The sequence below is a fragment of the Cobetia sp. PDI-12MA genome, from assembly GCF_059507695.1.
Genome location: NZ_CM183351.1, coordinates 3,792,770 through 3,908,112 on the forward strand (window position 1 = coordinate 3,792,770; position 115,343 = coordinate 3,908,112).

At 61.5% G+C, this 115,343-nt stretch carries 97 protein-coding genes, 5 tRNA genes and 6 rRNA genes (1 of these 108 cut by a window edge); 25 read left to right on the forward strand and 83 right to left on the reverse strand.

The window, feature by feature from the left end; all coding sequences use genetic code 11:
- Positions 1-50: 50 nt before the first annotated feature.
- From fkpB to rplU, 10 genes are all read right to left on the reverse strand, one after another.
- Positions 51-494: an FKBP-type peptidyl-prolyl cis-trans isomerase gene (fkpB, locus tag AC5WNI_RS16020; protein WP_175090335.1), complete on the reverse strand. Its 444-nt coding sequence runs from the start codon at positions 492-494 to the stop codon at positions 51-53.
- A gap of 20 nt (positions 495-514) precedes the next feature.
- Positions 515-1,042, reverse strand: a complete 528-nt coding sequence (lspA, locus tag AC5WNI_RS16025; protein ID WP_054556926.1) for a signal peptidase II — start codon at positions 1,040-1,042, stop codon at positions 515-517.
- A 118-nt stretch (positions 1,043-1,160) separates the two neighbouring features.
- Entirely contained in the window at positions 1,161-3,992 is a 2,832-nt protein-coding gene (gene ileS / locus AC5WNI_RS16030) for an isoleucine--tRNA ligase (RefSeq protein ID WP_175090334.1), read from the reverse strand.
- Positions 3,993-4,003: 11 nt separating this feature from the next.
- Positions 4,004-5,137 carry a bifunctional riboflavin kinase/FAD synthetase gene (ribF, locus tag AC5WNI_RS16035; protein WP_175090333.1) on the reverse strand — a complete coding sequence of 378 codons (1,134 nt, stop codon included), beginning with the start codon at positions 5,135-5,137 and terminating at the stop codon, positions 4,004-4,006.
- Between the two features lie 134 nt (positions 5,138-5,271).
- Entirely contained in the window at positions 5,272-6,816 is a 1,545-nt protein-coding gene (murJ, locus tag AC5WNI_RS16040) for a murein biosynthesis integral membrane protein MurJ (RefSeq protein ID WP_302682507.1), read from the reverse strand.
- Between the two features lie 231 nt (positions 6,817-7,047).
- Positions 7,048-7,314, reverse strand: coding sequence for a 30S ribosomal protein S20 (gene rpsT, locus AC5WNI_RS16045; protein ID WP_043335965.1), 267 nt, complete (start codon positions 7,312-7,314; stop codon positions 7,048-7,050).
- Positions 7,315-7,615: 301 nt separating this feature from the next.
- Complete coding sequence (gene proB, locus AC5WNI_RS16050) at positions 7,616-8,779, reverse strand: glutamate 5-kinase (protein WP_282627961.1); 1,164 nt, start codon at positions 8,777-8,779, stop codon at positions 7,616-7,618.
- Positions 8,780-8,999: 220 nt separating this feature from the next.
- Complete coding sequence (gene cgtA / locus AC5WNI_RS16055) at positions 9,000-10,196, reverse strand: Obg family GTPase CgtA (protein ID WP_175090330.1); 1,197 nt, start codon at positions 10,194-10,196, stop codon at positions 9,000-9,002.
- Between the two features lie 125 nt (positions 10,197-10,321).
- Complete coding sequence (gene rpmA / locus AC5WNI_RS16060) at positions 10,322-10,579, reverse strand: 50S ribosomal protein L27 (RefSeq protein ID WP_043335969.1); 258 nt, start codon at positions 10,577-10,579, stop codon at positions 10,322-10,324.
- A 33-nt stretch (positions 10,580-10,612) separates the two neighbouring features.
- Entirely contained in the window at positions 10,613-10,924 is a 312-nt protein-coding gene (rplU, locus tag AC5WNI_RS16065; RefSeq protein ID WP_043335971.1) for a 50S ribosomal protein L21, read from the reverse strand.
- A 283-nt stretch (positions 10,925-11,207) separates the two neighbouring features.
- Between rplU and ispB the strand changes: the two genes are divergently transcribed.
- Both ispB and AC5WNI_RS16075 read left to right on the forward strand, forming a co-directional pair.
- The gene (gene ispB / locus AC5WNI_RS16070; RefSeq protein WP_107335841.1) at positions 11,208-12,197 is read left to right on the forward strand and encodes an octaprenyl diphosphate synthase; all 990 of its coding nucleotides are present in this window, start codon (positions 11,208-11,210) and stop codon (positions 12,195-12,197) included.
- A gap of 230 nt (positions 12,198-12,427) precedes the next feature.
- Positions 12,428-12,504: transfer RNA gene (locus AC5WNI_RS16075), tRNA-Pro, on the forward strand.
- Between the two features lie 230 nt (positions 12,505-12,734).
- Here the strand turns inward: AC5WNI_RS16075 and AC5WNI_RS16080 are convergent.
- Positions 12,735-12,995, reverse strand: a complete 261-nt coding sequence (locus AC5WNI_RS16080) for a hypothetical protein (RefSeq protein ID WP_175090329.1) — start codon at positions 12,993-12,995, stop codon at positions 12,735-12,737.
- A gap of 198 nt (positions 12,996-13,193) precedes the next feature.
- Here AC5WNI_RS16080 and AC5WNI_RS16085 point away from each other — a divergent pair, with 198 nt between their 5' ends.
- The 3 genes from AC5WNI_RS16085 (at position 13,194) to AC5WNI_RS16095 (ending at position 18,126) form a co-directional block, all read left to right on the forward strand.
- Positions 13,194-14,051: a TlpA disulfide reductase family protein gene (locus AC5WNI_RS16085; protein WP_175090328.1), complete on the forward strand. Its 858-nt coding sequence runs from the start codon at positions 13,194-13,196 to the stop codon at positions 14,049-14,051.
- Positions 14,052-14,189: 138 nt separating this feature from the next.
- Positions 14,190-17,132: an RNA polymerase-associated protein RapA gene (gene rapA, locus AC5WNI_RS16090; protein WP_175090327.1), complete on the forward strand. Its 2,943-nt coding sequence runs from the start codon at positions 14,190-14,192 to the stop codon at positions 17,130-17,132.
- A 232-nt stretch (positions 17,133-17,364) separates the two neighbouring features.
- Positions 17,365-18,126, forward strand: coding sequence for an RluA family pseudouridine synthase (locus AC5WNI_RS16095; protein WP_175090326.1), 762 nt, complete (start codon positions 17,365-17,367; stop codon positions 18,124-18,126).
- A 20-nt stretch (positions 18,127-18,146) separates the two neighbouring features.
- Here AC5WNI_RS16095 and AC5WNI_RS16100 read toward each other — a convergent pair whose 3' ends face one another.
- On the reverse strand, positions 18,147-19,082 hold the full coding sequence (locus AC5WNI_RS16100) for a TIGR01777 family oxidoreductase (RefSeq protein ID WP_175090325.1): 936 nt from the start codon (positions 19,080-19,082) through the stop codon (positions 18,147-18,149).
- Between the two features lie 163 nt (positions 19,083-19,245).
- Between AC5WNI_RS16100 and AC5WNI_RS16105 the strand changes: the two genes are divergently transcribed.
- The 10 genes from AC5WNI_RS16105 to AC5WNI_RS16150 all read left to right on the forward strand — a co-directional run bounded on the left by AC5WNI_RS16105 (position 19,246) and on the right by AC5WNI_RS16150 (position 29,165).
- A complete protein-coding gene (locus AC5WNI_RS16105; RefSeq protein WP_175090324.1) occupies positions 19,246-20,430 on the forward strand; it encodes an NAD(P)/FAD-dependent oxidoreductase in 1,185 nt (394 codons plus the stop codon).
- A 39-nt stretch (positions 20,431-20,469) separates the two neighbouring features.
- Positions 20,470-20,856 carry a sirohydrochlorin chelatase gene (locus tag AC5WNI_RS16110; RefSeq protein WP_175090323.1) on the forward strand — a complete coding sequence of 129 codons (387 nt, stop codon included), beginning with the start codon at positions 20,470-20,472 and terminating at the stop codon, positions 20,854-20,856.
- A gap of 266 nt (positions 20,857-21,122) precedes the next feature.
- Entirely contained in the window at positions 21,123-22,034 is a 912-nt protein-coding gene (locus AC5WNI_RS16115; protein ID WP_175090322.1) for a MerR family transcriptional regulator, read from the forward strand.
- Between the two features lie 49 nt (positions 22,035-22,083).
- Entirely contained in the window at positions 22,084-23,580 is a 1,497-nt protein-coding gene (phrB, locus tag AC5WNI_RS16120; RefSeq protein WP_175090321.1) for a deoxyribodipyrimidine photo-lyase, read from the forward strand.
- Between the two features lie 66 nt (positions 23,581-23,646).
- Positions 23,647-24,132 (forward strand): nuclear transport factor 2 family protein, encoded by a 486-nt coding sequence (locus AC5WNI_RS16125; RefSeq protein ID WP_254627168.1) that lies wholly within the window; start codon positions 23,647-23,649, stop codon positions 24,130-24,132.
- Between the two features lie 141 nt (positions 24,133-24,273).
- The gene (locus tag AC5WNI_RS16130) at positions 24,274-25,086 is read left to right on the forward strand and encodes an SDR family NAD(P)-dependent oxidoreductase (RefSeq protein ID WP_175090320.1); all 813 of its coding nucleotides are present in this window, start codon (positions 24,274-24,276) and stop codon (positions 25,084-25,086) included.
- A 96-nt stretch (positions 25,087-25,182) separates the two neighbouring features.
- A complete protein-coding gene (locus AC5WNI_RS16135) occupies positions 25,183-26,529 on the forward strand; it encodes an NAD(P)/FAD-dependent oxidoreductase (protein ID WP_175090319.1) in 1,347 nt (448 codons plus the stop codon).
- A complete protein-coding gene (locus AC5WNI_RS16140; RefSeq protein WP_254627167.1) occupies positions 26,526-27,344 on the forward strand; it encodes a DUF1365 domain-containing protein in 819 nt (272 codons plus the stop codon). Before AC5WNI_RS16135 ends, AC5WNI_RS16140 begins: the two co-directional genes overlap by 4 nt.
- 10 nt (positions 27,345-27,354) lie before the next feature.
- The gene (locus tag AC5WNI_RS16145; RefSeq protein ID WP_495928561.1) at positions 27,355-28,638 is read left to right on the forward strand and encodes a class I SAM-dependent methyltransferase; all 1,284 of its coding nucleotides are present in this window, start codon (positions 27,355-27,357) and stop codon (positions 28,636-28,638) included.
- 2 nt (positions 28,639-28,640) lie between these two features.
- Complete coding sequence (locus AC5WNI_RS16150; protein WP_175090316.1) at positions 28,641-29,165, forward strand: DUF2878 domain-containing protein; 525 nt, start codon at positions 28,641-28,643, stop codon at positions 29,163-29,165.
- 5 nt (positions 29,166-29,170) lie between these two features.
- Here the strand turns inward: AC5WNI_RS16150 and AC5WNI_RS16155 are convergent, their stop codons facing one another.
- A complete protein-coding gene (locus tag AC5WNI_RS16155) occupies positions 29,171-31,009 on the reverse strand; it encodes a putative bifunctional diguanylate cyclase/phosphodiesterase (protein ID WP_175090315.1) in 1,839 nt (612 codons plus the stop codon).
- A gap of 297 nt (positions 31,010-31,306) precedes the next feature.
- Here AC5WNI_RS16155 and fabA point away from each other — a divergent pair, with 297 nt between their 5' ends.
- A complete protein-coding gene (gene fabA, locus AC5WNI_RS16160) occupies positions 31,307-31,822 on the forward strand; it encodes a 3-hydroxyacyl-[acyl-carrier-protein] dehydratase FabA (RefSeq protein WP_043334808.1) in 516 nt (171 codons plus the stop codon).
- Between the two features lie 13 nt (positions 31,823-31,835).
- A complete protein-coding gene (fabB, locus tag AC5WNI_RS16165) occupies positions 31,836-33,053 on the forward strand; it encodes a beta-ketoacyl-ACP synthase I (RefSeq protein ID WP_043334810.1) in 1,218 nt (405 codons plus the stop codon).
- Between the two features lie 152 nt (positions 33,054-33,205).
- Here fabB and AC5WNI_RS16170 read toward each other — a convergent pair whose 3' ends face one another.
- The 5 genes from AC5WNI_RS16170 to AC5WNI_RS16190 form a co-directional block, all read right to left on the reverse strand.
- A complete protein-coding gene (locus tag AC5WNI_RS16170; RefSeq protein WP_175090314.1) occupies positions 33,206-33,925 on the reverse strand; it encodes a lysophospholipid acyltransferase family protein in 720 nt (239 codons plus the stop codon).
- Between the two features lie 60 nt (positions 33,926-33,985).
- Positions 33,986-34,870 (reverse strand): sugar nucleotide-binding protein, encoded by an 885-nt coding sequence (locus AC5WNI_RS16175; protein WP_175090313.1) that lies wholly within the window; start codon positions 34,868-34,870, stop codon positions 33,986-33,988.
- A gap of 62 nt (positions 34,871-34,932) precedes the next feature.
- A complete protein-coding gene (locus AC5WNI_RS16180; protein ID WP_175090312.1) occupies positions 34,933-37,440 on the reverse strand; it encodes a bifunctional diguanylate cyclase/phosphodiesterase in 2,508 nt (835 codons plus the stop codon).
- Positions 37,441-37,883: 443 nt separating this feature from the next.
- Positions 37,884-38,540, reverse strand: coding sequence for a single-stranded DNA-binding protein (gene ssb / locus AC5WNI_RS16185; protein WP_131432841.1), 657 nt, complete (start codon positions 38,538-38,540; stop codon positions 37,884-37,886).
- A gap of 87 nt (positions 38,541-38,627) precedes the next feature.
- The gene (locus AC5WNI_RS16190; RefSeq protein WP_175090311.1) at positions 38,628-40,043 is read right to left on the reverse strand and encodes an MFS transporter; all 1,416 of its coding nucleotides are present in this window, start codon (positions 40,041-40,043) and stop codon (positions 38,628-38,630) included.
- 207 nt (positions 40,044-40,250) lie between these two features.
- Between AC5WNI_RS16190 and uvrA the strand changes: the two genes are divergently transcribed.
- Complete coding sequence (gene uvrA, locus AC5WNI_RS16195; RefSeq protein WP_175090310.1) at positions 40,251-43,130, forward strand: excinuclease ABC subunit UvrA; 2,880 nt, start codon at positions 40,251-40,253, stop codon at positions 43,128-43,130.
- A 183-nt stretch (positions 43,131-43,313) separates the two neighbouring features.
- Here the strand turns inward: uvrA and rplQ are convergent, their stop codons facing one another.
- From rplQ to AC5WNI_RS16445, 50 genes are all read right to left on the reverse strand, one after another.
- Complete coding sequence (gene rplQ, locus AC5WNI_RS16200; RefSeq protein ID WP_043334820.1) at positions 43,314-43,700, reverse strand: 50S ribosomal protein L17; 387 nt, start codon at positions 43,698-43,700, stop codon at positions 43,314-43,316.
- Positions 43,701-43,746: 46 nt separating this feature from the next.
- Complete coding sequence (locus AC5WNI_RS16205) at positions 43,747-44,745, reverse strand: DNA-directed RNA polymerase subunit alpha (RefSeq protein WP_043334822.1); 999 nt, start codon at positions 44,743-44,745, stop codon at positions 43,747-43,749.
- 74 nt (positions 44,746-44,819) lie between these two features.
- Complete coding sequence (gene rpsD, locus AC5WNI_RS16210; RefSeq protein WP_043334824.1) at positions 44,820-45,440, reverse strand: 30S ribosomal protein S4; 621 nt, start codon at positions 45,438-45,440, stop codon at positions 44,820-44,822.
- 12 nt (positions 45,441-45,452) lie between these two features.
- Positions 45,453-45,836 (reverse strand): 30S ribosomal protein S11, encoded by a 384-nt coding sequence (gene rpsK / locus AC5WNI_RS16215; protein WP_043334827.1) that lies wholly within the window; start codon positions 45,834-45,836, stop codon positions 45,453-45,455.
- 30 nt (positions 45,837-45,866) lie between these two features.
- Entirely contained in the window at positions 45,867-46,223 is a 357-nt protein-coding gene (gene rpsM / locus AC5WNI_RS16220) for a 30S ribosomal protein S13 (protein ID WP_024950672.1), read from the reverse strand.
- A 131-nt stretch (positions 46,224-46,354) separates the two neighbouring features.
- The gene (gene rpmJ / locus AC5WNI_RS16225) at positions 46,355-46,468 is read right to left on the reverse strand and encodes a 50S ribosomal protein L36 (protein WP_077373351.1); all 114 of its coding nucleotides are present in this window, start codon (positions 46,466-46,468) and stop codon (positions 46,355-46,357) included.
- A 34-nt stretch (positions 46,469-46,502) separates the two neighbouring features.
- Positions 46,503-47,837, reverse strand: a complete 1,335-nt coding sequence (secY, locus tag AC5WNI_RS16230) for a preprotein translocase subunit SecY (RefSeq protein ID WP_043334831.1) — start codon at positions 47,835-47,837, stop codon at positions 46,503-46,505.
- The gene (rplO, locus tag AC5WNI_RS16235; protein ID WP_043334834.1) at positions 47,838-48,272 is read right to left on the reverse strand and encodes a 50S ribosomal protein L15; all 435 of its coding nucleotides are present in this window, start codon (positions 48,270-48,272) and stop codon (positions 47,838-47,840) included.
- 3 nt (positions 48,273-48,275) lie between these two features.
- Complete coding sequence (gene rpmD, locus AC5WNI_RS16240; protein ID WP_024950669.1) at positions 48,276-48,458, reverse strand: 50S ribosomal protein L30; 183 nt, start codon at positions 48,456-48,458, stop codon at positions 48,276-48,278.
- Positions 48,459-48,464: 6 nt separating this feature from the next.
- A complete protein-coding gene (rpsE, locus tag AC5WNI_RS16245; protein ID WP_054556902.1) occupies positions 48,465-48,965 on the reverse strand; it encodes a 30S ribosomal protein S5 in 501 nt (166 codons plus the stop codon).
- A gap of 11 nt (positions 48,966-48,976) precedes the next feature.
- Positions 48,977-49,327: a 50S ribosomal protein L18 gene (gene rplR / locus AC5WNI_RS16250; RefSeq protein ID WP_024950667.1), complete on the reverse strand. Its 351-nt coding sequence runs from the start codon at positions 49,325-49,327 to the stop codon at positions 48,977-48,979.
- 9 nt (positions 49,328-49,336) lie between these two features.
- Entirely contained in the window at positions 49,337-49,867 is a 531-nt protein-coding gene (gene rplF / locus AC5WNI_RS16255; RefSeq protein WP_166020051.1) for a 50S ribosomal protein L6, read from the reverse strand.
- 9 nt (positions 49,868-49,876) lie between these two features.
- Complete coding sequence (gene rpsH / locus AC5WNI_RS16260; protein ID WP_043334840.1) at positions 49,877-50,269, reverse strand: 30S ribosomal protein S8; 393 nt, start codon at positions 50,267-50,269, stop codon at positions 49,877-49,879.
- A 32-nt stretch (positions 50,270-50,301) separates the two neighbouring features.
- Positions 50,302-50,607 carry a 30S ribosomal protein S14 gene (gene rpsN, locus AC5WNI_RS16265; protein WP_043334842.1) on the reverse strand — a complete coding sequence of 102 codons (306 nt, stop codon included), beginning with the start codon at positions 50,605-50,607 and terminating at the stop codon, positions 50,302-50,304.
- 9 nt (positions 50,608-50,616) lie between these two features.
- Positions 50,617-51,156, reverse strand: a complete 540-nt coding sequence (rplE, locus tag AC5WNI_RS16270; RefSeq protein WP_043334844.1) for a 50S ribosomal protein L5 — start codon at positions 51,154-51,156, stop codon at positions 50,617-50,619.
- Positions 51,157-51,173: 17 nt separating this feature from the next.
- Complete coding sequence (gene rplX / locus AC5WNI_RS16275) at positions 51,174-51,491, reverse strand: 50S ribosomal protein L24 (RefSeq protein WP_043334846.1); 318 nt, start codon at positions 51,489-51,491, stop codon at positions 51,174-51,176.
- 15 nt (positions 51,492-51,506) lie between these two features.
- Positions 51,507-51,878, reverse strand: a complete 372-nt coding sequence (rplN, locus tag AC5WNI_RS16280; protein ID WP_043334850.1) for a 50S ribosomal protein L14 — start codon at positions 51,876-51,878, stop codon at positions 51,507-51,509.
- Between the two features lie 50 nt (positions 51,879-51,928).
- Positions 51,929-52,189 carry a 30S ribosomal protein S17 gene (rpsQ, locus tag AC5WNI_RS16285; protein ID WP_043334852.1) on the reverse strand — a complete coding sequence of 87 codons (261 nt, stop codon included), beginning with the start codon at positions 52,187-52,189 and terminating at the stop codon, positions 51,929-51,931.
- Between the two features lies 1 nt (position 52,190).
- Positions 52,191-52,382, reverse strand: a complete 192-nt coding sequence (rpmC, locus tag AC5WNI_RS16290) for a 50S ribosomal protein L29 (protein ID WP_024950659.1) — start codon at positions 52,380-52,382, stop codon at positions 52,191-52,193.
- The gene (gene rplP, locus AC5WNI_RS16295; RefSeq protein WP_043334854.1) at positions 52,382-52,795 is read right to left on the reverse strand and encodes a 50S ribosomal protein L16; all 414 of its coding nucleotides are present in this window, start codon (positions 52,793-52,795) and stop codon (positions 52,382-52,384) included. The genes rpmC and rplP overlap by 1 nt, the downstream gene beginning before the upstream one ends.
- Before the next feature lie 11 nt (positions 52,796-52,806).
- Complete coding sequence (gene rpsC / locus AC5WNI_RS16300) at positions 52,807-53,499, reverse strand: 30S ribosomal protein S3 (RefSeq protein ID WP_043334856.1); 693 nt, start codon at positions 53,497-53,499, stop codon at positions 52,807-52,809.
- Between the two features lie 10 nt (positions 53,500-53,509).
- Entirely contained in the window at positions 53,510-53,842 is a 333-nt protein-coding gene (rplV, locus tag AC5WNI_RS16305; protein WP_043334859.1) for a 50S ribosomal protein L22, read from the reverse strand.
- Positions 53,843-53,861: 19 nt separating this feature from the next.
- On the reverse strand, positions 53,862-54,137 hold the full coding sequence (gene rpsS, locus AC5WNI_RS16310; RefSeq protein WP_024950655.1) for a 30S ribosomal protein S19: 276 nt from the start codon (positions 54,135-54,137) through the stop codon (positions 53,862-53,864).
- A 22-nt stretch (positions 54,138-54,159) separates the two neighbouring features.
- Entirely contained in the window at positions 54,160-54,987 is an 828-nt protein-coding gene (rplB, locus tag AC5WNI_RS16315) for a 50S ribosomal protein L2 (RefSeq protein WP_043334862.1), read from the reverse strand.
- Positions 54,988-55,003: 16 nt separating this feature from the next.
- Positions 55,004-55,300 carry a 50S ribosomal protein L23 gene (gene rplW / locus AC5WNI_RS16320; protein WP_043334865.1) on the reverse strand — a complete coding sequence of 99 codons (297 nt, stop codon included), beginning with the start codon at positions 55,298-55,300 and terminating at the stop codon, positions 55,004-55,006.
- Positions 55,297-55,902, reverse strand: a complete 606-nt coding sequence (gene rplD / locus AC5WNI_RS16325; protein WP_054556901.1) for a 50S ribosomal protein L4 — start codon at positions 55,900-55,902, stop codon at positions 55,297-55,299. The genes rplW and rplD overlap by 4 nt, the downstream gene beginning before the upstream one ends.
- A gap of 13 nt (positions 55,903-55,915) precedes the next feature.
- Positions 55,916-56,554, reverse strand: coding sequence for a 50S ribosomal protein L3 (rplC, locus tag AC5WNI_RS16330; protein WP_024950651.1), 639 nt, complete (start codon positions 56,552-56,554; stop codon positions 55,916-55,918).
- 146 nt (positions 56,555-56,700) lie between these two features.
- Positions 56,701-57,012, reverse strand: a complete 312-nt coding sequence (gene rpsJ, locus AC5WNI_RS16335; protein ID WP_024950650.1) for a 30S ribosomal protein S10 — start codon at positions 57,010-57,012, stop codon at positions 56,701-56,703.
- A gap of 147 nt (positions 57,013-57,159) precedes the next feature.
- Positions 57,160-58,353, reverse strand: a complete 1,194-nt coding sequence (tuf, locus tag AC5WNI_RS16340; RefSeq protein WP_065392570.1) for an elongation factor Tu — start codon at positions 58,351-58,353, stop codon at positions 57,160-57,162.
- Positions 58,354-58,382: 29 nt separating this feature from the next.
- Positions 58,383-60,500 (reverse strand): elongation factor G, encoded by a 2,118-nt coding sequence (gene fusA / locus AC5WNI_RS16345; RefSeq protein WP_175090309.1) that lies wholly within the window; start codon positions 60,498-60,500, stop codon positions 58,383-58,385.
- An 18-nt stretch (positions 60,501-60,518) separates the two neighbouring features.
- Positions 60,519-60,989 (reverse strand): 30S ribosomal protein S7, encoded by a 471-nt coding sequence (gene rpsG, locus AC5WNI_RS16350; RefSeq protein ID WP_043334878.1) that lies wholly within the window; start codon positions 60,987-60,989, stop codon positions 60,519-60,521.
- Between the two features lie 101 nt (positions 60,990-61,090).
- Entirely contained in the window at positions 61,091-61,465 is a 375-nt protein-coding gene (rpsL, locus tag AC5WNI_RS16355; RefSeq protein ID WP_043334880.1) for a 30S ribosomal protein S12, read from the reverse strand.
- 137 nt (positions 61,466-61,602) lie between these two features.
- Positions 61,603-65,844, reverse strand: a complete 4,242-nt coding sequence (gene rpoC, locus AC5WNI_RS16360) for a DNA-directed RNA polymerase subunit beta' (protein WP_175090308.1) — start codon at positions 65,842-65,844, stop codon at positions 61,603-61,605.
- 88 nt (positions 65,845-65,932) lie between these two features.
- On the reverse strand, positions 65,933-70,009 hold the full coding sequence (gene rpoB / locus AC5WNI_RS16365; RefSeq protein ID WP_043334884.1) for a DNA-directed RNA polymerase subunit beta: 4,077 nt from the start codon (positions 70,007-70,009) through the stop codon (positions 65,933-65,935).
- 206 nt (positions 70,010-70,215) lie between these two features.
- On the reverse strand, positions 70,216-70,584 hold the full coding sequence (gene rplL, locus AC5WNI_RS16370) for a 50S ribosomal protein L7/L12 (RefSeq protein ID WP_043334886.1): 369 nt from the start codon (positions 70,582-70,584) through the stop codon (positions 70,216-70,218).
- 92 nt (positions 70,585-70,676) lie between these two features.
- On the reverse strand, positions 70,677-71,183 hold the full coding sequence (gene rplJ / locus AC5WNI_RS16375) for a 50S ribosomal protein L10 (protein WP_043334888.1): 507 nt from the start codon (positions 71,181-71,183) through the stop codon (positions 70,677-70,679).
- 261 nt (positions 71,184-71,444) lie between these two features.
- Positions 71,445-72,137 carry a 50S ribosomal protein L1 gene (gene rplA, locus AC5WNI_RS16380; protein ID WP_175090307.1) on the reverse strand — a complete coding sequence of 231 codons (693 nt, stop codon included), beginning with the start codon at positions 72,135-72,137 and terminating at the stop codon, positions 71,445-71,447.
- A gap of 2 nt (positions 72,138-72,139) precedes the next feature.
- Positions 72,140-72,571, reverse strand: coding sequence for a 50S ribosomal protein L11 (gene rplK / locus AC5WNI_RS16385; RefSeq protein ID WP_043334893.1), 432 nt, complete (start codon positions 72,569-72,571; stop codon positions 72,140-72,142).
- Positions 72,572-72,691: 120 nt separating this feature from the next.
- A complete protein-coding gene (nusG, locus tag AC5WNI_RS16390) occupies positions 72,692-73,225 on the reverse strand; it encodes a transcription termination/antitermination protein NusG (protein WP_175090306.1) in 534 nt (177 codons plus the stop codon).
- A gap of 10 nt (positions 73,226-73,235) precedes the next feature.
- Complete coding sequence (gene secE / locus AC5WNI_RS16395; protein WP_043334897.1) at positions 73,236-73,604, reverse strand: preprotein translocase subunit SecE; 369 nt, start codon at positions 73,602-73,604, stop codon at positions 73,236-73,238.
- Positions 73,605-73,681: 77 nt separating this feature from the next.
- Positions 73,682-73,757: transfer RNA gene (locus tag AC5WNI_RS16400), tRNA-Trp, on the reverse strand.
- Positions 73,758-73,920: 163 nt separating this feature from the next.
- A tRNA-Thr gene (locus AC5WNI_RS16405) sits at positions 73,921-73,995 on the reverse strand.
- 35 nt (positions 73,996-74,030) lie between these two features.
- Positions 74,031-74,104 (reverse strand) — tRNA-Gly (locus tag AC5WNI_RS16410).
- Between the two features lie 47 nt (positions 74,105-74,151).
- Positions 74,152-74,235, reverse strand: a tRNA-Tyr gene (locus AC5WNI_RS16415).
- A gap of 109 nt (positions 74,236-74,344) precedes the next feature.
- Positions 74,345-75,184, reverse strand: a complete 840-nt coding sequence (locus AC5WNI_RS16420; RefSeq protein ID WP_175090305.1) for a type III pantothenate kinase — start codon at positions 75,182-75,184, stop codon at positions 74,345-74,347.
- Positions 75,181-76,161, reverse strand: a complete 981-nt coding sequence (locus AC5WNI_RS16425) for a biotin--[acetyl-CoA-carboxylase] ligase (protein ID WP_043334904.1) — start codon at positions 76,159-76,161, stop codon at positions 75,181-75,183. Before AC5WNI_RS16425 ends, AC5WNI_RS16420 begins: the two co-directional genes overlap by 4 nt.
- A 91-nt stretch (positions 76,162-76,252) precedes the next feature.
- Positions 76,253-79,132 carry a DUF2339 domain-containing protein gene (locus AC5WNI_RS16430; protein WP_348994702.1) on the reverse strand — a complete coding sequence of 960 codons (2,880 nt, stop codon included), beginning with the start codon at positions 79,130-79,132 and terminating at the stop codon, positions 76,253-76,255.
- Positions 79,133-79,439: 307 nt separating this feature from the next.
- Positions 79,440-79,555, reverse strand: a 5S ribosomal RNA gene (rrf, locus tag AC5WNI_RS16435).
- 138 nt (positions 79,556-79,693) lie between these two features.
- Positions 79,694-82,581: ribosomal RNA gene (locus AC5WNI_RS16440) — 23S ribosomal RNA — on the reverse strand.
- A gap of 242 nt (positions 82,582-82,823) precedes the next feature.
- Positions 82,824-84,364: ribosomal RNA gene (locus AC5WNI_RS16445) — 16S ribosomal RNA — on the reverse strand.
- Between the two features lie 304 nt (positions 84,365-84,668).
- On the opposite strand from AC5WNI_RS16445, the gene AC5WNI_RS16450 reads away from it, so the two are divergent.
- On the forward strand, positions 84,669-85,031 hold the full coding sequence (locus tag AC5WNI_RS16450) for a hypothetical protein (RefSeq protein WP_368447830.1): 363 nt from the start codon (positions 84,669-84,671) through the stop codon (positions 85,029-85,031).
- 303 nt (positions 85,032-85,334) lie between these two features.
- Here AC5WNI_RS16450 and rrf (AC5WNI_RS16455) read toward each other — a convergent pair.
- From rrf (AC5WNI_RS16455) to AC5WNI_RS16475, 5 genes are all read right to left on the reverse strand, one after another.
- Positions 85,335-85,450: ribosomal RNA gene (rrf, locus tag AC5WNI_RS16455) — 5S ribosomal RNA — on the reverse strand.
- A gap of 138 nt (positions 85,451-85,588) precedes the next feature.
- Positions 85,589-88,476 (reverse strand): 23S ribosomal RNA (locus AC5WNI_RS16460).
- 242 nt (positions 88,477-88,718) lie between these two features.
- Positions 88,719-90,259: ribosomal RNA gene (locus AC5WNI_RS16465) — 16S ribosomal RNA — on the reverse strand.
- Together the 16S, 23S and 5S rRNA genes form the textbook arrangement of a ribosomal RNA operon.
- Before the next feature lie 494 nt (positions 90,260-90,753).
- Positions 90,754-93,696: an FAD-binding and (Fe-S)-binding domain-containing protein gene (locus AC5WNI_RS16470; RefSeq protein ID WP_254627217.1), complete on the reverse strand. Its 2,943-nt coding sequence runs from the start codon at positions 93,694-93,696 to the stop codon at positions 90,754-90,756.
- A 59-nt stretch (positions 93,697-93,755) separates the two neighbouring features.
- Positions 93,756-95,462: an L-lactate permease gene (locus AC5WNI_RS16475; RefSeq protein WP_175090653.1), complete on the reverse strand. Its 1,707-nt coding sequence runs from the start codon at positions 95,460-95,462 to the stop codon at positions 93,756-93,758.
- 425 nt (positions 95,463-95,887) lie between these two features.
- Between AC5WNI_RS16475 and AC5WNI_RS16480 the strand changes: the two genes are divergently transcribed.
- From AC5WNI_RS16480 to AC5WNI_RS16490, 3 genes are all read left to right on the forward strand, one after another.
- The gene (locus AC5WNI_RS16480; protein ID WP_054556318.1) at positions 95,888-96,658 is read left to right on the forward strand and encodes an FCD domain-containing protein; all 771 of its coding nucleotides are present in this window, start codon (positions 95,888-95,890) and stop codon (positions 96,656-96,658) included.
- An 83-nt stretch (positions 96,659-96,741) separates the two neighbouring features.
- Positions 96,742-99,108: an ATP-binding protein gene (locus AC5WNI_RS16485; protein WP_175090652.1), complete on the forward strand. Its 2,367-nt coding sequence runs from the start codon at positions 96,742-96,744 to the stop codon at positions 99,106-99,108.
- The gene (locus tag AC5WNI_RS16490) at positions 99,105-100,640 is read left to right on the forward strand and encodes a sigma-54-dependent transcriptional regulator (RefSeq protein WP_254627216.1); all 1,536 of its coding nucleotides are present in this window, start codon (positions 99,105-99,107) and stop codon (positions 100,638-100,640) included. Before AC5WNI_RS16485 ends, AC5WNI_RS16490 begins: the two co-directional genes overlap by 4 nt.
- 99 nt (positions 100,641-100,739) lie before the next feature.
- Here AC5WNI_RS16490 and AC5WNI_RS16495 read toward each other — a convergent pair whose 3' ends face one another.
- From AC5WNI_RS16495 to AC5WNI_RS16505, 3 genes are all read right to left on the reverse strand, one after another.
- The gene (locus AC5WNI_RS16495) at positions 100,740-101,447 is read right to left on the reverse strand and encodes a metal-dependent hydrolase (protein ID WP_175090651.1); all 708 of its coding nucleotides are present in this window, start codon (positions 101,445-101,447) and stop codon (positions 100,740-100,742) included.
- A gap of 315 nt (positions 101,448-101,762) precedes the next feature.
- Positions 101,763-102,305 (reverse strand): gamma carbonic anhydrase family protein, encoded by a 543-nt coding sequence (locus AC5WNI_RS16500; protein WP_043335714.1) that lies wholly within the window; start codon positions 102,303-102,305, stop codon positions 101,763-101,765.
- 196 nt (positions 102,306-102,501) lie between these two features.
- Positions 102,502-103,845 carry a sodium-dependent transporter gene (locus tag AC5WNI_RS16505; protein WP_175090650.1) on the reverse strand — a complete coding sequence of 448 codons (1,344 nt, stop codon included), beginning with the start codon at positions 103,843-103,845 and terminating at the stop codon, positions 102,502-102,504.
- 271 nt (positions 103,846-104,116) lie between these two features.
- On the opposite strand from AC5WNI_RS16505, the gene prlC reads away from it, so the two are divergent.
- Positions 104,117-106,165 (forward strand): oligopeptidase A, encoded by a 2,049-nt coding sequence (gene prlC / locus AC5WNI_RS16510; protein WP_175090649.1) that lies wholly within the window; start codon positions 104,117-104,119, stop codon positions 106,163-106,165.
- 147 nt (positions 106,166-106,312) lie between these two features.
- A complete protein-coding gene (locus tag AC5WNI_RS16515) occupies positions 106,313-106,564 on the forward strand; it encodes a YheV family putative zinc ribbon protein (RefSeq protein WP_175090648.1) in 252 nt (83 codons plus the stop codon).
- Between the two features lie 105 nt (positions 106,565-106,669).
- Here AC5WNI_RS16515 and sodC read toward each other — a convergent pair whose 3' ends face one another.
- Both sodC and metF read right to left on the reverse strand, forming a co-directional pair.
- The gene (sodC, locus tag AC5WNI_RS16520; RefSeq protein ID WP_175090647.1) at positions 106,670-107,239 is read right to left on the reverse strand and encodes a superoxide dismutase family protein; all 570 of its coding nucleotides are present in this window, start codon (positions 107,237-107,239) and stop codon (positions 106,670-106,672) included.
- A gap of 159 nt (positions 107,240-107,398) precedes the next feature.
- Positions 107,399-108,250, reverse strand: a complete 852-nt coding sequence (metF, locus tag AC5WNI_RS16525) for a methylenetetrahydrofolate reductase [NAD(P)H] (protein ID WP_175090646.1) — start codon at positions 108,248-108,250, stop codon at positions 107,399-107,401.
- A gap of 403 nt (positions 108,251-108,653) precedes the next feature.
- On the opposite strand from metF, the gene AC5WNI_RS16530 reads away from it, so the two are divergent.
- A complete protein-coding gene (locus tag AC5WNI_RS16530; RefSeq protein ID WP_175090645.1) occupies positions 108,654-109,583 on the forward strand; it encodes an AEC family transporter in 930 nt (309 codons plus the stop codon).
- A 3-nt stretch (positions 109,584-109,586) separates the two neighbouring features.
- Here the strand turns inward: AC5WNI_RS16530 and AC5WNI_RS16535 are convergent, their stop codons facing one another.
- The 5 genes from AC5WNI_RS16535 to metK all read right to left on the reverse strand — a co-directional run.
- Positions 109,587-110,462 carry a UDP-2,3-diacylglucosamine diphosphatase gene (locus tag AC5WNI_RS16535; RefSeq protein WP_254627215.1) on the reverse strand — a complete coding sequence of 292 codons (876 nt, stop codon included), beginning with the start codon at positions 110,460-110,462 and terminating at the stop codon, positions 109,587-109,589.
- 178 nt (positions 110,463-110,640) lie between these two features.
- A complete protein-coding gene (locus AC5WNI_RS16540; protein ID WP_175090644.1) occupies positions 110,641-111,813 on the reverse strand; it encodes a GGDEF domain-containing protein in 1,173 nt (390 codons plus the stop codon).
- A gap of 335 nt (positions 111,814-112,148) precedes the next feature.
- Positions 112,149-113,420, reverse strand: a complete 1,272-nt coding sequence (locus AC5WNI_RS16545) for a cation:proton antiporter (protein WP_175090643.1) — start codon at positions 113,418-113,420, stop codon at positions 112,149-112,151.
- Between the two features lie 131 nt (positions 113,421-113,551).
- A complete protein-coding gene (locus AC5WNI_RS16550; RefSeq protein WP_175090642.1) occupies positions 113,552-114,055 on the reverse strand; it encodes a YgjP-like metallopeptidase domain-containing protein in 504 nt (167 codons plus the stop codon).
- A gap of 133 nt (positions 114,056-114,188) precedes the next feature.
- On the reverse strand, positions 114,189-115,343 hold the 3' portion of the coding sequence (gene metK, locus AC5WNI_RS16555) for a methionine adenosyltransferase (protein ID WP_175090641.1). Its footprint extends 66 nt past the window's final position; 1,155 of the gene's 1,221 nt are visible here — the last part of the coding sequence; its start codon lies off the right edge, out of view; its stop codon occupies positions 114,189-114,191.

The following is a 115,343-nucleotide window of genomic DNA, read 5'->3' on the forward strand; positions in this document are numbered from 1 at the left end:
GCTTGATGGCGAGGTGCACTCACGGGGGAGCACACCTAGGGAAAGAAGACTCAGTGCGTGGTCGCGGGGGCGACTGACAGCACCTCGACCTCGAAGGTCAGGGTACGCCCGGCCAGCGGGTGATTGAAGTCGACCTTGACGTCACGCTCATCGATCTCGCGGATGATGCCCGGCAGCTCCGAGCCCGACGGCTCGGCGAAGGACATCACCATGCCGACCTCGATCTCTTCATCGAAGCTCTTGCGCGCCACGGTCTGGACGTTCTGCGGATTGTGCTGACCGAAGGCATGCTCCGGCGTGATCGTGAAGCTGCCGGTCTCGCCCGCCGCCATGCCCATGATCGAACGCTCGAAGCCCGGGGGCAGATTGCCGTCACCCACCTGGAAGGAGGCCGGTGTCTTGTCGAAAGTGGAGTCCACCTCGGTGCCGTCTTCCAGACGCAGACGGAAATGGAGGCTGACCTCCATGTTATCGGCGATACGATGCTCGCTCATGCTGACCTCGCTTGTGGCGCTCATTCGGAGCGGCCACGGAAAGATTCAAGAATCAGTGCCACGGCTCCCAGGCTGATGGCGACATCCGCCACGTTGAAGGCCGGGAAGAAGGCATTGCCCCAGTGGAAGGACAGGAAGTCCACCACGTAGCCATGCACGACACGATCATAGAGATTGCCAAGCGCGCCCCCCAGCACCAGCGCGATGCCCAGCGCGGTGAAGGTCTCGTGACGCTTGAGGCGCGCAAGCCAGATGCTCAGGCCGATGGCTGCCACCACCGCAATGCCCGCAAACAACCAGCGCTGCCAGCCATCATGGCCGGCCAGAAAACTGAACGCCGCGCCGGTGTTGTGGAGCAGCGTCAGATTGAAGATCGGCAGCACTTCGTTGGCCTGACCATAGACCAGCGAACTGCTGGCCAGCCACTTGGTGGCCAGGTCCAGCACCACGATCACCAGCGACAACCATAACCAGCGCAGCGGCGAGCGCATTGGCTCACTGCCGGCCGAGGGAGTATCCGTCGCGGGGCCTTGTGAAGAAGACGTCATGTTACCTTCCTGTCGTGAAATGAGTCTGCGACCGGCAAGACACGAACGCCGGGCCAGAGCCCGGCGTTCGATATCAGCGCTCAGCGGAGGCTGAACGATGCCTCGGTCGCATCAGCGATCAAGCGAAGTGACGCGTCTCGCCTTCGCCATCCGGCAGGTTGGTCACGCAGCGGCTGCACAGCGTCGGATGTTCCGGCAGGGTGCCGACTTCCGGACGGTGGTGCCAGCAACGCTCGCACTTGGCATTCTCGCTGACCTTGACCGCCACCTTGAGGCCGGACACGTCGGTCTCTTCTGCCTCACCGGCCGCCTCGAGAGGCGCCAGGGTCACGCCGCTGGTCAGCATCACGAAGCGCAGCTCGTCGCCGAGACTTGCCAGCAGCGTATTGAGCTCGTCATTGACGTAGAGAGTGACTTCCGCCGCCAGGCCGTTCTTGACCAGACCGGCGTTACGCGCGCCTTCCAGCGTCTTGTTGACCGCCTGCTTGACGTGCAGCACCTGCTCCCAGAACTCACGCCCCATGGGGGCATCATCCGCCAGGGTGGTCAGGCCGGTGTAGGCCGTCTCGAGGAAGATGGTGTCCTTGCGCGGGCCCGGAATGTTGGCGTAGATCTCTTCACCGGTGAAGGAGAGGATCGGCGCCATCCAGCGTGCCAGTGCCTCGATCACGTGATACAGCGCCGTCTGGCAGCTACGACGCGCACGCGAGTTCGGCTGCGTGGTGTACTGGCGGTCCTTGATGACATCCAGATAGAAGCCGCCCAGCTCACGCGAGCAGAAGGTCAGCACCTGCTGATAGATGTCGAGGAAGCGGTATTCCTCGTAGGCCAGCTCGACACGTGCCTGCAGCTGGGCGGCACGATCGACCACCCACTGGTCCAGCGCCAGCATGTCGTCAAAGGCCAGCGCATCACGCTCGGGCTCGAAGCCGTTCAGATTGGACAGCAGGAAGCGCGAGGTGTTGCGGATACGACGATAGGCATCGGCGGTCCGCTTGAGGATCTCGTCCGAGACGGCCATCTCGCCGGAGTAGTCATTGGAGGACACCCACAGGCGCAGGATGTCGGCGCCCAGCTTGTCCATCACCTGTTGCGGCGCGACCACGTTGCCGACGGACTTGGACATCTTGCGACCCTGCGCATCCACGGTGAAACCGTGAGTCAGCAGCGCCTTGTAGGGCGCATGGCCATCGATGGCACAGCCGGTCAGCAGTGACGAGTGGAACCAGCCACGGTGCTGGTCGGAGCCTTCCAGGTACAGGTCGGCACGCGGGCCTTCCTCATGACCATGCGGGTGCGAGCCACGCAGCACATGCCAGTGTGTCGTCCCGGAGTCGAACCACACGTCCAGCGTGTCGGTGACCTTCTCGTAGTTCTCGGCCTCATCGCCCAGCAGCTCCTGGCTGTCGAGTGACCACCAGGCGTCGATGCCGTGCTCGGCGACGCGATCGGCGACCGCTTCCATCAGCGCCACGCTGTCGGGGTGCAGTTCCCCCGTCGCGCGATGCAGGAACAGCGGAATCGGCACGCCCCAGTTGCGCTGACGCGAAATGCACCAGTCCGGACGGTTGGCGATCATGCTCTTCAGACGCGCCTGGCCCCAGGCCGGGATGAAGGCGGTGTCCTCGATGGCGGACAGCGCCTTGTCACGCAGGGTCACGCCATCGGTGCCGGGGAAGTCCATGCCGACGAACCACTGGGCCGTCGCGCGATAGATGACCGGCGTCTTGTGGCGCCAGCAGTGCATGTAGCTGTGGGTGATCTTCTCGTGCGCCATCAGCGCGCCGAGCTCTTCCAGACGCGCGACGATGTTCGGATTGGCCTTCCAGATGAACTGGCCACCGAATTCCGGCAGGTCCGGCACGTACACGCCATTGCCCTGCACCGGGCTCTCGATCTCGTCGAAGCTCATGCCGTAACGACGGCAGGTATGGAAGTCATCCTCGCCGTAGGCCGGCGCGGAGTGGACGATACCGGTACCGGCACCGGTCTCGACGTAGTCGGCCAGGTAGACCGGCGACAGACGATCGTAGATCGGGTGACGGAAGTTGATCAGCTCCAGCGCCGCGCCGTTGACGGTCGCCAGCGTCTCACCGCTCAGACCGAAGCGCGCCAGACTGTCCTCGACCAGCTCCTCGGCCAGCACCAGCATGCGCTCGCCGGTGTCGACCAGCGAGTAGACGAAGTCCGGGTGAACGTTGAGCGCCTGGTTGGCCGGGATGGTCCACGGAGTGGTGGTCCAGATCACGATCGCCGCCGGCTTGCTCAATGACTCGAGGCCGAAGGCCTTGGCCAGTGCCGCACTGTCGTCTGCCGCGAAGGCGACGTCGATGGCATCAGAGGTCTTGTCGGCGTACTCGACTTCCGCTTCCGCCAGCGCAGAGCCGCAATCGAAGCACCAGTTGACCGGCTTCAGCCCCTTGAAGACATAACCGCCCTTGACCATCTCGGCCAGCGCACGGATCTCACCGGCTTCATTGGCGAAGTCCATGGAGCGATACGGGTTGCCCCAGTCACCGACGATGCCGAGACGGATGAACTCGTGTTTCTGACCTTCCACCTGCACGCCAGCGTATTCACGGCAGAGATGACGCGCCTTCTCGGACTCGAGGTGCTTGCCGTGGGTCGTCTCGACCTTGTGCTCGATGGGCAGACCATGACAGTCCCAACCCGGCACGTAAGGCGCGTCGAAGCCCGCCATCGTCTTGGACTTGACGATGATGTCCTTGAGAATCTTGTTGACGGCATGACCGATGTGAATATTGCCGTTGGCATAGGGAGGGCCGTCGTGGAGCACGAAGCTCGGACGGCCCTTGCCTGCTTCACGCAGACGCGCATAGAGGTCAATCTCGTTCCAGCGCGCCAGTTGCTCCGGCTCACGCTTGGGGAGATTGCCGCGCATCGGGAAGTCGGTATCGGGCAGATTCAAAGTGTGCTTGTAGTCGCTCATAGCCTTTCGGGTCAGCCGTCGTGGGGGCGGGAAGCCTGGGCTTCCCGAGCTGTGGAATCAGACACCTCAGCAGTGCCGTGTAAGGGTGCCGTCGGCGCATCCGTCATCAGTGCGCTCAGCGGACGGCTGGCCAGCGGCAGGTCAGCCATCGAGGTCATGCAATCGAGCAACGCCTGCTCATCACCGGCAGGCATCTCGCCCGCGGCCAGCGCGAAGAAACGCTTCGCGAGGGCGATATCGGCGTAGATGGCGGCCTTGAGGGCCTCCAGCCCATCGAAGCGCTGTTCACCACGCAGGAAGGCGCAGAAGCTGACGCGCATCGGCTGGCCATAGAGGTCTTCTGCGAAGTCCAGCAGATGGACCTCGAGCACCGGCCGCGGCGTACCGACCGTCGGGCGCCAGCCGATGTTGGCCACCGCCGGACAGTCGCGGCCGTCGGCAAGGTGCGCCATCACCGCGTAGACGCCGGAGACCGCCAGCGGCGCATTCGGCAGCGGCAGGTTGGCGGTCGGCACGCCCAGCGTGCGACCCAGCTGGCGGTCTGCGACCACGCGTCCCTGCCAGTGGTAGGCGCGCCCCAGCAACCAGGCGGCCAGCGCCATGTCGCCTGCAGCCAGCACCTCACGCACACGGGTGCTGGAAACACGCTCACCGGCGATCTCGAAGGTGCGGGTATGTTCCACCGCAAAGCCTTCGGCGGCACCGATGCGCTCCAGCAACGCGAAGTCTCCGGCGCGATCGCAGCCGAAGCGGAAGTCGTCACCGACCACCAGATGACGCACGCCGAGCCCATCGATCAGCACCTGCTCGATGAACTCGCGTGCCGACAGCGAGCGCAGCGTCTCATTGAAGGGCAGACACAGTACGCGCTCGGCGCCATGGCTGCCCAGCAGACGCGCCTTGTCCGCCAGACGCGTCAGCCGCGGCGGCGCCTTGTCACCCGCGAAGAACTCACGCGGCTGCGGCTCGAACACCACCACCGTGGCGGGCAGGCCATAGGCCGCCGCGCGCTCGCGAAGTTGCTCCAGAATCGCCTGGTGGCCAAGATGCACGCCATCGAAATTGCCGATGGTGGCCACACAGCCGCGACTGCCATCCTGCTTGCGCAGGCGGGCGAGATTGTGGAGTCCTCTGATCAAGTCCATGCGTGCATCACACAAGCCGCCGAAAGTGGTCGATTATAGCGAAGGGGCACGGCGCTGACAGCCACCGTTGCCCCACCAGGGAGAAAACAGCTGGAACCGGGGACACCAACCTGCGTGGCACCCGGGCAGCAGACTCAGCTCTGCATGCGGAAATGGCGCGGGCGGACACCGCACAGCCCCAACCACACCGCATAGGCCAGCACACCGCCGACGACCAGCGCTCCCATCATCGCACAGCGCTCCCACAGGCCCCAACCAAGCCAGGTGGTCCAGTCCGGCGACAGCCACATCAGGCCGCCGCCCATCAGGGCGCAACCGCCGATCAGCGTCAGCGAATAGCGTCCCCAACCGGACTGGAAGCGCAGCACGCCGTCACGATACAGACCGCGTGCCAGCAGGCCCGCATTGAGGAAGGCCGACAGCGCCGTGGCCAGCGCGAGCCCGGCGTGCGCCAGCGGCACGATCAGCGCCAGGTTGAAGGCCATGTTGGCGACCATCGCGATGATACCGATCTTGACCGGCGTTTTCGTGTCCTGACGCGCATAGAAGCCCGGCGCCAGCACCTTGATCAACATGAAGGCCAGCAGGCCGAAGCTGTAGGCACGCAGGCTCTGGGCCGACATCACCACATCGTTGTCGGTCATCGCGCCGTAGTGGAACAGCGTGATCAGCAGGGGTTCGGCCAGCACGCCGAGCGCCAGCGCCGCCGGCACACCGATCAACAGTACCGAGCGCAGCGCCCAGTCGAGCATCTTCTGGAAGTGCTCCAGTGATTGCTCGGCGTGGCGCTTGGAGAGCGCCGGCAGAATCACCGTCCCGATGGCGATGCCGATGATGCCCAGCGGCAGCTCGACCAGACGGTCGGAGTAATAGAGCCACGACACGCTGCCGGTGACCAGAAACGAGGCCAGCACGGTATCCAGCAGCAGATTGATCTGCGAGACCGAGACACCGAACAGCGCCGGGGTCATCAACTTGAGAATGCGGCGCACGCCCTCATGGGCGAAATTCGGCCATGGCTTGGGCATCAGGCCAAGCCGCAACAGGAACGGCACCTGGAACAGCAGCTGCACGCCACCGGCGATCAACACGCCCCAGGCCAGCGCCATGGCGGGTGTCTCGAAGCGAGGGGCCAACAACAGCGCCGCGCCGATCAGACTCAGGTTGAGCAGCACCGGCGTGATGGCCGGCACCGCAAAGCGATTCCAGGTGTTGAGCACACTGCCCGCAAAGGCGGTCAGCGAAATCAGCAGCAGATACGGGAAGGTCAGGCGCAGCATGTCACCGGTCAGCGCCAGCTTGCCGGCATCGTCACCGAACCCGGGCGCGAAGACCCACACCAGCCAGGGCGCGCACAGCATCGCGAGCGCGGTGATCAACGCAAGTACGACGCCAAGACTGCCGCTGACGGCGTCCAGCAACTCGCGGACCTCCTCCCGCGTCCGGCGAGTCGCATACTCCGACAGCACCGGAATGAAGGCCTGGTTGAAGGCACCCTCGGCAAACAGGCGGCGCATGAAGTTGGGGACCTTGAAGGCAACGAAGAAGGCATCCGCCCCGCTGCCGGCGCCCAGCAGTGATGCGATGGTCACATCGCGCGCCAGCCCAAGCACGCGCGACAGCATCGTCATCACGCTGACGATCAACCCCGAGCGCAACAGACCACCCCGCACCGGCAGGCTGTCGCCCGAACGGGTCTCGCCCTGGGCACTCGCCTGTGAAGCGGACTGCGCGGCAGCTTCGGCCCTGCCATCTTCTTCCCTGACTTCCTTCTCGCCTGCGGGCGACTCATCCTGCGGCTTGCTCACCCTGACACCCCTCTCGCTTCCCTGACCTGACACCGATGCCATCCACTCGACAGACAGACACAAAAAAACCGGCCGAAGCCGGTTTTTTCACACTCACACGTCTTAGACAGCCAGTGCCTTGACGCGAGTGTTCAGACGGCTCTTCAGACGAGCGGCCTTCTTCTTGGACAGAATGTCCTTGTCGGCGTAACGGTCGAGGACCTTCTGCGCGACATTGAAAGCGGCCATGGAAGCAGCGTGATCGCCAGTCTTGACGGTCTTCAGCACGTTCTTGATGCTGGTACGCACGGCGGAACGCTGTGCGGAGTTGTGCTGACGACGAACTTCAGCCTGACGAGCGCGCTTACGTGCTTGCTTGGAATTTGCCACTTTGATGCTCCTTATGAGTCCACCCGTAGGCGCGTACTCATGAACTTGAATTTGGAAGACGTTGTCGCACCGCGACAGCGAGTCCGATCATCTCTCGTCTTTCGACACTGATGTGAAGACTTTCGAGAAATCAGCGACTTGACGTGGAAGCCCCGTCAAACCTTCGCCATCGGGGCGGACCAGCACCCGACAGGACGGCAAAGTCTAGCATGACCCGAGCGTATATCGCCAGTCTGAGCTTGCCTGTACCGGCCCTAGGCACAGACCCAGGCACAGAGCCAGGAAGCAGGCCTCATGGGTGCTACAGCACGATGAGGTTGTCGCGGTGGATCAGTTCCGGCGCCTCGATATAGCCCAGCGTCGCCTCGATCTGATGACTGGGCAGGCCGAGAATCCGTCCGGCATCTTCGGCGCTGTAATTCACCAGGCCCTTGGCGATGCGCTGGCCGGATTCATCGACGCACTGCACCAGGTCACCGCGCTTGAAAGCGCCTTCGATCTTCCTGACGCCCACCGGCAACAGGCTGGAGCCACGCGTGGTCAACACATTGACGGCCCCGGCATCCAGCGTCAGGGTGCCGCGCACCTGCAGCTGTCCCGCGATCCAGCGCTTGCGTGCTGCGATCGGTGCATGCTCCGGCAAGAGGAGCGTGCCGAAGCGCTCACCGGAAGCCAGCCGAGTGATGACCTCGGGCTGACGACCAGAAGCGATCACGGTCAATGCGCCACTGCGCGCCGCCAGACGCGCCGCGCGCACCTTGGTCGCCATGCCGCCACGCCCGAGCAAACCGCCGCCGCCGGCCACCTTGACCAGTATCGGGTCATCGGCCTGGGCTTCCTCGATCAGGCTGGCCGCCGGGTCATGACGCGGATCGGCATCATAAAGGCCTTCCTGATCGGTGAGCAGCAACAGCACATCGGCTTCGAGAAGATTGGCGACCAGCGCGCCGAGGGTGTCATTGTCGCCGAAGCGGATCTCGTCGGTGACCACGGTGTCGTTCTCGTTGATCACCGGCACCACCCGCAGGTCGACCAGGGTGCGCAGCGCCGAGCGTGCATTCAGGTAGCGCTTGCGGTTGGAGAGGTCATCGTGAGTCAGCAGAATCTGCGCCGTGGTCAGGCCATGACGATGGAAATGCTCTTCATAGCACTGGGTCAGGCCGTTCTGACCGACCGCCGCTGCCGCCTGCAGCTCATGCACACCGCTGGGGCGAGCTGACCAGCCCAGCCGCGACATGCCGACCGCGATCGCCCCGGAGGACACCACGATCACCTCGACACCCCGCGCGTGCAGCGCCGCGATCTGATCGACCCAACGCCCGATGCCGGCGTCATCCAGCCCGCGGCCGTCGTCGGTCAGCAGCGCACTGCCGATCTTGACCACCACGCGCCGTGCACTGGCCAAGGCCTCGCGCCCCGTCTGACTGCCCAGCTCCGCCACTTCCGCCACCTTCTGCTCCGACACCGCGCTCTCTCCTGTCATGTAATCCCTCGCCGGCAGGCCCTGCCTCCCTGCTTGCCATTGTCTGCTCCCGCCAGCCCGCTGTCATCACTCCTCGCCGGCCCCGACAACGAAAACGCCCCGCCGCGAGACCATGAGGTTCGGGGCGGGGCGTGAATCGCGCAGCGGGTCGCTCGTCACTCAGTGGCTACCGCGCAGGACAGCCACCGGACAAACTGAGACCTCAGGGCGCGTATTCGACTTCGACGTCGTAATCGTCGTCATTGAAGTCGTCATCGTCCTCTTCTTCGTCATCCTTCTTGCGCTTGCGACGTGTCAGGCGCTCTTCAGCGCGCTCCAGCGACTCGTTCTCCATGCGCGCCAGCAGGGCGGCATGTGCCTCGGCAGCTTCCGGATCTTCCGCCAGCTGCAGGCGTTGCTCGCCCAGCCAGCGGTGTGCGGCCTGCACCAGCTCCTGGGTGCCGATACCGCTGGCCGCGGAGACGACGAACAGCTCGCCTTCCCAGCCCAGACGCTGGACGAGGTCCTTGACCATCGCGTCACGATCCTCTTCCGCCAGCAGATCGACCTTGTTGATCACCAGCCAGCGCGGCAGCTCCGTCAGTGCCGAGGAGAAGTTCTCCAGCTCCTTGAGGATCGCCTCGACCGCATGCACCGGATCGCTCTCGTCGAAGGGGGCGATATCCACCACGTGCAGCAGCAGGCGCGTACGCGTCAGGTGCTTGAGGAAACGCAGTCCCAGGCCGGCACCATCCGCCGCGCCTTCGATCAGACCGGGAATATCGGCCATCACGAAGTGCTGGTGGCTACCGATCTTCACGACACCGAGGTTCGGCACCAGGGTGGTGAACGGGTAGTTGGCGACCTTGGGCTTGGCGGCGGAGACGGCTCGGATCAGCGTCGACTTGCCGGCATTCGGCATGCCGAGCAGACCGACGTCCGCCATCACCTTCATCTCGAGACGCAGGTTGCGGCGCTCGCCCCAGGTCCCCTTGGAAGTCTGACGCGGCGCGCGGTTGGTGGAAGACTTGAAGTGGATGTTGCCCAGCCCACGACGTCCACCCTGCGCAACCAGTACCAGCTGGCCGATTTCCGTCACGTCACCGATGATCTCGAGGGTTTCCTCGTCGATCACGGTGGTGCCGACCGGCACCTTGACGATCAGGTCCTCACCCGCCTTGCCTGCCATCTGGCGGCCTTGACCGGCATCGCCGCTCTCTGCCTGGTAGTAGCGCTGGAACTTGAAGTCGATCAGGGTATTGAGCGAGTCATCCCCGATCAGATACACACTGCCGCCGTGCCCACCGTCGCCCCCATCGGGACCACCGCGCGGCACGTATTTTTCACGGCGAAAACTCAGGCAACCATTGCCGCCACGTCCGGCCTCTACAATGATCGACGCTTCATCAAGGAACTGCATGCTGCTCTCTCCTGACGACGACCCGGGCCGTCATGCGACAAAAAAGCCCCGCCTGAGCGGGGCTTCCTTGCAGACCGTCCCACGATACCGGGGCATCGTCCAGTCTGCGTAAGCTGTCAGACGTTTCAGGCAGAAACGATGCTGACGAACTTGCGGTTCTTCGGACCCTTGGTCTCGAACTTCACGTGGCCGTCGGCCAGAGCGAAGAGAGTGTGGTCCTTGCCGATGCCGACGCCAGTACCAGCGTGGAAACGGGTGCCGCGCTGACGCACGATGATGTTGCCGGCGATAGCCGCTTGGCCACCGAACAGCTTCACACCAAGGCGCTTGGATTCAGAATCGCGACCGTTGCGGGTAGAGCCCGCCGCCTTCTTATGTGCCATTGGATAATTCTCCTATGGTGGGTAGCGCTGCAATTAAGCAGAGATACCAGTGATCTTGACTTCGGTGAACCACTGACGGTGGCCCGCACGACGCATGGAGTGCTTCCGGCGACGGAACTTGATGATGGTGACCTTGTCGCCACGGCCGTGAGACACGACCTCGGCAGAAACCTTGGCACCTTCAACCAGCGGAGCGCCGACCTTGATGTCGTCGCCTTCAGCGACCATCAGGACTTCGTCAAACTGGATAGCTTCGCCAGTCGCGACTTCAAGCTTCTCGAGCTTCAGGGTCTGGCCTTCCTGAACGCGGTACTGCTTGCCACCGCTCTTGATAACTGCGTACATGATTCTCTCCATCGAACTCATCAAGGGTGTGCTCTTGGGTGGCCTGCTGCGAGTGGCGCCCCTTCTGGAGCCATCTGACAGGGAGCGGGATGAGTCACGGCCGCGTATTATAGCGCCACGTGCCGCGACCGACAAGCAATGTCAAGGTTTACGCGACCAATCGGCCGCCAGCCAGCGTCCTTGCGCGGGTGCACGCCTTGACGGCCATAGGGGTGCCCCATAGCATTACCGCCAAACGGCACGCCACGGCGGCCTCACCTCTCGCTACGGGCACGACGATCTCATGCAAGCCGACGCATCGACCCTTCACGCGGCAGTGGCAGATGACTTCGCCGCCGTCGACCGCACCATCCTCGCGCAGCTCGAGTCGCGCGTGCCGCTGGTCCAGACCATCGGTCAGTACATCATCCAGAGTGGTGGCAAACGCCTGCGCCCGGTGCTGGTGCTGCTGGCAGCCCGCGCGCTGGGCTATCAAGGCGAGAAACACGTTCATCTGGCCGCGCTGATCGAGTTCATGCACACCTCGACCCTGCTGCACGATGATGTCGTGGATGAATCCAGCCTGCGGCGCGGCCGTTCCACCGCCAATGACACCTGGGGCAATGCGCCTTCGGTGCTGGTCGGTGACTTCCTCTATTCGCGCTCCTTCCAGATGATGGTCGAAGTCGGCTCGATGGACGTGATGGCGATACTCTCCGCCGCCACCTGCACCATCGCCGAGGGCGAAGTCCTGCAGCTGACCAATATCGGCAACGCCGACATTGATGAAGCCGCCTACTTCGAGACCATCCACGGCAAGACTGCCATGCTGTTCGAGGCGGCCGCCCATGCCGGCGCGATTCTGGCCAGGGAAACCGACGACACTGTCACGCCGGCACAGGTCAGCGCGCTGCAGAACTATGGCCGCTACCTGGGCCTCGCCTTCCAGCTGATCGATGATCTGCTCGACTATCAGGGCGATGCCGAGACCATGGGCAAGAACGTCGGTGATGACCTGGCCGAAGGCAAGCCGACCCTGCCGTTGATTCGCGCCATGCAGGTCGGAAGTCCGGCTCAGGCCAGCCTGGTGCGCGGCGCCATCGAGAAAGGTGGGTTGGAGCAGCTCGACGAGGTACTGGAAGTGGTACGCCTCACGGGCGGTCTCGACTATACCCGCAGCCGTGCCCAGGAGATGGCCGACAACGCCCTGAACGAGCTCAAGGCGCTGCCGGAGAGCGAATTCCGCGACAGCCTCGAGCGCATCGCGCTGTTGAGTGTCGGCCGCCAGGCCTGATATGCGCAAGACGATGGCCTGCCTGGCAGGTCATCGGTCAGTCGATCATGGCAGGAGAAGACCGCCGTCAACGTGGCGAGAAGCGCCAGCAGGATGAGGTGAATGGAAGCGCGCTTCTCGACAGCCGAATTGTCCCTTGAGACTCAGATAAAACTTTTTGGCCTCAAGGGCTTGCAAAGCAAAGCTGCCTGCGTATAATTCACCTCCGTCGAGACAAGCTCACGACGCATCGGAGTATAGCTCAGCTTGGTAGAGCGCTGCCTTCGGGAGGCAGAGGTCGTAGGTTCGAATCCTGCTACTCCGACCAGACATATGAAAAAGCCGCTGATCATTGATCAGCGGCTTTTTTGATGCTGGAAGGTTTTTCCTGCCTCACCAGCCTCCTTCTGCTTGCTCGCGCCTGCGACGCCCCCCCCCGACGCGCTACGCCTCAGGATGCCCCATGCACACACTGTTGAGATACTGCATGGAGCGCGACGGCTACCGCCTGCAGGGTGACTGATTCATAGCGCGCACTGAGCCATATCGAGCGGCGAGTCAGTCGGACATCCAGCTGTCACTCGCCTTGCGGGCCCGCTCGCGACCAGCACGTTCACGGTCGCGGCGGGCCTTTTGCTTGAGGTAGTAACTGCGCAGGGCAAGGCCGAGTCCGAAGGCCAGCATCAGGGCGAATACCAGCCCCTGCCAGAGGCGGGCGGCATCGCCAAGCCAGGTCTCCAGCGCGACGATGGCGATCAGGCCGCTGGCCTGACTGGCAACGGCGATGGCACGGCTACGGTCATAATGATGTGACAGCATGGGGATATCCTTGGAGCGTCCTCGGCGGCGGAGCAATGCTCAGCGCGCGGGGCGTGGATGTCGAAGTCCATCGATTATCGCATACTCGAGCCTCGCGCCTGCAGCGCCTGCCGAGCGTTTTCCAAGCGCTTGCCACATACAGGCCGACAGGTATTGCTGCCCTGAACGCTCTCCCGGACACCGCCAGAGGATAACCGCATGGATGCCATCGCCCTGGGCCCTGCCCTGATTTCCGTCGAACGCCTCTATGCCTTCGTGGCAGCCCTGGTGATGCTGATCGAGTTCTCGCTGCTGATTCGTCTGCTGGCACGCATGCACGCCAGGGGTACGACCGCGCCCGCTCACGATTCACCGCCGCTGAGCCCCTCGCGCTGGTTCAATCGCATGCTGGTCAGCTGGGTGATCGGTGCGCGCCTCACTCATGTCGCGCTGCACTGGGCAAGTTATCAGCAGGCACCGCTGGATATCCTCAAGCTGTGGCAACCGGGCTATCACCTGTTCGGCGGCATGCTGGCCGCGACCCTGGCCAGCCTGTGGCTGCTGCGCCGGCATGGCACGATTCGCCAGGTCATCGCGCTGGGCAGCCTGACCCTCGGCCTGACCGCCTTCCTCGGCCTCAAGCAGCTCGACCCGCTGGGCAACGACTCCGCCCTCGACGCGATGCCTGCCATCACCCTCCATCATCTGGATCGGCGCCCCGTCGCGCTGAATGACATCCAGAACGAGCGAGTGATCGTCAATCTGTGGGCCACCTGGTGCCCGCCCTGCCGCCGCGAGATGCCACTGCTGGCAGAGGCCGATCGGAGACCCGGCGTCACCGTGGTACTGGCCAATCAGGGCGAGCAGGCGCTGGCGGTGACCCGCTTTCTGAAAAGCGAACAGCTGACGCTCGAGTACGCGCTGCTCGACCCCGCCATGCAGCTGATGGCGCTGGCCGAGGCGCAGGGCCTGCCCGCGACACTGGTCTTCGATGGCGACGGACAGCTGATCGAGCGTCATATCGGCGAACTGAGCCGCGCTCAGCTGGACGCCCTGCTACCGGCGTCACAGCCATAGGACGACACGCCGGTGGCCTCGCTTGGTGCGACAAAGACGCTCGCCACAAGAAAAGGCGCTTAAGCCACGGCGTCTGATCCGGTAAGATACCGCGCCCCTGTATTCCCGATTCCCGTCTTTGTCCTACCCCGAGGCTTCATGAGCGACTTCATTCCCGGTCAGCGCTGGATCAGTGACGGCGAGGCTGATCTCGGCCTTGGCACCATCCTCAATGTCGACTTCCGTACCGTCACCGTGCTCTTTGCCGCCAGCGAAGAAACCCGCACCTACAGTCTACGCGAAGCGCCCCTTACCCGGGTGGCCTTCGGCAATGGCGACCGCATCCAGTCCGACGATGGCGAATGGCTGATCGTCGATGACTTCAAGGAAGTGCGCGGCCAGATCGTCTACATCTGTGAGCGCAGCGGCGAGCATGCCGGCGAGCTCATCGAGCTTCCCGAAGCGCGCCTGAACGACAAGATGCAGTTCAATCAGGCGCGTGACCGTCTGCTGACCGGCCAGGTCGACCGCAATGACTGGTTCGACCTGCGCTACCGCACCCTGCGCCACTTCCATCGTGTCGAGCAGAGCCCGGCGCTGGGCCTGTCCGGTCCCAAGGTCGATCTGGTGCCGCACCAGCTCTACATCGCCGATGAAGTCTCGCGCCGTCACGCGCCGCGCGTACTGCTGGCCGATGAAGTCGGCCTCGGCAAGACCATCGAAGCCGGCCTGATCCTGCACCGCCTGCTGCTCAGCGGCCGCGCCAGCCGTGCGCTGATCCTGGTGCCCGCCAGCCTGACCCACCAGTGGCTGGTCGAGATGCTGCGCCGCTTCGCGCTGGATGTCTCGCTGCTCGACGAAGAGCAGTGCAAGGCCTACGGCACGCGCAACCCCTTCGAAGGCAACCAGATCATTCTGGCCAGCCAGGACTGGCTGTTCGCCAACCCGTCGCGTCAGGTCCAGGCTGCCGCCTGCGACTGGGACATGCTGATCGTCGATGAGGCCCACCACCTCGACTGGAGCGAAGACAAGGTGGGCCCGGGTTACGCCTGTGTCGAATCCCTCGCTCGCCAGACCGCCGGGGTGCTGCTGCTGACCGCCACGCCGGAGCAGATGGGGCTAGAGAGCCACTTCGCGCGCCTGCGCCTGCTCGACCCGGAGCGCTATCACGACATCGAGCGCTTCAAGGCCGAGGAACAGGGCTATGTGGCCGTCGCCAGCGCCATCGACGCCCTGGAAGCGCTGCCCGCCGATCAGTCCGGCCTCGACAGCCTCGCCAGCGTGCTGGATGACAGCGACAGCCGCGCCCTGCTCGACACCCTGATGGCCAGTGATGCCGACGATGCCCAGCGCGACAGCGCGCGTCGTCAGCTGCGTGATCAGCTGCTCGATCGCCACGGCACCGGCCGCGTGATGTTCCGCAACTCGCGCACCCATGTCGCCGGCTTCCCCGAGCGTCGCCTGCACGTCCATGAACTGGAACTGCCCTCCTCCTACCGTCGCGTGGTGCGCAAGCTGGAGCGTGACGAGGACTACCTCGATGACCTGCTGATCGAGACCGGCATGAACCACCCCGAGGTGGTGCTGTTCCTCGACGAGATGTATCGCGCCTTGCCCGATGACCGCATGAACGCGGAACCCTGGTGGCAGATCGACCCGCGCGTCATGTGGCTGCTGGAAACCCTGACTGACCTCGGCAACGAGAAGGCGCTGGTGATCTGCCATACCGCCGATACCGCGCGTGAGCTGTCCGAAGGCCTGCGCGTGCTGGGCGGCGTGCATGCGCCGGTCTTCCATGAGGGCATGAGCCTGGTCGAGCGCGACCGTGCCGCCGCGGCCTTCGCCTCCGAAGAGGAAGGCGTGCAGCTGCTGGTGTGCTCGGAAATCGGCTCGGAAGGTCGCAACTTCCAGTTCTGCCACCACCTGGTGATGTTCGACCTGCCGGTGCACCCGGACCAGCTCGAACAGCGCATCGGGCGCCTGGATCGCATCGGCCAGCAGTTCCCGATCGAGATCCACGTGCCGGTCTTCGAAGGCTCACCGGGCGCCCAGCTGCTGCGCTGGTACCGTGACGGCATGGACGCCTTCAGCGCGCCGCACGGCATCGGCAGCGAGCTCTACGCCCAGTTCGGCGACGAGCTGGAAGAAGCCCTGCTCGACAGCGAAGAGATCGACAGCATCATCGAGCAGACCCGCGAGCGCTTCGATACCCTGCAGGAAGAACGTCAGTCCGGCCGCAACCGCCTGCTGGAACTCAATGCCTGCCGTCACGAGCGCGCCGAGGAAGTCATCGCCGCCATCGAGACGCTGGACAATGACAAGGCATTGCCCGGCTATCTGGAGCGCGCCTTCGACATCTTCGGCATCGAGAGCCGGGACCTCGGCGACGGCATCACCTATCTGGCGCCGGGCCCGCACATGCTCGACGGCCTGCCGGGACTGGTGAAGGGCGAGGAAGGCTTCAGCGTCACCAGTGACCGCGCCACCGCGCTGTCACGCGAAGACGTGCAGCACCTGTCGTGGGAGCACCCGCTGGTGCGCGAGATGCTGGTCCGCATCCTGGACGGCTCGATGGGCAACACCGCGCTGGCGCTGCTCAAGCACCCGGCGATTCCCGGTGGCCGCCTGATGACGGAAGTGGTGTTCCGCACCCAGTCCACCGCGCCGCGCGGCCTGCGTCTTGGCCGCTTCCTGCCGCCGACCGCCATCCGCGTGCTGCTGGATGAAACCGGCAGCAACCTGTCCGACAAGGTGTCCTTCGGCGGTCTGGCCAAGAACCTCAAGCCGGTCAAGAAGGCGGTCGCGCGCGACCTGATCAAGCAGAGCCACGCCACGCTGCGCAAGCTGATGAGCGATGCCGAGCAGGAAGCCGAACGCGAACTGCCGACCATCGTCGAGCAGGCCCAGCAGCAGATGCGTGAGCAGCTCAGTGCCGAACTGGCGCGCCTGGAAGCCCTGGCCAGCCACAACCCGGCCGTGCGCGAGGAAGAGCTCGAAGCACTGCGCCAGGAGCGTGCCGCGCTGGACAGTGCCATCGAGACCACCCGTCTGCGTCTGGACAGCGTGCGCGTCATCGTCACCGTGGATGCCCACGAGCGTTGAGCTGACCGCAGTCGTCAGTGATGAACCTGAAACGCCCCACCTGCCATCGGCAGGCGGGGCGTTTTGCCGTATGCGCCAGCGACAATGGCCCGCTGGACTTGCCAGATCGCCCAGCGGCCGCGACGATGCCATCGCTTGCGCGTCACGACTCACGGCTCATCACTTACGCTTCACCACTTGCGTTGCACCCCTTTCGTTTCATCCTTTCGTTTCATTACTACAGAGCACCCCCATGGCGAGATCATATCCAGAGAGCGGCGAGGCAGCGTCAGGGCAAGGTTGGCAAGGAGAGCGCCTGGCCGAGGAAGGCGAGCGTGTCGCAAGGGTGGGGCTGTCGCTGCTGGCGGCAGGCGATGACTGGTGGGCCATCGACAAGCCGGCCGAGCTGCCCTCGGTGCCGGGGCGTGATCCCTCGCGCTTCGACAGTGTCCATTCGCGCCTGTGCCAGCTGAGCGAGGATACGCGCGCCGTGCATCGCCTGGATGTGGCGACGTCCGGTGTGCTGCTGGTGGCGCGCAATGTCGAGGGCCAGCGGCGGCTGTCGCGGCTCTTCCAGTCACGCACCATCGAGAAACGCTATGTGGCCGTGGTGGCAGGTCATCTCACGCCCGCCGAGGGCAGCATCGCCCTGCCGCTGCGCTGTGACTGGCCACGCCGCCCGCGTCAGATCGTTGACTTCACGCATGGCAAGTCGGCACTGACGCATTATCGGGTCGAGCAGCATCTGACGCTCGCGGGCCAGCGCCCGGATGGTACGTCGCAGCCCCTCGCCGCCAGCCGTGTTTCGCTGACGCCACATACCGGCCGTTCACACCAGCTGCGCCTGCACATGCTGGCGCTCGGTCATCCGATCATCGGCGATGGCTTCTATGCGCGCGGAGCGGCACTCAATGCCAGCCCGCGCCTGTTGCTGCATGCGGCACGCCTGGTGATTCCGCCAGCCAGCGACAGCGATGCCCTACCACTGGTGCTGGAAGCGCCACTGCCCTTCTAGCATCGCCTTCCTGCCAAGGCTCACTTGCGTGACAGGATATCGGCGAAGGCCACGTCGAGGGTCGGGTAATCGAAGGTGAAGCCGGCAGCCAGCAGACGCGCCGGCACCATGCGGGCGCCCTCCAGCAACAGGGTGCTCATTTCCCCCAGCCCCAGTTCAAGCGCCTTGGCCGGCAGCGGCAGGATCGCCGGACGCCCCAGACTCCGGGCCAGAGCGTGGGTGAAGCCCATATTGGTGACCGGGTGCGGCGCGCTGGCATTGAAGGCGCCGCTGAGGCTGTCATCCGCCAGCAGGCGCTCGATGATGCGAATCATGTCGTGGCGGTGGATCCACGGCATGTAATGGCGTCCATCGCCCAGCCGCCCCCCGAGCCCGAGCTTGAAGGGCGTCAGCAGCTTGGCCAGTGTGCCACCATCGGCCTCCATCACCAGGCCAGTGCGGATGATGGCCAGTCGCACGCCGTATTCGGTGACGGGCATGGCGGCCGCCTCCCAGTCGCGACACAGGCGGTGATTGAAATCATCGTGGGGCGTCGCCTGTTCATCTATCTCGACATCGCCCGGCTCGCCCGCCTTGGGCTGTGCACCGTAATAGCCCATCGCCGAACCGGACACCATCACCTGCGGCGGATGGCCTTCGGCAGCCAGCTGCTGACACAGCATCACCAGATGCTCGGTGGTCTCCAGCCGCGAACGGCGCAGCTCACGCTTGTGATCCTCGCTCCAGCGCCGCCCGGCTATCGACTCCCCCGCCAGATTGACGATGCCCTCGGGCTGCCAATCCTTGAAGGCCAGTGACGAATCCGCCGCGACCACCGTCAGCCCCAGGTCGGCAAACTGGCGCTCAGCACGCTCCGGGCGGCGCGATACGACCGCCAGCGAGTGGCCCGCAGCGGCCAGTGACTGACACAGCGCCAGGCCGACGAACCCCGTTGCACCTGTTATCAATATTCGCATGTTGCCCTCCTCGGCGATGAAGCATCGAGTGTGCCGACTTTCGCCATGAATCTATACTTATATTGTACAATTATGCGCAAGAAGTTAACTTTAGCGTATCTGCTGTCGGGTCACATGACGACCCGTCCCCCCTGAACACCGCCCGCGCAGGAGTCGCCTCCAGATGCCAGTATCGTCCATCGCCATCATCGGTGCCGGTATCGCCGGATTGTCTGCCGCCACCCGACTGACCGCGCAGGGCCATGCGGTAACGCTATTCGAGAAGGCGCGCGGCCCCGGCGGACGCCTGGCCAGTCGCCGCACTAGCGAAGGCCCCATCGACATCGGCGCGCAATACTTCACGGCGCGTGATCCACGCTTCCAGTCCGCGCTCGAGCAGTGGCGGGCCGCAGGCGTCGTCGCAACTTGGGGTGAGAGACTGTTGAGCCTCGGCAAGCCGGCGTCTGACGAGAGCCAATGGCAGCGGCTGCGCGATGATTCCACCCGCTACGTGGCCAGTCCGCGCATGAGCGCCCTGAGCCGCCACCTCAGCGAACAGCTGCCGGCCCACGCCAGCCTGCACAGCGAGACGCGCATCACGCGCCTGATCGCGGACGATGGCACGGCATCAGACAAGCGCTGGCGGCTCGAGGACAGCGACGGTGATCAGCACGGCCCCTTCGATCACGTGGTGATCAGCGCGCCGGCGCCGCAGGCACGTGCCCTGCTGAGCACGGCCGGCACCGACACCCAGGGGGTGGCGCTCTGCGAGAACTCGCTTGCCCCGGCACTGAGTGAGGCGCTGGCCCGAGTGGAGATGGCACCGACCTGGACACTGATGGCCACTCTGGAGACGCCGCTTCCCGCGCTGGGGGGCGACGATGACTGGCAAGGGTTGCTGGTCAGCCGCGGTGATGATGGCCCCCTGCGCTGCGTGATGCGCCAGCATTCGCGCCCCGGCCGCCAGACACCGTCACATGCCAAGGAGACCCTGAGCCTGCTGGCGACCGCTGGCTGGAGCCGGGCGAACCTGGAGAAGTCGCCACAGGAGGTCGCGACCTTGCTGTGGAAGGCCTTCGAGACACTGCCCGAGATCTGCGAGCTGGCGCCGGGCTGGAGCCGGGGCAAGGTCACCCTCGCGGCGCATCGCTGGCGTTACGCCCATCCGACCCAGACACTGCCGCAGACCTCAGCGGCAGCCGGCCGGAATGGCGATGACCAGAACGCCCAAGCCCACAATGTCTGCGGCCAAGGGGCGTCCGGGCTATGGCTGGCCGGAGACGCCCTGCGTGGCCCGCGAGTCGAGGACGCCTGGCTGTCAGGGCACGAGGTAGCCGAACAGCTGCTCAACACCCTCGCCGACAGCTGATACGCTGCCGCGACCCCTCATCGCCCACAGGATAGCTGCATGACTACGTCCACAGATCACGACAACGCCTTGATTCTATTGGCCCATGGGTCACGTGACCCGCGCTGGCGCGAGCCCTTCGAGGCACTGGAAGCCACACTGGCTTCCCGCCTCAAGCGTCCGACGCGCCTGGCCTATATGGAACTGTGCGACCCGCTGCTGACCGACACCATCGATGCCCTGGCGGCAGACGGTGCCGCGCGTATCGACATCCTGCCGCTGTTCTTCGCGGCCGGCCGTCATCTGCGTGAAGACGTGCCCGCCATGCTGGAAGAATCGCAGCGCCAGCACCCCGACTGCCCCATCAGCCTGCTTGACCCGGTGGGAGCACATCCGGCCTTTGTCGAGGCCTTGATCCAGATTGTGGAGCAACAGGACAACGCCTAGATGGCCAATTTCATGACGGGACCTCCTGCGTCGAAGGCGCTGTGATGCACCTTCAAAACATGCGCACCGAGGATGCGGCGCAGCTTGCCTCTTGTCAGGCTCTGGCGGCTGCGCCATCCTGATGCCCACATGTACAGCTAGTGCACAAGATGCATTGCCGGTATCCCACAGCGCCCCATGTGACGACACTTCAACTTTACCCTGTGTGTCGTCCTCACCTGTGCTTCACCCGGGATGCCTCGTCACCGCCAGAGGTAACACCATTCATGACTGACAAGGCCACGGAAACTGCCAGTTCGCCGCTGTTTCCGATCCGCGAAGTCTCTCGCCTGACCGGCGTCAATTCGGTCACGTTGAGAGCCTGGGAACGCCGCTACGGACTGATCGAGCCCCGCCGTACGCCCAAGGGGCATCGCCTGTATGCCCGCGAGGACATCGAGCGGATCGAACACATCCTGCAATGGCTCAACCGCGGAGTACCTGTCAGCCAGGTACGCGAGCTTCTCGACCAGCCGCAGCCGGAAAGCACGCCGATGCCGGACGAAGGCAGCTGGAGCGGCCAGCAGCAGCTGGCATTGGCCGCCATCGATGCCCAGGACGAGGCGCGTCTGGCCGAGCTGTACAACCAGAGTCTGGCACTGTACCCGGTCAGCAGCGTGGTCGAGCGCCTGTGGCGTCCGCTGCTCGAACAGCTCGAGGAGCGCGGTACCGCCACCTTCGGCACCCGCCTGGCCCAGTGCTTCTTCGAGAGCTTCCTGCGTTCGCGCATCGGTGCCCGGCTGGTGTTTGCCAATCAGGAGCGTCACGCCCCGCACATCACGCTGACGCGCCTGCCGGAAGAACCGGGCCTTAGCTGGCTGCTGCTGTTCGCACTGGTCGCCAGCGACGCCGGCTATCACGTCAGTCTGCTGGATGGCCCACTGCCGCTGGCGGAGCTGCCGCTGGCCGCAGAGCGCCTGCAGGCACAGGCCGTGGTACTGGTCGGCACCCAGGCAGAGCGCTCGGATGTCATGCGCCGTCAGTTGCCGCGGGTCGCAGAACAATTGAGCGTGCCGCTGGCCATCGCTGGCCCGGTCGCTCAGATTCGCCAGCAGGAGCTGGTAGACGGGCCCATCGAAGGCCTGGGGGCCGACCCGATTCAGGCGGTCGCTCGCCTGAGGTCCTTGATGGCACGTTGAACGCAGGCTCCTGCTCGGCATTGGTTTCACCGATCGCCAAGGAGCCCCGATGTCATCTGACTCACCATCCACCTCTTCCTCCGCCTCCGCGCCAGCGGGGGCTCCCCTGCAGCTGGTCTGGCTGCGCAGTGACCTGCGCGTACATGACAACACGGCTCTCTCGCAGGCCGCCGCACGCGGCCCGGTCGTGGCCGTCGTCGCCCCCTGCCTGGCGCAGTGGGTCGAGCACGGTCACGGCGCCAACAAGCTCGACTTCATGCGCCGCGGCCTGCATGTCCTGCAACAGGCACTCGCTGGCTATCACATCCCGCTCAAGGTGCTCGACTGCGACACCTTCGCCAAGGTGCCCGAGGCGCTGGCCGCACTGTGCGATCAGCTGGGCGTCCGGGCCCTGCACTTCAATGACGAATATGCCGTCAATGAGCGTGAGCGCGACAGGCTCGTGCGCGAGCGCCTGGCCGAGAGCGACGTCCGCCTGCATCGCTACACCGACATGCTGGCCTTCACGCCCGGCGAGCTGCTGACAGGCAAGGGCGATTACTACGGCGTCTTCACGCCCTTCTCCAAGCGCTGGCACAAGGAAGTCGATTCCCGACGTCTGGCGCTGAATGAGGCGCCTGAAGTGCAAGCCACGCCCCGCGATGCCATGGGGCGCGAGATCCACGGCGACGCCATCCCGCCACTGCCCGAGACACTCAAGGGCGAACCGACGACAGCGCTGGACGCCGAGCTGTGGCCGGCCGGCGAAGAGGCCGCACAGGAGCGTCTGGAACGCTTCCTTACCTTCCGCGCGCGCCGCTACCACGAGCTGCGCGATATCCCCGCCACCCGGGGCACCAGCGAGCTGTCGCCCTATCTGGCGCTGGGCATGATCTCGGCTCGCCAATGCTACGCCGCCGTGCTGGCAGAGAATGGCAGCCTCGCCGATGGCAATGTCGGCCTGACCAGCTGGGTCAACGAGCTGATCTGGCGTGAGTTCTACCAGCACATCCTGGTCGGCTTCCCGCGCGTCAATCGCCACCGTCCCTTCCAGCGCCATACCGAGGCCCTGCAGTGGCGCGAGGATGACGAAGGCTTCGCCGCCTGGTGCGAGGGCCGCACCGGCTACCCCATCGTCGATGCCGCCATGCGTCAGCTGGTGCAGACCGGCTGGATGCACAATCGCCTGCGCATGGTGACGGCGATGTTCCTCACCAAGCATCTGCTGATCGACTGGCGGCGTGGCGAGGCCTTCTTCATGACCCATCTCGTCGATGGTGAGCTGGGCGCCAACAATGGTGGCTGGCAATGGGCGGCCTCCACCGGCACCGATGCCGCGCCCTATTTCCGCATCTTCAACCCGACCACCCAGGGGCAACGCTTCGACAAGGACGGCGAGTTCATCGCGAGCATGGTGCCGGAGCTGGCCGAGCTGCCGGCCAAGCGGCGCCACCAGCCCAGTGCGGATGACTGTCAACGGACGGGCTACCCACGACCGATCGTCGACCACAAGGCCGCCCGCCAGCGGGCGCTGGATACCTTCAAGGCGCTGTCAAAAAGCGAATGACCCCTCAAGCGGCCTGCTGATCTCCAGCAGGCCGCTCTTGTATACCTCCCCCTCAGGAGCATTGCCATGCAATCGCTACCCGACGAGATGAGCCCAGCCCTGACTCGGGTATGTCGTCTTTACGAAAAGCTGGACAAAACCTCTACAGAACTGCTCAAATCAGTCTACAGTGACGATATCGTCTTTCGCGACCCCCTGCATGAAGTCCGCGGCCTGACGGCACTCAACGCCTATTTCTCAGGGTTGTACATGAATGTCGCCGCCATCGACTTCGTCTTTCATCACCCGCTGGGGCCGATACCTGCGCAAGCCGCCGGCCCTGCGGATGAAGGCAATGAACAGGGACTTGCCTGGCTCAGCTGGACGATGACCTATCGCCATCCCCGTCTGAACGGGGGCAAGGACATCAGCGTGCAGGGTGCCTCGCGCCTCGAGTTCCGAGACGGGAAAGTCATCCAGCACCGTGACTTCTTCGATGCCGGCGAGCTGCTCTACGAGCAGGTGCCCGTCCTGCGCAGCGTGATCGGCCTGCTGAAACGGCGCATGGACTGAGCAGCAGAGGGTTGAGCCCTGGCGACATCCATACGGACACACCCGGCGTTCTCTGAGTCAGTGCCAGCAAGGCTCTACCGGCCAGACACAGGCTGAAGACGCAGACAGGCACACCAGACACACTTACGCCAAGGAGGGGAAATGGCCAGTCATGATTCGAGCACCACATCGACATCCGCAAAGGCTCGCAAACGTATCTGGCTGACCGGCGCCAGCTCCGGCATCGGCGAAGGACTGGCGCGCCGGCTGCTGGCGGATGGCCACCGGGTCGCCCTCAGCGCCCGCTCCGCCGACAAGCTGGAGGCCATCGCAGCCGATGCCGAGCAAGGCCCCGGGGAAGCGCTGGTCGTGACGCTCGACCTCACCGACCGTGAGGCCATCCGCGCGGCGGCCAGCCAGATAGAGGCCCGCTTTGGTGGACTCGACCTTGCACTGCTCAACGCTGGCACCTGCGAATATCTGGATACACGGGAATTCGAGGCAGATCTGGTCCACCGCGTATTCGCGACCAATTTCCAGGCCGCCGTGGATGTGATCGAAAGCGCCCTGCCGCTGCTGCGCATGGCAGCGGCAGACGACGGTGAGCGACCGCAGCTGGCAGCGGTCTCCAGTGCTTCGGCCTATCTGCCGTTGCCTCGAGCCGAGGCGTATGGCGCCTCCAAGGCCGCAGTGAGCTACTTCCTGGAGTCGCTACGACTGGACCTCGACAACCAGGGCATCGATGTCAGCGTGATTCACCCCGGCTTCGTCAAGACACCGCTGACCGAGCGCAATGACTTCCCAATGCCGATGCAGGTCACTGTCGATCAGGCGGTCGAGGCGATCGTGACGGGACTCGCGCGTCATCGGCTCGATATCCATTTCCCGAGACGCTTCACGCTGCTGGTCAAGTTGCTGGGCATCCTGCCCGCCATCTTGCGACGCAGCATCGGACTACGCATGACCCGCGACTGAGTACGCGGCAGGCAAGCCCGACGAGACCTGCCCAGGCCGATAGGCCGGCAACAGTTCTGCTCATGACGACATGGTGCGTTCTACTTCTGGAGTGGCATGAACACGACAACGACCTACGCGACAGCGCCTCCACCCCGCCAGCGCATTGCCGTCATCGGCAGCGGCATCAGCGGCATGTCAGCGGCCTATTACCTGAGTCGCAAGCATGAAGTGCATGTCTTCGAGTCAGCCGAGCGCCTGGGCGGCCACACCGCCACCATGGATGTGCAGTGCGCCGATGGCAGCGACTGGGCCATCGACACCGGCTTCATCGTCTTCAACGACCGCACCTATCCGCATTTCCAGCGTCTGCTGGAACGCCTCGACGTGGCTTACCAGCCCACCGAGATGAGCTTCTCGGTGCACACCACCGCCGAGGACTTCGAGTACAACGGCCACACCCTGCTGTCGCTGTTCGCCCAGAAGCGCAACCTGTTGCGCCCGCGCTTCTATCGCCTGTTGCGCGACATCCTGCGCTTCAACAAGCAGGCTGCCGCCGATCTGGACAACGGCAAGCTCGCCGAGGGCGCGACCCTGGGCAGCTACCTGGATGCCAATGGCTACTCACAGGTCTTCCGTGAGCATTACCTGCTGCCGATGGGCGCGGCGATCTGGTCTGCCAGCATCGCGGATATCGCGCAATTCCCGCTGCTGTTCTTCGTGCGCTTCTTCCGCCATCACGGCCTGCTGTCGGTCAATGATCGTCCACAATGGTTCACGCTGGTCGGTGGCTCACGCACCTACATCGCGCCGCTGACCGAGGGTTACGCAGAGCGCATTCGCCTCAACAGCAAGATCAGTCGTGTCCTGCGAGACGCCAACGGGGTGACACTTGAGCATGCCGATGGCCGCCGTGAACGCTTCGACCAGGTGGTGATGGCGTGTCATGCGCCACAGGCACTGGCTCTGCTCGGTGATGCCAGCGAGCAGGAGCGAGCGGTGCTGGGGGCGATCACGACTCAGCGCAATGAGGTGGTGATGCATACCGATACCTCGCTGCTGCCCAGGCGCAAGGCGGCCTGGGCGAGCTGGAACTACCGCCTCGATGGGCGCGACGACGCCCAGCGGGCCAGCGTCACCTACGACATGAACATCCTGCAACGCCTTGATGAGCGCGAGCACCCGCCCCGCGAGACCTTCTGCATCACGCTCAATGACAGCGACGCGATCGATCCCGCTCGGGTACTGGGCCGTTACGCCTATGACCACCCGCGCTTCACGCTGGCCGCCGAGGACGCCAAGGCGCGCTTCGCGCAGATTTCCGGCGCGCAAGCCAAGGCGGACGGCCCAGTGGGGCGCACCCATTTCTGCGGTGCCTGGTGGCGCAATGGATTCCACGAGGATGGCGTATGGAGCGCGCTGCGGGTCGCCGAGGCACTGGGTGCTCGCGAGGCAGACGATTGAAGGCGCCCGCCAGTCGCATCGGCTATGGCACGCTGCGCCATCGCCGCCATGCGCCGCGCCAGCATGCCTTTCGCTATCGCGTCGCCATGGCATGGCTGGCACTGGATGAGTTGCCGGCACTGATGGCCGGCAAGCGTCTGGTGAGCGCCAGTCACGCCGCGCCACTGGCCTTTCGTGACAGTGACCATCTGCCGGCCGCGGTCCACGACATTGTCGATGGCCCACTAGAGGACCGGGTGCGCGCCGCCTGTCAGCGCGAGCTTGCCCGCAATGGCGATCACGCGCCATTGCCGCAGGGGCGCATCTTTCTGCTGACCCAGCTGCGCCACTTCGGGATCGGCTTCAACCCGATTCGCCTCTATTACCTCTATCACGCCTCAGGCCAGCTGGGCGCAGTGCTCGGTGAGGTCACCAATATTCCCTGGGGAGAGCGCGTGCTGTATGCCGCCCGTACTGATCCACAGCGACGCATGCAGGCAGCGCAGTTCGACAAACGCATGCATGTCTCGCCCTTCATGCCGATGGGCATGCGCTATCACTGGCGCTTCAACGATCCCAGCGCGGACGAGCTGTTGCTGCACATGGAAAACCATCCCCTCACCGGGGATACGGCACGGATAGCGCAGCATTCGCTGTTCGATGCCAGCCTGAGCCTGCACCTGGAACCGGCTACCCCGCGCGCCTTTCATCGCCTGCTGCTGCGCTTCCCGTGGATGACGCTCAAGACGGTCGCGGGCATTCATTTCGAGGCGCTGCGTCTGGCGCTCAAGCGCGTGCCGATCTTCGACCATCCGCGCTCGCCGTCTTCATCATGAGGAACTCATCATGAGCCAATTCGAACCCGCTCCCCCCACTCTGGCCACGACCCAGGCACCGGCGGACCGCCTGACGCGGCTGCTGCGGCCACGCCTGCTGCACATGCTCGACAAGCTCGAGGGTGGCAGCCTGACGGTGCTGGAAGGTCGAGAGCGCCACGTGCTGGGCAAGGGCGGCGCGCGCAACGTCACGCTGCGTATCCATGACTCACGCGCGTGGCGGCGCATGGCGCTGGGTGGCACTGTCGCGGCGGCGGAGGCCTACATGGATGGCCAGTGGGAGACGGATGATCTGGTCGGACTCGTGCGCCTGTTCGCCTACAACCTCGAGCAGGTCAATGACTCGGTGGACAGCGGAACGTCGCGCCTGTCCAAGTGGGCGCTGAGCGTCGCCTACGCGCTGGCGCGCAATACGCTGGCGGGTTCGAAGCGCAACATCTCGGCGCATTACGATCTCGGCAATGACCTCTTCGAGCTGTTCCTCGACCGCGAGCACCGCATGTATTCCGCGGCGGTGTTCCCCTATCCCGAGGCCAGTCTGGAAGCGGCCTCTACCCACAAGCTGGAGAAGCTGTTCAACCTGCTGGAACTGGGGCCACAGCATCACCTGCTGGAGATCGGCACCGGCTGGGGCGGGCTGGCGATCCATGCCGCAAGAACACGCGGATGCCGCGTGACCACCACGACCATCTCCGATGAGCAACACGCCTATACCAAGGCGCGTATCGCTGCGGAAGGGCTGGAGGATCGCATCACGCTGCTCAAGGAAGACTACCGGGAACTGGAAGGTCGCTTCGATCGTATCGTCTCGGTGGAGATGATCGAGGCGGTCGGCCATCAGTATCTGTCGACCTACCTGAAGACCCTCGAGCGCCTGCTCGAGCCGGAAGGCCTGATCGCGCTGCAGGCCATCACGATTCGCGATCAGCGCTTCGTGGCCGCAAGCCGCGAGATGGACTTCATCAAGCGTTACATCTTCCCCGGCGGCTTCCTGCCGTCCCATGCGGCGATCCTCACCGCCATGCAGCAGGACACCCAGCTGAACCTGCTGCAGCTCGAGGATATCGGCCTGCACTACGCCGCCACGCTCAAGGCCTGGGGGCAGCGCTTCGAGGCGCATCTCGGGGAGGTCTATGCGCTGGGCTACGACGAGCGCTTCGTGCGCATGTGGCGTTACTACCTGGCGTACTGCGAGGGGGGCTTCCGCGAGCGCACCATCGGCACCTGCCAGCTGTTGCTGGGGGGGCCGGGAGCGCGCCCGGTACAGGCGGGGCTCCAGGATTGGGACGCCTGAACATGCTGTCCGAGCGCCTTGGAGCACTGCTCAATGCCGGTCTCTTTCAGCTCGGTTGGTTCTGCTGTGTGCTGGGTGGCTCGACGGTCGCCCTGTTGGCTACGCCGCTGATACTGGCCGTGCATCTATGGCTGATCGTGCCGACGAGTGAGCGCCTGCGCGAGCTGCGCTGGCTGGCCGCCTTCGTGGCGCTGGGGATGGTAGTGGATGGCAGCCTGTCACTGGCCGGCGGATACACCATCACCTCGGACACGCCTGGTTGGGCGCACTGGCTGCCACTGCCTGTCTGGTTGTGGTGTCTGTGGCCGCTGTTCGCCTGCACGATCCATCATGCGCTGCGCTGGTTGTGGCAGCGGCCCTGGCTGGCGGCGGCTGGCGGCGCCATCAGTGCGCCGCTGTCCTATTACGGTGGGGCGCAGCTCGCCAATGTGGCCCTCGCCGACTGGCTGCTACCGGCCCAGGCGCTGATCTGGGGCGGCCTGTGTCTGGGCATCGCAGGCCTTCGTGGGCATGCCGAGCGTGCCTGAGGCCGTCAGGCGGCCTTGATGGCCAGATTGCCGGCCTCGTAGCCATTGAGTCGCTCGATGACCTCCCCCGCGGGCGCCGGCCGCGAGAAGTAGAACCCCTGGATCCAGCCGCAGCCATTCGATACCAGGTATTCACGCTGCTCAGCGGTCTCGACGCCTTCCGCGATCATCTCCATGCCCAGGCCCTTGGCCATCGCCAGCACCGCCATGGTGATGGCGGCATCCGCTCGCTCGCCGGGCAGGCTGCGGATGAAGGCACGGTCCAGCTTGAGCTTGTCCACCGGAAGATCCTTCAGATAGGCGAGTGACGAATAGCCGGTACCGAAGTCGTCCACCGCGATCTGGTGGCCGCGGGCGCGCAGGGCGGCCAGACGCCGTGAGATGTCGCCGGCACGCTCATCCAGCAGTACCGACTCCGTCAGCTCCAGCCCGATGGAGCTGGCGGGCACGTCATACTCCAGCAACAGGCCCGCCAGTGAGGCTTCAAAGCCACCCTGGATCAGCTGCAAGGCAGAGACATTGACCCAGATGCACAGGCGGTGACCGGCACGCCGCCAGCTGGCCTGCTGCTGTACTGCCTCGCGCAGTACCCAGTTGCCCAGGCGCAGCATCAGGCCGTGGCGCTCGGCCAGCGGCACGAATTCGGCCGGCGAGATAGCGCCCCGCAGCGGGTGCTTCCAGCGCAACAGCGCCTCGACACTGGCGACCTTACCGGTGCTGGCATCGTGCTGACATTGATAGTGCAGCTGCAATTGCCCCTGGCTCTCGATGGCGACCCGCAGGTCATTCGCCAGCCCCAGCTGCAGGTCACCACCCGCATCCAGTGCGGGCTGGAAGCGCATGTCGGTATTGCGGCCATGTCGCTTGGCGGCATACAGGGCACTTTCCAGGCGCTGCATCAGCACATCGGCGTCAGCGCCATCCTCCGGGGCGCGGCAGCTGCCGATCGACAGTGCCAGGTGCAGCGCCTGATCGCCGATCTCGAAGGGCTTGGTCAGCACCTGGCGCAACTCTTCCACCCAGGCGGCATGCTCGCCACCTGCCGTGGAACGGAGAATGACAAACTCGTCGCCACCGATGCGCCCGACCACGCCGCCACGCGCCAGCGCCGTCAGACGCTGGGAGAACTGCTGCAGCAGGCGATCCCCCCCTTCCGCGCCCAGGGCATCATTGATGCTCTTGAGCGCATCGATATCGATCAGTGCCAGGTCCATCGCCTCCCCTGCGCGCAGGCCATTGAGGCGACTGACCAGCAGGTCGCCCAGTCGGCGACGATTGGGCAGGCCCGTCAGGGCATCTTCCAGCCCCAGGCGCTGCAGGTCCTGCTCGCGTGCCTTGTGGCGGGTGATGTCGGTAAAGAGAGCGACATGAAAGACGTCGCCGCCCTGCTCGATACGGCGCGCCCGCAGCCACTCGGGGTATTCATCCCCCTGCTTGCGCTGATTCCAGACCTCGCCTTCCCAGTGACCATTGACCTCGAGCGCCTGGCGATAACGGGCATGAAACTCCTCGTCGTGGCGCCCCGAAGACAGCAGGGAAGGGTTGCGACCAATGATCTCTTCCGGTGCGTAACCGGTGATATGACTGAAGGCAGCGTTCACGGCCAGCACCCGATTGTGGCGATCACTGATCACCAGACCATCACTGCTCAGGTGCACGGCGGCCTCCAGAAGCTGACGATGCAGCAGCTGGCGACGACGCTGGCGCACGATGTCCAGACCCGCCAGAACGGCAGGCAGCAACGCGGCAAGACGCAGCTCGAGCCCCGGCAACCAGGGCAGCGCTGTCAAGGCAACGAGCGCCCCGATGATCAGGGGCCGATTGAAGTGGGCTTGCGGCCACATAAGCAGCTCTCGGTGAAAGGGGGCATCGGGGAGGATCCTGCATTTGCAGGGCGCGGGCCACTCTCGGCATGGCTCCAGCGGGTTGCGACCCATGCCGGCAAAGAGGACCCCGTGCGAATCACACACTAGCTCCTATCGACCACTTTCCCCCCAGCTGTAGGACTTATTTGCACCCGCTCTTGCTGCCCTTTAGTCTGGCCCCCACGTGCATTCAGGGGTGCCAGCCATTAGACTAGCCCCATTCAGGCGCTCAGGTGCCTCGTACGGCATTACCATCCCGCTACTCGGAATGACTCAGTGACCAAGCAACACTCCTTTACTCGCGACGAGCTGCTGGCCTGTGGCCAGGGCGAACTCTTCGGCCCGGGCAATGCGCAGCTGCCTGCTCCCAACATGCTGATGCTGGATCGCATCACTCACATCAGTGAGGAAGGCGGTAGCCACGGCAAGGGTCAGCTGATTGCTGAGCTGGATATCTCTCCGGACCTGTGGTTCTTCGACTGCCACTTCCCGGGTGATCCGGTGATGCCGGGCTGCCTGGGCCTCGATGCCATGTGGCAGCTGGTAGGCTTCCACCTCGGCTGGCTGGGCAATCCGGGCCGTGGCCGCGCGCTGGGCTGCGGTGAGGTCAAGTTCTCTGGCCAGGTGCTGCCGACTGCCAAGAAAGTGACCTACACCATCAACATCAAGCGAGTCATCACTCGCAAGCTGATCCTCGGCATCGCCGATGGTACAGTGACAGTTGACGGTCGCGACATCTATCAGGCCAACGACCTGCGCGTCGGTCTGTTCACCTCCACTGCGAACTTCTGAACGGGAGGCTCCCATGCGTAGAGTGGTAGTCACCGGGCTGGGCATTGTTTCCTGCCTGGGCAATGATCGCCAGCAGGTCCTGGAATCGCTCCGCGAAGGACGTTCTGGTATCCGCCGCAAAGAGGAATACGCCGAGCTGGGCTTCCGTAGCCACGTGGCCGGCGTTGTCGACATCAATCTCGAAGACCACATCGATCGCAAGCAATTGCGCTTCATGGGGGATGCTGCGGCCTATGCCTACATCTCCATGGCGCAGGCGATTGCCGATTCCGGTCTCACCGAAGAGCAGGTCTCCCATGAGCGTACCGGCCTGATCGCCGGTTCCGGTGGCGCTTCCTCCGCGAACCAGGTCGAGGCCGCTGACGTGATGCGCGCCAAGGGCCTGCGTCGTGTCGGTCCCTATCGCGTCACTCGCACCATGGGCTCGACCGTCTCTGCCTGCCTGGCCACGCCGTTCAAGATCAAGGGTATCAACTACTCGATCTCCTCGGCCTGTGCCACGTCTGCCCACTGCATCGGTAGCGCCGTGGAACAGATCCAGCTGAACAAGCAGGACATCGTGTTCGCCGGTGGCGGTGAAGAAGAGCACTGGACCCTGTCCTGCCTGTTCGACGCCATGGGCGCCCTGTCCACCAGCTACAACGACACGCCGGAAACCGCGTCGCGCCCGTACGACAAGACCCGTGATGGCTTCGTCATCGCGGGTGGCGGCGGCATGCTGGTGCTCGAGGAGCTGGAACACGCCAAGGCACGCGGCGCGAAGATCTACGCCGAAGTGACCGGCTATGGCGCGACCTCCGATGGCCACGACATGGTGGCACCGTCCGGCGAAGGTGCAGCACGCTGCATGCGTCAGGCGATGGCGACCGTGAATGGCGATATCGACTACATCAACACCCACGGTACCTCGACGCCGGTGGGCGATGTGGCCGAGCTCAAGGCCATCCAGGAAGTCTTCGGCGCCGCCAGCCCGGCAATGAGCTCGACCAAGTCGCTGACGGGTCACTCTCTGGGCGCCACTGGCGTACAGGAAGCCATCTACTCCATGCTGATGATGGAGAACGACTTCATTGCCGCGTCTGCCAATGTCAGCGAGCTGGATGACCGCGCCGAAGGCCTCGACATCGTCACGACCCGTCGTGATGGCGTCAAGATCGACCGTGTGCTGTCCAACAGCTTCGGCTTCGGTGGCACCAACGCCTGCCTGATTCTGGAACGTTTCCAGGACTGATTCAGCGCGCGTTCAGCAGACATGCAGTCTGCAGATTCGCGCTGGTGTGAGACACGAAAAGGCCGCCCTTCGGGGCGGCCTTTTTGGTGGCTGTCCGGTACTCGCTGGCAGCACCGGATGAATCAGGTGAGCAAAGGGAAGGCGCCAGACAGTCAGGCGCCGACGCTATCGGCCGCCGCTTCCTCTTCCAACGGCGGACGCTGGACGCTGGAGATTTCCTGCAGCTTGGCCTCGACCCAGGCCTCGACATCGGCGATCACCGCGTCCGGCTTGCGACCCGCCGTCTCGATGGCCGGGCCATAGGCGACATGGATGGTGCCCGGGCGCTTGATCCAGCTGTCATTGGGCCAGATCTCACCGGCATTGTGCGCCACCGGCACCACCGGTACACCGGCACGGCAGGCAATCGCGGCACCGGACTTGTTGAACTTCTTGCGAGTCCCCGGCGCGATGCGCGTGCCTTCCGGGAAGATCAACACGGTAAAACCGTCCTTGAGGCGCTGGGTGCCCACTGATAGCACCTGCTTGAGCGCCTTGGCCGGCTGGGTGCGATCCAGTGGGATCGGCTCCAGCAGCTTCAGCCCCCAGCCGAAGACCGGAATCTTCAGCAGCTCCTGCTTGAGCACGGTGCATAGCGGGCGCTTGGCCACCTGCAGATAGATAGTTTCCCATTCGCTCTGGTGGTTGGCCAGCAACACGCAGGCCCCCTCAGGCAAGGTGTCACGCCCGCTCACCCGCACCTTCACGCCACAGGTCAGACGGAACCACCACAGCACGATATGGTTGTAACTATGCAGGACACGGTAGCGCGCCTGTAGCGGAAGGCAGGCCGCCAGCGGCACCAGCACCACGGCACTTAGCAGCAACGCCATGAAATAACCTACATAAAACAGCACGCTACGCAGCGCATTCACAGGCACAGTCTCCACAGGTCAGATCGAATCAGAGCGAGATGAACCGGAAGCGCGCTGCGCGATCCAGTCATCCATCAGGCGGGATAGTTCGAGGCGCCACGGTTTCTGATGCACACCGAAGGTGTCCAGCACGCGGCGGCAGTTGAGCACACGCCGCAGCGGCGTACCGGCGTTGAGGGTCAGCGCCTTGAGCGGGCCTGCGGCCACCGTCTCGCCCAGCCCCTCGAGGCGGGTGATCAGCTGGGTACGCACGACACTGACGAAGGCGTAGGTACTGGTGGGCTCGGTGCCGGCCAGATGGTAGGCCCCCCAGGCACCCGCACCGCAGCGCTGTTGTTGGAGCATGCCGATCAACGCCATCGCCACGGCATCGACACTGGTCGGACAGAGGATGACATCCTCGGCGGCACGCACCTCTTCTCCCGCCAGCAGGCGCTCGATCAGCGTCGGCAGCCAGGCATCACGTCCTTCGGGACCGAACAGCGGGCCAAGACGTACGATCAGGTGATTGGGCAGCTCGGCACGGATGCGATCACCGGTCGCGATGACGCGGCGCAGCGCCGTATCGATCGGCGAGGGCACCTCATCCTCGTCGAGCAAGCCTTCGCCGCCCTGCTCGAACATCTGATCTGCCACGCACCATACCAGCGGTGTGCCAGTCTCGATGCAGGCGGCCAGCACTTGCTCCACCGCCTCGGCATGCGCCATCACCTCGGCAGGTGCGGAATCGGCCGGGCGTGCGAACGGTGGCACGATGACGACATCCGCCTGACTGGCGCGGATGTCGCCGGCATCAATACGGTCAGACTCGACGGCGTTGAGCTCAAGATCAGCGCGCGTACTGGCCGCACGAATCAGCCCCAAGCCAAGACAATGCCCGGCATCTAGCAGCAAGAGTTTCACAGGCAGGCTCCAGCAAACAGGCGCATCGCCGCAAGAGGCGACGATGCAAAGGTGTCATTCTATCAACCTTGCAGACTGGCTGCAGGCCCGTTGTTGCGTGGAGTGATGGGGATCAGCGGGGCGCCGATCGGTTGAGGACGGCCGATGCCATAGCCTTGCACGAAGTCGACACCGATCAGCTCGAGGGCGGGGATCAGCTCAAGACGCTCGACATATTCCGCCACCGTGATGATGCCCATCTGGGCACAGATGCCACAGATGGCGGAGACGATGGCGGCATCGAGGCTATCGCGAGTCAGGTTGCGCACGAAGGCGCCGTCGATCTTGAGCTGATTGACCGGCAGTTCCTTGAGGTAGGCAAAGGACGACATGCCGCTGCCGAAGTCGTCCAGGGCGAAGCTGCAGCCGAGCCGGCGCATGCTGTAGATGAACTCGCGCGCCTGGGCCAGATTGCTGATGGCCGCCGTCTCGGTGATCTCGAAGCACAGCCGCTGAGGCTTGACGGAGCTTTGCGTGACCAGCGCCGCCAGCTGATCGCGCATGCGCAGGTCACCCATGCTCTGACCGGAGAGATTGATCGCCAGCACGGCATCCGATTCGATGCGACCATCATCGGACTCCAGCACCTGCAGCGCCTGGGTGACGACCCAGATATCAATCTCGGGCATCAGGCCGAATCGCTCTGCCGTCGCCATGAAGTGCGCCGGAGCCAGGTGCTCGCCCGAGTCGTTGACGTAACGCAGCAGCACCTCGTAGTAGGGCTTGCTGGTGGCATCACTCAGCGAGCGGATCGGCTGGATGTACAGCGTGAAGCGATCATTCTCCAGCGCCTCGTGCAGCAGCGGCAGCCATTGCACCTCACGCTGGGCGCGCTCGAATCCCGCATCTCCGTCATGGTAGGCATGCACCTGGTTGCGCCCGCTCTGCTTGGCCATGTAGCAGGCCCCATCCGCCTGCCGCAGAACCTCGGAGGCCTGGACACCGCTCTCGACCGGTGCAACCCCGATGCTGACGCCCAACTGGAATGGACGCCCCTCATCGTAGTAGCGATAGGCACTGACGGCCGCACACAGCGCTTCGGCACGCTCGATGGCCTGCTCGCGAGAACAGCGATAGAGCAGCACGGCAAACTCATCACCCCCCAGGCGTGCCAGTACATCCGTTTCCCGCACATGCGCTCGCATCAGTGCGGAGAGCTCACGCAATACGGTGTCTCCGGCCGCGTGCCCGCAGGTGTCGTTGACCACCTTGAAGAAATCGAGATCCAGATACAGCAGCTGGTGAAAGCCGCCATCAGCCAGCGCCGCGGTGAGAGAGTCATCGAAGGCGGTGCGATTGTGCAGACCGGTCAGACTGTCGTGATGCGCCTGGAAGTTGAGGCGCCGAATCATGGCCTGGCGATAGCTGATGTCGCGGAAGACCAGTACGGCACCCTCGACATCCCCGCTGCGACGGCGCACGGGCGAAGCCTTGAGCTCCACGGCACATTCACTGCCATCGCGTGCCACCAGCAGCGTCTGGCTGGACATGTGCACCACTTCGCCGCGCTGCAAGACCCCTTCCAGCTGGCTGGAAACCGACTGCAACGTACCTTCATGGCGCAGCTGCAAGATGCGCGCCCAGGGGCGCCCGCGGGCCAACGACGGGTCCCAGCCACACAGTTCGGCAGCGATGGGATTGATGTGCTGGATATGGCCCTCGCGATCGAGGCTGATCACTCCCTCATCGATGGAATCCAGCATGACCGCGACCTGATCACGCTCATGACGCAGCTCCCGGGTCCGATACTCCAGCAGGCCATCCAGGCGCGAGCGGTAATGACGGCTGCGCCGCATGCGCTGCTCGGCACTGATGGCCAGTAGCGCCAGCCCCAGCACGGCCAGGGTCGCGATCGCGATGGCCAGAGCCAGCCACATGTTCTGCCCGGAGTTCATGCCAGCCCCGGCAGGAGAGATGATGGGCGTGGTCAGCGGCATCATCACCATCGCCTCCATGCCGATGTAATGCATGCCGGCAATGGCAAGTCCCATCACGCCGGCCGCCAGAGCCTGATAGGTGCGATTGGGGCGGCGCTGGCGCAAGAAGAAGCCTCCCAGCCACAGGGCCGCCGTCGCGGCCACCACCGCCACCACGATGGACACCGCGAACAGCAGCGGGTCATAGCGGTAAGGCATGTTCATCTGCATCGCCGCCATGCCGGTGTAGTGCATCGTGGCGATGCCGCCGCCCATGATGGTCCCGCTCGTCATCAACAGCATCGGCGTCAGGCGTGGCAGCGTATTCACCCAGAGTGCCAGCCCCGAGGCCAGCATCGCGATCAGCACCGACAATGCCGTCAGGCCGGGCGCATAGGTGACCGGAACCTGACATTCATACGCCAGCATGCCGATGAAGTGCATGGCCCAGACACCCAACCCCATCGCCACGGCTCCGCCCACCAGCCAGCCGAGGCTGGTGGCGCGCGAAGGGGCCAGCGCGACCTGACGAATCAGCTGCAGCGCTGCATGTGAAGCCAGCACGGCGACCACGATTGACAGGGCGACCAGTGGGTAGGAATAACTGCCATGCATGAATAACCTCGATCATCAGGGGCATGCCATAGTCGGCAAGACAGGGGCGGAAATCCGACAGCGGCGTCATATCGCCAGCACTCCCTCTGGAGTACCACGACAGGATTCTCAGACCTTGGATTGCCACCCGACAACATTGACAGCCCAGCGGCTTGATACTGAGAGAATACGGCCATGAAGCGTTTTTTGCACAACGCTCGTTTGCAACGCATGTATGAGCCGCAATGGACTGGCGCTCCCCCCCCTTACGCGCGACAAAACCCACTGGATGTCACGCTCTGGTTCATTCTTCATGATCAGCGAAATTTCATGAAAAAACAGACGCTTGAAGAAATAAAACGGAAACCGTCTCATGGTTGATTCAAAAAAAAGCCCTCGCTGAGCGAGGGCCTTTCATCGTTATCGCTTGCGCATTCTATCGGCGCACAGGCGAAAGACTTTATTCAGAACGGGATTTCATCATCGAAATCATCGAAGCTGCCCGCGGGCGGCGCACCGAAGTTGTTGTTCTGGGAATTGTTCTGCTGGGCGGGCTGCTGGCCACCGAAGTTGTTGCCCTGCTGAGGGGCCGGCTGCTGACCACCGAACTGACCGCCTTGCTGAGGGGCCGGCTGCTGACCACCGAACTGGCCACCTTGCTGAGGGGCCGGCTGCTGGCCACCGAACTGGCCACCCTGCTGAGGCGCTGCGGCCGGTTGCTGGCCGCCCTGCTGAGGCGCCTGCTGCGGGCGACCACCAGCGAAGTTGCCACCGCCACCTTCACCACGCGTATCCAGCATCTGCATGTCGTTGGCCACGATTTCCGTGCTGTAACGGTCATTGCCGTTCTGATCCTGCCACTTGCGCGTCTGCAGGCGGCCTTCGATATACAGGCGTGAGCCTTTCTTGACGTATTGCTGGGCCACTTCAGCCAGCTTGTTGAACATCACCACACGGTGCCATTCGGTACGTTCCTGACGTTGACCGCTCTGGCGATCATTCCAGGTGTCCGTCGTCGCGAGGTTCAGGTTGCACACCGCACTGCCGGACGGGGTGAAGCGAACTTCCGGGTCTTGACCGAGATTACCGATCAGAATGACCTTGTTTACGCCACGAGCCATGAAGATTACTCCTGCAAATAGACCGGCGCGCCATGGGCACCGGAGAAGGTATCAAGTGCACCGGCAATGTATCGCCGATGTCAGAGTTCAGCTGGCAGGCACTTCCGCGCCTGCCGGAGTTTCGTCATCACGCTGGCGAGTGAAGCGGGCCAGCGCCTTGTCATCCAGTGTATCGCGTGTGACCTTGAGATAAGCGACCCGTTCCTCACGCACCACGAGCGCCTCTTCCACGCCGGGAATCGCCAGCAGGCGTGTCTGCAGCTCGACGGCTGACAATTGCGAGGCCTCGGGAGACAGGCCGATCACTTCACTGCCCAGATGTCGCGGCGGTTGCATGCCCCACACCACGGCCAGCCACAGAATGGCGACCAGCCCCATGGCGAAGAACACGCCGCTCAGACCGAAATGCCCGGTCAACCAGCCGCCCCCGACACCGCCCACGAAGGCGCCCAGGAACTGACTGGTGGAATAGACCCCCATCGCCGTGCCCTTGGCACCGGCAGGAGCCAGTTTGGAGATCATCGACGGCAAGGTCGCTTCAAGCAGATTGAAGGCAACGAAGAACAGCCACAGCAGGCCGAGGAACATCGCCAGCCCTGCATGCTCGATGCCATCGACACCCAGCAGCAGCAAGCTTGTCGCGATGGTCGCGACGGCCCCCAGAAAGACGGGCTTCATGCGCCGATACTTCTCGGCCACGATGACCAGCGGCAGCATGGCGACAAAGGCCAGCCCCATCAATGGCAGGTAGATCCAGCCATGATGCGCCGGAGCGATGCCGAAGTTGACCAGCTGCTGGGGAATGGCCACGAAGCAGGCGGTCAGGATCATGTGCAGCGCAAAGATCGACACATCCATGCGCAACAATGCGGAATTCGTGAGGATACCCTTGAGCTGGCGCCTATCAAGCCCCACATCCTGATGCTGACGCCTGGGCGCAGCTGGCACCAGCTTCCAGAGCACGAACAGGCTTGCGAGGGCCATCACGGCGGTCAACCAGAAGACCCCTGACAAGCCGAAGGCATCTGCGGCCAATGGCCCTGCGACCATCGCCAGTGCAAAGGCGACCCCGATCGACATGCCGATGGAGGCCATCGCCATGGTGCGAACCTCCTCTCGGGTCTGATCGGCCAGCAGTGCCATGATCGCTCCCGCCACGGCGCCGCTGCCCTGTAGACAGCGCCCGAGGATGATCATCTCGATGCTGTCGGCCGTCGCCGCGACCAGCGAGCCCAGGATGAACAACCCGAGCCCGAAGCCGATCACGGCCTTGCGCCCCAGTCGGTCTGACAGCCAGCCGAACGGAATCTGCAGCAATGCCTGGGTCAGCCCGTAGCCACCCAGCGCCACGCCGACCAGTGTCGGCGTCGCACCGGCGAGGTCACGGGTATAGAGCGCCAGCACCGGCAACACCATGAACAGCCCCAGCATGCGAGTCGCATAGAGGCTGGCAAGGCCGACGATGGCACGGCGTTCCGGCGCGAGCAGTCGAGAGGTTTTCATGGGCGGCGGCGGGCTCCGGAGCATGACAGTCAAGAAGAGGGAGGCCGACCACGTGGGTCGCCGAGATATGACGTCCAACGGTGGTCGCCCACCAATGGACTGCATATTCTAAGGCCCGCTTGACGGCTTTGAAAGCATGCAGCCTTTGCCGGGTGTTTCACCCGCGCCTTATAATCGTTGCTTTTATCGACGCAGCCCGAGGTGGCAATGGACAGGATTCAGGTGAGGGGTGCGCGCACCCACAACCTCAAGAACATCGATGTCGAACTGCCGCGTGACAAGCTGATCGTGGTGACCGGACTTTCCGGTTCCGGCAAGTCATCACTTGCCTTTGACACTCTCTACGCCGAGGGACAGCGGCGCTACGTCGAATCACTGTCCACCTACGCACGTCAGTTCCTCTCAATGATGGAAAAGCCGGACATCGACCATATCGAGGGTCTGTCACCGGCGATTTCCATCGAACAGAAGTCGACCTCGCACAATCCGCGCTCCACCGTCGGCACCATTACCGAGATCTACGATTACCTGCGCCTGCTGTATGCACGCGCCGGTACACCGCGCTGCCCGGACCACGCGATTGACCTGGAAGCCCAGACCATCTCGCAGATGGTCGATCAGGCGCTCGCCCTCCCGGAAGGCAGCAAGCTGATGCTGCTGGCTCCCGTAGTCAGTGGCCGCAAGGGTGAGCATCTCCAATTGCTGTCAGAGCTGCGCGCTCAGGGCTTCGTGCGTGCACGCATCGACGGCGTGATCGTCGAGCTGGATGACCTCAAGCCGCTGGAGAAGAACAAGAAGCATGACATCGACGTCGTCGTCGATCGCTTCAAGGTGCGCGAAGACCTCAAGCAGCGTCTGGCCGAATCCTTCGAGACCGCACTGAACCTGGCCGACGGCAGCGCGCGCCTGCACTTCATGGATGGCGAACAGGAAGACCTCGTCTTCTCCTCGCGCTTCGCCTGCCCGGTGTGTGGCTATGCACTGGCCGAGCTGGAACCGCGCCTGTTCTCCTTCAACAACCCGGCGGGCGCCTGCCCGACCTGTGACGGCCTCGGCGTGAAGCAGTATTTCGATCCCGATAAGCTGATCAGCCACCCTGAGCTGTCACTGGCCGAAGGCGTCATCAAGGGCTGGGACCGCCGCAGCGTCTACTACTTCAGCCAGCTGCAGGCCGTTGCCGAGCATTACGGTTTCGCGCTGGAAGCGGCCTGGGAGTCGCTCAGCGATGAAGCGCGCGACGCCGTGCTCAACGGCAGCGGCCGCGAGGACATTGCCTTCAGCTACGTGAATGACCGTGGCCGCAAGGTGACCCGCGAGCACCCCTTCGAGGGCGTGCTGCCCAACATGGAGCGCCGTTACCGCGAGACAGAATCCAACATGGTGCGCGAGGACCTCGCCCGCTATCTGGCGGTCCAGCCGTGCCCGAGTTGCGACGGCTCGCGCCTGCGTCGTGAGGCGCGCAACGTCTATGTCGATGGCCGCACTCTTTCCGAGGTCGTGCGTCAGCCGATCGGTGAGGCGTGGGAAGAGTTCGGCAAGCTGAGTCTGCCGGGACGCAAGGGCGAGATCGCCGCCAAGATCGTGCATGAGATCCAGGCGCGCCTCGAATTTCTCGTCAATGTCGGCCTCGACTATCTGACCCTGGAGCGTAGCGCCGACACACTGTCCGGCGGTGAGGCACAGCGTATCCGTCTCGCCAGCCAGATCGGTGCCGGCCTGGTCGGGGTGATGTACATCCTCGATGAGCCGTCCATCGGCCTGCATCAGCGCGACAATGATCGCCTGCTCAAGACGCTGATCCACCTGCGCGATCTGGGCAACACCGTGATCGTGGTCGAGCATGATGAGGACGCGATTCGCGCCGCCGACCATGTGCTGGATATCGGCCCGGGCGCCGGCGTGCATGGTGGCGAGATCGTCGCCCAGGGCACCCCAGAGCAGATCGAGGCGACGCCTGGCTCATTGACCGGACAATACCTGAGCGGCGAGCGCGAGATTGCCGTGCCGCCCTACCGCCTTCCGGCCAACCCTGACAAGGTGCTGCGCCTGACCGGTGCCACCGGCAACAATCTGCAGGATGTGACGCTGACACTGCCGACAGGCCTGCTGACGTGCATCACCGGGGTCTCGGGCTCAGGCAAGTCGACGCTGATCAACGCCACCCTGATGCCGCTGGCCGCGCGTGAGCTCAATCGGGCCACCACCCTGACGCCCGCGCCCTACGGCACCATCGAAGGGCTGGACCTGTTCGACAAGATGGTGGATATCGACCAGAGCCCCATCGGACGGACGCCGCGCTCCAATCCGGCAACCTATACCGGCATCTTCACGCCGATACGTGAGCTGTTCTCCGGCACTCAGGAAGCACGCGCCCGCGGCTACAAGCCGGGCCGCTTCAGCTTCAACGTCAAGGGCGGCCGCTGCGAGGCCTGTCAGGGCGACGGCCTGATCAAGGTCGAGATGCACTTCCTGCCCGACATGTACGTGCCCTGCGATGTCTGCAAGGGCAAGCGCTACAACCGCGAGACGCTTGAAGTGGAGTACAAGGGCAAGAATATCCACGAAGTGCTGGAGATGACCATCGAGGAGGCGCTGGAGTTCTTCTCGCCGGTTCCGGCCATTGCCCGCCGCCTGCAGACACTGATGGATGTCGGCCTTTCCTACGTCCGCCTCGGCCAGAGTGCGACCACACTGTCCGGCGGTGAAGCCCAACGCGTCAAGCTGGCGCGCGAACTAGCCAAGCGCGATACCGGCAAGACGCTCTATATTCTCGATGAGCCGACCACCGGCCTGCACTTCGAGGATATTCGCCAGCTGCTGGTCGTATTGCACCGTCTGCGTGATCACGGCAACACCGTAGTCGTGATCGAGCACAACCTGGATGTGATCAAGACGGCCGATTGGCTGATCGACCTCGGCCCGGAGGGTGGCTCAGGCGGCGGTCAGATCATCGCTGAAGGCACCCCTGAGCAACTGGCCACGCAGGAGATCTCGCACACAGGTCGCTTCCTGGCGCCGCTACTGGAGCGCCAGAAAGCCACCAGTGCCACCTCGAGCAGCAAGAAGAAGGCCGAGACCAGCAATTAGGCGTCGGCTTACGCCCCTTCCGCTCCTCTGGCCCACCTCACCCCAGCCCATCCTCAACACACCCCGGGGCGAGGTGGACCTTCCGGAAAATGACACGCCAGTGTCACACGGCCAACTGTCAGGCATAAAAAAAGGCCAACCCGTGAGGGTTGGCCTTTTCTTGTGGACGAAGCAAGCCGAAGCTTACTCTTCGCCCGCTGCCTCGGAGGCAACCGGGCGATCGACCAGCTCGACGAATGCCATCGGGGCATTGTCACCGGCGCGATAGCCGCACTTCAGGATGCGCAGGTAACCGCCCGGACGGGAGGTGTAGCGCGGGCCGAGCTCATTGAAGAGCTTGCCGACCGCTTCCTTGGAGCGCGTGCGAGAGAACGCCAAACGGCGGTTCGCAACGGTGTCCTGCTTGGCCAGGGTGATCAGCGGCTCGATATGACGACGCAGTTCCTTGGCTTTCGGCAGGGTAGTCTTGATGACTTCGTGCTCTACCAGAGAGATGCACATGTTCTTGAACATGGCTTCACGGTGAGAGCTGGTACGGTTCAGGTGACGACCACTCTTACGATGACGCATGGTTGTGATTCCTTACCAGTCTGGGGCTTGAGCCGACCGGGCTTCCTTAAGCGGAAGCCTTGTCGTCCTTCAGGCTTGCGGGCGGCCAGTTTTCCAACCGCATGCCGAGGGACAGACCACGCGCGGACAGCACGTCCTTGATTTCATTCAAGGACTTCTTGCCGAGATTCGGGGTCTTCAGCAGCTCAACTTCGGTGCGCTGAATGAGATCACCGATGTAATAGATATTCTCGGCCTTGAGACAGTTCGCACTGCGAACAGTCAGCTCAAGATCGTCTACGGGACGGAGAAGGATCGGATCGATTTGATCTTCCTCTTCTTCGACTTCCTGTTCCTTGTCTGCTTCCAGATCAACGAAGGCGGCCAGCTGCTCCTGCAGGATAGTTGCGGAGCGGCGGATCGCTTCTTCCGGATCCAGTGTGCCGTCGGTTTCCAGGTCGATCACCAGCTTGTCGAGGTTGGTGCGCTGTTCAACACGCGCAGCCTCGACGGCATAGGAGACCCGACGAACCGGGGTAAAGGTCGCATCCAGCTGGAGGCGGCCAATGGCACGTGATTCGTCATCAGCAGAGATGCGTGCATCTGCCGCTTCGTAGCCGCGGCCACGAGCGATCTTGAGCTGCATCTTCAGCTCGCCACCATCATTGAGGTGAGCGATGACGTGATCCGGATTCACGATTTCGAGATCGTGGTCGCCAGCGATGTCGCCAGCAGTCACGATACCCGGGCCCTTCTTGTTCAGCGCCAGCACAGCTTCGTCGCGACCATGCATCTTGATGGCCACGTCCTTGAGGTTCAGCAGGATTTCGATCACATCCTCCTGCACCCCTTCAATGGCGCTGTACTCGTGCAGAACGCCTTCGATCTCAGCTTCCACGACGGCACAGCCGGGCATGGAAGAAAGCAGGATGCGACGCAGAGCATTCCCCAGGGTGTGGCCGAAACCACGCTCGAAGGGTTCGAGGACGATACGCGCGTGATGGGCGCTGACTTCCTCGACCTTGATATCGCGAGGACGGAGAAACTCTGTCACTGAGCGCTGCATAAGAACACCTTTAAGGCTGCCAAACGGATAATCTGGGTACTCCAGCCGGGCCGACGAATCGGCCCGGCGTTACATTACTTGGAGTACAGCTCGACGATCAGGTTTTCGTTGATATCGGCAGACAGGTCGCCACGCTCGGGGACAGCCTTGAAAGTGCCTTCCATCTTCTTGGAGTCGACGTCGACCCAGGAGACATCACCGCGGTTGGCAGCGAGTGCCAGAGACTGCTGGATGCGAGCCTGGTTCTTGGCCTTCTCACGAACGGTGACCACATCGCCAGCCTTCACTTTGAAGGAAGCAACGTTGACGGTACGGCCGTTCACGGCGATCGCCTTGTGGCTGACCAGCTGACGTGCCTCGGAACGCGTGGAGCCGAAGCCCATGCGGTAGACGACGTTGTCGAGACGAGTCTCGAGGAGCTGGAGCAGAACCTCACCGGTCGCACCCTTGAGGCGAGCGGCTTCTTTGTAGTAGTTGCGGAATTGCTTTTCCAGCACGCCGTACATGCGACGTACTTTCTGCTTTTCACGCAGCTGCAGGCCGTAGTCTGAAAGACGCTGACGGCGCTGGCCATGAACACCCGGGGGTTGTTCGGATTTGCACTTCTTCTCGAACGGAGTCACGCCACTCTTCAGGAAGAGGTCGGTGCCTTCACGACGAGACAGTTTGCACTTCGGTCCAATATAACGAGCCATGAGTCTGTCTCCTTAAACGCGGCGTTTCTTCGGCGGACGGCACCCATTATGCGGGATGGGGGTCACGTCGGTGATGCTTTGCACGCGGAAGCCTGCGGCATTGAGAGCACGCACGGCGGACTCACGACCCGGACCCGGGCCCTTGACCAGCACGTCGACGTTCTTCACACCATATTCGGCTGCAGCGGTCGCTGCACGTTCACTTGCGACTTGCGCAGCGAACGGGGTGCTCTTGCGAGAACCACGAAAACCCGAACCACCGGCAGTTGCCCAGGAAAGAGCATTGCCCTGGCGGTCTGTGATCGTCACGATAGTGTTGTTAAAAGAGGCGTGGATATGCGCGATGGCATCCACTACCTGCTTTTTAACCTTCTTGCGCTTACTCGGGTTAGCCATTAGATGTTTCCTGTCTAAACGCCAGTTCGTTTACTTGCGAATCGGTTTACGCGGACCTTTGCGTGTACGTGCGTTGGTCTTGGTGCGCTGACCGCGCAACGGAAGACCACGACGATGGCGCAGGCCACGATAGCAACCGAGGTCCATGAGACGCTTGATGTTCAGCGTGATCTCACGACGCAGGTCGCCTTCGACGGTGTACTTACCCACCTCGGCACGAACCAGGTCCAGTTGTTCAACAGACAGATCAGCGATCTTGACGCTCGGTTCTAAACCGAGAGCGGCGCAGATCTGCTGTGCACGCGTACGGCCAATCCCGAAGATATAAGTCAGCGAGATCGCCGCGTGCTTGTTGTCCGGGATATTGACGCCAGCAATACGGGCCATCAGTTTTCTCCGAAAGGTTAGCGGCGGATTTTACATCCACAAAGGGCGCAATAGCATACCCCTTGATCCCATTGGGAACAAGGGGGTATGCCAGCACCCGAGCTTGTATTCAGCTAAGCGGGTCGAGGGAATTAACCCTGACGCTGCTTGTGGCGGGGCTCAGTGCAGATGACCCGCACTGCGCCACGACGCCGAATGATCTTGCAGTTACGGCAAATTTTCTTGACGGAAGCTCGAACTTTCATCGTTCTCTCCAGTTTGCTAACAGGGGCTGCGCAATCAGCGCATCATGCCACCGCTGCCATAGCCTTTGAGGTTGGCCTTCTTCATCACCGACGCATACTGATTTGACATCAGATGCGACTGCACCTGGGCCATGAAGTCCATGACCACCACGACCACGATGAGCAGAGAGGTGCCGCCGAAATAGAACGGAACCTGCCATGCAACAACGAGGAATTGAGGCATCAGGGAGACTAGGGTGATGTAGAGGGCGCCGAACAGCGTCAGGCGAGTCATCACCTTATCGATGTAACGGGCGGTCTGTTCGCCTGGGCGAATACCCGGCAGAAACGCTCCTGACTTCTTGAGGTTGTCAGCAACATCCTTCGGATTGAAGACCAGCGCCGTGTAGAAGAAGCAGAAGAATACTACAGCGGCAGCGAAAAGCAAGATATACAGTGGCTGACCCGGCCCGAGAGCCTGAGATGCCGTCTGCAACCATTGCATGCTTTCACTCTGGCCAAACCATTGACCCATCGACGCAGGGAACAGCAGGATGCTTGACGCGAAGATCGGCGGGATGACCCCGGCCATGTTGACCTTCATCGGCAAGTAGCTGCTCTGACCTGCATACATCTTGTTGCCAACCTGACGGCGCGGATAGTTCACCGTGATGCGGCGTTGGCCGCGTTCGATGAACACCACGAAGGCAACGGTAATGACTGCGAGCAGCGTCAGCGCCAGCAGCGGAAGCACATTCCAGGCACCATCATTGCGCGCCAGTTCGAAAGACTGGCCGATGGCACTCGGCAGCCCGGCGACAATACCAGCAAAGATGATCAGTGAGATCCCGTTGCCGATACCCTTCTCGGTGATCTGCTCTCCCAGCCACATCAGGAACACTGCACCAGCCACGAACGTACTCACGGCGGTGAAGTAGAAGCTGAAGTCAGCGGAATAGGCGACACCGTTTCCGACCAGTCCGACTGCCATGCCGATCGATTGGACCAGGGCCAGTACTACCGTGCCGTAGCGCGTGTACTGGCTGATCTTGCGACGGCCGGCCTCGCCTTCCTTTTTCAACTGCTCAAGCTGAGGCGAGACCACCGTCAGGAGCTGCATGATGATCGACGCGGATATGTAGGGCATAATGCCCAGCGCGAAGATACTCATTCGCTCCAGTGCACCACCGGAGAACATGTTGAACATGCTCAGGATGGTGCCCTGGTTTTCCCTGAACAAGGCAGCAAGCTGGTCAGGATTGATACCGGGAACGGGGATGTGTGCACCGATTCGGTACACCACGATGGCGATGAACACGAAGCGCAAACGCGCCCAGAGTTCGCTCAACCCACTTCCCTGCATCGCCGGTACGTTTCCTGACTTAGCCATTTAGTCCTCTACCTTGCCACCGGCAGCTTCGATCGCAGCACGGGCACCCTTGGTGACCTTAATGCCGCGAACCGTGACTGCCTTGTCCAGTTCGCCGGAGAGCATGACCTTCGCGAACTTCGTGGAATCACGAAGCACGTTGGCCTTCTTCAGCGTTTCGAGGTCGACGATCTCGCCGTCTACCAGTGCCAGTTCGCTCAGGCGCACTTCTTCGGAAATCAGAGACTTCGCGGAAGTGAAACCAAACTTCGGCAGGCGACGCTGCATAGGCATCTGACCGCCTTCGAAGCCCGGCTTGACGCTGCCACCGGAACGGGACTTCTGGCCCTTGTGGCCACGACCGCCGGTCTTACCAAGACCGGAGCCGATACCACGACCGACACGCTTTGCAGCGTGCTTGGAGCCCGGGGCCGGACTCAGGGTATTCAATTTCATGGATTACTCTCCCTCAACACGGACAAGGTAGTGAACCTTGTTGATCATGCCGCGTACCGCGGGGGTGTCTTCCAGCTCGACAGTGTGACCGATGCGGCGCAGGCCAAGACCTTTCATAGTGGCCTTGTGCTTTTCGAGGACGCCGATGGTGCTGCGGATCTGGGTTACCGTGATCTTAGCTGCCATGGTGCCTTACCCCGCAATCTTGTCGACAGACAGGCCACGCTTGGCGGCGATGTCTTCCGGAGATTTCATGGCAGCGAGACCGTTGATGGTCGCGCGCACCACGTTGACCGGATTGGTGGAACCGTAGCACTTGGCCAGGACGTCATGGACGCCAGCCAGTTCGAGCACGGAACGCATCGCACCGCCGGCAATGATGCCGGTACCTTCGGACGCTGGCTGCATGTAGATCTTGGATGCGCCGTGACGAGCCTTCACCGGATACTGCAGGGTGTGGCCCTTCAGGTCGACCTTGATCATGTTGCGACGAGCTTGGTCCATTGCCTTCTGGATCGCGACCGGCACTTCACGCGCCTTGCCACGGCCGAAGCCAACACGACCATTGCCGTCACCAACGACAGTCAGAGCGGTGAAACCGAAGATACGGCCGCCCTTGACTACCTTGGCGACGCGGTTGATCTGCACGAGCTTCTCTTGCAGGTCACCGCCCTTCTGTTCGATATTCGCCATCGTAAAACCCTTTAGAATTCCAGGCCGCCTTCACGTGCGGCATCGGCCAGGGCCTTCACGCGACCGTGGTACTTGTACCCGGAGCGATCGAAAGCCACTTGCTTGATACCCGCTTCCTTCGCGCGCTCGGCAATCAGAGCACCCACCTTGGCGGCGGAGTCCGAGTTACCGGTAGAACCTTCGCGCAGGCTCTTGTCGAGCGTGGATGCGGTGGCCAGGACCTGGCCGCCATCCGGCGAGATGATCTGCGCGTAGATGTGACGCGGGGTGCGGTTCACGCACAGGCGAAACACGCCCAGCTCGCGGATTTTCGCACGAGCGCGGCGGGCACGACGGAGACGAGATTCTTTCTTCGCGTTCATAACCCTGCCTTACTTCTTCTTGGCTTCTTTACGACGGACGACTTCGTCGCTGTACCGAATACCTTTGCCCTTGTAGGGCTCCGGCGGACGGAATGCGCGAATCTCTGCGGCGACCTGACCCAAAGCCTGCTTGTCAGCAGACGTGAGGACGATCTGAGTGTTCTTCGGCGTTTCAGCCGTAACACTTGCCGGCAGTTCATAGTCGACCGGGTGTGAGAAGCCCAGTGTCAGGTTGATTGTCTGGCCTTTGGCCTGGGCACGATAACCCACACCATTGATTTCCAGAGACTTGGTGAAGCCTTCGGAAACACCAGACACCATGTTGTTGACCAGAGCACGAGTGGTACCAACCATTGCCCAGTTCTTGGCGGTCTCGGACGGAGCGAAGGTCATCTGACCTTCTTCCATAGAGATGACCACGTCCTGGTGGACGGTCAGTTCCAGCTGGCCTTTGCTGCCCTTCACGGTCAGCTTGTCGCCGTCGAGCTTTGCCTCGACGCCGTTCGGCAATTTAACCGGATACTTGGCTACGCGGGACATTCCAAACTCCTAGAATACGGTGCAGAGGACTTCGCCGCCGACACCAGCTTGACGGGCCGCACGATCGGTCATCACGCCCCGGGAGGTGGAAACGATCGCAATACCCAGGCCATCTGCGACTTTCGGAAGCTCACCCTTGCCTTTGTACTGGCGCAGGGACGGCTTGGAAATACGCTTGATGCTCTCGATAACCGACTTGCCTTCGAAGTACTTGAGGGTCACGGTCAGTTCCGGCTTGGCGCCTTCTGCGACGGCAAACTCGGAAATATAACCCTCTTCCTTCAATACGCGGGCCACTTCAACCTTGAGCTTGGAAGACGGCATGGTAACCGTCTCCTTGGTGGCCATCTGCGCATTGCGGATACGGGTGAACATATCCGCCAGAGTGTCTTGCATGCTCATTTACGTTGCGCTCCTGAATTCTTGCAGTGGTGTTACCAGCTGGACTTGGTCAGACCAGGCACGTCACCACGCATAGCGGCTTCACGCAGCTTGTTGCGGCTCAGGCCGAACTTGTTGTAGTAGCCGTGCGGACGGCCAGTGATACGACAGCGGTTACGCTGACGGACCGGGCTGGCATCACGCGGCAGCTGCTGCAGCTTCAGCTGTGCGTCGAAGCGCTCTTCTTCAGAAGCGTTGACGTCGTTGATGATGGTCTTCAGTGCGTCGCGTTTGGCGGCGTACTTAGCGACCAGCTTGGTGCGCTTGAGCTCGCGCTCAACCATGCTTTTCTTTGCCATGATCCACCCTTATTTCTTGAACGGGAAGTTCAGCGCGCCCAGCAACGCACGACCTTCATCATCGGTGTTGGCGCTAGTGGTGATGGTGATGTCCAGGCCACGAATCCGGTCGATCTTATCATACTCGATCTCCGGGAAGATGATCTGCTCACGCACACCCATGGAGTAGTTTCCACGGCCATCGAAGGACTTCGGGTTCAGACCACGGAAGTCACGAACGCGCGGGATAGCCACGTTCACGAGACGGTCCAGGAAGTCCCACATACGATCGCTGCGCAGGGTCACCTTAACACCGATCGGCCATCCTTCGCGGACCTTGAAGCCAGCGATGGACTTGCGTGCCTTGGTGACGATGGGCTTCTGACCAGAAAGCATCTGGAGATCGGCAAACGCGTTGTCGATCAGCTTCTTGTCAGCGGTGGCTTCACCGATACCCATGTTCAGGGTCACCTTGGTGATGCGGGGAACCTGCATCACATTGGCGTAGCCGAACTGCTCTTTGAGCTGGGCGGCCACTTCGTTCTGATAACGTTCTTTCAAGTTCGCCATGTTGTACCCGACTCGCGTTAGGCGTCGATCAGCTTCTGAGTCGACTTAAAGATGCGTACCTTAGTACCGTCTTCCTGTACCTGGATTCCGACACGATCCGCCTTGCCGGTCTCCTGGTTGAAGATGGCCACGTTGGACGCGTGAATCGGAGCCTCGCGCTCGACGATACCCCCCTGGGTGCCCAGCATCGGGTTGGGCTTGGTGTGACGCTTGATCATATTCACACCGGACACGAGCAGACGCTCACCTTTCAGCACCTTGCTGATGGTACCGCGCTTGCCCTTGTCCTTCCCGGCGATGACGATGACTTCATCGTCACGTTTGATCTTTTGCATATCCGCTTCCGCTCCTTACAGCACTTCGGGCGCCAGGGAAATGATCTTCATGAACTTCTCACTGCGAAGTTCACGGGTAACCGGGCCGAAGATACGGGTACCGATCGGCTGTTCGTTGGTGTTGTTCAACAGAACGGCCGCATTACCGTCGAAGCGGATCACGGAACCGTCATTACGACGGACACCGGCTTTGGTACGAACGACCACTGCCTTCATGACCTGGCCTTTCTTGACCTTGCCACGCGGGATAGCTTCTTTGACGGTGACCTTGATGATGTCTCCAACACGAGCGTAACGGCGGTGTGAACCACCCAGCACCTTGATGCATTGCACCCGGCGCGCGCCACTGTTGTCGGCGACATCCAGCATTGTCTGAGTCTGAATCATCGGTTTTCTCCAAACCTAATCTGACTGCCTGGTGGGAACTGGCCTAGGGATTAACCCTTGGCCTGTTCAACCACCTCGACCAGGGTCCAGGCTTTCTTCTTGGACAGCGGACGAGTCTCGGCGATAGAGACGGTGTCACCGATCCGAGCCTGATTCGCCTCATCATGGGCGTGCAGCTTGGTGGAGCGTCTCAGGTACTTGCCATAGATCGGGTGACGCTCACGGCGCTCGACCATGACAACGATGGATTTTTCCATCTTGTCACTCACCACCTTGCCAGTGAGTGTGCGTGCTTTAGTTTCTTCGGCCATTTTACTCACCTGACTTCTGGTTGAGCACAGTCTTAACCTGAGCAATTTGGCGACGAGTCTGCTTGAGCAGGTGAACCTGGCTCAGCTGGCCTGTTGCCTTCTGCATGCGCAGATTGAATTGCTCACGCAGCAGTTCGAACAACTGCTCCTGGAGCGCCTCGACTGACTTTTCACGGAGTTCTTGGGCTTTCATCACATCACCGTCCGCTTAACAAAGGTGGTGGAGATCGGCATCTTCATAGCGGCCAGGCTAAATGCTTCACGGGCCAGCTCTTCGGATACACCTTCGATCTCGTAGAGGACCTTGCCGGGCTGGATCTGAGCGACCCAGTACTCGACAGAACCCTTACCTTTACCCATACGAACTTCCAACGGCTTGTTGGAGATCGGCTTGTCTGGGAAGACACGGATCCAGATCTTGCCGCCACGCTTGACGTGACGGGTAATGGCACGACGGCCAGCTTCGATCTGACGAGCGGTGATACGACCACGGCCGGTGGCTTTCAGGCCAAACTCACCAAAGCTTACCTTGCTTCCGCGATGCGCCAGGCCACGGTTGCGACCTTTCTGCATCTTGCGGAATTTCATACGCTTGGGCTGTAACATCGATTACCCCCTTACTTGCCTTTCTTCTTGGGTGCGGACGCGGGCTGCTTCGCCTTGGCTCGCACCTCTTCGATGCCACCGAGGATCTCGCCTTTGAAGATCCAGACCTTGACACCAATGATGCCGTAGGTGGTGTGAGCTTCGAAGGTGGAGTAATCAATGTCAGCACGCAGGGTGTGAAGCGGAACGCGGCCTTCGCGGTACCATTCGGTACGGGCGATTTCGGCACCGCCGAGACGACCAGAGAGCTGAATCTTGATGCCCTTGGCGCCCAGACGCATTGCGTTCTGCACAGCACGCTTCATCGCACGACGGAACATGACACGACGCTCGAGCTGACCTGCCACATTGGCAGCAACCAGCTTGGCATCGAGTTCCGGCTTGCGAATCTCCTCGATGTTGATGTGGACGGGAACGCCCATCATCTCGGAAACTTCACGACGAAGGCGATCGACATCTTCACCCTTCTTACCGATCACGATACCCGGACGGGCGGTGTGAATGGTAATACGGGCGTTGTTTGCCGGACGCTCGATGCTGATGCGGCTCACGGAAGCGCTTTTCAGACGCTCTTCCAGGAATCCACGCACCTGCAGATCGTTGTTCAGTTTGTCGGCATAGGTAGCGCCTTCGGCGTACCAGACAGAGGTATGATCCTTGACAATACCCAGTCGGAAACCTGTCGGATTAACTTTCTGACCCATTGGTCGTCTCCTACTTCTCGGCTACCTTGACGGTGATATGACAAGTGCGCTTCAAGATACGATCCGCACGGCCTTTGGCACGTGGCTGGATGCGCTTGAGCGTCATGCCCTCGTCGACACAGATAGTCGAGACGCGAAGCTCGTCAATGTCCATGCCGTTGTTTTCTTCCGCATTCGCGATCGCGGACTGCAGAACCTTGCGAACAATCTTCGCGGCCTTCTTCGGTGAGAAAGCGAGCAGATTCAGCGCCTCGGCGACCGGCTTACCGCGCACCTGGTCAGCCACCAAACGGGCCTTCTGGGCGGATAAACGAGCGCCGCGCAGCTTAGCAGCTACTTCCATCTCTTAAATCCTCTCTGGCTTACCGTTTGGCTTTTTTATCTGCAGCGTGCCCGCGGTATGTGCGGGTGGCAGCAAACTCGCCGAGCTTGTGACCGACCATTTCCTCAGAAACGAGAACCGGGACATGCTGGCGACCGTTATGGACGGCAATGGTGAGCCCGACCATGTTCGGCAGGATCATGGAACGACGCGACCAGGTCTTGATCGGTTTGCGGTCGTTCTTTTCCACTGCTGTCTCAACCTTCTTCAGCAGATGAAGGTCAATAAAAGGACCTTTCTTCAGTGAACGTGGCACAGCCGTTACCCCTCAATATCTGTTACTTGGCCTTGCGGCGACGGACGATAAGCTTATCGGTGCGCTTGTTCTTGCGAGTCTTGTGACCCTTGGTCGGGACGCCCCACGGGCTGACCGGGTGACGGCCACCAGAGGTACGACCTTCACCACCACCATGCGGGTGATCGACCGGGTTCATCGCGACACCGCGAACAGTCGGGCGCACGCCTCTCCAACGCTTAGCACCGGCCTTGCCCAGTTGACGGAGGCTGTGCTCGGAGTTGCCCACTTCGCCGAGAGTTGCACGGCATTCGGACAGCACCTTACGCATCTCGCCAGAGCGCAGACGCAGCGTGGTGTAGTTACCGTCACGTGCCACGACCTGGGCACTGGTACCTGCACTACGAGCGATCTGGGCGCCCTTGCCTGGCTTCAGCTCTACACAGTGAACGGTGGAACCCACCGGGACATTGCGCAGCGGCAGAGCGTTGCCTTTCTTGATCGGTGCGTTAACACCAGACTCGAGACGATCGCCAGCAGAGACACCTTTCGGTGCAATGATGTAGCGACGTTCGCCGTCAAGGTACTTCACCAGCGCGATGTTCGCGCTACGGTTCGGATCGTACTCCAGACGCTCAACGATGGCCGGAATGCCATCCTTGTTGCGCTTGAAATCAACCAGACGGTAATGGTGACGATGACCACCGCCGATGTGGCGAGTAGTGATGCGACCATTATTGTTACGACCACCGGACTTTGACTGCTTTTCAAGCAGCGGAGCGTACGCGCGACCTTTGAAAAGTTCGTCATTGACGACCTTTACCAGGTGGCGGCGACCGGCGGAGGTAGGTTTTGTCTTAACAATTGCCATGTTCCGTACTCCTGCCTTACTCGGCGCCAGAGAAGTCTTCGATGGTCTCGCCGGCGGCCAGAGTTACATAGGCCTTGCGATAACCAGCGCGACGACCAACACCGCGAGCGGTGCGCTTGGTCTTGCCTTTCATGTTCAGAACCTGGACACGATCGACTTTCTTGCCAAACAGCGCTTCGACGGCTTTCTTGATTTCGGGCTTTGTCGCGTCGCTGGCAACCTTGAACACGTACTGGTTGTTCTCGGCAGCGACCGCGGCCTTCTCGGTCATGTGAGGACCAAGCAGGACCTTGAATACGCGTTCCTGATTCATCCCAGGTTCTCCTCGAACTTGCGCAGGGCAGCGACAGTCATCAGCACCTTGTCGTAACCGACGAGGCTGACCGGGTCAGCGCCAGCGACATTGACGACGTCAACATACGGGATGTTGCGCGCGGCCAGGTACAGGTTGACGTCCTGCTCTTCAGTGACGATCAGCGCTTTCTCAAGGCCCAGTTCCTGGAGCTTGGCGATCAGCAGCTTGGTCTTCGGAGCTTCGACGCTGATAGCGTCGACCGCGACCAGGCGATCCTGACGGACCAGCTCGGACAGGATGGAACGCATGGCAGCGCGATACATCTTGCGGTTGACCTTGTGCGAATGGTCCTGAGGACGCGCTGCAAAGGTCACACCGCCAGAACGCCACAGCGGGGAACGGATGGTACCGGCACGTGCACGACCAGTACCTTTCTGACGCCACGGCTTCTTGCCACCGCCGGACACGTCAGAACGGGTCTTCTGAGCCACGGTACCTTGACGTGCACCAGCCAGATAGGCGGTGACGACCTGGTGAACCAGAGCCTCGTTGAAGTCCTTACCAAAGGTGGCATCGGAGACGTCTACTGCGCCGCCTGCACCTGCAAGATTAAGATTCATCGGTTAATTCCCCTCAGCGAGCTTTCACAGCGGAACGCACGATCACTTCGCCGCCCGGAGCACCTGGAACGGCACCCTTGACCAGCAGAAGATTGCGTTCAGCGTCGACGCGGACCACTTCCAGGCTCTGGACGGTGGAACGGACGTTGCCCATCTGGCCAGCCATCTTCTTACCTTTGAAGACGCGGCCCGGGGTCTGACAGTTACCGATGGAACCCGGCGCGCGGTGCGACAGTGAGTTACCGTGGGTAGCGTCTTGGGTGCGGAAGTTCCAGCGCTTAACTGCGCCCTGGAAACCTTTACCCTTGGAGGTGCCGGTCACATCAATCTTTTGACCAGCTTCAAAGAGGGATACGGTGAGTTCGCCGCCCACTGCAGGAGCTTCGTCGCCTTCGTTCAGGCGGAATTCCATCAGGGTACGGCCAGCCTCTACACCCGCCTTGGCATACTGACCAGCAGTTGCCTTGGTGAGGTGCTTGGCTTTACGAGAGCCAGTTGTCACCTGAATAGCATTGTAGCCGTCAGTCTCGAGAGACTTGATGGTCACGATGCGGTTCGGCTCAACTTCAATCACGGTAACCGGCACAGAGGCGCCAGCTTCGGTGAAGACACGGGTCATCCCGGCCTTCTTACCGACTAAACCGATAGACATGTTCAGTCTCCTTTAGTGTACGGGGCTGTCACCCGCTATGGCTGCCCTTTCCAGAGCATTCCACTAGCACATTGTATGACGCCATCCCGGCGTGGCGGCTGCTGCTCTATCAGTGAGAGCGCTGGGCCGCAGTGACTAGTGAGGTATCAGTCAACCTTGATCTGGACGTCCACACCGGCAGCCAGGTCAAGCTTCATCAGCGCGTCGACAGTCTTCTCTGTCGGCTCGACGATATCGAGAACGCGCTTGTGGGTACGAATCTCATACTGGTCACGCGCGTCCTTGTTGACGTGCGGAGAGACCAGGATGGTGTAACGCTCGCGACGGGTCGGCAGCGGGATCGGGCCACGAACCTGAGCACCGGTACGCTTTGCAGTTTCAACGATCTCTGCAGAGGACTGGTCGATCAGACGGTGGTCGAATGCTTTCAACCGGATGCGAATCTTCTGGTTTTGCATTGCCCAAAACTCCAATGGATGTCGACGGCGTAGGCCGTCACCCACGCATTCAAAGGATGCGCATTATAGGCAGACTGACATCAGGTGTCAAACATGCGAGAAAAGGGGGCCCATCAGGGCCCCCTTCTGTGTCAGGTAAGGAGAACCTTACTCGACGATTTTGGCCACGACGCCAGCGCCGACGGTACGACCGCCTTCACGGATAGCGAAACGCAGACCATCTTCCATGGCGATCGGAGCGATCAGAGACACGACCATCTGGACGTTGTCGCCCGGCATGACCATCTCGACGCCTTCCGGCAGCTCACAGGTACCAGTGATGTCAGTGGTACGGAAGTAGAACTGCGGACGATAGCCTTTGAAGAACGGAGTGTGACGACCGCCTTCTTCCTTGGACAGGACGTAGACTTCGGCTTCGAACTTGGTGTGCGGCTTGATGGAGCCCGGCTTGGCCAGAACCTGGCCACGCTCGACATCATCACGCTTGGTGCCGCGCAGCAGGGCGCCGACGTTTTCGCCAGCACGACCTTCGTCCAGCAGCTTGCGGAACATCTCGACACCGGTAACGGTAGTCTTGGTGGTGTCACGCACGCCGATGATCTCGATCTCTTCGCCAGTCTTGACCAGACCACGCTCGATACGGCCAGTGACGACGGTACCGCGGCCAGAGATGGAGAAGACGTCTTCGATCGGCATCAGGAACGGCTGGTCGATAGCACGCTCCGGCTCCGGGATGTACGCATCCAGGGCCTTGATCAGGTTGGCAACGGCGGTAGTACCCATGCCGTTGTCGTCCTTGCCTTCCAGAGCCATCAGGGCGGAACCGATGACGATCGGAGTGTCGTCGCCCGGGAAGTCGTACTCGCTCAGGAGTTCACGAACTTCCATCTCGACCAGCTCGAGCAGTTCTTCGTCATCGACCATGTCAGCCTTGTTCAGGAAGACAACGATGAACGGAACGCCGACCTGACGGGACAGCAGGATGTGCTCGCGAGTCTGCGGCATGGGGCCGTCAGCAGCGGAGCAGACCAGGATAGCGCCGTCCATCTGGGCAGCACCGGTGATCATGTTCTTGACGTAGTCGGCGTGACCCGGGCAGTCGACGTGCGCGTAGTGACGCACTTCGGACTGGTATTCCACGTGAGCGGTGGAGATGGTGATACCACGCTCGCGCTCTTCCGGGGCATTATCGATGGAGTCAAACGCACGCGCGTCACCACCGAAGACTTCTGCAGAGACGCGAGTCAGAGCCGCAGTCAGAGTGGTCTTGCCGTGATCGACGTGACCAATGGTGCCGACGTTGACGTGCGGCTTCGAACGCTCAAATTTTTCCTTAGCCACTGCTATAACCTCTTTCGTTAGCTAATCGGTTACTTCTGATTGATGACGGCTTCGACGATGCTGTTCGGTGCTTCGTCGTATTTCGCAAACTCCATGGAGTAGCTTGCGCGGCCCTGGGTCTGTGAGCGCAGGTCGGTCGCATAACCGAACATCTCACCCAGCGGCACCAGTGCATTGATGATCTTGCCAGTGGAAGAATCATCCATGCCCTGAACGAGGCCACGACGACGGTTCAGGTCGCCCATGACGTCACCCATGAAATCTTCAGGCGTGACGACTTCGACTTTCATGAGCGGCTCAAGCAGCACTGCACCCGCTTTCGGGGCACCGGCCTTGATCGCCATGGAAGAGGCGACCTTGAACGCAGTCTCGTTGGAGTCGACGTCGTGGTAGGAACCATCGAACAGCGTGACCTTGACGTCGATCATCGGATAACCGGCGATGACACCATTCTTGAGCTGCTCAGCGGCGCCCTTCTCGACGGCCGGCACGTATTCCTTCGGAACCGCACCACCGACGATCTCGGACTCGAACTTGAAGGTCATTTCTTCGTCGTCGCCCTTGTCCTCTGCAGTGAGAGGCTCAATGCGAAGCCAGACGTGACCGAACTGACCACGACCGCCGGACTGACGAACGAACTTGCCTTCCTGCTCGACCTTGGTACGGATGGTCTCACGGTAAGCCACCTGCGGCTTGCCGATGTTCGCCTCGACATTGAACTCGCGACGCATGCGGTCGACGAGGATGTCCAGGTGAAGCTCACCCATACCGGAGATGATGGTCTGACCGGACTCTTCGTCGGTCTCGACGCGGAAGGACGGATCTTCCTGGGCCAGCTTGCCCAGTGCAACACCCATCTTTTCCTGGTCGGCCTTGGACTTCGGCTCGACGGCAACGGAGATGACCGGCTCAGGGAATTCCATGCGCTCAAGCACGATCTTGTGGTCCGGGTCACACAGGGTGTCACCGGTGGTCACGTCTTTCAGACCGATACATGCGGCGATATCGCCAGCATAGACTTCCTTGATCTCCTCACGAGAGTTGGAGTGCATCTGGACGATACGACCGACACGCTCCTTCTTGCTCTTGACGGAGTTGAAGACGCCATCACCCGACTTCAGCACGCCTGAGTAGACGCGAATGAAGGTCAGGGTACCAACGAACGGATCGGTCGCGATCTTGAACGCCAGCGCCGCGAACGGAGCCTTGTCGTCAGCTTCGCGGGTCTCGATGGTACCGTCCTTGTCGTCAAGCTCACCCTCGATGGCCTTGACTTCAAGCGGAGACGGCATGTATTCGATGACCGCATCCAGAACCGCCTGGACACCCTTGTTCTTGAAGGCAGAACCACAGGTCACGAGGCAGATTTCGTTGGCCAGGGTACGCTGACGCAGCGCAGCCTTGACTTCTTCCTCGGACAGCTCGCCTTCTTCAAGGTACTTGTCCATCAGTTCTTCGGACGATTCAGCAGCAGACTCGAGCATGTGTTCACGCCACTCGGCAGCTGTCTCTTGCAGCTCGGCCGGAATGTCGATCAGCTCGTAGTTCATGCCGTGGTTGTCTTCGTCCCAGACAATGGCCTTCATCTTGATCAGATCGATGACGCCCTTGAACTCGTCTTCCGCACCCCAGTTGATCTGGATCGGGACGGCGTTCGCGCCCAGGCGCTTGCGCACCTGATCGACGACCATGAAGAAGTCCGCGCCAGCGCGGTCCATCTTGTTGACGAAGATCATGCGCGGAACTTCGTAACGGTTGGCCTGACGCCAGACAGTCTCTGTCTGCGGCTGGACACCGGAAGAACCACACAGCACCACGACCGCGCCATCGAGAACACGCAGTGAACGCTCGACTTCAACAGTGAAGTCAACGTGCCCCGGAGTATCGATGATGTTGATACGGTGCTCGTCGAACTGCTTGTTCATGCCCTGCCAGAAGCAGGTGGTCGCCGCAGAGGTGATCGTGATGCCACGTTCCTGTTCCTGCTCCATCCAGTCCATGGTGGCAGCACCATCGTGGACTTCGCCGACCTTGTGAGACAGGCCGGTATAGAACAGGACGCGCTCGGTAGTGGTAGTCTTACCGGCGTCGACGTGGGCACAGATACCGATGTTGCGGTAACGCTTAAGTGGAGTCTTGCGTGCCACGGTGAGTATCCCCGTTGTTTAGAAGCGGTAGTGGGAGAAGGCCTTGTTGGCTTCTGCCATGCGGTGCACGTCTTCACGCTTCTTCACAGCAGAACCCTTGCCTTCAGCGGCATCCAGGATCTCGCCAGAGAGGCGCTGCACCATGGTCTTTTCGCCACGCTTGCGCGCAGCGTCCACCAGCCAACGCATGGCCAGTGCCTGACGACGGGAAGGACGAACTTCAACCGGCACCTGGTAGGTTGCACCACCAACACGACGGGACTTCACTTCGACCATCGGCTGGATGGCTTCCAGCGCCTTGTCGAAGAGGTCCAGCGGCTCGTCATTGGAGCGTTCGGCAACACGATCGAGAGCACCGTAAACGATGCGCTCAGCTGCAGACTTCTTGCCGCTGATCATCAGATGGTTCATGAACTTGGCCAGGCGCTCGCTTCCGAACTTCGGATCCGGCAGGATTTCGCGCTTAGCTGCTACACGTCTTCTAGGCATGATAAGCCCTCAGTAGAAGGGTCCTTCAGGTAAACCCGGGACGCCTCGCGTTGGACGCGACGCCCGACCTTACTCTTATCAGACCGATGTTAAACTTTGAATTACGCCTTCGGACGCTTGGCGCCGTACTTGGAACGGCCCTGCTTACGGTTCTGCACGCCAGAGGTATCCAGTGCACCACGAACGGTGTGGTAACGGACACCCGGCAAATCCTTCACACGACCGCCACGGATCAGAACAACAGAGTGCTCCTGAAGGTTGTGACCTTCACCGCCGATGTATGAAGTGACTTCGAAGCCGTTGGTCAGGCGAACACGGCAAACCTTACGGAGTGCGGAGTTCGGCTTCTTCGGGGTAGTAGTGTATACACGGGTACACACGCCACGCTTCTGCGGACATGCCTGCAGCGCAGGGACGTCGCTCTTGGACGCCTGACGCTTGCGCGGCTTGCGCACGAGCTGGTTAACGGTTGCCATTTGCTTGCTCCAATGGGTTGTACTGCCTTCCAACAACAGGGCAGGATGCACCTGCCCTACTGTTAAAGGCTGCATATTCTAGGGCTTGGGCCACAAGGGCGTCAACCCCGCCGTCAGAGACGGCGGGGCGCAAGACCTCAGAGGTCGTCGTCGTCCGCGTCGAGGGCAGTGAGCTGTGCGCCCAATTCCTGCTCGACGTCCTGTGCCGACGGGGCCGGTGCGAGCGGCAGGCCATCGCGACGGCGACGACGCTCGTCATGATAGGCCAGGCCAGTACCCGCCGGAATCAGGCGACCGACAACGACATTCTCCTTCAGACCACGGAGATAATCGCGCTTGCCGGTGACAGATGCCTCGGTCAGAACTCGCGTGGTTTCCTGGAAGGACGCCGCGGAGATGAACGATTCAGTTGCCAGGCTCGCCTTGGTGATACCGAGCAGGATGCGATCGAACTTGGCCGGGAACTTGCCGTCGGCCTCGAGACGCATGTTTTCTTCGACGACGCGGGCGTATTCCACCTGGTCGCCTGTGATGAAGGTGGAATCGCCGGAATCGGTGATTTCGACCTTGCGCAGCATCTGACGCACGATGACTTCGATGTGCTTGTCGTTGATGCCGACACCCTGGAGGCGATAGACCTCCTGGACTTCGGTGGTGATGTACTTGGTCATTTCCGCAACACCGAGCAGACGCAGGATATCGTGCGGGTTGCTCGGGCCATCGGAGATGACTTCACCCTTCTCGACCGTTTCACCTTCGAAGACGCTGATCTGGCGCCACTTCGGGATCAACAGCTCGAACGGATCACCTTCCACCGGTGTGATGGTCAGACGACGCTTGCCTTTGGTTTCCTTGCCGAAGGTCACGGTACCGGAGATCTCGGCCAGGATGGCCGGCTCTTTCGGGCGACGCGCCTCGAACAGGTCAGCAACACGCGGCAGACCACCGGTGATGTCCTTGTTACCGGACGCCTCCATCGGGATACGTGCGATGACGTCACCCACGCCGACGGCCGCGCCATTCTCGGCGGATACCACGGCATTGCCCGGCAGCAGGTACTGGACCGGCGTGTTGGAGCCCGGCAGTGTCACATGCTTGCCACTGGAATCCACCAGCATGATCATCGGACGCTTGTCACGTGCCGCGGACGGACGCGAGGCGCTCTCGATGACTTCGATGGAGGACAGGCCTGTCATCTCGTCGGTGGTACGGTTGATGGTCTGACCATCTTCCATGTCAGTGAACTGCACCTGACCCGCCACTTCGGCAACGATCGGGTGAGTGTGCGGGTCCCACTTGGCGACGGCCTGACCGGACTCGACCTTGTCACCATCACGCACGGACAGCTCGGCACCGTAAGGCAGCTTGTAGAACTCGCGCTCACGGCCATGATCATCCGCGACAGCCAGCGCACTGGAACGCGAGACGACGATCAGCTTGCCATCGGCACGCTCGACCGACTTGATGTTGTGCAGACGCACACTGCCGCCATGCTTGACCTGAACACTGTCCACGGCAGAGGCACGCGAGGCGGCACCACCGATGTGGAAGGTACGCATGGTCAGCTGGGTACCCGGCTCACCGATGGACTGTGCCGCGATGACACCGATGGCCTCACCGACGTTCACCTGATGACCACGTGCCAGATCACGGCCATAACAGGCCGAGCAGACACCGTGCACGGTTTCACAGGCGATGGTGGTACGCACGACGATCTCATCGACACCCATGGTATCAAGCTGTGCACACCAGGCTTCGTCGAGCAGCGTGCCGCGTGCGATCAGGACCTCATCAGAGACCGGATCCACCACGTCCTGCGCCACGACACGACCCAGCACACGCTGGGATAGCGGGACGATGATGTCGCCACCCTCGATGACCGGGTGCAGGATCAGCCCTTCCTGAGTACCGCAATCCGCTTCGGTGATGACCAGATCCTGGGCAACATCGACCAGACGACGGGTCAGGTAACCGGAGTTGGCGGTTTTCAGTGCCGTATCCGCCAGACCCTTACGGGCACCGTGGGTAGAGATGAAGTACTGGAGTACGTTCAGACCTTCACGGAAGTTGGCGGTGATCGGCGTCTCGATGATCGAGCCATCCGGCTTGGCCATCAGGCCACGCATACCAGCCAGCTGACGAATCTGTGCGGCGGAACCACGCGCACCGGAGTCGGCCATGATGAAGACGCTGTTGAAGGAGTCCTGCTCCATCGGCTTGCCGTCTTCGTCATTGACCACTTCGCCTTTCCAGTTGACGACGGTCTCTTTCGAGATACCTGCCATCATCTCCTTGGCGACACGGTCGTTGGCACGCGCCCAGATATCGATGACCTTGTTGTACTTCTCACCCGCGGTCACGAGACCGGAGGAGAACTGGTCTTCGATCTCTTTCACTTCGTCTTCAGCCGCGTCGATGATGACCTTCTTCGCGTCCGGAATGACGAAGTCGTTGACGCCGATGGAGGCGCCGGACCAGGTCGCGAGACGGAAGCCGGTATACATCAGTTGGTCAGCGAAGATGACGGTGTCCTTCAGACCGACACGACGGTACGCCTCGTTGATCAGACCGGAGATGGCTTTCTTCTTCATCACCTGGTTGATCAGCTCGAACGGCATGCCCTTCGGCAGAATGCGGAACAGCAGTGCGCGACCGATGGTAGTGTCGTGCAGGGACGTCTTCTCGTACAGCTCGCCGGACTCTTCATCCTTGAGTGTCTCGGTCAGACGGACCTTGACCATCGCGTGCAGGTGAGCGCTGTGCGTGCCGAAGGCACGCTCGACTTCACCCAGATTCGCGAAGGCCATGCCCTCACCCTTGGCACCGATCTTCTCGCGGGTCATGTAGTACAGACCCAGCACGACGTCCTGGGACGGCACGATGATCGGCTCGCCGTTGGCCGGCGACAGCACGTTGTTGGTCGACATCATCAACGCACGCGCTTCCAGCTGGGCTTCCAGCGTCAGCGGTACATGGACAGCCATCTGATCACCGTCAAAGTCGGCGTTGTACGCAGCGCAGACCAGCGGGTGCAGCTGGATGGCCTTGCCTTCGATCAGCAGCGGCTCGAACGCCTGGATACCCAGACGGTGCAGAGTCGGGGCACGGTTCAACAGCACCGGATGCTCGCGGATGACGTCGGCGAGGAAATCCCAGACTTCCGGGGCTTCGCGCTCGACCATCTTCTTGGCGGCCTTGATGGTGCTGGCGTGACCGGAGGCCTGCAGCTTGGCGTAGATGAACGGCTTGAACAGCTCAAGCGCCATCTTCTTCGGCAGACCACACTGGTGCAGACGCAGGGTCGGGCCGACGGTGATGACGGAACGACCGGAGTAGTCGACACGCTTGCCCAGCAGGTTCTGACGGAAACGACCCTGCTTGCCCTTGATCATGTCGGCCAGCGACTTCAGCGGACGCTTGTTGGAACCGGTGATGGCGCGACCGCGACGACCGTTGTCGAGCAGTGCATCCACGGATTCCTGCAGCATGCGCTTCTCGTTGCGCACGATGATGTCCGGCGCATTGAGGTCGAGCAGACGCTTGAGGCGATTGTTGCGGTTGATCACACGACGATACAGATCGTTCAGATCCGAGGTCGCGAAGCGGCCGCCGTCCAGCGGTACCAGCGGACGCAGGTCCGGCGGCAGCACTGGCAGCACTTCCATGATCATCCAGCCCGGCTTGTTGCCGGAATAATAGAAGGCTTCCAGCAGCTTGAGGCGCTTGGACAGCTTCTTGATCTTGGTCTCGGAGTTGGTCTGCGGAATCTCTTCACGCAGGCGCTCGACCTCTTCTTCCAGCTCGATGTCCTCGAGCAGCGCCTTGATGGCCTCGGCACCCATGCGGGCGTCGAAATCATCACCGAATTCTTCCAGCGCTTCGAAGTACTGCTCATCGTTGAGCAGATGCCCCTTCTCGAGGGTCGTCATGCCCGGGTCGATGACCACGAAGCTTTCGAAGTACAGCACGCGCTCGATATCACGCAGAGTCATGTCGAGCAGCATGCCGATACGGGACGGCAGAGACTTCAGGAACCAGATATGCGCGACCGGGCTCGCCAGTTCGATGTGAGCCATACGCTCACGACGCACTGCCGCCTTGGTCACTTCAACGCCACACTTCTCACAGATGATGCCGCGATGCTTCATCCGCTTGTACTTGCCACACAGGCACTCGTAGTCCTTCACCGGGCCAAAGATCTTGGCACAGAAAAGACCATCACGTTCCGGCTTGAATGTCCGGTAGTTGATGGTTTCAGGCTTCTTCACTTCACCAAAAGACCACGAGCGAATCATGTCCGGAGACGCCAGGGTAATCTTGATGGCGTCGAATTCTTCGGACTGCGCCTGCGATTTGAGAACTTTCACCAAATCTTTCATGGGTCGCTCCGTTGCGGAGTTGTCATGGGCAAAGCCTGGCTGCTGACACCAGGCTTTGCGGACCGTCAATACTTGTGGCTTTTCGGCGTCAGCCTTCCAGCTCCATGTCGATACCCAGCGAGCGGATTTCCTTCACCAGCACGTTGAAGGATTCGGGCATGCCCGCCTGCATGGTGTGATCGCCATCTACGATGCTCTTGTACATCTTGGTACGGCCTTCCACGTCATCGGACTTGACCGTGAGCATCTCCTGGAGGGTGTAGGCAGCGCCGTACGCCTCGAGGGCCCAGACCTCCATCTCACCGAAGCGCTGACCACCGAACTGCGCCTTACCACCCAGCGGCTGCTGCGTGACGAGGGAGTAGGAGCCGGTCGAACGCGCATGCATCTTGTCATCCACCAGGTGGTTGAGCTTGAGCATGTACATGTAACCGACGGTCACCTTGCGATCGAACTTCTCGCCGGTGCGGCCATCGTAGAGGTCCATCTGTCCGGAATCAGGGATACCGGCCAGCGTGAGCAACTGCTTGATCTCGTGTTCCTTGGCGCCATCGAAGACCGGCGTAGCCATCGGCACGCCCTTCTTCAGGTTGTGCGCCATGGTGATGATTTCATCATCGCTGAGCACGGAGAGGTCTTCCTGGCGACCACCGACGGTGTTGTACACCTTGTCGAGGAATTCGCGGATCTGCTTGACCTGCTCGGCACGCTCTTCACGCAGCATGTGCTCGATCTTCACACCCAGACCACGCGCGGCCATGCCGAGGTGGGTCTCGAGGATCTGACCGACGTTCATGCGCGACGGTACACCCAGCGGGTTCAGCACGACGTCAACCGACTCGCCATTGCCATCGAACGGCATGTCTTCGACCGGCATGATCGCGGAGATGACACCCTTGTTACCGTGACGACCGGCCATCTTGTCACCCGGCTGGATACGACGCTTCACGGCGACGTACACCTTGACGATCTTGAGCACGCCCGGTGCCAGATCATCCCCCTGGGTGAGCTTGCGCTTCTTGTCTTCGAAGCGCTCGTCCATCTCGCGACGACGGATCTCGAGCTGCTCATCGGCCTGAGCCAGCAGTTCGTTGAGAGACTCGTCCTGCAGACGCAGCTTGAACCACTCCTGGCGCGGCAGTGCTTCCAGGTAGTCATCGGTCAGCACGTCGCCCTTCTTGAGCTTCGGACCACCGTTGACGGCCTGACCGACCAGGTTGCGCTGCATACGCTCGAAGGTCGCCTCTTCCGCGATGCGGTAGGTTTCCTGCAGGTCCTTGCGGACCTCGGCCAGCTGCATCTGCTCGATGGAGAGCGCACGCTGATCCTTCTCGACGCCGTCACGGGTGAAGACCTGAACGTCGATGACGGTGGCCTTCATGCCGGTCGGGGCACGCAGAGAGGTGTCCTTAACGTCGGACGCCTTCTCGCCGAAGATGGCACGCAACAGCTTCTCTTCCGGCGTCAGCTGGGTCTCGCCCTTCGGCGTGACCTTGCCGACCAGGATGTCGCCCGGGTTCAGCTCGGCACCGATGTAGACGACACCGGACTCATCCAGCTTGGAGAGTGCGGATTCGCCGACATTCGGGATATCGGAAGTGATTTCTTCCGGCCCGAGCTTGGTGTCACGCGCGACACAGGTCAGTTCCTGGATGTGGATGGTGGTGAAGCGATCTTCCTGCACCACACGCTCCGAGAACAGGATGGAATCCTCGAAGTTGAAGCCATTCCAGGGCATGAACGCCAGGCGCATGTTCTGACCCAGGGCCAGATCCCCCATGTCGACGGACGGGCCGTCGGCCAGGATGTCGCCGATGGCGACTTCGTCGCCAGGACGCACGATCGGGCGCTGGTTCTGACAGGTATTCTGGTTCGAGCGCACGTACTTGGTCAGGTTGTAGATATCAACGCCGGCCTCACCGCCGATGATCTCTTCTTCCCGCACACGTACGACGATGCGCTTGGCATCGACGGAATCGATGACGCCGCCACGACGTGCCACGGCGCAGACGCCGGAGTCACGCGCCACGAAGCGCTCCATACCGGTACCGACCAGCGGCTTGTCAGCCTTCAGAGTCGGAACGGCCTGACGCTGCATGTTCGCACCCATCAAGGCGCGGTTGGCATCATCGTGCTCGAGGAACGGGATCAGTGCCGCAGCGACAGAGACGACCTGACGCGGAGACACGTCCATCATGGTGACCTTTTCCGGCGCCATGAAGGTGGTCTCGCCACGGTGACGAACCTGGACGAGGTCGTCGACCAGACGGCCGTTCTCGTCGACGGTCGCGGAGGCCTGGGCGATGATGAAATCGCCTTCCTCGATCGCGGACAGATCGACGACATCGTCGGTGACCTGACAATCCACGACCTTGCGGTACGGCGTCTCGAGGAAGCCATAGCTGTTGGTCTTGGAGTAGGTCGCCAGCGAGTTGATCAGACCGATGTTCGGGCCTTCCGGCGTTTCGATCGGGCACAGACGACCGTAGTGCGTGGCGTGAACGTCACGAACTTCGAAACCGGCGCGCTCACGGGTCAGACCACCCGGGCCAAGCGCGGAGACACGGCGCTTGTGCGTCACTTCGGACAGCGGGTTGTTCTGATCCATGAACTGGGAGAGCTGGCTGGAACCGAAGAATTCCTTCACCGCCGCCGCGACCGGCTTGGCGTTGATGAGATCCTGCGGCATCAGGCCTTCGCTCTCGGCCATGGACAGACGCTCCTTGACCGCACGCTCGACGCGGACCAGACCGACACGGAACTGGTTTTCCGCCATTTCGCCCACAGAGCGAATACGACGGTTCCCCAGGTGGTCGATGTCATCGACATCGCCATTGCCGTTACGGATGCTGATCAGCTCCTTCATGACGGTCAGGATATCGTCCTGATCGAGCACACCGCTGCCGGTATCGCTTTCGCGACGCAGGCGACGGTTGAACTTCATGCGGCCCACGCCCGACAGGTCGTAGCGGTCTTCGCTGAAGAACAGGTTCTGGAACAGTGACTCGGCTGCGTCCTTGGTCGGCGGCTCGCCCGGACGCATCATGCGGTAGATCTCGACCAATGCCTCGAGCTGGTTACGCGTGGTATCCAGTTTCAGGGTATCGGACACGAAGGGACCGCAATCCAGGTCGTTGGTGTAGATGACTTCGAACTGGGTGATCTTGGCCTGAGCCATCTTCTCCAGCAGTTCCGGAGTGATCTCGCTGTTGCTTTCACAGACCAGCTCACCAGTGGCCGGATCGATCTGATCCTTGGCCAGCACCTTGCCATACAGGTAGTCCATCGGCACTTCGAGACGCTCGAGGCCGGAGGCTTCCATCTGACGGACGTGCTTCTGTGTAATACGACGACCTTCCTCCACGATCACGCTACCGTCGGCATCCTTGATGTCGAAGGCGGCGGTCTCGCCACGCAGACGTGCCGGCACCAGCTCAACGGAGAAGCCGCTGCGCTCGATGTGGTACATCGTGGTGTCGAAGAACGTACCGAGAATCTCTTCGCTGGTCATGCCCATGGCACGCAGCAGAACGGAAGCCGGCAGCTTGCGACGACGGTCGATACGGACGTAGACGTTGTCCTTCGGATCAAACTCGAAGTCCAGCCAGGAACCGCGGTAAGGAATCACACGTGCGGAGTACAGCAGCTTGCCGGACGAGTGGCTCTTGCCCTTGTCGTGGTCGAAGAACACACCCGGCGAGCGGTGCAGCTGTGACACGATGACACGCTCGGTACCATTGATGACGAAGGTACCGTTCTCTGTCATCAGGGGGATTTCCCCCATGTAGACTTCCTGCTCCTTGATGTCCTTGATCGCCTTGTTCGACGATTCCTTGTCATAGATCATCAGGCGCACTTTCACGCGCAGCGGTGCAGAGTAAGTGACTCCGCGCAGCTGACATTCCTTGACGTCGAACGCCGGCGTACCGAAGCGGTAGCTGACATACTCGAGCGCTGCGTTGCCAGAGAAGCTGGCAATCGGGAACACGGACTTGAAGGCAGCGTGAAGGCCGACTTCCAGGCGCTGTTCTGGCGCCCTGTCCTGCTGGAGAAAGTCGTGGTAGGAATCAAGCTGGATGGCCAGCAGGTAAGGCACATCCATCACTTGGGGCAGTTTGCCAAAATCCTTGCGGATGCGTTTTTTCTCAGTGTATGAGTAAGCCATCTGTATTCCCCAGCTTGTTCACCTTGGGTGACCGATGCGTGGTCGGCTCATACCTGATGGCGCGGCGATGTCCATCAGGCGCGGACGGCAAGCCTCCCTTGCGGGCTGGCTCGCCGTCATAATTCGTCTTGCAACAGAAAAAGGCTGGTGGCGGAGTCCGCCACCAGCCAGGAAGCTTACGCAGCGTGCGCAGCCTGGAACACGAGTTACTTGAGTTCCACGGACGCGCCAGCTTCTTCCAGCTTCTTCTTCGCTTCTTCAGCGTCTTCCTTGCTCACACCTTCTTTCAGGGTGGCCGGAGCGCCGTCGACAGCTGCCTTGGCTTCTTTCAGACCCAGGCCAGTCAGTTCACGCACAGCCTTGATGACGTTGACTTTCTTGTCACCAGCAGCAGTCAGAACGATGTCGAACTCGGTCTGTTCTTCAGCGGCTTCACCAGCAGCGGCCGGGCCAGCGACGACGGCGGCAGCGGCGGAAACGCCGAACTTCTCTTCCATTGCTTCGATCAGCTCAGCCACTTCCATGACGGTCATGTCAGCGACGGCGTTGATGATGTCTTCTTTGGTCAGTGCCATTTTAGCAATCCTAAACTTTGCGGAGCAAAGATGCTCGGTCAAACGGAAATCGAATCAGGCTGCACGAGACAGCCAGGAGGTCAAAGCGCTGCTTACGCGGCAGCTTCGGCTTCCTTCTGATCGCGCAGTGCTGCGATAGTACGGACCAGCTTGCCTGCAGAAGCTTCCTTCATGACAGACAGCAGCTTGGACAGTGCTTCATCGCGGGTCGGCAGAGATGCCAGACGGTCGATATTCGCCGCCGGGATGAACTCGCCTTCGTAGGCCAATGCCTTGACTTCGAACGCCTCGACCTTCTTGGCAAATTCCTTGAACAGACGAGCGCCAGCGCCCGGGTGTTCCATGGAGAATGCAAGCAGAGTCGGGCCGACGAAGGACTCGTTCAGCACCTCGTAAGAGGTACCGGACAGCGCGCGACGAGCCAGAGTGTTGCGAACAACACGCAGCTGGACGCCCGCTTCGCGGCACTGTTTGCGCAATTCGGTCATTGCACCAACAGTCACACCACGAGAGTCGGCAGCGACTACGGAGAGAGCACCCTTGGCGGTTTCGCTGACCTCAGCAACAATTGCCTTCTTGTCTTCGAGACCTAAAGCCACGGTGTTGACTCCATTTCGTGCCGGGGAACGAATTCCCCAGTGGTTTACCATCTCTCTCACCAGAACTGCGCGGGAGAGTCTTGGAGGATGGCTGCCACCAGCAAGGCTGGGACACCATCTGCGCAGGCTACGCGCAATGCAAGCATCGCGGCGCGATTAAGCCGGCCCCGTCACCGAGATGACAAGGCCAGCGCCTGCGGTCTTTGACGGCGCCCCGCGGCTGAGCACGGGGACCGCAAAGTGAAACATTCTGAGACTGCCTTACGCGTACTTGGCGTGATCGACAGTCAGGCCCGGACCCATGGTGCTGGACAGGGTGATCTTCTTCAGGTAGACACCCTTGGAAGTGCTCGGCTTCAGCTTCTTGACTTCGGCCACCAGGGCGTCAATGTTACCCTGAATGGAGTCTGCACTGAAGTCGATCTTGCCGATACCGGCGTGAATGATGCCGTTCTTGTCAGTACGGAAACGTACCTGACCAGCCTTGGCATTCTTCACGGCAGTCGCGACGTCAGGCGTCACGGTGCCGACCTTCGGGTTCGGCATCAGGCCGCGCGGACCGAGGATCTGGCCCAGCTGACCGACAACGCGCATGGCATCCGGAGAAGCGATGACGACGTCGAAGTCCATCACGCCTTTCTTGACCTGTTCTGCCAGGTCGTCCATGCCGACCACGTCTGCACCGGCTTCCTTCGCTGCTTCAGCGTTGGCACCCTGGGTGAAGACAGCGACGCGCACTTCGTTACCGGTGCCATTCGGCATTACGGTAGCGCCGCGAACGACCTGATCGGATTTACGCGGGTCAACACCCAGGTTCAGAGAGACTTCGATGGTCTCCTTGAACTTGACGGTGGACAGCTCGGACAGCAGTGCGACAGCTTCTTCGACGCTGTAGACCTTGCCGGATTCAACTTTCGCGTTGATCGCCTGGGCGCGCTTTGAAATCTTGGCCATGATCAAAGACCCTCCACGTTCAGGCCCATGCTACGGGCAGTACCGGCGATGGTGCGAACAGCAGCGTCCAGATTGGAAGCTGTCAGATCCGGCTCCTTGGTGGTCGCGATCTCTTCGAGCTGAGCGCGAGTCACGGTACCGACCTTCTTCTTGTTCGGCTCGCCAGAACCGGACTTCAGACCAGCGGCTTTCAGCAGCAGGACGGCCGCAGGCGGCGTCTTGGTGACGAAAGTGAAGCTACGGTCGGAATAGACAGTGATGACCACAGGAGTCGGGAGACCCGGCTCGACGTTCTGGGTAGCGGCGTTGAACGCTTTACAGAACTCCATGATGTTGACACCGTGCTGACCGAGGGCAGGGCCCACGGGCGGGCTCGGGTTAGCTTTACCGGCTGCAACCTGCAGCTTGATGTAAGCCTGTACTTTCTTGGCCATGATAGGACTCCAGTATGGGTGGTAGCGCCTTGCGGCTCCCCGTAAAACCGGGCCGCCTCAGGCGACCCGTCGTGTTGCCGTGACGCTCGTATTCAAACAGGTGAGATGATGATCCTGGGATCAGTCCTTCTCGACCTGGGAGAACTCGAGCTCCACCGGCGTGGCACGCCCGAAGATCAGCACGCTGACCTGCAGACGGCTCTTTTCGTAATTCACTTCTTCGACTACGCCATTGAAGTCGGCAAACGGGCCATCAATGACACGCACCGTCTCTCCCGGCTCGAAGAGAGTCTTCGGACGCGGCTTGTCGGTGCCATCCTGAACGCGACGCAGCATGGCGTCGGCTTCTTTCTGGGTAATCGCTGCCGGCTTCTCCGGGGTTCCGCCAATGAAACCCATGACGCGCGGGGTTTCATTCACCAGGTGCCAGGACTGATCATTCATGTCCATCTCGACCAGCACGTAGCCCGGGTAGAACTTGCGCTCGCTCTTGCGGCGCTTGCCGTCACGCATTTCGACGATTTCTTCGACCGGCACGAGAATCTCACCGAAGTGATCTTCCATGGCGTAAAGCTTCACACGCTCGTTGAGCGAACGCATGACCTGCTTTTCGAAACCGGAATAGGCGTGTATGACATACCAACGCTTGGACATGGAAACTCCGTTAACTGACGATGCCGGACATCAGCCAGCCGAGGGTGGTATCGATGAGCCATAGCAACAGGCCCACGATAAGCACGGCACCCAGCACGATGGCAGTTGTCTGGACAGTTTCCTGTCGGGTCGGCCAAACGACGCGCTGGATCTCGCGGCGCGCACTACTTGCCAGCTCGACAACATCACGGCCTTTGTTGGTCGTGATCGCCAGAGCAGCCGCTGCAACACCAAGCACGACGACGCCAAGCACGCGATAAAGCAGCGCTTGGTCAGCAAAATAGGCGTTGCCAGCAACAGCCAGCACAAGAAGAATGACAACGACCGACCACTTGAACCCGTCGTGGCGCGCTTCCTGCACCTCGGCGTTCTGTTTCATCAAAGAGACTCCTCAAGGGTGCAGCGATCGCTAGAATCGAGAATCGGTAAGAAGTCGAATACCATCCTGGGGAAGGATGGCAGGCCAGGAGGGAATCGAACCCCCAACCTGCGGTTTTGGAGACCGCTGCTCTGCCAATTGAGCTACTGGCCTGTAACACTTGCGTGTTCCAGAGACTAAAAACAAGGCTGAATGAACAGCGGGCGCCATCATAGCTGAGACAACCCAAACTGACAAGCCTTATCTTTGACCGCGACCTGGGAGGTCGTCGGAAACGAAAAAGACGAGCCAAACCACGACTCGCCTTTCCGTTGTATGGAGCTCGTGGGCGGATTTGAACCGCCGACCTCACCCTTACCAAGGGTGTGCTCTACCCCTGAGCTACACGAGCAAAACCTTTGCGCAATCTCGACTGGCGAGATGAACTGGAGCGGGCAGCGGGAATCGAACCCGCGTCATCAGCTTGGAAGGCTGAGGTTCTACCATTAAACTATGCCCGCTTTCCAACTCTTGCTGCCCCTGATGCGCGCGGCATCATAAGCGAATCTGGTGGTGGGGGAAGGATTCGAACCTTCGAAGCTTTCGCGGCAGATTTACAGTCTGCTCCCTTTGGCCACTCGGGAACCCCACCATCTGTGACGACGAATCTTACGTCGCTTGGGATACGCTGTCAAGTGCTTGATTTCATTCTACTTCAAGCGCTTGAGGGAATGTATCGCCTCAGAACGGGACGTAGTATGTCAAAGCATCTGGGTGAGCGCAAGCCCTGAGCGAAGTTTTTCTAGATCAGGCACTCGCGGCTGGTCGGGCGCACCTGACAGACGCCCTGCCCGCTCGGCAGCGGTCAATGGATACAGCGCCTCCAGACCGGCGTACACCATGTCCGGCCACAGCGCATGCGGCACCCGCAGACCGCGCGCCACTACCCGCGCGTCACCGCCGGTCAGCAGCAGCGGCAAGGCCACCCCTTCACGATCGCAGACCTCGGCATAGAGACGATTGACCGCGCTGACGGCCGCCATGTAGATGCCATGATTCACGGCCTCCACGGTATTGCGCCCCGGCGCCAGCAGCGTATCCACTTCGGTATCCGGGTCGATGGCCACATTGCGTGTGCCCAGCTTGAGGCTTTCCTTCATCAAGCGCAGACCCGGGAGAATATAGCCTCCAAGATGCTTGCCTCCCGGCAGCACGAAATCCACCGTGATCGCACTACCGCAATCGACGCTGCAACAACCCCCGGTAAGATGATGGCCGGCGAGCGCGCCCAACCAGCGATCGACGCCCAGGCGTTGCGGTTCTTCATAGCCGCAGGTGACGCCCAGCGCCTCCCGCGTCGAGTGCGCGACATGCACGACGCCGACCTGCTTGCGCAGCAATTCCACCGTCTCATCCAGCACCTGCTTGCGCGCCACGCTGGAGATACGCACGGCCGTGACGACATCCAGGTCAGGAATGTCCTCGCCCGGCCGCCACTCCTCTCGCGTCCAGACGGCGCCGCGTGAGCGGATCTCGCTGGAAACGGTGTCCTTGAGACGCCACTTTGACAAGGTATTACCGATATCAAGATCCAGAATCATGAGACGGCGCGCAGACTGATCTCGCCACCGGCGAGAGTGATGGTTTCGCCATTCATGCGCACCTCGAGATTTCCATTGATATCGACACCTTCTGCCACGGCTTCTTCTCGTCTGTCTCCACGCAGAATGACCACATCACGCCCCTTGAAGGCATTGCGCTCATTCCAGCGCGCCTGCCATCCGGCAAAGCCCTGCGACTCGAACTCAGGCAACAGCGCCAGCAACGACTCCATCAGACGCGCGGCATAGCGATTGCGCGAAGCACCGGGAATGATGTCACGTACCGCAGCCACCGGTTGAGTGATCGCCTCGCGCCGGGACGCCGGCAACTCGATATTCATGCCGATACCGATGACGACATCACAGGGGCCGGATACATCTCCCGTCACCTCGACCAGAATGCCGGCTATCTTGGGTTGATCCTTCTGGATCTGCAGCAGGACATCGTTGGGCCACTTGAGGCGCGCGGGCAGCCCATCGGCCTCGAGCACTTCCGCGACTGCCACACCGATCGCCAGACTCAGGCCCTCAAGCGATGCAGCACCTGATTCAAAACGCCAGCCAAGCGAGAAGACCAGGCTGCGCCCCCAGGGAGTCTCCCACTCGCGCCCACGACGGCCACGCCCAGCCGATTGCACCTCAGCCAGACAGACCTCGGCATGGCCAGCCCCCTGACGAAAGCGCTCGCGAATGAAGGTATTGGTCGAGTCCACCGACTCCTCGACGAACAGGCGCGTCAGGTGTTTGCGAGTCTCGCGCGGCAACGCCTCGATGATCTGTTGACCATCGAGCAACTCGATGGGGTTGGCCAGTCGATAGCCAAGCCCCTTGATGGCTTCCAGCGGAATGTCGAGCGCCTCAAGTTTCTTGAGCTGCTTCCAGACCGCCGTACGCGACACCCCGAGCTCTTCGCCCAGGGCCTCTCCGGAGTGGTAGCCACCATCTCCAAGTAGACGAATGAGATCACGGATGGTCATGCGGAGGCCTGCCCCTGTGCAAAAGCGCACATTCTATCGGATTCATGGGCTTGCGAGCCAAGAACAACGACCAAAGATAACGCTCTTTTCGTCAATCCCGCTCCCCGGCACGCACTCCCGCCCCCGCCAGGCGGTTGAACAAGGCGGAAAGCAGCATCAGGACACTGCCCAGCCCCAACCATGACCCTACACGCCACAGCCCCTCCAGCGTCGCGGTATCCCAGATTACGACCTTGAGAACCGTCATCACCAGCACCCCCTGCCCCACCCGCTGCCAATGTGACTGCCCCATCCGCGCACCACTGATCACGAGAACGGCTGAAACGGCCAGCAGTGAAATGCTGTAGGCATAGAGTTCAGCCTGCTCGACCCCGTGCCAGAACTCCAGCGCGTATCCATGCCAGACATGTCGCAGACTCATCCCGATCCATAAACCAAGAGCCAGCAGCCCCGCCACCTCGCAGAGATGACGCAGTCGCGTGCCGGCCCCCGCAAGGTGCCAGACCAGAACAGCCCCCAATGCTGGCATACCATAGGCAGGCAGCAGCCAGTTCACCAGCGGCCAGCGGCCCACATCAGCCCCCTGCCATAGCGGGTTGTACGCCAATACGACACCCGCAAGCCAGATGACTGCTGCCAGCCCTCCAACGACATAGGCCAATGTGCGATACAAGGCGACATTCTGGACCGAGCCGCTGGCACGCCAGGCATAGCCCGCCGCCACACCACCAAGTGCCAGCACCTGCACGGACAGCTCCGGGAATGAAAGGTGCCCCGTGAAAGGCTGACCATCCGTCAGCAGGTAGCGAACCTCCAGCACGGTCGTGGCAAGCGCCAGCTGTATCACGACCCCTTCCAACCAGCGCTGGACATGCATGCGATGGCGCATGCCATAACTGTTGAGAGCGACACATGCCAGCACCGGCAGGAATATCTGCAGTGGCCAGTGCGCGATATCGGCATAGCTGTCATTTGCCACGCCACACATCAAGCGAACCACGACGCCCCACGCCAGCAAGCGTGACAGCTCAGCAAACACGGAACGCCCTGCGATATGACCCTCGCGATACCAGCGCCATTCACAAACGGTCAAACCCAATAGTTGCAGCGCCAGCGCCAGGGTCAGCGATGGCCCCTCCAGCACTGCCACCAGGGCAAGGAATATCCCGGCCTGCGCGGGCAGCCACAGCCCAGCGGCAAGCTGAGCACCTTCACGCGCCTGAAAACGCATGGCACCTGCCCAGCACACCAGCCCCCAGATCAATGGCGGCAACCCTGTGTTGATCAGCCTCTCTGCATCGCTCGCCTCGGTCGACCATGGCATGACGTCCTGCCAGAGTGCCAGAGCCCACGCCAGCAGCGGCACCATGGTCGCCAATGCCCACCAACAGGCTGCAAGCGGCCTCTCTGCTCCCTCACCCGCATCATGATGCGGCCGCCAACGCGCCAGCGACAACAGACCGACACTCAATATCAACGGGCTGAACATCACGCTGCTCGAATGCGATGCCGTCAAAGCAAGCCCCCACACCAGCAGCCAGAGCCCGTTGCCGGCAACGACCATCGACCACAGCACTGCATGGCGCCGACTAGACCAGGCAATCACCAGCATCGGCATGAGGCTAGCCAGCCACCCCCGATGCCACTGGCTCACACCGGAGCCGCCCATACCGGAAGGCTCCACCAAAGCGTCAATGGACACACCATGCTCGAGCCCCCCCAGCCAGGGCAGCCAGAGCCCCAGCACGACGCTCGCCGAGACAAGGCCCCCGGCGAGCCAGTGCCGACGCAGCTCAATAGATGCACGCCAAGGCAACCAGACCGCAAGTGAGGCCTTCGCTTGTCGCCCATTCTTTTCTGCGGCGCCCGTGAATGGATCCCGCTCCCACAGATAACCCAGCGCCAGCAAGGCCAGCCAGGCACCACTCCCCCAAGACAACAGCCCCACCAGCAATGTCGTGCCAGAGGAGATGCCGAAGGGCATCAACAGCAACCACCAGGTGAGCGCCCCCACCAGACCGCCCCAATACAGCCAGCTCACCGCAACCTGCCGATACAGCACCCGACATGCCGCCGCGATCACACCCACATGCCCCAGCAACAGCAAGGTTGAGGCCTCCTGCCACTGCTGGTGAAGGGGCAGTGCCAAAGGCAGGGCGTATCCGCCCAGCATGCCCAATGCTGCCAGCCACGGCCCGTGATGCCGCGCACGCTCCAGCATCCATAGACTCAAGGCTGCCAACAGTGCGAAGGTAACCGGCATGGACACCAGCGAAAGCAGAAAGTGACCAGCCAACAGACTCGCCGCGAGCACCAGACTGCCGGCGCCACTGACGGCGCCTGTCAAACTCGATGACTGGGATGTACGCAACCTCATCCACTCAGCCAATACCGTCATGCTCAGGCCGAACCCGAGTCCCAACGCCAGCCGTACCCCCGGCCCCAGCAAGCCCTGCTCAAGGGAGTACCCAACGAGCAGGATGCCTGCCATCACCAGAGACAAGGCACCCACAAGAATCATCCAGTGTTCCTGGAGCAGCGTCAGCAGACGTGACATCCCCCCCGGCAGCACTTCTGATGTCTTGCTTGCGGGGTCTGCGCCCTGCCCCACCTCGCCTGAACGACTGGAGGCAGCGCCATGCAACAAGCGCTGAAGCAGCCGGTAGGACAGAGAGCGGCCGCCACTGGATGATCCAGCGACTCGCGAGTCGCTGATCGGAGGTGTTGCACCGAATGCTGCCAGCCCCTCCAGGGGTGGCACTTCGCCAGACGATTTGTCCACACCCCCTTCTCGCAAGGGGGTGTGCATAACCGGAGCTCCATGAACAGGGAGCTCGCGAGCAAGCCTGACCTCCATGTCGCGCAGTCGCTGCTCCAGCGCCTTGATGCGCAGCATGCTGAGCCACCCCATCAAGGAACCACCCAGTACCAGCAACGCCATCATGACGCCCACCAACATCAGCTCATCCATTGCCCAGTCCGTCACCGAAGAGTCGTGCTCAAAGACTACGGCATTTTGCCTGGCACCTCATGCTGTCTATCTCTCAATGCCGTATTTGCACATTGAACGCAAAAAGCCCGACTCCTGAGGGAGCCGGGCTTTCTCAATTGATCCTGGGCGCTCTTAGAGCACTGCTCTCAGCGCAAGCTCACTCTGCTCAGCATTCTTTGCTCAGCGCAGCTTCTGTCTCGCACACGACTCTTCCTGCGTACCACTTTTCCTGCGCACAAAGAGAACCGCCCCTGCAGCAAGGCTACAGGGGCGGTTCAGTATAAGTGCCTGACGATGACCTACTCTCACATGGAGAAACTCCACACTACCATCGGCGCTAAGCGGTTTCACTTCCGAGTTCGGCATGGGATCGGGTGGTTCACGCTCGCTATGGTCGTCAGGCGAAACGGTGGCATCTTGCGATGCCTGAGTCTCGAGGCTTGTGACCTCGCGACTCGCAATATGAATCATGCTGACCGATATATCGTCGATCCTGTCGCAATCCCGGCGGTTTGCCGGAGCAAACCCCTTGGGTGTTATATGGTCAAGCCTCACGGGCAATTAGTACTGGTTAGCTCAACACATTGCTGTGCTTCCACACCCAGCCTATCAACCTTGTAGTCTTCAAGGGCCCTTCAGGAGGCGCAAGGCCTCAGGGAAGTCTCATCTTGAAGGGGGCTTCCCGCTTAGATGCCTTCAGCGGTTATCCCGTCCGAACGTAGCTACCGGGCAATGCCATTGGCATGACAACCCGAACACCAGAGGTTCGTCCACTCCGGTCCTCTCGTACTAGGAGCAGCTCTTCTCAAACTTCCGACGCCCACGGCAGATAGGGACCGAACTGTCTCACGACGTTCTAAACCCAGCTCGCGTACCACTTTAAATGGCGAACAGCCATACCCTTGGGACCGACTTCAGCCCCAGGATGTGATGAGCCGACATCGAGGTGCCAAACACCGCCGTCGATGTGAACTCTTGGGCGGTATCAGCCTGTTATCCCCGGAGTACCTTTTATCCGTTGAGCGATGGCCCTTCCATACAGAACCACCGGATCACTAGAACCTACTTTCGTACCTGCTCGACGTGTCTGTCTCGCAGTCAAGCACCCTTATGCTCTTGCACTCAATGCACGATTTCCAACCGTGCTGAGGGTACCTTCGTGCTCCTCCGTTACTCTTTAGGAGGAGACCGCCCCAGTCAAACTACCCACCATACACTGTCCTCGATCCGGATGACGGACCTGAGTTAGAACGCCAATGATGTCAGGCTGGTATTTCAAGGTTGGCTCCACCGCATCTGGCGACGCGGTTTCAAAGCCTCCCAGCTATCCTACACAGACAACATCAGCATCCAGTGTAAAGCTATAGTAAAGGTTCACGGGGTCTTTCCGTCTAGCCGCGGGTACACAGCATCTTCACTGCGATTTCAATTTCACTGAGTCTCGGGTGGAGACAGCGTGGCCATCATTACGCCATTCGTGCAGGTCGGAACTTACCCGACAAGGAATTTCGCTACCTTAGGACCGTTATAGTTACGGCCGCCGTTTACCGGGGCTTCGATCAAGAGCTTCGGACGAATCCTAACCCCATCAATTAACCTTCCGGCACCGGGCAGGCGTCACACCCTATACGTCCGCTTGCGCGTTTGCAGAGTGCTGTGTTTTTAATAAACAGTTGCAGCCACCTGGTATCTTCGACCGGTAGGAGCTTACGGAGCAAGTCCTTCACTCGAACCGGTGCACCTTCTCCCGAAGTTACGGTGCCATTTTGCCTAGTTCCTTCACCCGAGTTCTCTCAAGCGCCTTGGTATTCTCTACCTGACCACCTGTGTCGGTTTGGGGTACGGTCGCATGTGGTCTGAAGCTTAGAGGCTTTTCCTGGAAGCGTGGCATCGATGACTTCCTGACCGTGGTCAGTTCGTCTCGCATCTCGACCTCAGAGGAACCGGATTTGCCTGATTCCTCGGCCTACATGCTTTCACCAGGACAACCAACGCCTGGCTCACCTAGCCTTCTTCGTCCCCCCATCGCAACCACATCCGGTACGGGAATATTAACCCGTTTCCCATCGACTACGCGTTTCCGCCTCGCCTTAGGGGCCGACTCACTCTGCTCCGATTAACGTAGAACAGAAAACCTTGGTCTTCCGGCGGGGGAGTTTTTCACTCCCCTTATCGTTACTCATGTCAGCATTCGCACTCGTGATACCTCCAGCAGACTTTTCAATCTACCTTCATTGGCTTACACGACGCTCCTCTACCGCTCATCCAGAGGATGAACCCGTAGCTTCGGTACCTGATTTAGCCCCGTTATATCTTCCGCGCAGGCCGACTCGACTAGTGAGCTATTACGCTTTCTTTAAAGGATGGCTGCTTCTAAGCCAACCTCCTAGCTGTCTGAGCCTTCCCACATCGTTTCCCACTTAATCAGGATTTTGGGACCTTAGCTGACGGTCTGGGTTGTTTCCCTTTTCACAACGGACGTTAGCACCCGCTGTGTGTCTCCCACGCTGCACTCACTGGTATTCGGAGTTTGCCTCGGGTTGGTAAGTCGGGATGACCCCCTAGCCGAAACAGTGCTCTACCCCCAGCGGTGATACGTGAGGCGCTACCTAAATAGCTTTCGAGGAGAACCAGCTATCTCCGGGCTTGATTAGCCTTTCACTCCGATCCACAGCTCATCCCAGCATTTTTCAACATACTTGGGTTCGGGCCTCCAATTGATGTTACTCAATCTTCACCCTGGCCATGGATAGATCGCCCGGTTTCGGGTCTATACCCTGCGACTGGTCGCCCAGTTAAGACTCGGTTTCCCTACGCCTCCCCTATACGGTTAAGCTCGCCACAGAATATAAGTCGCTGACCCATTATACAAAAGGTACGCGGTCACACCACGAAGGTGCTCCCACTGCTTGTACGCATACGGTTTCAGGATCTATTTCACTCCCCTCGCCGGGGTTCTTTTCGCCTTTCCCTCACGGTACTGGTTCACTATCGGTCAGCCAGGAGTATTTAGCCTTGGAGGATGGTCCCCCCATGTTCAGTCAGGGTTTCTCGTGCCCCGACCTACTCGATTTCACGTGACTCAGACTTCGACTACGGGACTATCACCCTGTATCGTCAAGCTTCCCAGCTTGTTCGCCTGTCAGTTGTCACGCTTAAGGGCTGGTCCCCGTTCGCTCGCCGCTACTTGGGGAATCTCGGTTGATTTCTTTTCCTCCGGGTACTTAGATGTTTCAGTTCCCCGGGTTTGCCTCTATAGGTTATGTATTGGCCTATAGATACTCACCTGATGGTGAGTGGGTTTCCCCATTCGGAAATCGTTGGGTCGCAGGGTATTTGCCACCTCGCCAACGCTTATCGCAGGCTATCACGTCCTTCATCGCCTCTGGCTGCCAAGGCATCCACCGTATGCGCTTAATCGCTTGACCATATAACCCCAAGGGGTCTGTCAAGGATTACGAATCTGTCGGACCTCTCCGACATATCGTGTTGATGGAGATGTGCTTGGCGCACATTCCATCGTCAGCATGATTCACATTGTTAAAGAGCGGCTGTTCAGAGAACAGTGAGAAGCGCGCTCTGTTGAGCACGCTTGCCACTGCCGGCTAAGCCAGCAATAAGATCAGGTAATTCGTTGTGAGCACTTGCCGCGAGCGATAGACAGTGTCGATAAGGAGGTGATCCAGCCCCAGGTTCCCCTAGGGCTACCTTGTTACGACTTCACCCCAGTCATGAACCACACCGTGGTGATCGCCCTCCCGAAGGTTAGGCTAACCACTTCTGGTGCAGTCCACTCCCATGGTGTGACGGGCGGTGTGTACAAGGCCCGGGAACGTATTCACCGTGGCATTCTGATCCACGATTACTAGCGATTCCGACTTCATGGAGTCGAGTTGCAGACTCCAATCCGGACTGAGGCAAGCTTTATGGGATTGGCTCCACGTCGCCGTATTGCAACCCTTTGTACTTGCCATTGTAGCACGTGTGTAGCCCTACCCGTAAGGGCCATGATGACTTGACGTCGTCCCCACCTTCCTCCGGTTTGTCACCGGCAGTCTCCTTAGAGTTCCCGACATTACTCGCTGGCAAATAAGGATAGGGGTTGCGCTCGTTACGGGACTTAACCCAACATTTCACAACACGAGCTGACGACAGCCATGCAGCACCTGTCTCAGAGTTCCCGAAGGCACCAATCCATCTCTGGAAAGTCCTCTGGATGTCAAGGGTAGGTAAGGTTCTTCGCGTTGCATCGAATTAAACCACATGCTCCACCGCTTGTGCGGGCCCCCGTCAATTCATTTGAGTTTTAACCTTGCGGCCGTACTCCCCAGGCGGTCAACTTATTGCGTTAGCTGCGCCACTAAGTCCTCAAGGGACCCAACGGCTAGTTGACATCGTTTACGGCGTGGACTACCAGGGTATCTAATCCTGTTTGCTACCCACGCTTTCGCACCTCAGTGTCAGTGTCAGTCCAGAAGGCCGCCTTCGCCACTGGTATTCCTCCCGATCTCTACGCATTTCACCGCTACACCGGGAATTCTACCTTCCTCTCCTGCACTCTAGCCAAGCAGTTCCAGATGCCGTTCCCAGGTTGAGCCCGGGGCTTTCACACCTGGCTGACTTAGCCACCTACGCGCGCTTTACGCCCAGTAATTCCGATTAACGCTTGCACCCTCCGTATTACCGCGGCTGCTGGCACGGAGTTAGCCGGTGCTTCTTCTGCGAGTGATGTCTTTCCTCGGGAGTATTAATCCCGAGGCGTTCTTCCTCGCTGAAAGTGCTTTACAACCCGAAGGCCTTCTTCACACACGCGGCATGGCTGGATCAGGCTTTCGCCCATTGTCCAATATTCCCCACTGCTGCCTCCCGTAGGAGTCTGGGCCGTGTCTCAGTCCCAGTGTGGCTGATCATCCTCTCAGACCAGCTACGGATCGTCGCCTTGGTGAGCCGTTACCTCACCAACAAGCTAATCCGACATGGGCTCATCCGATAGCGCAAGGTCCGAAGATCCCCTGCTTTCTCCCGTAGGACGTATGCGGTATTAGCCTGAGTTTCCCCAGGTTGTCCCCCACTATCGGGCAGATTCCCATGCATTACTCACCCGTCCGCCGCTCGACGCCTTCTAGCAAGCTAGAATCGTTTCCGCTCGACTTGCATGTGTTAAGCCTGCCGCCAGCGTTCAATCTGAGCCATGATCAAACTCTTCAGTTGAAAGCTTGATAGTCTGTTAAGCAGACCAAACTTGGTTCAGAGTCAAACTTCTCGTGAGAGGCTTGCTCCGATATTTGATGACCTTGTCACCACTCATCGGCAAGCGCTCACACGAATTACCTGATCAAATTTTTAAAGAGCGTCGCTGTGAAGCGAGGAGGCATATTCTACCCAGAACGCTTGAAAAGTCAAGCACTTGATGATGAGTCAGTCGACTGCCTCTAAGCATCATCAAGCGGTGAGGAGCATTGCTCGATCACCTGTTCCGTAAGGAGTGCGGCGTATTCTAGCGAATCGCCCGGGATTGTCAATCGATGATTCCGAAGCGAACTTCAAAAACATCAAGCAAAACAATCACCTGCAAACCTCTTTCACCGCTGGTAACGCCATGCGTCCCCGGCAGCGGATGCGTACTTTACGCACGAACCGCCGTGAGGGCAAGGGCTTTTTGAAGATCAGGTCAGATTTTGTCTTCACGCCCTTGGTTCTGGCACCTGGAGCACTCCAGCCAGGCGATCTCTGGCAAAAACCTCGTCTCGACTATTCTTTTCTTCGCCTGGCGGCGCACGAAAAAACACAGCCTTGCGCAAAAAAACATCCTGAATGGCACCACTTCCGGCCCAGACATGATGGAAATAAGCATCCCTCTGATGAACTCCGACGCTGACAGCCCCATATGAGGTGCCTCAAGCCGCATAAAAATACACCCCTACAGTAAAATCTGCAGGGGAGGTTCTTGGCAAAACCAGGGATAAATAACAAGCGCACTTCATTTTCCGTCAATGACAGAACCATCACAGCACGATGATGAGCCAAAGACTTTCTTCTTGCGCAGCCTGGGAAGGCTTTTCTCTCGCACCACTTTTCCATGCACGTCTTTCTGCTCACGGCTTTTCTTTTGCGCCAATTTTTCCTGAGCACAAAGAGAACCGCCCCTGCAGCAAGGCTACAGGGGCGGTTCAGTATAAGTGCCTGACGATGACCTACTCTCACATGGAGAAGCTCCACACTACCATCGGCGCTAAGCGGTTTCACTTCCGAGTTCGGCATGGGATCGGGTGGTTCACGCTCGCTATGGTCGTCAGGCGAAACGGTGGCATCTTGCGATGCCTGAGCCTCGAGGCTTGTGACCTCGCGACTCGCAATATGAATCATGCTGACCGATATGTCGTCGATCCTGTCGCAATCCCGGCGGTTTGCCTGGGCAAACCCCTTGGGTGTTATATGGTCAAGCCTCACGGGCAATTAGTACTGGTTAGCTCAACACATTGCTGTGCTTCCACACCCAGCCTATCAACCTTGTAGTCTTCAAGGGCCCTTCAGGAGGCGCAAGGCCTCAGGGAAGTCTCATCTTGAAGGGGGCTTCCCGCTTAGATGCCTTCAGCGGTTATCCCGTCCGAACGTAGCTACCGGGCAATGCCATTGGCATGACAACCCGAACACCAGAGGTTCGTCCACTCCGGTCCTCTCGTACTAGGAGCAGCTCTTCTCAAACTTCCGACGCCCACGGCAGATAGGGACCGAACTGTCTCACGACGTTCTAAACCCAGCTCGCGTACCACTTTAAATGGCGAACAGCCATACCCTTGGGACCGACTTCAGCCCCAGGATGTGATGAGCCGACATCGAGGTGCCAAACACCGCCGTCGATGTGAACTCTTGGGCGGTATCAGCCTGTTATCCCCGGAGTACCTTTTATCCGTTGAGCGATGGCCCTTCCATACAGAACCACCGGATCACTAGAACCTACTTTCGTACCTGCTCGACGTGTCTGTCTCGCAGTCAAGCACCCTTATGCTCTTGCACTCAATGCACGATTTCCAACCGTGCTGAGGGTACCTTCGTGCTCCTCCGTTACTCTTTAGGAGGAGACCGCCCCAGTCAAACTACCCACCATACACTGTCCTCGATCCGGATGACGGACCTGAGTTAGAACGCCAATGATGTCAGGCTGGTATTTCAAGGTTGGCTCCACCGCATCTGGCGACGCGGTTTCAAAGCCTCCCAGCTATCCTACACAGACAACATCAGCATCCAGTGTAAAGCTATAGTAAAGGTTCACGGGGTCTTTCCGTCTAGCCGCGGGTACACAGCATCTTCACTGCGATTTCAATTTCACTGAGTCTCGGGTGGAGACAGCGTGGCCATCATTACGCCATTCGTGCAGGTCGGAACTTACCCGACAAGGAATTTCGCTACCTTAGGACCGTTATAGTTACGGCCGCCGTTTACCGGGGCTTCGATCAAGAGCTTCGGACGAATCCTAACCCCATCAATTAACCTTCCGGCACCGGGCAGGCGTCACACCCTATACGTCCGCTTGCGCGTTTGCAGAGTGCTGTGTTTTTAATAAACAGTTGCAGCCACCTGGTATCTTCGACCGGTAAGAGCTTACGGAGCAAGTCCTTCACTCGAACCGGTGCACCTTCTCCCGAAGTTACGGTGCCATTTTGCCTAGTTCCTTCACCCGAGTTCTCTCAAGCGCCTTGGTATTCTCTACCTGACCACCTGTGTCGGTTTGGGGTACGGTCGCATGTGGTCTGAAGCTTAGAGGCTTTTCCTGGAAGCGTGGCATCGATGACTTCCTGACCGTGGTCAGTTCGTCTCGCATCTCGACCTCGGAGGAACCGGATTTGCCTGATTCCTCGGCCTACATGCTTTCACCAGGACAACCAACGCCTGGCTCACCTAGCCTTCTTCGTCCCCCCATCGCAACCACATCCGGTACGGGAATATTAACCCGTTTCCCATCGACTACGCGTTTCCGCCTCGCCTTAGGGGCCGACTCACTCTGCTCCGATTAACGTAGAACAGAAAACCTTGGTCTTCCGGCGGGGGAGTTTTTCACTCCCCTTATCGTTACTCATGTCAGCATTCGCACTCGTGATACCTCCAGCAGACTTCTCAATCCACCTTCATTGGCTTACACGACGCTCCTCTACCGCTCATCCAGAGGATGAACCCGTAGCTTCGGTACCTGATTTAGCCCCGTTATATCTTCCGCGCAGGCCGACTCGACTAGTGAGCTATTACGCTTTCTTTAAAGGATGGCTGCTTCTAAGCCAACCTCCTAGCTGTCTGAGCCTTCCCACATCGTTTCCCACTTAATCAGGATTTTGGGACCTTAGCTGACGGTCTGGGTTGTTTCCCTTTTCACAACGGACGTTAGCACCCGCTGTGTGTCTCCCACGCTGCACTCACTGGTATTCGGAGTTTGCCTCGGGTTGGTAAGTCGGGATGACCCCCTAGCCGAAACAGTGCTCTACCCCCAGCGGTGATACGCGAGGCGCTACCTAAATAGCTTTCGAGGAGAACCAGCTATCTCCGGGCTTGATTAGCCTTTCACTCCGATCCACAGCTCATCCCAGCATTTTTCAACATACTTGGGTTCGGGCCTCCAATTGATGTTACTCAATCTTCACCCTGGCCATGGATAGATCGCCCGGTTTCGGGTCTATACCCTGCGACTGGTCGCCCAGTTAAGACTCGGTTTCCCTACGCCTCCCCTATACGGTTAAGCTCGCCACAGAATATAAGTCGCTGACCCATTATACAAAAGGTACGCGGTCACACCACGAAGGTGCTCCCACTGCTTGTACGCATACGGTTTCAGGATCTATTTCACTCCCCTCGCCGGGGTTCTTTTCGCCTTTCCCTCACGGTACTGGTTCACTATCGGTCAGCCAGGAGTATTTAGCCTTGGAGGATGGTCCCCCCATGTTCAGTCAGGGTTTCTCGTGCCCCGACCTACTCGATTTCACGTGACTCAGACTTCGACTACGGGACTATCACCCTGTATCGTCAAGCTTCCCAGCTTGTTCGCCTGTCAGTTGTCACGCTTAAGGGCTGGTCCCCGTTCGCTCGCCGCTACTTGGGGAATCTCGGTTGATTTCTTTTCCTCCGGGTACTTAGATGTTTCAGTTCCCCGGGTTTGCCTCTATAGGTTATGTATTGGCCTATAGATACTCACCTGATGGTGAGTGGGTTTCCCCATTCGGAAATCGTTGGGTCGCAGGGTATTTGCCACCTCGCCAACGCTTATCGCAGGCTATCACGTCCTTCATCGCCTCTGGCTGCCAAGGCATCCACCGTATGCGCTTAATCGCTTGACCATATAACCCCAAGGGGTCTGTCAAGGATTACGAATCTGTCGGACCTCTCCGACATATCGTGTTGATGGAGATGTGCTTGGCGCACATTCCATCGTCAGCATGATTCACATTGTTAAAGAGCGGCTGTTCAGAGAACAGTGAGAAGCGCGCTCTGTTGAGCACGCTTGCCACTGCCGGCTAAGCCAGCAATAAGATCAGGTAATTCGTTGTGAGCACTTGCCGCGAGCGATAGACAGTGTCGATAAGGAGGTGATCCAGCCCCAGGTTCCCCTAGGGCTACCTTGTTACGACTTCACCCCAGTCATGAACCACACCGTGGTGATCGCCCTCCCGAAGGTTAGGCTAACCACTTCTGGTGCAGTCCACTCCCATGGTGTGACGGGCGGTGTGTACAAGGCCCGGGAACGTATTCACCGTGGCATTCTGATCCACGATTACTAGCGATTCCGACTTCATGGAGTCGAGTTGCAGACTCCAATCCGGACTGAGGCAAGCTTTATGGGATTGGCTCCACGTCGCCGTATTGCAACCCTTTGTACTTGCCATTGTAGCACGTGTGTAGCCCTACCCGTAAGGGCCATGATGACTTGACGTCGTCCCCACCTTCCTCCGGTTTGTCACCGGCAGTCTCCTTAGAGTTCCCGACATTACTCGCTGGCAAATAAGGATAGGGGTTGCGCTCGTTACGGGACTTAACCCAACATTTCACAACACGAGCTGACGACAGCCATGCAGCACCTGTCTCAGAGTTCCCGAAGGCACCAATCCATCTCTGGAAAGTCCTCTGGATGTCAAGGGTAGGTAAGGTTCTTCGCGTTGCATCGAATTAAACCACATGCTCCACCGCTTGTGCGGGCCCCCGTCAATTCATTTGAGTTTTAACCTTGCGGCCGTACTCCCCAGGCGGTCAACTTATTGCGTTAGCTGCGCCACTAAGTCCTCAAGGGACCCAACGGCTAGTTGACATCGTTTACGGCGTGGACTACCAGGGTATCTAATCCTGTTTGCTACCCACGCTTTCGCACCTCAGTGTCAGTGTCAGTCCAGAAGGCCGCCTTCGCCACTGGTATTCCTCCCGATCTCTACGCATTTCACCGCTACACCGGGAATTCTACCTTCCTCTCCTGCACTCTAGCCAAGCAGTTCCAGATGCCGTTCCCAGGTTGAGCCCGGGGCTTTCACACCTGGCTGACTTAGCCACCTACGCGCGCTTTACGCCCAGTAATTCCGATTAACGCTTGCACCCTCCGTATTACCGCGGCTGCTGGCACGGAGTTAGCCGGTGCTTCTTCTGCGAGTGATGTCTTTCCTCGGGAGTATTAATCCCGAGGCGTTCTTCCTCGCTGAAAGTGCTTTACAACCCGAAGGCCTTCTTCACACACGCGGCATGGCTGGATCAGGCTTTCGCCCATTGTCCAATATTCCCCACTGCTGCCTCCCGTAGGAGTCTGGGCCGTGTCTCAGTCCCAGTGTGGCTGATCATCCTCTCAGACCAGCTACGGATCGTCGCCTTGGTGAGCCGTTACCTCACCAACAAGCTAATCCGACATGGGCTCATCCGATAGCGCAAGGTCCGAAGATCCCCTGCTTTCTCCCGTAGGACGTATGCGGTATTAGCCTGAGTTTCCCCAGGTTGTCCCCCACTATCGGGCAGATTCCCATGCATTACTCACCCGTCCGCCGCTCGACGCCTTCTAGCAAGCTAGAATCGTTTCCGCTCGACTTGCATGTGTTAAGCCTGCCGCCAGCGTTCAATCTGAGCCATGATCAAACTCTTCAGTTGAAAGCTTGATAGTCTGTTAAGCAGACCAAACTTGGTTCAGAGTCAAACTTCTCGTGAGAGGCTTGCTCCGATATTTGATGACCTTGTCACCACTCATCGGCAAGCGCTCACACGAATTACCTGATCAAATTTTTAAAGAGCGTCGCTGTGAAGCGAGGAGGCATATTCTACCCAGAACGCTTGAAAAGTCAAGCACTTGATGATGAGTCAGTCGACTGCCTCTAAGCATCATCAAGCGGTGAGGAGCATTGCTCGATCACCTGTTCCGTAAGGAGTGCGGCGTATTCTAGCGAATCGCCCGGGGTTGTCAATCGATGATTTCGAAGCATGCTTCAAAAACATCAAGCAAAACAATTACCTGCAAACCTCTTTCACCGCTGGTGACGCCATGCGTCCCCGGCAGCGGATGCGTACTTTACGCACGAACCGCCGCGAGGGCAAGGGCTTTTTCAAGAGATTGTCATCAGGGCGTCATGCATCTCGAACACCTCCCATCACCTTGGTGCCGATGCTCTATCGACCAGACCGAGAATCGATTGATAGCTGAGTCCGGAGTGATCACTCAGCCCTATCTCGCAGGTGCGCGAATTGGAAACTCCGTAGTCGCAATCGGCCACTACCTCCTTCAGCCCCTTCAATGCCGAGGCATTGAGCTCCGGGGTACTGAAGCCCTTGTCGCCGGCGAAGCCGCAGCAGGTGATCTCTTCCGGTACGACGACTTCACTGGCGCACTGCCGCGCCAGCGCCACGAACTGCTCTGCCAGCCCCATGCGGACACTGGAGCAGGTGACATGCACCGCGACTCTTGCCTTGAGCGGTGTGATCGAGAGATAAGGCAATAGATAGTCGAGGACCAGCTGCACCGGCTCGACCAAGGTGAGCGACACTTCAAGATGCTCGCGCGCATAGGCCTGAGCCTGTGCCAGGCACGGGCTGGTATCACAGAAGATCGGCAGCCGTCCGTCGTCACTCGCCTCCACCAGCGCCGTTGCCAACTCGGCGGCCTTGGCATCTCCCGCCTCGAACTGACCCTTGGACTGGAAGGCCATCCCACAGCACAGCGCCTCCACCCCTTTCGGCAGCACGACCTCGAAGCCAGCCTTGTCCATCAAGGCCAGCGCCATCTCGGTGACACTGCGTGGATCGCGATCATCAGTAGCGACCCCGAAGACACGCGTGGCGCAGGACGGAAAATAGACGACGTGCCCATTCGGCGCCTCACTGCGACCCAAGGGTTGTGCCAGACGTTTGAGATACGGGCGCGGCGCGGCCGCCGGCATGCTGGGAGTCCATTGCTGCACCCTGTCACCGGACACCTTGCGAGCAGCCCGGGTCAGGCGACGCATGTTGCGCGTGCCGACGGCGCCATGCAGCCCATCCGCCAGCCTGAGCACCCCACGCATGCCACTGGTGACACGAGTGAAATGCTCTCCGGCCCACTGCGCCACCTTCACCTTGCCTGGATGATCGGCACCGGCGTTCTCTTCATGACGCAATCCCCGGATCAGATCACCGGTATTGATGCCGACCGGACACTGGGTCGCGCACAGGCCATCCCCCGCACAGGTCTCCATGCCCTGATAGGCGTATTCCTTCCTGAGCGCTGCCAGCTGGTCGCGCTGTGCATCATCCGGTGCCTCGAGCGCAGCCAGGCGAGCGATCTCCCGCCGGATGACGATGCGCTGGCGCGGCGTCAGGCTCAGATTCTTCGACGGACAGACCGACTCACAGAAACCGCACTCGATGCAGCGGTCCACCAGCGGGTCCGCTGCCGGCAGTGGCTTGAGGTTTTCCAGATGCAGGCGAGGATTGCGCGTCAGGATCACTTCCGGGTTGAGCAGGTTGTCCGGATCGAAGGCCTCCTTGATTCGCCACATCAGGGCATAGGCATCCTTGCCCCACTCAAGCTCTACATAAGGCGCCATGTTGCGACCCGTACCATGCTCGGCCTTGAGCGAGCCACCATATTCCTGCCCCACCAGCTGCGCGACGTCATCCATCAGCGCCTGATAGCGCTCCACCTCACCTTCGCGCTCGAAGCCCTGTGGGAAGACGAAGTGAAGATTGCCCTCCAGCGCGTGACCAAACAGGATCGCCTGGGAGTAACCATGCCGCTGGAAGACCTCCGTCAGCGCACCGACGCCTTCCGCCAGCCGCTCGATGGGGAAGGCGACATCCTCGATGATCACGGTGGTCCCCAGATCACGCACTGCGCCGACCGCCGGGAACAGGCCCTTGCGGATCTTCCAGTACAGCGCATAACGCTGCGCATCCTGAGTGAAGGCCCACGACTCGCAGGTCTCGATGCCTTCCAGCACGCGGCCCACCTCGGCCATGCGCGCCTCCAACTCCTGATGATGCGCGCCCCGCACATCCACCAGCAGCGCGACCGCCGCTTCCGGCAGGGTGCGCAACTCGTCCGGCATGCCCGGTGCGTCCTCGACGGAGCGCAGCGCCGCGCGGTCCATCAGCTCCACCGCCGCGACCGGAGCCGTCTTCAGCAACATGGTGGCGCGACAGGCTGCATCGATGTTCGGGTAGTACACCAGCGCCGCTGCCTTGTGCGGCTCCTCGATCACGGTGCGATAGGTAATGGAGGCGATGAAACCCAGGGTGCCTTCCGAACCGATCATCAGATGCTTGAGGATCTCGAGGCCATCGGCATAGTCGACCAGTGCATTGAGGCTATAGCCGGTGGTGTTCTTGAGGCGGTACTTGTGGCGGATGCGCTCGGCCAGCTCAGGGTCGGCGCGCACACTGGCCGCCATGCGCTCCAGCTCCGCCAGCAGGCCACCATGGCTGGCACGAAAGGCCTGCACACTCTCCGGCGACGCCGTATCCAGGCAGGTGCCATCGGCGAGAATGACGCGCAGGTCCTCGACGGTGCGATAACTGTTGTGTGCCGTGCCGCAGCACATGCCGGACGCATTGTTGGCCGCGATGCCGCCGATCATGCAGCTGTTGATCGAAGCCGGGTCCGGGCCGATCTTGCGCCCGAAGGGGGCCAGCAGCTGATTGGCACGCGCCCCGATCACCCCCGGCTGCAGGCAGATGCGGCTGCCCTGCTCCAGCACCTGCGCCCCTCGCCACTCGCCGCCCAGCTGGATGAGCACCGAATCCGTCAACGCCTGTCCGGACAGCGACGTCCCCGCCGCACGGAAGGTCACCGGCAGCTTGCGCGTCCGGCACTCGCGCAACACATGCCCAAGCTCCTGCTCGTCATGCACCCGCACCACCAGCTGCGGCACCAGCCGATAGAAGCTGGCATCCGTGCCGTAGGCCAGGGTGCGCAGCGGATCATGGATCAGGCGCTCACCGGGAATGTGCTGCGCCAACGCCTCGCGCAGGGCGTCATAGGCAGCAGCTCGCGCCTGGGGTGAGGCATGCCCGCCCATGGCAGGGTGAGCAGTGGAGTCAGGGGCAGCAGCGACGGTCATGGCCAGTCTCTTTAGTCAGTCAGGATGTCTTTCAGGGTATCAGTCAGCACGGATCACGCTTATGGCAGCAGCGGGTCACTCAGGCCCACCAGATGGAACGCCAGAATGCCCAGCACGCCGGAGGCCAATAGATAGTAGGTGGTCGGAATCGCCGTCATGCGCAGGGTACGTCCTTCACGCCCCAGCAGACCGACGGTCGCCGAGGCCGCCACGACGTTGTGGATGGCGATCATGTTGCCAGCCGCGGCCCCGACCGCCTGCAGCGCCACCATCAGCGCTCCCGACAGCCCGAGCTGGGCGGCGACGTTGAACTGGAACTGGGACAGCATCATGTTGGAAACCGTATTGGAGCCGGCGATGAAGGCCCCCAGCGCGCCGATGCCCGAGGCGAACAACGGGTAGGCCTGACCGAGGCTGTCAGCCACCACGTCCGCCATCACCACCGGCATGGACGCCAGATCGTTCAGATTGACGCCGGAGTTGATCAGGATGCGCACCATCGGAATGGTGAACACCAGCACGAAGCCGGCGCCGACCAGTGTGCGCCAGGATTCGCTGGCCGCCGCCACCAGCTGGCGAGAGGCCATGCGATGCAGCAACAGCGTGATCAGCGCCACGAAGACCATGATGCCGCCAGGCAGATAGAGCGGCTGTATCGCGCCGGAGATGCCGCTGGCACCCAGCAGGTCAGTGGCACTGAATTGCACGCTGACCAGCCAGCCCTTGAAGTCACTCGATACGCGCGAGGCGACCAGCAGCAACGCGATCAGCCCATAGGGCAACCACGCCAGCCACAGAGGCAGCGGCTTTCTGCCCGCCGCGGCGGCCTCGACGTCATCGCGCTCCAGCGTCAGGTCACCCAGCCAATGCCTGGGCCACTCGGCCTCGGGCGGAAAATCCCAGCTGTCCTTCGGCAATAGAAAGCCGGCACGCGCCGCTGGCACCACGAGGATCAAGCCGACCAGAGCGCCGATCAGTGACGGGAACTCCGGGCCGAGGAAGATACCTGCCGCCACGTAGGGCAGCGTGAAGCACAGGCCGGCGAACAACGCGAACGGTGCTATCGACAGCCCCTCGCTCCAGCTTTTCTTCGCCCCGAAGAAGCGCGTCATCATCACGGTCATGAACAGCGGCATCAGCAGGCCGACGATGCCATGCACGATGGCGACTTCCGAGGTGATCAGCTGCAGGAAGGCCTCCCAGCTGGAATGGTTCGCCAGCAGCTGCTCACCGAGATTGGCCTTGTCGAGGCCCGCATTCACGCCGATCACGATCGGCGTGCCCACCGCCCCGAAGGATACCGGCGTCGACTGGATCATCATGCCCACCATCACCGCCCCCAGCGCCGGGAAGCCGATGGCGACCAGCAACGGCGCCGCGATGGCCGCAGGCGTCCCGAAGCCGGAAGCCCCCTCGATGAAGCTGCCGAACAGCCAGGCGATGATGATGGCCTGTACGCGGCGGTCGGGACTGACGGTGGTGAAGGCGCCGCGGATTACCGCGATCGCCCCGGAATGCTTGAGCGTATTGAGCAGAAAGATGGCGCCGAAGATGATCCACAGCACCGAGACGGTCACCATCAGCCCCTGCAGCGTGGAGGCCAGAATGCGCGTCAGCGACATCTGCCACACGAAATAGCCGATGACAGCGGTGACGAGGAAGACCAATGGCATGGCGCGACGCGCGGGCCATTGCAGACCGACGAGCAGGATGCCCGCCAGCAGGATAGGGGTGAAGGCCAGCAAGGCCAGCAGTGGCTCGGACATGACGGAAACTCCGCAGGCGAATTGTTGTGATTGTTGTCTGGCACGGCAGTGAAGGACTCGGGGGTTGGCGCACCCTTGGGTCAGGCCTTCCGATAAATTGGTAATACCAATTTACCCTGATGTGCTTCGGCATAATCTAGGCGTCGCCTCGAAAGGGGTCAAACATCATGTCGCATAAGGTATCTAGACATTGGTCAAAGCATCTCTATTGCGTAAAATTGGTCTTACCAATTATTGATAGTCCTCATCTCCCACGCGAGGCGTGGTTATCACACATATTGGTAAGACCAATGTCGGCTGTGGCGTGGAATGCCCACGGGCCACACTGATCATCGGCAGCGCCGCAAGCACCCCTCTCTTGCCTGCCGCACTCTGGCCTTCCAGCGTTCGGCTCCGCCTTTCACCTTTGCCGCAAGGACACTTCCATGCGTTACGCCCCCGTCCGCCAACCCCGTATCGCCGATGTACTCACCGAACGCCTCGAAAGCATGATCATCGAAGGCAGCCTGAAACCCGGCGAGCGCCTGCCACCCGAGCGCACCTTGGCCGAGCAGTTCGAAGTCTCGCGCCCCTCCGTGCGGGAGGCCATCCAGAAACTGGCCGCGCGCGGACTGCTAACCTCACGTCAGGGCGGCGGCACCTATGTCTCTGAAGAGCTGGCGCGCGCCTGGTCCGACCCGCTCAGCGCGCTGCTGGGTCGCCACGGTGAGTTCAATCTCGATCTGCTGGAATTTCGTGATGCGCTGGAAGGCATCAGCGCCTACTACGCCGCCATGCGCTCCACACCTGCCGACAAGGCAATGCTGCGCCAGCGCTTCGAGGACCTGGAGAAGAGCTTCGAGGGACGTGACCCAGAGCGCGAAGCCGGTGCCGATGCCGCCTTCCACCTCGCCATCGCTGAGGCCGCGCACAACGTGGTGCTGCTGCACTCGATGCGCAGCCTGTTCCAGTTGCTGGAGAAGAGTATCGTGGCCAACCTGCGCCACCTGTTCGAGAAGCCGGAATCACGCCCGCGCCTGATCCAGCAACACCGCAGCCTGTTCGAGGCGATCATGGAAGGCCGCGCGGAAGATGCGCGCAACGCCGCCCATGAGCATCTGGTCTTCGTCGAGGATTCACTGCTGGAACTGGAACGCGCCGAGACTCGTGCCCAGCGCGCCTTGCGCCGTGCCCAGGCGGCGCCGGATGGCTCATGACATTCAGTCATGACGCCCTGGCTGAACATGAAGTTCCGGATAAGCAGCGCTTGAGATGAGGGCCTGAACATGAAGGCTTGCCGATGAAGGATACGCGCCTGCCCCAGCTGTGGCGTCTCGTACTGGCGGTAGTGCTACCGCTGGGGCTGATGCTGTGCGTGTGGCAGGCGGTCTCGATGGCGCGCAGCCAGGGGCTGGAGCGCCTGGGGCATGAGGCAGACAACGAACTGCGTCTGACTGCCGCCAGCCTGCGCGGCCAACTGAATCGACACGCCTATCTGCCCAGGCTGGTGGCAGAGAATGACCAGCTGCGCGACTTTCTGGATCACCCTGAAGATCTCAGCGCGGAAGTGGCGCTCAATCAGCGCCTGGACCGCATGCGTGAGCTGGCCGGCATCTCGGACCTCTATCTGGTCGATGACACCGGCACCACCATCGCCGCCAGCAACTGGCGCTCCGCCAACACCTTCATCGGCCAGAACTACCGCTTCCGCCCCTACTGGCAAGACGCCATCAATGGTGGCGAAGGCCGCTTCTACGGGCTGGGCACCAGCTCCGGTGAGCGCGGTTACTTCTTCAGTGCCGCCGTCACCAGCCCGCAGGGGCGACGTGGCGTGGCCGTGGTCAAGGTGCAGATAGAGGCGCTGGAGGCGGCGTGGCTCGACCAGAATGCCGACATCATGGTCACTGATCCGCATGGCGTGATCTTCATCGCCAGCCAGGCGCAGCGGGTGCTGCGCACGCTGGAGCCACTCAGCGAGGAGACACGCAACCGACTGCTCGATACCCAGCGCTATGCCAATCAGCGCCTGCGTCCGCTGCGCCTGCATCATCGCGAGGCGCTGCCGGAGCTGCTGGGCTCGCCCCTTGAGTCGCGCCGCGACACGACCTCCATCGAATTGTTGCAGCTGACACCGGGGGATCTCTGGCAGCACGCCTGGTTGAGCCTGTCCCAGCCACTGCCGGATATCGGCTGGCGCCTGCATGTACTCAAGCCACTGGCTCCGCTGCGCAGCGGTATCTGGCAGACAGCCGGTCTCGCGGCCGGTGGCTATGCCTTGCTGTGTCTGCTGGCAGGGCTGGGCTGGCAGCGACTGCGCATCCTGCGTGAGCGTCGCCTGTTCGCCGAGCGCGAGCGCCAGAATCTCGCCAGCAGCCAGCAACGGGTGCGCGGCATCATCGACCGCACTCAGGCTGGCCTGTGTATCCTCGATGAGCGGGTGCGGCTGGTGTATCTCAATCCGACGGCCATCGCGCTGTTCGGCTCGCCCTTGAGCGCCGACACCTCACCGGAAGACTCAACCCGCCAGCCCAGCGCCCGCGAAGGGCGTGATCTGCGCGAGCTGTTCCTGCCGGCCGAGCGCCACCTGCTGGACCGCCTGACCCAGGACCGCGCCGTCGGGCCGCTGGAAGTGCATGGCCTGCGCGAGGGAGTCGCGGTACCACTGGAGCTTTCCTGCTCGCCACTGCCCAGCCCCCATGGTCCACGATGGCTGGTCACGGTCTTCGATGTCAGCGAACGCCGTGCCCAGGCCGAGCAGCTCGCTCAGGCACGCGATGCCTTCGAGCAACGGGTGGTCGAGCGTACCCGCGACCTCGCCGCCAGCAACACGCGCCTGAGTGCCGAAGTCGAGGAGCGCACCCGCGCCGAACGCGAGCTGCGCGAGACGCGTGATGAATTGATCCAGACCGCCAAGCTGGCGGTGCTGGGGGAGCTGGCCGCCGGCATCAATCACGAGCTCAATCAGCCTTTGGCCGCCATCCGCGCCTATGCCGAGAACGCGACTGCCTTCCTCGCTCGCGCCCAGACCTCCCAGGTCGAGAGCAACCTGCGCCAGATCACCGAGCTGACCCAGCGCATGGGCGAGATCAGCGCGCAGCTGCGTCAGTTCTCACGCAAGAGCGGTGACCGTCTGGAGGCCATCGACCTCACCACCAGCCTCGACTATGCCCTGCGCCTGCTGCATGCACGCTGCGAGGCGCTCGGCGTGACCCTCATTCGCGAAGCGGGTCCAACGCTGGCCCAAGTGCGCGCCGAGCCGGTGCGTCTGGAGCAGGTATTGGTCAACCTGATCGGCAATGCGCTGGACGCGCTGGCCGACATGCCCCCCGAGCGCACGGAGCCCCCCAGCATCCAGCTCGACCTGCATGAGAAAACGGGCAGCGCCGGTGATCAGGTCGTGCTGGAAGTCCACGACAACGGCCCCGGCCTCGAGCCATCGCAACTGGTGCGCGTGTTCGAACCCTTCTATACCCAGCGCGCCGACGGCCAGGGGCTCGGGCTGGGGTTATCGATCAGCGCGCGTATCGTCGCCGACCTCGGCGGCACCCTCGAGGCGCACCCCTCGCCGCTGGGTGGCGCACTGTTCCGGCTGACGCTGCCGGCGCTCTCGATGCCCTCACAACCCCCGATGCCACCCACCGCCAACCATTCACAGGAGCCGTCATGAGCGACGTCACGAATACCGACATGCAGGTGCTGGTGGTGGATGACGAACCGCACCTGCGCGACAGCCTGAGCCAGAGCCTGATGCTGGCCGATTACCGCACTCGCCCGCTGGCCAGTGCCGAGCAGGCGCTGGAAATCCTGCGCGCCGAGGCGCCCTTCGAGGGTGTGGTGATCACGGACATTCGCATGCCGGGCATGGATGGCCTGAGCCTGCTGCACGCGGCACATGCCGTGGATGACGAGCTGCCGGTGATCGTGATGACCGGTCATGGCGACATCGATACCGCCGTCGCGGCCATGCAGGCCGGTGCCTGGGATTTCATCGAGAAGCCCTTCGATCGCGAGCGCATGCTCGATGGCGTACGGCGCGCGGTGGCCGCCCGCCGGCTGGCACTGGAGAACCGCTCGCTGCGCGAACAGCTGGATACCCAGCGCAACAGCGCCGGCCCCAGGCTGGTGGGCAGCAGTGACCTCATGCAGCGCCTGGATGCCCAGGTTTCACGCCTGGCGGCAGTCGATGCCGACACCTTGCTATATGGCGAGACCGGCGCCGGCAAGGACCGTGTCGCCCGCTGTCTGCACGAGCGCAGCGCCCGCGCCAGCAAGCCCTTCGTGGCGCTCAACTGTGGCGGCATGCCGGAGACATTGATCGAGTCGGAACTGTTCGGCCACGAGAAAGGCGCCTTCACCGGTGCCAGCGAGCGCCGCATCGGCAAGCTGGAACACGCCGACGGCGGTACCCTGTTCCTCGATGAGATCGAATCGATGCCGATGTCGTTGCAGATCAAGCTGTTGCGGGTGCTGCAGGAGCGCAGTATCGAGCGGCTCGGCAGCAATACGCCACGCCCCATCGACATCCGCGTCATCGCCGCCACCAAGCGGGATCTACGTGAAGCGGCCAGCGCCGGCGAGTTTCGCGAAGACCTCTACTACCGCCTGAACGTGGTCACGCTATATCTGCCGCCACTGCGCGAGCATGCCGAAGATATCCTGCAACTGTTCCGGCACTTCGCGATTCTGGCCAGCGAACGCACCAGTCTGGAAGTCCCACCGCTGGACGCCACCACCCTGCAGGCACTGCTGGCGCATGACTGGCCGGGCAACGTGCGTGAGCTGAGAAACTGTGCGGAGCGTCATGTGCTGCTGGGCGGGCTGGAAGGCAACATCGGCGACAGCATGGCGGAAGGGCGACCGCTCACCACGGGCACGAGTAGCCCGGCCGTGAACAGCACGGAAGCCGCAAGAGAGGCGGACAGAGAAGGCATCACCACCGGCACGTGCGAGCGGGATGCATCAGGAGCATCGAGGGAATCAGGCGAGCTGGGGGAACTGGAGCACAACGTGAAGGCAGCCACGCAGGCGCAATCGCTGCCGCAGCGCATGGAGGCGTTCGAGGCCGCGCTGATTCGCGAAGCCCTGGCGGCCAGCAAAGGTCAGGTGGTGATGGCCTGCGAACGGCTGGGGCTGCCGCGCAAGACACTCTACGACAAGCTCAAGAAGCACGGCCTGAGCGCCGAGCCCTATCGTGGTTGAGGCATCGTGCCTGATGCACCACAACAGAGGCATCACAACCAAGGCATCACGACCAAGACAACGCAACGGAGATTCGCGCCGGTCTTCAGCCAGACAGCATCAGACGCCGGCCATCAGCCGCGACAGGCCTTCGCCGAACACGGACAGCGGCCCCTGCAGATGCATGATGTCCACCAGCACCGAAACGGGCGGCAGCCAGGGCGTCATGGCGGCGATCACCGCCACCATCGCCAGCGAGTTGCCCGGCTCACGATAATCGAACAGCTTGAAGGCGGTACCGAAGCTGCGCTTGAGGCGTGCGCCGACCATGTCGACGCTGTACATCTCATCGAGCAACAGGTGGATCATGGCGCCGAACAACAGGGCCGCGCCCTGCCACCAGGCCTGCTCTTCACTCTGCCCCAGTACATGCAGGCTGGCGGCCGTCACGCCCAGTGAGCACAGCAGTGACGCGAGCAGCGAGTGCCAGATACCGCGGTGGACGGTGAAGCGCTTGAAGATGGCGCTGGCCACATAGCGCACGCCCAGATAGGTGGCGCCGCCCGCCATCATCAACGGCCCCGCCAGCAGGCGGTCCTGCAGCAGCAGCACGCAAGCCATGGTCGCCAGTACCGCAAACAGCGTGAACAGGATCCGGATGGCGCGCGAGTTGTCGGAGTCGATATCCGGCAGGATACCGCCGAAGGTGGTCAGACTCGCCAGCGGAACCCCCTCCGCCAGCGACCACAGGCCGCCCTGCCAGCCCGCCGCCGCGACGATGCCGCCGGCAAAGGCCGCTACGGTGATATGGGTACGAAAATTGGCCATGAAATACGGGTCGCGAGCCCTCGACGATGTCACTGGACCAGACGCCACACGCCGGCACTGGATATACGTCCAGATTATGACGCAAGCATTTCATGAAAAACAATGGCTTGTCCTGGTTTGTGCGCGCCACTGCCATCTCTGCCTTCTAAAGCTCGTGGAAAAACCGATCCTGGCTTGTGGAAAATCCGCCCCTGGCTTGCGGAAAATTTGCCCCTGACTTGCGAATAATCCGGCTCTGAAACGAGCACTCCCCCGCTGGCCTGAGCCAACGGGGGAGTGATCATTGCTGCGTCTGCCACTCTCCGCGAGGAAGATTCAGTCGACGTAGTCTTCGGCCAGATGCTGATCCTTCAGCTTGACGTAGTTCACCGCCGAATAGGTGAAGAACTCACGCTCACTGTCCTTGATGGGGCGCAGTGCCTTGGCCGGGTTGCCGGCATACACATGCCCGCCCTCGAGACGCTTGCCCGGCGGCACCAGCGCACCCGCCGCGATGATGACTTCATCTTCCACCACCACGCCGTCCATCACGATGGCGCCCATGCCGACCAGTACGCGGTCGTGAATGGTGCAGCCATGCAACACGGCCTTGTGACCGATGGTGACGTCATCGCCGATTTCCAGCGGATAGCCACCCGGATTGAAATCACTGGCGTGAGTGATATGCAGTACCGCGCCATCCTGCACACTGGTGCGCGCGCCGATGCGGATACGGTGCATGTCGCCGCGAATCACCGCCAGCGGCCATACCGAGCTGTCATCCCCGAGGGCGACATCACCCAGCACCACACTGGCCGGATCGACGAAAACCCGCTCGCCCAGTCGCGGCGTCAGGCCCTTGAAGGATCTAATGCTCATGCCTTGCCTCCTGAATTAGGCATCCAGCCTACTGCGCCAAACACCGGGATGCCAATAGCGCGACGGCCTGACTCGCGTTGCGATGTTTTCGCCCCCCGTCCCGACGCCCCGCTTTCAGGCTCGACATGCCCTGCGCATCGCCCCACGCCTGGCGCCGACTCAACGCCAGATTCACGCACCGATGGCACAAGCGGGCTTACTTGAAGAAGCTCCAGCCCAGCACGACGACGACCAGCGGAATCGAGACCCAGCGCAGTACCCAACGCCAGGTGCGGAAGAAGCCACGCGATGTGCCGAGGCCAGCCAGCGCACGATTCTGCGGCATCACCCAGGCCGCGAAGATAGCGATCAGCAGCCCGCCGATCGGCAGGAAGAAGTCCGGCGGAATCGTCGTCACCGCATCGAAGACATTCATTTCGCCCAGCACGTGCACGTCCTTGAGGCTCGAGAAGGACAGCACCGACAACAACCCCATCGCCCACACCGAGACACCGACCGCCAGTGCCGCGTGGCGACGCTTGAGGCCCCAACCCTCCAGCACCTCGACGATGGGCTCGGCGATGTTGATCGAGCTGGTCCAGGTCGCCAGCAGCAACAGCAGGAAGAACAGCGCCAGCAGCACGCTGCCGCCCGGCAGATTGGCGAAGGCGATCGGCAGGCTGACGAACATCAGGCCGGGGCCGGAGGCCGGGTCCATGCCCTGGCTGAAGACCGCCGCGAAGATGGCGATACCCGCCAGCAGCGCCACACCGATATCCAGCGCCGCCACGGCGATCGCGGCCGTCGGCAGACTCTGGCGCTCCGGCATGTAGGCGCCGTAGGCCATCAGTGCACAGGCGCCGACCGCCAGCGTGAAGAAGGCATGTCCCATGGCATTGAGCATCACGTCCAGCGTGATGGCACTCGGGTCGGGCATGAACAGCCAGCTCAGCGCGGGGCCGAAGCCGGGCGTGCTGATGCTGTAACCGGCCAGCGCCAGCAACAGCACATAGAGCAGCGGCATCATCAGATTGTTGAGGCGCTCGAGCCCGGAAGAGATGCCGGCGGCCACCACGCTCATCGTCATCAGCATGAAGACGGTGTGGTTGAAGGTCATCGTCACCGGGTCTTCCAGGAAGGCACCGAAGGTAGCGCCGATCTCCGGTGGGCTCATGCCGCTGAAGTCACCCTTCAGCGAATCGACCAGATACTCGATCGACCAGCCCGACACCACCGAATAGAACGACAGGATGAAGAACATGGTGATGGCGCCGAACAGCCCCAGCCAGCGCCAGTGCGGGGTCCGGCCACCGCTGACGGCCAGATGGACCAGCGCCTGCATCGGTCCGCGACGTCCGGCGCGCCCGATCATGATCTCGGCCATCATCACCGGCAGGCCCAGCAGCAGCACGAAACCGATATACAGCAGCAGAAACGCGGAACCGCCGTTCTCGCCGGTCATGTAGGGGAAGCGCCAGATGTTGCCCAGCCCTACGGCGGCGCCGGTCACGGCCAGAATGAAGGCTCGGCGACTGCCCCAGCGTTCGGTGGTTTCGCTCATGTCTGCTCTCGTGGTTTCGGTACGGGGGAAGGATACAGGCCCCACTCGGGGGCCAAGGCCAGCAAGATAGCAGCCGTACCGGCCTCGGCCAATGCGACATGCGCGTGGCAGCGCCCGCCTATCGAGGCGATAGATTGAATAACACGCGCCGAGGCCTCACATTCTAGGTATCCCCGCGGCAGCGGTGACGCCGTTTTCACGGCGCAATCGATGCGCAAGTTCTCCTTTACCGCTCACCGCTGCCGCCCACCCGAATGACGCGAGGTACATGATGTCGATCAATCCCCTGCTGGAACGCAACACCCTGCCCCCCTTCGACACCCTCAAGGCCGAGCACGTCGAGGACGCGATCAGCGAACTGCTGGAGCACAACCAGCAGGAGATAGAGCGCCTGATCGAGGCCACCCGCGATGACACGCGCTGGGACAACTTCGCCGCGCCGCTGGAAGCGCTGGGTGACCGCCTGAGCCAGGCCTGGTCGCCGGTCTCGCACCTCAACTCGACCATGAACTCGCCCAAGCTGCGTGAGGCCTATCAGGCCTGTCTCGCCAAGCTGTCGGCCTACTCCACCTGGGTGGGTCAGAACAGCGACCTGGCCGCGGCCTATCAGCGCCTCGCGGACAGCGATGAGTTCGCAAGCCTCGATGAAGCCCAGCAGAAGGCGATCACCAACAGCCTGCGCGACTTCCGCCTCGCCGGTGTCGATCTGCCGCAAGACAAGAAGCAGCGCTACGGCGAGATACAGGCGCGCCTGTCCGAGCTCTCCAACACCTTCTCCAACCATGTGCTGGATGCCACCCAGGCCTGGCACAAGGATGTCGACGAAGAGGCACTGGCGGGCATACCGGAAAGCGGCCTTGAAGCGCTCAAGGCCAATGCCGAAGCCAAGGGCCTGGAAGGCTATCGCATCACCCTGGACTTCCCGAGCTTCTTCCCGGTGCTCAGCTATGCCGACAACCGCGAGTTGCGCGAGGAGGTCTACACTGCCTTCGTCACGCGCGCCTCGGAGAAGGGCCCCAACGCCGGTGAGTTCGACAACGGCCCGGTGATCGAGGAGATTCTGGCCCTGCGTCAGGAGCTGGCCGCGCTGATCGGCTTCGACGACTACGCCTCGCTGTCACTGGCGACCAAGATGGCCGACTCGCCGACGCAGGTCATCGCCTTCCTGGATGACCTCGCTACCCGCGCCGTGCCGCAGGCGCGTGAGGAGTTCAACGAGCTGGCGGCCTACGCCACCGAGAGCCTCGGCATCGACGACCTGCAGCCGTGGGATGTCGGCTATGCCAGCGAGAAGCTGCGCGAGTCGCGCTACGCGATCAATCAGGAGCAGCTGCGCCCCTACTTCCCGGCGCCGCAGGCCATCGACGGACTGTTCGAGGTCGTCAACCGCCTCTACGGCATCACCTTCAAGCAGCGCGACGTGCCGGTCTGGCACGAGGACGTCAGCTACTACGAGGTCATCGAGAATGACACCCCGATCGCCGGCTTCTATCTCGATCTCTACGCGCGTGAAGGCAAGCGAGGCGGTGCCTGGATGGACGAGTGCCGCGTCCGTCGTCGCCGCGAGGATGGCAGCCTGCAGTTGCCGGTCGCCTACCTGACCTGCAACTTCACCCGCCCGGTGGGCGATCGCCCGGCGCTGCTGACCCACGATGAAGTGGTCACGCTGTTCCACGAGTTCGGTCACGGCCTGCATCACATGCTGACCCGTCAGGAAGTCGCCGAAGTCTCCGGCATCAATGGCGTGGCATGGGACGCCGTCGAGCTGCCCAGCCAGTTCATGGAAAACTTCTGCTACGAGCGTGAAGGACTGGATCTGATCGCACGTCACGTGGACACCGGCGAGCGTCTACCCGATGACATGCTCGAGCGCCTGCAGGCAGCCCGCAACTTCCAGGCGGCGATGACCATGGTCCGCCAGCTGGAGTTCTCGCTGTTCGACTTCCGCCTGCATCATGAGCTCGACAAGCCGTCGGCCAGCGATGTCCAGGCGCTGCTCGACGAGGTGCGCAGCAAGGTCGCCGTGGTGCCGGCGGTCGAGTTCAATCGCTTCCAGAATGGCTTCAGCCATATCTTCGCCGGCGGTTACGCTGCGGGTTACTACAGCTACAAGTGGGCCGAGGTGCTGTCGGCAGACGCCTTCAGTGCCTTCGAGGAAAGCGCGGTCTTCGATACCGCCACCGGCCAACGCTTCCGTGACGAGGTACTGGCACGCGGTGGCTCGCGTGACGCCGCCGAGCTGTTCCGCGCCTTCCGTGGCCGTGACCCGCAGGTCGATGCCCTGCTGCGTCACTCCGGCATCGGTGCCCAGGCGGCCTGATCTCGCCCCGTCTCGTGATGGCGCAAGCCTGACCACGAGCCGCTGACCATGCGCCCCTGACCTTTACCGGTCGGGGGCGTATCATATGGCGCATCATCCGCCCGAGGCGGGATTGCCAGACCTACCCTGACCCTGACTGGAGGCACCATGTCTACCATCAAGCGCTTCATCGCCGGTGCCGTCTGCCCGCGCTGCGGAGCAATGGACCGCCTGCGCACCTGGGAGCAGAACGAGACCCGCTACCGTGACTGCGTGTCCTGCGACTTCTTCGAACAGCAAGCCATCGAGGAGCCGCCGACCCTCGCCGAGATTTCCACGCGCGTGAGCGAGCCCCGCGAGACGCCGGCGAGCGATGAGGTTCAGCCGGTGCGCATTCTGGATCCCGGCAAACTGCACTGATATCTGCTGTATCACTGCGACATGAAAAAGCCCCGCCAATTGGCGGGGCTTTTTCATGTCATCTCGGCAGGTGGTTCAGTTGACCACAGGCCAGTCGACCACACATCAGTCAACTACACCGCAGGCAACGCGCGAGCCGCCACCGCCCAGCTTGGGCGTATCGGTGTAGTTGTCACCCCCGGAGTGGATCATCAGCGCATGGCCGCTGAGATCGTTCTCCTTGAGGCGCGGTGCCAGCACCGGCAGCGAGATCTTGCCATCGGCATCGACACTCAGCGCCGGAAGGTCACCGAGGTGGCCATCACCGTAGGGGCCCTGGTGGGTACCGGTCTCTTCTGGATCGAAGTGGCTACCTGCCGCGGCGGCGGCGACGGTCTCGCCATCCTTCTCAGCCGGTTCGCAGCTGGCATTGGCATGCAGGTGGAAGCCGTGGATGCCGCTCTCGAGCCCCTCGATCTTCGGCGTCAGCAGCAGACCGTCATCGGTATCCTCGGCCATGACACTGCCGACGGACTCACCGACGCCATCACTGCTGACGCGATGCATTTCCACCTCGGTGGCTGCCTGGGCGACACCGCCGAACAACCAGGCGCCGAGCGCCACCGTCGCGGCGGTCTTGAGGGGCTTTCTGGAAGAGGGCGTAAAGGATGCCGTGTGCTGTGTCTCGTGATTCATGAGCAATCTCTCCATCACTGAGGCCGGCGTCACTGCCGACGCCTTGAGTGGCTTGCGGGCCGCTGTCACTAGCGGCTACCCATCAGACCTCAGGGCGATCGACGTCACATTCAATGCCACTCTTCCAATGACTTGCCGTGCACACCCGGCGCACGTGACTCAACGAGAAGCGATACCCAGATTTTCCAGCACCTTCAGACACGGCTCGGCCTGGTTGAGGGTATAGAAGTGCAGGCCCGGTGCGCCGCCATCCAGCAGACGCTGACTCATGCGCGAGATCACCTCGGTACCGAAGGCCTGGAGGCTCTCGCTGTCATCGCCATAGCTCTCGAGCTGGCGGCGGAGCCAGCGCGGGATGTCCGCACCGCAGGAATCGGAGAAGCGCGCCAGCTTGGTGTAGTTGGTGATCGGCATGATCCCCGGGATGATCGGCTGCTCGATGCCGGCGGCACGCGCGCGCTCCACGAAGTGGAAATAGGCATCAGCATTGAAGAAGTACTGGGTGATGGCGATATCGGCGCCGGCCTGCATCTTGCGCGCGAAGTTCTCGAGATCGCTATGGTAATTGTTGGCCTGCGGATGGCACTCGGGATAGGCCGCCACCGCGATCTCGAAGTGATCGCCGGTCTCCTCGCGCACGAACTCGACCAGCTCGTTGGCGTAACGCAGCTCGCTGCGCGAGCCCATCCCGGAGGGCAGGTCCCCGCGCAACGCCACCAGGCGCTTGACACCCTGCTCACGATATTGCGCCAGGATCTCACGCAGCTCACCGCGGTCGCTGCCGACACACGACAGGTGCGGCGCGGTGCAGATGCCGCTGGCGCTGACCGACTGCACGGTGTTGAAGGTACGCTCACGCGTGGAGCCGCCCGCGCCATAGGTGACGGAGAAGAACTCCGGCTCCAGCGCCGCCAGCTGATCGCGAACCCCCTTGAGCTTTTCACGCCCGGCCTCGGTATTCGGCGGGAAGAATTCGAAGCTGATCCCTGACGGATGTTCGCTTGCACTCATGGGGCGGCCCTCGTGGTCGTCGTGTCCGGCATTGATGTCGTTATCGCCGCACACTTCGCGGTGTGCGTGCAGCAATACACGTCCGGTGCGTCACGCCACCGCCCTTGCACTGCATGTCGAGCATTCTGACCGCCGCCGCCGACCCCGGCCAATGAAAGGTTTTCGCCTCAACTTCAATGCCATTCATATAAGAAAGTGCGTGTTTATAACCATTGCTGACGGTGGCATCCTGCTCCTCAGTCCTGCCCCTCACCAGCCGCGCAACCACGCGACCCAAAGCCTGATGCGCGACCCAAAGCCTGATGAAGGAAAGGCGCAATGAGTGACATTCATGGGATGACGCTGACAGGGGCCACACGGCATGATGAACCAAAAGGACAATGACGCTTCACAAGGAACCGTGATGGACCACATCGATCTGCAGCAACCGCTCTGGATGCTGATCACCTTCGTCGCCCTCGGCGCCCTCTGTGCACGCCGCCTCGCGATCGATCCGCGCCCCATCGCCACCTTGCTGATCTATGTGATCGCGCCGCTGACCTTCTTTCGCGGGCTGGTGCTCGGCGAGCCATCGCTGAGTGATCTGGGCCTGACGCTGGGGCTGTTCTCGCTGGCCAGCAGCATCTGCCTGCTGGTGCGCCCGCTGGCCGCGAGATTCTTCCCGCCGCAGGAAGCTGCCCTGCTCGCCTTCTCCTCGGGCACCGGCAATACCGGCTACTTCGGCCTGCCGGTCGCGATGCTGTTACTGCCGCCGGAAGGCGTGACCCAGTACCTGTTCTGCCTGCTCGGCATCACGCTGTATGAATTCACGCTGGGCTTCTACGTCAGTGCGCGCGGGCAGTTCTCGATGCGCCAGAGTCTGGTCAAGATCGTGCGTCTGCCGCTGATCTACGCCTTTCTGGCCGCTCTGCTGGTAGGGACACTGGGCCTCGAGGTACCGGGGGCGGTGATGGAGGGACTCGACTACTTCAAGTACAGCTACACGGTGCTGGGCATGATGATCATCGGCATGACGCTGGGCGGTGTCAGCCTGCGCGAGATCGACCCGCGCTTCATTCTGGCCGCGACCGGCCTGCGCTTCGTGATGTGGCCGCTGCTGAGTCTGGGCAGCGTGATGCTGCTGGGCAGCCTGTTCGCCCTCGACCCGGTGCTGGCGCAAGTGTTGCTGCTGCTGGGCGTGGTGCCGATGGCCGCCAATGTGGTCGTGCTGGCCATCGAGCTGAATATCCAGCCGGCCAAGGGCGCGATCGCGGTGATGCTGACCACCCTGGCAGCGCCGTTGATCATCCCGCTGTATCTGTCATGGATGCTGGCGATCAGCGGCCTGGGGTGAGGCTCAGGCGCCGGCCATCCCGGGCGTGACAGCGTCGGGCGTCGTGGCCGGCGCCTGACGCGGCATCAGATGGCGCGGCGCCGTCTCGAGGATCTGCCCCTGCCAGTCGATCAGGTGCAGCGCGCCTTCGGCATCTTCTGCCAGCGCGGTGCAGTGCTCGACCCAGTCACCGTCGTTGCAGTAGAGCACGCCTTCCTCAACCCGGAAGCCCGCCTGGTGGATATGCCCCCCGACATAGCCATCCAGCCCTTCGAGGCGCGCCTGGCGCATGGCGGCTTCCTCGAACTGGGCCACGTAGCGCTGGGCGGTACCGCTGCGACGCTTGAGCGCGCTGGCCAGCGACCAGTACGGCAGCCCGAACATGCCACGCGCGCGATTGCACCAGCGATTGAGCGACAGGATGAAGCCGTGCATGCCATCGCCCAGCTTGAGCAACCACGGCGCGATGCGCACATGGGTGTCGAATTCATCACCGTGGGAGACCAGCAGGCGACGACCGCTGCCGGTGGTATGGATCGCGCGCCGCTCGATGCTCACATTGTGCAGCTTCAGGCCGCACAGGCGACGGAAGGCGGCATCATGATTGCCGGGAATATAGATGACCTCGCAGCCGCTGCGCGCCAGACGCAGCACCCGCGCCACCAGTGCCTGCTGGTCCTTGTCGAGCACCGCACGCTTGCGCATCGCCAGCAGGTCGACGATATCGCCGACCAGATACAGGCGTTCCGGGCGCACGCGACGCAGCAGTTTCGCAAGCAGCGCCGCCTGGCAGTCCGGAGTCCCAAGATGCACGTCGGAGATGAACAGCGTACGAACCTGACCGAGAGCGTCGGAAGCAGGCGACATTTCAGCATGGGGAGCCGATTGCAAAGCGGTCATGTCAGTCACCTCCGGGTTGCCAGGCGGAATCGACAGGCGAGGCCCAGATGGCCCCTGTCGTTGCCCAGCAAGACTGAGGGGAGGCGATGACATACCCGTAACAGCGACATGAAAAAGCGATGACAGCCATGGCCATCAATCACTTGCGGCATTGATTAAGGGAAGTTCGCGGGCTTTCTCACGCCTGAGGGTCCTTGGCGCCCGCCATGGCCCGCCGCCGAGCGCGCTTCTGACGATACATGCGGTCATCCGCGATATGGATCAGATCATCGACATCCACATCGCCCTGCAATACCGGGTCGTGGGTGACGCGCCCGATGCTGACCTCGACCGGGAAGGGGATTTGCTGCTGCAGGCGTTGCTCCTGAAGATGGCGCATCAACTGGGTCGTCGCCTGCTGGCTGGCCATATCACAGGCTCCGGGCATGACGACCAGGAATTCATCGCCGCCCAGACGGCATGCCAGTCCGTCTTCACCAGCCGCCTGGGCGACACTCCGGGCCACCAGCTGGATCAGGCGATCACCCTCGGCGTGCCCGAAGCTGTCGTTGACGTGCTTCAGGCGATCGACATCCACGAACAGGATCGACATGCATTGCCGAGTGCTCGTGCTCTCGGCCAGCATCCGCTCGAGAAAATCCAAGCCGAACCGGCGATTGGGCAGCTCCGTCAGCAGATCATGATTGGCACGGTATTCCAGCTCGTTCTGCTGGATGAGCAACCGCTGATTCATGTCGTGCAATTCGAGATTGCGCGCCTCCAGTGTGCGCTGCAGCCGGATGGTGCGATGGAAGGTCGAGGCGCGGGCGTGCGCCAGTGCCGGCGCTATGAAGAGGGTGCCCAGGATGTAGGCACCGCCCGCACCGGCCAATGTCGTCAACGACAAGGGACTCAGCCACAGAAAGATGGGCACATAACACACTATCAGCGGCAGGCTGCTGGCCAGCTGGTAGCGCCAGCCCCACACCAGCCAGGCGGGCATGGCGATCAGCATGCAGGTCGAGAAACTCAGGTTCCACAACGTCAGCGTCAGCGCATCCGGAATCAGCGCGGCCCCGAAGCAGAAGAAAAGATTGGCGGGTATCGCCCCGGCCAGCAAGATCTTGTCCGCGAACACGTCGCCGCGGCGCAGCTGGAGGATACATAGCAGACAGCAGAGGAAAATGATCAGCCGCCCCACCCACAATGCCTGCCAGGCAGACGGCACCTGGAAATAGTCAAACAGCAGGAAGCAGGCGAAGCACGCCATGGCGAACATGATGAAGGTATTGTTGATTCGCGTGCGATAGTGCTGCGCTTCGATATCCGAACCGTCCCTGCCCGGCAATATCAGATGTTCATGAAGCGGCATGTTCCATCCTCGACACTCGGTAGCATCAGCCAATGTTACACCGCGTACAGAGCACACCTCACTGCAATAAAGAGTTGATCAGTAAACGCAAGATTACCGTCTGCCTGATAGAACAATGTGGGGTGTCATCAGGCTGGCCAGGCGAGGCAAGGACGAAGAGGTGTCGGCAATACGAACGCGCCGGCAACACGAACGAAAGCGCCCTGCTGTCGTCATCCTCCTCGATGGCGACAGCAGGGCGCTGAAGGTACAGCCAGGTCACGGCCAGTCATTGCAACCAGACATCCGGGCTGGTCGCTGCCACTATCGTGGCGTTTGCTTTGGCCGACTCTGACTCAGCGCTTGTCGTTCGACTCTTCCGAGTGGCTGCGATCGCCGACCACCGCCGTCACCAGCTTGCCGATGCTCAACCCCTGCACGAGGATCGAGAACAGCACGATGATGTAGGTGGTGACCACCAGCGGCTCGCGGTAGTCGCCTTCGGGAATTGCCAGTGCCAGTGCCACCGAGATGCCGCCGCGCAGACCGCCCCAGGTGAGTACGCGCGTGGTGCCGGGACGGAAGGTGTACCAGCGGCGCAAGAGGCTCAGCGGCAGGCCGATCAGCGCCAGGCGCGAGAGCAGGATCACCGCCACCAGCACCAGCGCGATGCCGATCGAGGTCAGCGTGATCGGCATCAGTACCAGCTCAAGCCCGATCAGCACGAACAGCACCGCGTTGAGAATCTCGTCGACCAGCTCCCAGAAGCCGTCCAGATAGCGGCGGGTGTTGTCAGACATGGCGCCATCACGCGCCATGTTGCCGATGATCAGCCCCGCCACCACCATCGCGATGGGGCCGGAGACGTGCAGCGCCGAGGCCAGCGCGTAGCCGCCCAGCACCAGCGCCAGACTCAGCATCACCTCGACCTGATACTGGTCGATGCTGCGCATCAGCTGATAGACCAATGCGCCCAGCGCCAGCCCGAGCAGAATGCCGCCGCCGGCTTCCTCGAGGAACAGGAGTCCCATGTGGCCGAGTTCGACCTCGCCGCTGCCGGCCGACGCCGCACTCAGCAGCGCGGTGAACAGCACCACCGCCACGCCATCATTGAACAGCGACTCGCCGACGATGCGGATCTCCATATCGGCAGGTGCGCCGGCACTGCGCATGATGCCGAGCACGGCGATCGGGTCGGTGGGCGAGATCAGCGCACCGAACACCAGACAATACAGGTACGGCACCTCGATACCGGCCCACTGGAACAGCCACCAGGCGGCGGAGCCGATCACCAGCGTCGAGATCAGCACGCCCAGCGTGGCCAGCAGCCCGATGGAGCGCCGATAGGCCTTGAGGCGCGAAAGATCCACGTGCAGCGCGCCGGCAAACAGCAGGAAGGACAGCATGCCGTCCATCAGCAGGCTGTTGAAGTTGATGCGCCCCAACCAGTCTTCCGCGGTATCGGCCACGACGGTGGTCACCGCGAAGTGATCGAGCCCGATCACGCCCAGCGACAGCACCAGACCGATGGCCATCACGCCGATGGTCGGCGGCAGCCGCAGGACGCGATGATTGAACCACATGCATACGGCAGTGATGGTGATGAACAGTGCAGCGAGATTGAGCATCCGAAACGGTCCTTTGCAGTGGCGCCGATACCCCTGATGGCATGACGTCCTTGTCATTCTTTCCAGTTCTTCCGTCGCGTGAGCGGCGCGTGGCTGCCAGAACGAATCGTGGCTACCAGAGCGGCTCATGGCTACCAGAGATCGCCGTGGCGTTCACGGTGGCAGAGATAGAAACGCAGCTCGAACTCACGCTGATGATACTCCGGCTGCATGTGACAGCAGAGCCGGTAGAACGCCTTGTCATGGGCCTTCTCGCGCAGATGCGCCAGCTCATGCACCACGTTCATGTTGAGCAGCGGCTCCGGCAGGCGCCGGAACAGCGACGAGATACGAATCTCGTTCTTGGCCTTGAGCTTGTTGCCCTGCACCCGCGACACGAAGGTGTGCAGCCCCAGGGCGTTGTCGATGACGTGAATCCGGTCGTCGTAGATCACCTTGCTGATCGGCGCCGAGCTGCGCAGATACTGATTCTTCAGCGCCATGGTGTAGTCATGCAGCGCCCGCGCGCCCTGCAGCTGGTGGGGCTCGGGATACTTGCCGAGAAAGAAGGCTGCCGTCTTGCCCGAGGCCAGCAGTTCACTCGCCTGCTGTTGGATCTCGGGGGCGTAGCCCTTGAGATAGCGTAGATCAGCCACTGGGCATCTCTCCTGTTGCTGTCCGAAGGAGGGCCAGAGACAAGAAAACCCGCCGAGGCGGGTTTTCTTGTCATGGCGCCGAAAGCGAGGGGCGAGACGTCCGCCACCTGCCAGGCCTGTCGAACTGGCGGATTTACAGGCCAGCGGCAGCCTTGAGACCAGCGGCACGATCGGTCTTTTCCCACGGGAAGGCGGTGAAGGTTTCGGTCTTCTTCTCGCCGCTCACGTCGGTCCAGCTGTAGCTGTGCTCGAACGGCTCACGACCGAAGTGGCCGTAGGCAGCGGTCAGCTGATACATCGGGTGCGCCAGGTCCAGCATGGTGGTGATGGCGTACGGACGCAGGTCGAAGTGCTCGCGCACCAGCTCGACGATCTTGGCATCGCTGATCTTGCCGGTGCCGAAGGTGTTGATCGAGACCGAGGTCGGCTCGGCGACACCGATGGCGTAGGAGACCTGGATCTCGCACTTGTCGGCCAGGCCGCTGGCGACGACGTTCTTGGCCACGTAGCGACCGGCATAGGCGGCGCTGCGGTCGACCTTGGACGGGTCCTTGCCGGAGAAGGCGCCACCGCCGTGACGGGCCATGCCGCCGTAGGTGTCGACGATGATCTTGCGACCCGTCAGACCACAGTCACCTACCGGGCCACCGATGACGAAGTTGCCAGTCGGGTTGATGTGGTATTCGGTGGTCTCGGACAGCCACTCGGCCGGCAGCACCTGCTCGATGATCTCGCGCTTGACCATCGCGCGCAGGTCTTCCTGAGACACTTCCGGGTCATGCTGGGTCGACAGCACGACGGCTTCGACGGCGACCGGCTTGCCGGCTTCGTCGTAGCGGAAGGTGACCTGACTCTTCGCATCCGGACGCAGCCACGGCAGCATGCCGTTCTTGCGCAGTTCCGCCTGACGCTCCACCAGACGGTGTGCGTAGTGGATCGGCGCCGGCATGAAGGAGTCGGTCTCGTTGGTGGCGTAGCCGAACATCAGGCCCTGGTCGCCCGCGCCCTGATCTTCCGGCTTGGTGCGATCGACGCCCTGGGCGATATCGATGCTCTGCTTGCCGATCAGGTTGAGGACACCACAGGTCTCGCCGTCGAAGCCGACGTCGGAAGAGGTATAGCCGATATCGGTGATGACACGACGTACCAGCTCCTCGAGATCCACCCACGCGCTGGTGGAGATCTCACCGGCCACGATGGCAACGCCTGTCTTGACGAGCGTTTCGCACGCGACGCGTGCCTGCTTGTCGCGCGCGATGATGGCATCGAGCACGGCGTCGGAAATCTG

Coding starts and splice junctions, on each gene's coding strand:
- phrB (WP_175090321.1), top strand. CDS start 22,084: ATGTCATCTGACTCACCATCCACCTCTTCCTCCGCCTCCGCGCCAGCG.
- AC5WNI_RS16085 (WP_175090328.1), top strand. CDS start 13,194: ATGGATGCCATCGCCCTGGGCCCTGCCCTGATTTCCGTCGAACGCCTC.
- AC5WNI_RS16490 (WP_254627216.1), top strand. CDS start 99,105: ATGAGCGACGTCACGAATACCGACATGCAGGTGCTGGTGGTGGATGAC.
- rplV (WP_043334859.1), bottom strand. CDS start 53,842: ATGGAAGTAGCTGCTAAGCTGCGCGGCGCTCGTTTATCCGCCCAGAAG.
- AC5WNI_RS16145 (WP_495928561.1), top strand. CDS start 27,355: ATGAGCCAATTCGAACCCGCTCCCCCCACTCTGGCCACGACCCAGGCA.
- AC5WNI_RS16095 (WP_175090326.1), top strand. CDS start 17,365: ATGGCGAGATCATATCCAGAGAGCGGCGAGGCAGCGTCAGGGCAAGGT.
- AC5WNI_RS16150 (WP_175090316.1), top strand. CDS start 28,641: ATGCTGTCCGAGCGCCTTGGAGCACTGCTCAATGCCGGTCTCTTTCAG.
- rplL (WP_043334886.1), bottom strand. CDS start 70,584: ATGGCACTGACCAAAGAAGACATCATCAACGCCGTCGCTGACATGACC.
- AC5WNI_RS16190 (WP_175090311.1), bottom strand. CDS start 40,043: ATGAAAACCTCTCGACTGCTCGCGCCGGAACGCCGTGCCATCGTCGGC.
- AC5WNI_RS16170 (WP_175090314.1), bottom strand. CDS start 33,925: ATGGCGTTGCTGCTAAGTGCCGTGGTGCTGGTGCCGCTGGCGGCCTGC.
- rplB (WP_043334862.1), bottom strand. CDS start 54,987: ATGGCAATTGTTAAGACAAAACCTACCTCCGCCGGTCGCCGCCACCTG.
- prlC (WP_175090649.1), top strand. CDS start 104,117: ATGTCGATCAATCCCCTGCTGGAACGCAACACCCTGCCCCCCTTCGAC.
- AC5WNI_RS16110 (WP_175090323.1), top strand. CDS start 20,470: ATGACTACGTCCACAGATCACGACAACGCCTTGATTCTATTGGCCCAT.
- rplR (WP_024950667.1), bottom strand. CDS start 49,327: ATGAACGCGAAGAAAGAATCTCGTCTCCGTCGTGCCCGCCGCGCTCGT.
- rapA (WP_175090327.1), top strand. CDS start 14,190: ATGAGCGACTTCATTCCCGGTCAGCGCTGGATCAGTGACGGCGAGGCT.
- rplK (WP_043334893.1), bottom strand. CDS start 72,571: ATGGCCAAGAAAGTACAGGCTTACATCAAGCTGCAGGTTGCAGCCGGT.
- rplW (WP_043334865.1), bottom strand. CDS start 55,300: ATGAATCAGGAACGCGTATTCAAGGTCCTGCTTGGTCCTCACATGACC.
- ispB (WP_107335841.1), top strand. CDS start 11,208: ATGCAAGCCGACGCATCGACCCTTCACGCGGCAGTGGCAGATGACTTC.
- rpsD (WP_043334824.1), bottom strand. CDS start 45,440: ATGGCTCGTTATATTGGACCGAAGTGCAAACTGTCTCGTCGTGAAGGC.
- AC5WNI_RS16080 (WP_175090329.1), bottom strand. CDS start 12,995: ATGCTGTCACATCATTATGACCGTAGCCGTGCCATCGCCGTTGCCAGT.
- rpoC (WP_175090308.1), bottom strand. CDS start 65,844: ATGAAAGATTTGGTGAAAGTTCTCAAATCGCAGGCGCAGTCCGAAGAA.
- AC5WNI_RS16540 (WP_175090644.1), bottom strand. CDS start 111,813: ATGCCGCTTCATGAACATCTGATATTGCCGGGCAGGGACGGTTCGGAT.
- ileS (WP_175090334.1), bottom strand. CDS start 3,992: ATGAGCGACTACAAGCACACTTTGAATCTGCCCGATACCGACTTCCCG.
- rplC (WP_024950651.1), bottom strand. CDS start 56,554: ATGTCTATCGGTTTAGTCGGTAAGAAGGCCGGGATGACCCGTGTCTTC.
- AC5WNI_RS16495 (WP_175090651.1), bottom strand. CDS start 101,447: ATGGCCAATTTTCGTACCCATATCACCGTAGCGGCCTTTGCCGGCGGC.
- AC5WNI_RS16500 (WP_043335714.1), bottom strand. CDS start 102,305: ATGAGCATTAGATCCTTCAAGGGCCTGACGCCGCGACTGGGCGAGCGG.
- AC5WNI_RS16530 (WP_175090645.1), top strand. CDS start 108,654: ATGGACCACATCGATCTGCAGCAACCGCTCTGGATGCTGATCACCTTC.
- AC5WNI_RS16105 (WP_175090324.1), top strand. CDS start 19,246: ATGCCAGTATCGTCCATCGCCATCATCGGTGCCGGTATCGCCGGATTG.
- AC5WNI_RS16180 (WP_175090312.1), bottom strand. CDS start 37,440: ATGCATGGCAGTTATTCCTACCCACTGGTCGCCCTGTCAATCGTGGTC.
- rplA (WP_175090307.1), bottom strand. CDS start 72,137: ATGGCCAAGATTTCAAAGCGCGCCCAGGCGATCAACGCGAAAGTTGAA.
- rpsL (WP_043334880.1), bottom strand. CDS start 61,465: ATGGCAACCGTTAACCAGCTCGTGCGCAAGCCGCGCAAGCGTCAGGCG.
- AC5WNI_RS16485 (WP_175090652.1), top strand. CDS start 96,742: ATGAAGGATACGCGCCTGCCCCAGCTGTGGCGTCTCGTACTGGCGGTA.
- AC5WNI_RS16125 (WP_254627168.1), top strand. CDS start 23,647: ATGCAATCGCTACCCGACGAGATGAGCCCAGCCCTGACTCGGGTATGT.
- nusG (WP_175090306.1), bottom strand. CDS start 73,225: ATGTCCAAGCGTTGGTATGTCATACACGCCTATTCCGGTTTCGAAAAG.
- AC5WNI_RS16100 (WP_175090325.1), bottom strand. CDS start 19,082: ATGCGAATATTGATAACAGGTGCAACGGGGTTCGTCGGCCTGGCGCTG.
- rpsM (WP_024950672.1), bottom strand. CDS start 46,223: ATGGCCCGTATTGCTGGCGTCAATATCCCGGACAACAAGCACGCGGCG.
- AC5WNI_RS16545 (WP_175090643.1), bottom strand. CDS start 113,420: ATGCTCAATCTCGCTGCACTGTTCATCACCATCACTGCCGTATGCATG.
- rplP (WP_043334854.1), bottom strand. CDS start 52,795: ATGTTACAGCCCAAGCGTATGAAATTCCGCAAGATGCAGAAAGGTCGC.
- fkpB (WP_175090335.1), bottom strand. CDS start 494: ATGAGCGAGCATCGTATCGCCGATAACATGGAGGTCAGCCTCCATTTC.
- rpsJ (WP_024950650.1), bottom strand. CDS start 57,012: ATGCAAAACCAGAAGATTCGCATCCGGTTGAAAGCATTCGACCACCGT.
- AC5WNI_RS16430 (WP_348994702.1), bottom strand. CDS start 79,132: ATGGATGAGCTGATGTTGGTGGGCGTCATGATGGCGTTGCTGGTACTG.
- AC5WNI_RS16425 (WP_043334904.1), bottom strand. CDS start 76,161: ATGACCATCCGTGATCTCATTCGTCTACTTGGAGATGGTGGCTACCAC.
- rpmA (WP_043335969.1), bottom strand. CDS start 10,579: ATGGCACATAAGAAGGCGGCGGGCTCTACCCGCAACGGTCGCGATTCT.
- rpsH (WP_043334840.1), bottom strand. CDS start 50,269: ATGAGCATGCAAGACACTCTGGCGGATATGTTCACCCGTATCCGCAAT.
- fabB (WP_043334810.1), top strand. CDS start 31,836: ATGCGTAGAGTGGTAGTCACCGGGCTGGGCATTGTTTCCTGCCTGGGC.
- AC5WNI_RS16505 (WP_175090650.1), bottom strand. CDS start 103,845: ATGAGCGAAACCACCGAACGCTGGGGCAGTCGCCGAGCCTTCATTCTG.
- uvrA (WP_175090310.1), top strand. CDS start 40,251: ATGGACAGGATTCAGGTGAGGGGTGCGCGCACCCACAACCTCAAGAAC.
- rpsN (WP_043334842.1), bottom strand. CDS start 50,607: ATGGCAAAGAAAAGCATGGTTGAGCGCGAGCTCAAGCGCACCAAGCTG.
- AC5WNI_RS16155 (WP_175090315.1), bottom strand. CDS start 31,009: ATGTGGCCGCAAGCCCACTTCAATCGGCCCCTGATCATCGGGGCGCTC.
- ribF (WP_175090333.1), bottom strand. CDS start 5,137: ATGGACTTGATCAGAGGACTCCACAATCTCGCCCGCCTGCGCAAGCAG.
- rplN (WP_043334850.1), bottom strand. CDS start 51,878: ATGATTCAGACTCAGACAATGCTGGATGTCGCCGACAACAGTGGCGCG.
- rplU (WP_043335971.1), bottom strand. CDS start 10,924: ATGTACGCAGTTATCAAGAGCGGTGGCAAGCAGTACCGCGTTCAGGAA.
- sodC (WP_175090647.1), bottom strand. CDS start 107,239: ATGAATCACGAGACACAGCACACGGCATCCTTTACGCCCTCTTCCAGA.
- rplX (WP_043334846.1), bottom strand. CDS start 51,491: ATGCAAAAGATCAAACGTGACGATGAAGTCATCGTCATCGCCGGGAAG.
- AC5WNI_RS16135 (WP_175090319.1), top strand. CDS start 25,183: ATGAACACGACAACGACCTACGCGACAGCGCCTCCACCCCGCCAGCGC.
- AC5WNI_RS16420 (WP_175090305.1), bottom strand. CDS start 75,184: ATGATTCTGGATCTTGATATCGGTAATACCTTGTCAAAGTGGCGTCTC.
- rpsE (WP_054556902.1), bottom strand. CDS start 48,965: ATGGCGAATATCGAACAGAAGGGCGGTGACCTGCAAGAGAAGCTCGTG.
- AC5WNI_RS16475 (WP_175090653.1), bottom strand. CDS start 95,462: ATGTCCGAGCCACTGCTGGCCTTGCTGGCCTTCACCCCTATCCTGCTG.
- cgtA (WP_175090330.1), bottom strand. CDS start 10,196: ATGCAGTTCCTTGATGAAGCGTCGATCATTGTAGAGGCCGGACGTGGC.
- rpsG (WP_043334878.1), bottom strand. CDS start 60,989: ATGCCTAGAAGACGTGTAGCAGCTAAGCGCGAAATCCTGCCGGATCCG.
- rpmJ (WP_077373351.1), bottom strand. CDS start 46,468: ATGAAAGTTCGAGCTTCCGTCAAGAAAATTTGCCGTAACTGCAAGATC.
- AC5WNI_RS16515 (WP_175090648.1), top strand. CDS start 106,313: ATGTCTACCATCAAGCGCTTCATCGCCGGTGCCGTCTGCCCGCGCTGC.
- lspA (WP_054556926.1), bottom strand. CDS start 1,042: ATGACGTCTTCTTCACAAGGCCCCGCGACGGATACTCCCTCGGCCGGC.
- secY (WP_043334831.1), bottom strand. CDS start 47,837: ATGGCTAAGTCAGGAAACGTACCGGCGATGCAGGGAAGTGGGTTGAGC.
- AC5WNI_RS16535 (WP_254627215.1), bottom strand. CDS start 110,462: ATGACCGCTTTGCAATCGGCTCCCCATGCTGAAATGTCGCCTGCTTCC.
- AC5WNI_RS16130 (WP_175090320.1), top strand. CDS start 24,274: ATGGCCAGTCATGATTCGAGCACCACATCGACATCCGCAAAGGCTCGC.
- rplD (WP_054556901.1), bottom strand. CDS start 55,902: ATGAATCTTAATCTTGCAGGTGCAGGCGGCGCAGTAGACGTCTCCGAT.
- rpoB (WP_043334884.1), bottom strand. CDS start 70,009: ATGGCTTACTCATACACTGAGAAAAAACGCATCCGCAAGGATTTTGGC.
- rplF (WP_166020051.1), bottom strand. CDS start 49,867: ATGTCCCGCGTAGCCAAGTATCCGGTTAAATTGCCGAACGGCGTCGAG.
- ssb (WP_131432841.1), bottom strand. CDS start 38,540: ATGGCTCGTGGCGTAAACAAGGTCATTCTGATCGGTAATCTCGGTCAA.
- rplO (WP_043334834.1), bottom strand. CDS start 48,272: ATGAAATTGAATACCCTGAGTCCGGCCCCGGGCTCCAAGCACGCTGCA.
- AC5WNI_RS16470 (WP_254627217.1), bottom strand. CDS start 93,696: ATGACCGTCGCTGCTGCCCCTGACTCCACTGCTCACCCTGCCATGGGC.
- rpmC (WP_024950659.1), bottom strand. CDS start 52,382: ATGAAAGCCCAAGAACTCCGTGAAAAGTCAGTCGAGGCGCTCCAGGAG.
- AC5WNI_RS16205 (WP_043334822.1), bottom strand. CDS start 44,745: ATGCAGCGCTCAGTGACAGAGTTTCTCCGTCCTCGCGATATCAAGGTC.
- rpsK (WP_043334827.1), bottom strand. CDS start 45,836: ATGGCTAACCCGAGTAAGCGCAAGAAGGTTAAAAAGCAGGTAGTGGAT.
- metF (WP_175090646.1), bottom strand. CDS start 108,250: ATGAGTGCAAGCGAACATCCGTCAGGGATCAGCTTCGAATTCTTCCCG.
- secE (WP_043334897.1), bottom strand. CDS start 73,604: ATGAAACAGAACGCCGAGGTGCAGGAAGCGCGCCACGACGGGTTCAAG.
- rplE (WP_043334844.1), bottom strand. CDS start 51,156: ATGGCGAACTTGAAAGAACGTTATCAGAACGAAGTGGCCGCCCAGCTC.
- rpsQ (WP_043334852.1), bottom strand. CDS start 52,189: ATGGCCGAAGAAACTAAAGCACGCACACTCACTGGCAAGGTGGTGAGT.
- rplQ (WP_043334820.1), bottom strand. CDS start 43,700: ATGCGTCATCGTAAGAGTGGTCGTCACCTGAACCGTACCAGCTCTCAC.
- rpmD (WP_024950669.1), bottom strand. CDS start 48,458: ATGGCAGCTAAGATCACGGTAACCCAGATCCGCAGCACCATCGGCGTC.
- AC5WNI_RS16115 (WP_175090322.1), top strand. CDS start 21,123: ATGACTGACAAGGCCACGGAAACTGCCAGTTCGCCGCTGTTTCCGATC.
- AC5WNI_RS16480 (WP_054556318.1), top strand. CDS start 95,888: ATGCGTTACGCCCCCGTCCGCCAACCCCGTATCGCCGATGTACTCACC.
- rpsC (WP_043334856.1), bottom strand. CDS start 53,499: ATGGGTCAGAAAGTTAATCCGACAGGTTTCCGACTGGGTATTGTCAAG.